At 69.8% G+C, this 115,343-nt stretch carries 89 protein-coding genes, 1 other RNA gene and 2 pseudogenes (1 of these 92 cut by a window edge); 51 read left to right on the top strand and 41 right to left on the bottom strand.

The genetic code is table 11. The annotated features are described in order from the left end of the window. Positions 1-445, top strand: partial view of an ArsR/SmtB family transcription factor gene (locus AP234_RS03490; protein WP_055478006.1) — the 3' portion only. Its footprint begins 386 nt before the window's first position; only the last 445 of its 831 coding nucleotides appear in the window; the start codon falls outside the window, past its left edge; the stop codon is at positions 443-445. A 584-nt stretch (positions 446-1,029) separates the two neighbouring features. Continuing rightward, on the top strand, positions 1,030-1,707 hold the full coding sequence (gene hpf, locus AP234_RS03485) for a ribosome hibernation-promoting factor, HPF/YfiA family (protein WP_055478005.1): 678 nt from the start codon (positions 1,030-1,032) through the stop codon (positions 1,705-1,707). A gap of 99 nt (positions 1,708-1,806) precedes the next feature. Here the strand turns inward: hpf and AP234_RS03480 are convergent, their stop codons facing one another. Together AP234_RS03480 and AP234_RS03475 are read right to left on the bottom strand one after the other, a co-directional pair. Then, positions 1,807-2,280, bottom strand: coding sequence for a hypothetical protein (locus AP234_RS03480; protein WP_152990208.1), 474 nt, complete (start codon positions 2,278-2,280; stop codon positions 1,807-1,809). After that, a complete protein-coding gene (locus tag AP234_RS03475; protein ID WP_083501722.1) occupies positions 2,277-3,917 on the bottom strand; it encodes an alpha/beta hydrolase in 1,641 nt (546 codons plus the stop codon). The genes AP234_RS03480 and AP234_RS03475 overlap by 4 nt, the downstream gene beginning before the upstream one ends. 54 nt (positions 3,918-3,971) lie before the next feature. Here AP234_RS03475 and AP234_RS35875 point away from each other — a divergent pair, with 54 nt between their 5' ends. After that, positions 3,972-4,397 carry a hypothetical protein gene (locus AP234_RS35875; protein WP_160330370.1) on the top strand — a complete coding sequence of 142 codons (426 nt, stop codon included), beginning with the start codon at positions 3,972-3,974 and terminating at the stop codon, positions 4,395-4,397. Between the two features lie 151 nt (positions 4,398-4,548). Further along, the gene (locus AP234_RS03470) at positions 4,549-5,253 is read left to right on the top strand and encodes a response regulator (protein WP_055478002.1); all 705 of its coding nucleotides are present in this window, start codon (positions 4,549-4,551) and stop codon (positions 5,251-5,253) included. Here AP234_RS03470 and AP234_RS03465 read toward each other — a convergent pair. The 4 genes from AP234_RS03465 to AP234_RS03450 form a co-directional block, all read right to left on the bottom strand. Next, positions 5,246-7,156, bottom strand: a complete 1,911-nt coding sequence (locus tag AP234_RS03465; RefSeq protein WP_431998037.1) for an ABC transporter ATP-binding protein — start codon at positions 7,154-7,156, stop codon at positions 5,246-5,248. The two genes, AP234_RS03470 and AP234_RS03465, sit on opposite strands and share 8 nt — an antisense overlap. Positions 7,157-7,305: 149 nt before the next feature. Beyond that, positions 7,306-9,039, bottom strand: a complete 1,734-nt coding sequence (locus AP234_RS03460; protein WP_055478000.1) for an ABC transporter ATP-binding protein — start codon at positions 9,037-9,039, stop codon at positions 7,306-7,308. 74 nt (positions 9,040-9,113) lie between these two features. After that, positions 9,114-10,409 carry a DNA glycosylase AlkZ-like family protein gene (locus AP234_RS03455; protein WP_055477999.1) on the bottom strand — a complete coding sequence of 432 codons (1,296 nt, stop codon included), beginning with the start codon at positions 10,407-10,409 and terminating at the stop codon, positions 9,114-9,116. Between the two features lie 108 nt (positions 10,410-10,517). Further along, positions 10,518-10,784 carry an HGxxPAAW family protein gene (locus AP234_RS03450; RefSeq protein ID WP_055477998.1) on the bottom strand — a complete coding sequence of 89 codons (267 nt, stop codon included), beginning with the start codon at positions 10,782-10,784 and terminating at the stop codon, positions 10,518-10,520. Between the two features lie 221 nt (positions 10,785-11,005). Here AP234_RS03450 and secA point away from each other — a divergent pair, with 221 nt between their 5' ends. After that, complete coding sequence (gene secA / locus AP234_RS03445) at positions 11,006-13,807, top strand: preprotein translocase subunit SecA (RefSeq protein ID WP_055477997.1); 2,802 nt, start codon at positions 11,006-11,008, stop codon at positions 13,805-13,807. A gap of 75 nt (positions 13,808-13,882) precedes the next feature. Here the strand turns inward: secA and AP234_RS37765 are convergent, their stop codons facing one another. The 3 genes from AP234_RS37765 to AP234_RS03430 form a co-directional block, all read right to left on the bottom strand. Next, complete coding sequence (locus AP234_RS37765) at positions 13,883-14,563, bottom strand: Rv3235 family protein (RefSeq protein WP_055477996.1); 681 nt, start codon at positions 14,561-14,563, stop codon at positions 13,883-13,885. Positions 14,564-14,808: 245 nt separating this feature from the next. Then, positions 14,809-16,149: a PTS transporter subunit EIIC gene (locus AP234_RS03435; RefSeq protein WP_055477995.1), complete on the bottom strand. Its 1,341-nt coding sequence runs from the start codon at positions 16,147-16,149 to the stop codon at positions 14,809-14,811. A gap of 39 nt (positions 16,150-16,188) precedes the next feature. Continuing rightward, on the bottom strand, positions 16,189-16,929 hold the full coding sequence (locus tag AP234_RS03430; RefSeq protein WP_055477994.1) for a GntR family transcriptional regulator: 741 nt from the start codon (positions 16,927-16,929) through the stop codon (positions 16,189-16,191). Positions 16,930-17,083: 154 nt separating this feature from the next. On the opposite strand from AP234_RS03430, the gene AP234_RS03425 reads away from it, so the two are divergent. The 8 genes from AP234_RS03425 (at position 17,084) to AP234_RS03390 (ending at position 23,218) form a co-directional block, all read left to right on the top strand. After that, entirely contained in the window at positions 17,084-18,118 is a 1,035-nt protein-coding gene (locus tag AP234_RS03425) for an SIS domain-containing protein (protein ID WP_055478240.1), read from the top strand. 102 nt (positions 18,119-18,220) lie between these two features. Next, positions 18,221-18,457, top strand: coding sequence for a PTS transporter subunit EIIB (locus AP234_RS03420; protein ID WP_055477993.1), 237 nt, complete (start codon positions 18,221-18,223; stop codon positions 18,455-18,457). A 112-nt stretch (positions 18,458-18,569) separates the two neighbouring features. Then, positions 18,570-19,016, top strand: coding sequence for a PTS sugar transporter subunit IIA (locus AP234_RS03415; protein ID WP_055477992.1), 447 nt, complete (start codon positions 18,570-18,572; stop codon positions 19,014-19,016). Positions 19,017-19,185: 169 nt separating this feature from the next. Then, a complete protein-coding gene (locus tag AP234_RS03410) occupies positions 19,186-19,443 on the top strand; it encodes an HPr family phosphocarrier protein (protein WP_055477991.1) in 258 nt (85 codons plus the stop codon). 602 nt (positions 19,444-20,045) lie between these two features. Next, a complete protein-coding gene (gene nagZ / locus AP234_RS03405) occupies positions 20,046-21,197 on the top strand; it encodes a beta-N-acetylhexosaminidase (RefSeq protein WP_235557933.1) in 1,152 nt (383 codons plus the stop codon). A gap of 73 nt (positions 21,198-21,270) precedes the next feature. Continuing rightward, positions 21,271-21,927 (top strand): HAD family hydrolase, encoded by a 657-nt coding sequence (locus tag AP234_RS03400; RefSeq protein WP_235557932.1) that lies wholly within the window; start codon positions 21,271-21,273, stop codon positions 21,925-21,927. Between the two features lie 100 nt (positions 21,928-22,027). Continuing rightward, positions 22,028-22,534 (top strand): DUF6912 family protein, encoded by a 507-nt coding sequence (locus AP234_RS03395; RefSeq protein WP_055477990.1) that lies wholly within the window; start codon positions 22,028-22,030, stop codon positions 22,532-22,534. Positions 22,535-22,585: 51 nt separating this feature from the next. Further along, complete coding sequence (locus tag AP234_RS03390) at positions 22,586-23,218, top strand: HAD family hydrolase (protein ID WP_083501721.1); 633 nt, start codon at positions 22,586-22,588, stop codon at positions 23,216-23,218. 173 nt (positions 23,219-23,391) lie between these two features. On the opposite strand, the gene AP234_RS03385 is transcribed toward AP234_RS03390, so the two are convergent. From AP234_RS03385 to AP234_RS03375, 3 genes are all read right to left on the bottom strand, one after another. Then, positions 23,392-23,802: a hypothetical protein gene (locus AP234_RS03385; protein ID WP_055477989.1), complete on the bottom strand. Its 411-nt coding sequence runs from the start codon at positions 23,800-23,802 to the stop codon at positions 23,392-23,394. 1 nt (position 23,803) lies between these two features. Then, on the bottom strand, positions 23,804-30,148 hold the full coding sequence (locus AP234_RS37760) for an RHS repeat-associated core domain-containing protein (RefSeq protein WP_055477988.1): 6,345 nt from the start codon (positions 30,146-30,148) through the stop codon (positions 23,804-23,806). A gap of 108 nt (positions 30,149-30,256) precedes the next feature. Continuing rightward, positions 30,257-34,417: a LamG-like jellyroll fold domain-containing protein gene (locus tag AP234_RS03375; RefSeq protein ID WP_083501720.1), complete on the bottom strand. Its 4,161-nt coding sequence runs from the start codon at positions 34,415-34,417 to the stop codon at positions 30,257-30,259. A 147-nt stretch (positions 34,418-34,564) separates the two neighbouring features. Between AP234_RS03375 and AP234_RS03370 the strand changes: the two genes are divergently transcribed. Beyond that, entirely contained in the window at positions 34,565-35,431 is an 867-nt protein-coding gene (locus AP234_RS03370) for a haloacid dehalogenase-like hydrolase (protein ID WP_083501719.1), read from the top strand. Between the two features lie 4 nt (positions 35,432-35,435). On the opposite strand, the gene AP234_RS03365 is transcribed toward AP234_RS03370, so the two are convergent. Then, the gene (locus tag AP234_RS03365) at positions 35,436-37,013 is read right to left on the bottom strand and encodes a penicillin-binding transpeptidase domain-containing protein (protein ID WP_055477987.1); all 1,578 of its coding nucleotides are present in this window, start codon (positions 37,011-37,013) and stop codon (positions 35,436-35,438) included. Positions 37,014-37,121: 108 nt separating this feature from the next. On the opposite strand from AP234_RS03365, the gene AP234_RS03360 reads away from it, so the two are divergent. From AP234_RS03360 to AP234_RS03345, 4 genes are all read left to right on the top strand, one after another. Next, on the top strand, positions 37,122-38,081 hold the full coding sequence (locus AP234_RS03360; RefSeq protein WP_055477986.1) for a LysR substrate-binding domain-containing protein: 960 nt from the start codon (positions 37,122-37,124) through the stop codon (positions 38,079-38,081). Next, the gene (locus AP234_RS03355) at positions 38,078-38,956 is read left to right on the top strand and encodes a serine hydrolase (protein WP_055477985.1); all 879 of its coding nucleotides are present in this window, start codon (positions 38,078-38,080) and stop codon (positions 38,954-38,956) included. Before AP234_RS03360 ends, AP234_RS03355 begins: the two co-directional genes overlap by 4 nt. Positions 38,957-39,017: 61 nt before the next feature. Continuing rightward, positions 39,018-40,937, top strand: a complete 1,920-nt coding sequence (locus AP234_RS03350) for an acetoacetate--CoA ligase (RefSeq protein WP_055477984.1) — start codon at positions 39,018-39,020, stop codon at positions 40,935-40,937. Between the two features lie 227 nt (positions 40,938-41,164). After that, the gene (locus AP234_RS03345) at positions 41,165-42,958 is read left to right on the top strand and encodes an adenylyl cyclase (protein WP_235557931.1); all 1,794 of its coding nucleotides are present in this window, start codon (positions 41,165-41,167) and stop codon (positions 42,956-42,958) included. A gap of 33 nt (positions 42,959-42,991) precedes the next feature. On the opposite strand, the gene AP234_RS03340 is transcribed toward AP234_RS03345, so the two are convergent. Beyond that, the gene (locus AP234_RS03340; protein ID WP_055477982.1) at positions 42,992-44,500 is read right to left on the bottom strand and encodes an FAD-binding oxidoreductase; all 1,509 of its coding nucleotides are present in this window, start codon (positions 44,498-44,500) and stop codon (positions 42,992-42,994) included. Between the two features lie 140 nt (positions 44,501-44,640). Here AP234_RS03340 and AP234_RS39375 point away from each other — a divergent pair. Next, positions 44,641-44,981, top strand: a pseudogene (locus tag AP234_RS39375) (transposase). Between the two features lie 180 nt (positions 44,982-45,161). On the opposite strand, the gene AP234_RS03335 reads toward AP234_RS39375, so the two are convergent. Then, a complete protein-coding gene (locus tag AP234_RS03335) occupies positions 45,162-46,166 on the bottom strand; it encodes a MerR family transcriptional regulator (protein WP_055478234.1) in 1,005 nt (334 codons plus the stop codon). A gap of 557 nt (positions 46,167-46,723) precedes the next feature. Here AP234_RS03335 and AP234_RS34570 point away from each other — a divergent pair. Continuing rightward, a pseudogene (locus tag AP234_RS34570) lies at positions 46,724-46,921 on the top strand (integrase core domain-containing protein); the annotation flags it as partial. Between the two features lie 8 nt (positions 46,922-46,929). Here AP234_RS34570 and AP234_RS03330 read toward each other — a convergent pair. Genes AP234_RS03330 through AP234_RS03320 form a run of 3 tightly spaced genes read right to left on the bottom strand, consistent with a single transcriptional unit; the run spans position 46,930 to position 48,291 of the window. Continuing rightward, entirely contained in the window at positions 46,930-47,634 is a 705-nt protein-coding gene (locus tag AP234_RS03330) for a DUF1648 domain-containing protein (protein WP_055477981.1), read from the bottom strand. Then, entirely contained in the window at positions 47,627-47,908 is a 282-nt protein-coding gene (locus AP234_RS03325; RefSeq protein ID WP_055477980.1) for a metalloregulator ArsR/SmtB family transcription factor, read from the bottom strand. Before AP234_RS03325 ends, AP234_RS03330 begins: the two co-directional genes overlap by 8 nt. 38 nt (positions 47,909-47,946) lie before the next feature. Next, the gene (locus AP234_RS03320; RefSeq protein ID WP_055477979.1) at positions 47,947-48,291 is read right to left on the bottom strand and encodes a hypothetical protein; all 345 of its coding nucleotides are present in this window, start codon (positions 48,289-48,291) and stop codon (positions 47,947-47,949) included. A gap of 511 nt (positions 48,292-48,802) precedes the next feature. On the opposite strand from AP234_RS03320, the gene AP234_RS03315 reads away from it, so the two are divergent. The 7 genes from AP234_RS03315 to AP234_RS03285 all read left to right on the top strand — a co-directional run bounded on the left by AP234_RS03315 (position 48,803) and on the right by AP234_RS03285 (position 59,692). Beyond that, positions 48,803-50,128 (top strand): bifunctional o-acetylhomoserine/o-acetylserine sulfhydrylase, encoded by a 1,326-nt coding sequence (locus AP234_RS03315; protein ID WP_055477978.1) that lies wholly within the window; start codon positions 48,803-48,805, stop codon positions 50,126-50,128. Then, on the top strand, positions 50,125-51,309 hold the full coding sequence (metX, locus tag AP234_RS03310; RefSeq protein WP_083501718.1) for a homoserine O-acetyltransferase MetX: 1,185 nt from the start codon (positions 50,125-50,127) through the stop codon (positions 51,307-51,309). The genes AP234_RS03315 and metX overlap by 4 nt, the downstream gene beginning before the upstream one ends. Before the next feature lie 77 nt (positions 51,310-51,386). Next, positions 51,387-51,986 (top strand): hypothetical protein, encoded by a 600-nt coding sequence (locus AP234_RS03305; protein ID WP_055477977.1) that lies wholly within the window; start codon positions 51,387-51,389, stop codon positions 51,984-51,986. Next, positions 51,983-52,627, top strand: coding sequence for a hypothetical protein (locus tag AP234_RS03300; RefSeq protein ID WP_055477976.1), 645 nt, complete (start codon positions 51,983-51,985; stop codon positions 52,625-52,627). The genes AP234_RS03305 and AP234_RS03300 overlap by 4 nt, the downstream gene beginning before the upstream one ends. Positions 52,628-52,742: 115 nt before the next feature. Then, entirely contained in the window at positions 52,743-53,651 is a 909-nt protein-coding gene (locus tag AP234_RS03295) for a pyridoxal-phosphate dependent enzyme (RefSeq protein ID WP_055477975.1), read from the top strand. A gap of 217 nt (positions 53,652-53,868) precedes the next feature. Continuing rightward, on the top strand, positions 53,869-54,690 hold the full coding sequence (locus AP234_RS03290) for a tryptophan 2,3-dioxygenase family protein (protein WP_055477974.1): 822 nt from the start codon (positions 53,869-53,871) through the stop codon (positions 54,688-54,690). A 34-nt stretch (positions 54,691-54,724) separates the two neighbouring features. Further along, complete coding sequence (locus AP234_RS03285) at positions 54,725-59,692, top strand: NAD-glutamate dehydrogenase (protein ID WP_055477973.1); 4,968 nt, start codon at positions 54,725-54,727, stop codon at positions 59,690-59,692. Between the two features lie 233 nt (positions 59,693-59,925). Here AP234_RS03285 and AP234_RS03280 read toward each other — a convergent pair whose 3' ends face one another. After that, the gene (locus AP234_RS03280; protein WP_055477972.1) at positions 59,926-61,038 is read right to left on the bottom strand and encodes a hypothetical protein; all 1,113 of its coding nucleotides are present in this window, start codon (positions 61,036-61,038) and stop codon (positions 59,926-59,928) included. Positions 61,039-61,239: 201 nt separating this feature from the next. Between AP234_RS03280 and prfB the strand changes: the two genes are divergently transcribed. After that, a complete protein-coding gene (gene prfB / locus AP234_RS03275; protein ID WP_055477971.1) occupies positions 61,240-62,358 on the top strand; it encodes a peptide chain release factor 2 in 1,119 nt (372 codons plus the stop codon). Positions 62,359-62,411: 53 nt separating this feature from the next. Here prfB and AP234_RS03270 read toward each other — a convergent pair whose 3' ends face one another. Continuing rightward, positions 62,412-62,600: a hypothetical protein gene (locus AP234_RS03270; RefSeq protein WP_055477970.1), complete on the bottom strand. Its 189-nt coding sequence runs from the start codon at positions 62,598-62,600 to the stop codon at positions 62,412-62,414. A gap of 178 nt (positions 62,601-62,778) precedes the next feature. Here AP234_RS03270 and ftsE point away from each other — a divergent pair, with 178 nt between their 5' ends. The 5 genes from ftsE to ssrA all read left to right on the top strand — a co-directional run bounded on the left by ftsE (position 62,779) and on the right by ssrA (position 67,627). Beyond that, complete coding sequence (gene ftsE / locus AP234_RS03265; RefSeq protein WP_055477969.1) at positions 62,779-63,468, top strand: cell division ATP-binding protein FtsE; 690 nt, start codon at positions 62,779-62,781, stop codon at positions 63,466-63,468. A gap of 14 nt (positions 63,469-63,482) precedes the next feature. Beyond that, the gene (gene ftsX / locus AP234_RS03260) at positions 63,483-64,382 is read left to right on the top strand and encodes a permease-like cell division protein FtsX (protein ID WP_055477968.1); all 900 of its coding nucleotides are present in this window, start codon (positions 63,483-63,485) and stop codon (positions 64,380-64,382) included. A 68-nt stretch (positions 64,383-64,450) separates the two neighbouring features. After that, positions 64,451-64,933, top strand: a complete 483-nt coding sequence (gene smpB / locus AP234_RS03255; protein ID WP_055477967.1) for an SsrA-binding protein SmpB — start codon at positions 64,451-64,453, stop codon at positions 64,931-64,933. Between the two features lie 3 nt (positions 64,934-64,936). Next, positions 64,937-66,865 carry a penicillin-binding transpeptidase domain-containing protein gene (locus tag AP234_RS03250; protein WP_235557930.1) on the top strand — a complete coding sequence of 643 codons (1,929 nt, stop codon included), beginning with the start codon at positions 64,937-64,939 and terminating at the stop codon, positions 66,863-66,865. 378 nt (positions 66,866-67,243) lie between these two features. After that, positions 67,244-67,627, top strand: a transfer-messenger RNA (tmRNA) gene (gene ssrA, locus AP234_RS34185). Positions 67,628-67,766: 139 nt separating this feature from the next. Here ssrA and AP234_RS03245 read toward each other — a convergent pair. Beyond that, positions 67,767-69,341, bottom strand: a complete 1,575-nt coding sequence (locus tag AP234_RS03245) for a carboxylesterase family protein (protein ID WP_200926197.1) — start codon at positions 69,339-69,341, stop codon at positions 67,767-67,769. Continuing rightward, on the bottom strand, positions 69,338-69,532 hold the full coding sequence (locus AP234_RS03240; RefSeq protein WP_055477966.1) for a hypothetical protein: 195 nt from the start codon (positions 69,530-69,532) through the stop codon (positions 69,338-69,340). Before AP234_RS03240 ends, AP234_RS03245 begins: the two co-directional genes overlap by 4 nt. A 120-nt stretch (positions 69,533-69,652) precedes the next feature. Between AP234_RS03240 and AP234_RS03235 the strand changes: the two genes are divergently transcribed. Both AP234_RS03235 and AP234_RS03230 read left to right on the top strand, forming a co-directional pair. After that, positions 69,653-70,273 carry a TetR/AcrR family transcriptional regulator gene (locus AP234_RS03235; protein WP_200926196.1) on the top strand — a complete coding sequence of 207 codons (621 nt, stop codon included), beginning with the start codon at positions 69,653-69,655 and terminating at the stop codon, positions 70,271-70,273. 151 nt (positions 70,274-70,424) lie between these two features. Beyond that, on the top strand, positions 70,425-70,964 hold the full coding sequence (locus AP234_RS03230) for a GntR family transcriptional regulator (protein ID WP_235557929.1): 540 nt from the start codon (positions 70,425-70,427) through the stop codon (positions 70,962-70,964). 2 nt (positions 70,965-70,966) lie between these two features. Here AP234_RS03230 and AP234_RS03225 read toward each other — a convergent pair whose 3' ends face one another. The 3 genes from AP234_RS03225 to AP234_RS03215 all read right to left on the bottom strand — a co-directional run bounded on the left by AP234_RS03225 (position 70,967) and on the right by AP234_RS03215 (position 73,730). Beyond that, positions 70,967-72,016: an adenosine deaminase gene (locus AP234_RS03225; RefSeq protein ID WP_235557928.1), complete on the bottom strand. Its 1,050-nt coding sequence runs from the start codon at positions 72,014-72,016 to the stop codon at positions 70,967-70,969. A gap of 110 nt (positions 72,017-72,126) precedes the next feature. Continuing rightward, positions 72,127-72,537, bottom strand: coding sequence for a nuclear transport factor 2 family protein (locus tag AP234_RS03220; RefSeq protein ID WP_055477964.1), 411 nt, complete (start codon positions 72,535-72,537; stop codon positions 72,127-72,129). Between the two features lie 107 nt (positions 72,538-72,644). After that, positions 72,645-73,730: a trypsin-like peptidase domain-containing protein gene (locus AP234_RS03215; RefSeq protein WP_055477963.1), complete on the bottom strand. Its 1,086-nt coding sequence runs from the start codon at positions 73,728-73,730 to the stop codon at positions 72,645-72,647. A 217-nt stretch (positions 73,731-73,947) separates the two neighbouring features. Between AP234_RS03215 and AP234_RS03210 the strand changes: the two genes are divergently transcribed. The 5 genes from AP234_RS03210 (at position 73,948) to AP234_RS03190 (ending at position 80,615) form a co-directional block, all read left to right on the top strand. Beyond that, complete coding sequence (locus tag AP234_RS03210; RefSeq protein WP_152990205.1) at positions 73,948-74,898, top strand: hypothetical protein; 951 nt, start codon at positions 73,948-73,950, stop codon at positions 74,896-74,898. Between the two features lie 76 nt (positions 74,899-74,974). Next, on the top strand, positions 74,975-77,290 hold the full coding sequence (locus AP234_RS03205) for an acyl-CoA dehydrogenase family protein (protein WP_055477961.1): 2,316 nt from the start codon (positions 74,975-74,977) through the stop codon (positions 77,288-77,290). A gap of 166 nt (positions 77,291-77,456) precedes the next feature. Further along, complete coding sequence (locus tag AP234_RS03200; protein ID WP_055477960.1) at positions 77,457-78,467, top strand: decaprenyl-phosphate phosphoribosyltransferase; 1,011 nt, start codon at positions 77,457-77,459, stop codon at positions 78,465-78,467. Beyond that, entirely contained in the window at positions 78,464-79,819 is a 1,356-nt protein-coding gene (locus AP234_RS03195; protein WP_055477959.1) for an FAD-binding oxidoreductase, read from the top strand. The genes AP234_RS03200 and AP234_RS03195 overlap by 4 nt, the downstream gene beginning before the upstream one ends. 37 nt (positions 79,820-79,856) lie before the next feature. Beyond that, complete coding sequence (locus AP234_RS03190) at positions 79,857-80,615, top strand: decaprenylphospho-beta-D-erythro-pentofuranosid-2-ulose 2-reductase (RefSeq protein WP_055477958.1); 759 nt, start codon at positions 79,857-79,859, stop codon at positions 80,613-80,615. Positions 80,616-80,769: 154 nt separating this feature from the next. Here AP234_RS03190 and AP234_RS03185 read toward each other — a convergent pair whose 3' ends face one another. The 3 genes from AP234_RS03185 to map all read right to left on the bottom strand — a co-directional run bounded on the left by AP234_RS03185 (position 80,770) and on the right by map (position 84,028). After that, a complete protein-coding gene (locus AP234_RS03185) occupies positions 80,770-81,957 on the bottom strand; it encodes a S1 family peptidase (RefSeq protein WP_055477957.1) in 1,188 nt (395 codons plus the stop codon). 114 nt (positions 81,958-82,071) lie between these two features. Further along, on the bottom strand, positions 82,072-83,031 hold the full coding sequence (locus AP234_RS03180) for a LysR family transcriptional regulator (protein ID WP_055477956.1): 960 nt from the start codon (positions 83,029-83,031) through the stop codon (positions 82,072-82,074). A gap of 229 nt (positions 83,032-83,260) precedes the next feature. Continuing rightward, complete coding sequence (gene map, locus AP234_RS03175) at positions 83,261-84,028, bottom strand: type I methionyl aminopeptidase (protein ID WP_055477955.1); 768 nt, start codon at positions 84,026-84,028, stop codon at positions 83,261-83,263. A gap of 55 nt (positions 84,029-84,083) precedes the next feature. Between map and AP234_RS03170 the strand changes: the two genes are divergently transcribed. The 5 genes from AP234_RS03170 (at position 84,084) to AP234_RS03150 (ending at position 89,352) form a co-directional block, all read left to right on the top strand. Next, positions 84,084-84,365 carry a helix-turn-helix domain-containing protein gene (locus tag AP234_RS03170; RefSeq protein ID WP_055477954.1) on the top strand — a complete coding sequence of 94 codons (282 nt, stop codon included), beginning with the start codon at positions 84,084-84,086 and terminating at the stop codon, positions 84,363-84,365. A 144-nt stretch (positions 84,366-84,509) separates the two neighbouring features. Next, on the top strand, positions 84,510-85,055 hold the full coding sequence (locus AP234_RS03165; RefSeq protein WP_055477953.1) for a type 1 glutamine amidotransferase domain-containing protein: 546 nt from the start codon (positions 84,510-84,512) through the stop codon (positions 85,053-85,055). Positions 85,056-85,179: 124 nt separating this feature from the next. Further along, on the top strand, positions 85,180-87,009 hold the full coding sequence (locus tag AP234_RS03160; protein WP_055477952.1) for an extracellular solute-binding protein: 1,830 nt from the start codon (positions 85,180-85,182) through the stop codon (positions 87,007-87,009). 13 nt (positions 87,010-87,022) lie between these two features. Continuing rightward, on the top strand, positions 87,023-87,772 hold the full coding sequence (locus tag AP234_RS03155; protein WP_055477951.1) for a hypothetical protein: 750 nt from the start codon (positions 87,023-87,025) through the stop codon (positions 87,770-87,772). Between the two features lie 326 nt (positions 87,773-88,098). After that, positions 88,099-89,352: a pectate lyase gene (locus AP234_RS03150; RefSeq protein ID WP_235557954.1), complete on the top strand. Its 1,254-nt coding sequence runs from the start codon at positions 88,099-88,101 to the stop codon at positions 89,350-89,352. 72 nt (positions 89,353-89,424) lie between these two features. On the opposite strand, the gene hutI is transcribed toward AP234_RS03150, so the two are convergent. The 9 genes from hutI to AP234_RS03105 form a co-directional block, all read right to left on the bottom strand. Further along, on the bottom strand, positions 89,425-90,588 hold the full coding sequence (gene hutI / locus AP234_RS03145) for an imidazolonepropionase (protein ID WP_055477949.1): 1,164 nt from the start codon (positions 90,586-90,588) through the stop codon (positions 89,425-89,427). After that, the gene (locus tag AP234_RS03140) at positions 90,585-91,916 is read right to left on the bottom strand and encodes a formimidoylglutamate deiminase (protein ID WP_055477948.1); all 1,332 of its coding nucleotides are present in this window, start codon (positions 91,914-91,916) and stop codon (positions 90,585-90,587) included. The genes hutI and AP234_RS03140 overlap by 4 nt, the downstream gene beginning before the upstream one ends. After that, the gene (locus tag AP234_RS03135) at positions 91,913-93,151 is read right to left on the bottom strand and encodes an allantoate amidohydrolase (RefSeq protein WP_235557926.1); all 1,239 of its coding nucleotides are present in this window, start codon (positions 93,149-93,151) and stop codon (positions 91,913-91,915) included. The genes AP234_RS03140 and AP234_RS03135 overlap by 4 nt, the downstream gene beginning before the upstream one ends. Continuing rightward, positions 93,148-94,809, bottom strand: coding sequence for a urocanate hydratase (gene hutU, locus AP234_RS03130; RefSeq protein WP_055477947.1), 1,662 nt, complete (start codon positions 94,807-94,809; stop codon positions 93,148-93,150). The genes AP234_RS03135 and hutU overlap by 4 nt, the downstream gene beginning before the upstream one ends. Positions 94,810-94,857: 48 nt before the next feature. After that, entirely contained in the window at positions 94,858-96,315 is a 1,458-nt protein-coding gene (locus AP234_RS03125) for a UbiD family decarboxylase (protein ID WP_055477946.1), read from the bottom strand. Beyond that, positions 96,312-97,850, bottom strand: a complete 1,539-nt coding sequence (gene hutH, locus AP234_RS03120; protein ID WP_063842743.1) for a histidine ammonia-lyase — start codon at positions 97,848-97,850, stop codon at positions 96,312-96,314. The genes AP234_RS03125 and hutH overlap by 4 nt, the downstream gene beginning before the upstream one ends. A gap of 75 nt (positions 97,851-97,925) precedes the next feature. Next, a complete protein-coding gene (locus tag AP234_RS03115; RefSeq protein ID WP_055477945.1) occupies positions 97,926-98,546 on the bottom strand; it encodes a UbiX family flavin prenyltransferase in 621 nt (206 codons plus the stop codon). After that, positions 98,543-100,048, bottom strand: a complete 1,506-nt coding sequence (locus AP234_RS03110) for an aldehyde dehydrogenase family protein (RefSeq protein ID WP_055477944.1) — start codon at positions 100,046-100,048, stop codon at positions 98,543-98,545. Before AP234_RS03110 ends, AP234_RS03115 begins: the two co-directional genes overlap by 4 nt. 27 nt (positions 100,049-100,075) lie before the next feature. Beyond that, complete coding sequence (locus AP234_RS03105) at positions 100,076-101,410, bottom strand: NAD(P)/FAD-dependent oxidoreductase (RefSeq protein WP_055477943.1); 1,335 nt, start codon at positions 101,408-101,410, stop codon at positions 100,076-100,078. A 535-nt stretch (positions 101,411-101,945) separates the two neighbouring features. On the opposite strand from AP234_RS03105, the gene AP234_RS03100 reads away from it, so the two are divergent. From AP234_RS03100 to AP234_RS03085, 4 genes are all read left to right on the top strand, one after another. Beyond that, entirely contained in the window at positions 101,946-102,851 is a 906-nt protein-coding gene (locus AP234_RS03100) for an ABC transporter substrate-binding protein (protein ID WP_055477942.1), read from the top strand. Positions 102,852-102,929: 78 nt separating this feature from the next. Continuing rightward, positions 102,930-103,790, top strand: a complete 861-nt coding sequence (locus tag AP234_RS03095) for an amino acid ABC transporter permease (protein WP_055477941.1) — start codon at positions 102,930-102,932, stop codon at positions 103,788-103,790. A 49-nt stretch (positions 103,791-103,839) separates the two neighbouring features. Then, positions 103,840-104,634, top strand: a complete 795-nt coding sequence (locus AP234_RS03090) for an amino acid ABC transporter ATP-binding protein (protein WP_055477940.1) — start codon at positions 103,840-103,842, stop codon at positions 104,632-104,634. 269 nt (positions 104,635-104,903) lie between these two features. Further along, positions 104,904-105,587 (top strand): IclR family transcriptional regulator domain-containing protein, encoded by a 684-nt coding sequence (locus AP234_RS03085; RefSeq protein ID WP_083501712.1) that lies wholly within the window; start codon positions 104,904-104,906, stop codon positions 105,585-105,587. Positions 105,588-105,664: 77 nt separating this feature from the next. Here AP234_RS03085 and AP234_RS03080 read toward each other — a convergent pair whose 3' ends face one another. Further along, positions 105,665-107,005: a M20/M25/M40 family metallo-hydrolase gene (locus AP234_RS03080; protein WP_083501711.1), complete on the bottom strand. Its 1,341-nt coding sequence runs from the start codon at positions 107,003-107,005 to the stop codon at positions 105,665-105,667. A gap of 271 nt (positions 107,006-107,276) precedes the next feature. Between AP234_RS03080 and AP234_RS03075 the strand changes: the two genes are divergently transcribed. After that, complete coding sequence (locus AP234_RS03075) at positions 107,277-108,653, top strand: aspartate aminotransferase family protein (RefSeq protein WP_055477937.1); 1,377 nt, start codon at positions 107,277-107,279, stop codon at positions 108,651-108,653. 72 nt (positions 108,654-108,725) lie between these two features. Then, a complete protein-coding gene (gene ald / locus AP234_RS03070; protein ID WP_055477936.1) occupies positions 108,726-109,841 on the top strand; it encodes an alanine dehydrogenase in 1,116 nt (371 codons plus the stop codon). Positions 109,842-110,068: 227 nt separating this feature from the next. Here the strand turns inward: ald and AP234_RS03065 are convergent, their stop codons facing one another. The 3 genes from AP234_RS03065 to AP234_RS03055 form a co-directional block, all read right to left on the bottom strand. Continuing rightward, positions 110,069-111,541 (bottom strand): SEL1-like repeat protein, encoded by a 1,473-nt coding sequence (locus AP234_RS03065; protein ID WP_055477935.1) that lies wholly within the window; start codon positions 111,539-111,541, stop codon positions 110,069-110,071. Between the two features lie 39 nt (positions 111,542-111,580). Beyond that, positions 111,581-112,915: a sulfite exporter TauE/SafE family protein gene (locus AP234_RS38350; RefSeq protein ID WP_235557925.1), complete on the bottom strand. Its 1,335-nt coding sequence runs from the start codon at positions 112,913-112,915 to the stop codon at positions 111,581-111,583. Between the two features lie 140 nt (positions 112,916-113,055). Next, the gene (locus tag AP234_RS03055) at positions 113,056-114,048 is read right to left on the bottom strand and encodes a MerR family transcriptional regulator (RefSeq protein WP_055478227.1); all 993 of its coding nucleotides are present in this window, start codon (positions 114,046-114,048) and stop codon (positions 113,056-113,058) included. Positions 114,049-115,343 lie beyond the last annotated feature (1,295 nt).

Genomic DNA, 115,343 nt, shown 5'->3' with positions numbered 1-115,343 from the left:
GTCCTTCACCCGCCGATACTGGGGGACGGCGCTCACATCGGATTGGCAGGTGGGATCCGCGGTGACATGGGAACACGCCGATGTGAAGATCACCGATCCCGACCAGGTCGTCCTCGAGTCCGACCCCTACCGTCGGCTGTCGTACACCTGGCACACGTTCACCCGGGAGTTCGGCGAGGCCGTCGGTCTCGATGCTGAGACGACCGCCGAGCTGGCGGGAGAGCGCCGCTCGAAGGTGACCTTCGAGATCGAAGATCTCGGGCAGTTGGTCAAGCTGACCGTGGTGCACGACGGCTTCGAGCCCGGGAGCACCGTGCTGTCGATGATCGGCGGAGGCTGGCCGCATGTCCTGTCCAACCTCAAGACCCTCCTCGAAACCGGCGATGTCCTCCCGGCCGGTGCGGATGAGCCGGACTCGCGGGAGGCGGCGAGCACGCGGTCCTAGCCGTCGGTGGAGCGACGCGACACGCCGGGGGAGTAAGTCGCCGAGTCATGACTGAAAGTAAATATGACTCAAAGCCCTGAGCGGCCAGGGGATGCACGTCCGCGCCGCTGTCGGCGCGACTCCCCTGGTCGGAGCCCCGGAAGAGGCGAGGTCCCCGGCCGTTCCAGTGTTTTGGACAGACGTTTCACCGGTCCCATCCGAAACCCGGATAACGCAAAGTGATCGTCTGCCGGATCCCGTGGCTGACATTCCCGGCGGCAGCGGCTAGCGTGCAGACATGGCACCCGTTCGGGTCCGTGGTTGCACCGGGCCGACTCCGTTCAGGGGTCCGGCCTGGCTAGCCGATGCCAGCCGCAGGCGAAACGGTCCACGTAAGGCGACTCTTGGTCGACCGATCACGGTGCGGCTTAGAAGTAAGTCCTGCCCTCCCGGAAGGCCAGATGCCTCCCGTCAGGGGAGAAGGGCAGTAGTGGCGAGTGAGCTGCGAACCCCTCAGCAGGCGAATGTGGGGACGAAGACCAGGTCGGCCGGACGGGTGCTTCGAGCGCTGTATAGAACAGTCGACGTGCGAAGGGGGGCTTTGCGTGGAAATCATCGTCAAGGGACGGCACACCGGACTGAGTGACCGGTTCCGTGATCATGCGACTGCCAAGCTGGCCAGGATCGAACGGCTGGACAACAAGCTTATCCGCGTAGACGTCGAAGTTTCCGAGCTGCCCAACCATCGGCAGAGTGGTCACCGGGAGCGGGTGGAACTGACCGTCTACTCCCGGGGGCCCGTGATCCGTGCGGAGGCCTCCGCGGACGATCGGTTCGCTGCCCTGGACATCTCGCTCGCCAAGCTGGAGGAGCGACTGCGGCGGCTCAACGACAGGCGGAAGGCCCATCACGGCAAGAACCTGCCCTTCTCGCTCGCCGATCTCAGCGTCGGTGTTCCCGAGGAGGCCGTCGAGAAGGCCGCCGCCCAGGTGGCGTCGCCAGAGCCGGCGCCGGTGGCGGCCGCCACGGAGACGGCAGCACAGAAGGAGCGGGGCGAGGACGGGGAGTCGATCGTCCCGATAGAGATGGACGGCGACGGCCCGCTCGTCGTCCGCGAGAAGTTCCACAAGGCCGAGCCCATGACGATCGATCAGGCGCTCCTCGAGATGGAGCTCGTGGGCCACGACTTCTTCCTCTTCCGCGACAAAGAGGGAGACCTGCCCAGCGTCGTCTATCGGCGGCGCGGCTACAACTACGGAGTCCTCAGGCTCGTCGAGGGCTGACGCTCCGCCCGGGCGCAGGCCGGACCACATCCAGCAGGTCCGGCCTGTCCTGCTGTTCCGGCCCGGTCAGCCGTACGGCTCATGCCCACTGATCGCCCATCAAGCGTCCGGGTTCTCCACGCACTCGGTGTCTCCAGAGATGTTGATACCGACAGGTGAGTCGCCCACGCCGGCGCTGATGCCGCCCACGCCCTTACGTTCGGCCCCCGCTAGGCGGTTGTGCGTGTAGTTGATCGTCCAGCCCCGCTGCTTCAGTACCTCGACGACCTGGTTGAAGACCTGATCGGGATCCGGCTTGTCATCTGGGGCGTTGCTGTGAACATTGATGCTGGTCTCCACGCTGGAGAAGCTGGTACCGACCGGCCCACCACAGGGCACATCCTGTTCCATCACCACGACGAGGGGCGCGGCACCCGGAAATACCGCCTCGATGATGGCCTTGGCCTCGGTGATGAAGACCTCACGGGATTGCTCGGGCGTCATCCTCGTCTCCGATTCACTTGTGCAGGAAGTCATGAGTGTGAGCAGGGCCAACGCCATGACGACGCCGCTGAGCACGGTGGGGAATCTCATCGCGGATAGGCTCCCCTGGTCGCGGTGAACATGACGGCTCGTTCGGCGAGCGGCTCACCGGCCGCCGCGAGCGCCTTGCCGGTGATCTCGGCGACGTCGGCGGCGGAGAGGTAACCACCGAGATCAGATTTCCTCAGCTCCTGAATGGCCCGGTTGATTGTGGTCTTCGGGTCGGTCTTCCCATCGAGCCCGTCCTTGATGACCGGGTCGAATGTCGCGGCGAGCTCGGCTGTCTTCCACTGCGGCACCCGGCTCTGGAGCTCCCGGACCAGGACCCGCACGCCGCTCGCGCCAAGCTTCTCGTCGTCCAGTCTCGGCGACCCCACGAACGTCTGCACGCAGCGGTCCTCGGTGAGTATGGCCTGCAGATTGATCAGGCCGGTGTTCCTGGGTTTGTAATACTCGGAGTGCCCGGACGAGGCACCGGTGGCCAGCCGTTGGATGTCGGACATCTCAGCGGGATCTCTGCCGTGTGCCTCGGTATAGGAGACCACGTCTCCCGGAGCCCGCATGGCGAACACCTGGGTGCCGGGCGCGAGCTTGAGGTCGGCCGCGCTCTTGACGTTGGGACCCAGGCCGGGGCTGCCCATGAAGACCACCGAGTCGAACGGCGTGCCCTGCTGAAGTGCCTTGCTCGACAGCAAAGTGCCGTAGCTGTGCGCCAACAGCGCGAACTTCGCCCCCTTGGCCGCCTCCAGCCCGGCCCGGAACGAGTGCAGCGCGGGAGCGCCGGCCTCGGCCTTGGCCGATAGCACGGAGTCACCGAACTCGGGTGTGTCGTACCCAAGCCAGGTGATCACAGCCGTATTCGCCAGATCCTTGCCCGTCCATCGATCCCTGATGAGCTCTTTCGCGTCATTCGAAATGTCGATGTAGTTGTCGAGTCGGTTGGTGATGCCGGGGACCATGACGGCGACATGCTTGGCCTTGGCCAGGTCGCCGAAGACCTCGGCGACCCGGCCGTCGTCGGCGGGATCGAACAGCAGGAACTGCCGGGGCTTGAGTTGGCCGTCGCCGGTCATCCGAGGCTGGAGGAACTCCGCCATGCGGGCCATCCGCTGCTCGAGAAGCTTCACCTGAGGGTTCCTGGAATCTGCCGTCTTCAACTCGATCAGGTTTCGCTGCTCGTGTGCGAGGGCGCGCTCGATCAAGAGTCGATTCGCGGCGTAGCGGACTTTCGCGGGAGCGCCGTCCAATCGACCGACCAGCCCGGGTTGATCGACGGCGAGCCAGGACCGTTCGGCAGCGGTCAATTTCCCAAAAAACTCTCGAACCGCCTGCGCTCGTTGCTCCGGGCCGGCCTTGCCGCTATCGGTGACGAGTGATTTGAGGCCTTTCCTCAGTCGAGTTCTGTCCTGACCGGAAATCATGGCAATTGCCGTAGTTAGCCCGAAGGTGGACAACGCGCCGAAGGGGTCGCCGCCCTTTTCCGCGGCCCGGGCGATGGCGGCGCGTTTGCGTAGTTCGGCCGCGGTGTCGGTGGCCCACTTCAGCACGGTCACCAACTGGTTCGCCCCCGACTGCCCCATGAGCTGGCAGGCCCGAGCGTAGTACTGCTCTGCGAGTTGCCGCCTGTCAATGAGCAGCTTGGCCAATTGCTCGAGCTCGTCCGCGTCGACCACCCGCTCCGGATCCACGACACAAGAACCTAGCCGTTGTTTACACGTTGTGGAAGTATTCTTACACCGCCGGTGTCGATCGGATGGGAAACGGGGATGTCGCTATACGACGACTTGGTGCGGTTGGCCCATGAACATCAAGACCTGGCCGAAGCCATCGACGAGTTGCTGAAGCCCGTCGGCGATTCGATAGGCCGAATGAGTTGGAAAGGCCCACACCATGATCGAGTGCGGTCTGAGCTGGGAACGATGACGCGAAATGCCCGTTTGGTTGCCGAATCCCTGCGTGGCCGCGCCAAGTTGATCCGAGATGCGGCCTTCAACACTCCCGACATCGGCAGGGATGCGCTGCTGGCGCTTGGTGGGCCACTAGGTCGAGCCATGATTAACCAGGCACCCGCCGAAGACCCGATTGTGCTGCTTCGTACTCTTCAACGGCAGCTGACTCCAATGGGTCCCGCCGTCTCCGCGGTGTTCGCCGAGCACGGCGTCAGGTGACCGAGGGCCGCGACCCGGGCGAGCGGAGGCCATACCGCGCCGACGAAGATCCGCATCTCCTCCAGAACCGTGTAATGATGACGGTCAGCGCGTTGACCGTGAAGGTTTGCGGGAAGAGTTTTAGCGTCCTTGGCCCCCGCGAGGAGGTTTCGTGACCCGATCCGACGAGGTTGCCAGTGTGGCCGGTCGCGGCGAGCCGATCCGTGTGCTTATCGTCGACGACCACGCTCTGATCCGCCGCAGCCTTGAGCTGGCGCTGGCCGCGGAGGCGGACATCGAGGTCGTCGGCGAGGCGAGCGACGGCCGTGAGGCGGTCGAACTGGCCGACCGGCTGCTGCCCGACGTGGTCTTGATGGATGTCCGGATGCCCAGGCAGGACGGCATCGAGGCGACCCGGGGCATCAAGGAGTCGGTGCCGAGCACCCGGGTGATCATGCTGACGGTCAGCGACGAAGAGGAGGACCTCTTCGAGGCGATCAAGGCGGGCGCCACCGGATATCTGCTCAAGGACGTCCAGCTCGACGAGGTGCCCGACGCGGTGCGCGGCGTGCACGAGGGACAGTCGCTCATCAACCCCGCGATGGCGGCGAAGCTGATCTCCGAGTTCGCCAACATGAGCCGCAAGGAGGCCGAGCGGCCGCCGCAGCTCCCGGTGCCGAAGCTGACCGATCGCGAGATGGAGGTGCTCCGCCTCGTCGCGAAGGGCATGAACAACCGGGAGATCGCCAAGGAGCTGTTCATCTCCGAGAACACGGTCAAGAACCACGTGCGCAACATCCTGGAGAAGCTGCAGCTCCATTCCCGGATGGAGGCCGTGGTCTACGCCGTGCGCGAGCGGCTGCTCGAGATCACCTAGAGCCGGAAACGCTCACCTCACCGGTCGCCTCGTCGTCGTCAGGGACCAGGGCCCCGCTGAATTGAGCGGAGTACAGCCGGTGGTACGCGCCCCGGGCGGTGAGCAGTTCGTCGTGGGTGCCGTGCTCGACGATGCTGCCGGCCTCCATGACCAGGATGAGGTCGGCGTCCCGGATGGTGGACAGCCGGTGGGCGATGACGAAGCTGGTGCGGTCCGTACGCAGCGCTGCCATCGCGTGCTGCACCAGGACCTCGGTCCGGGTGTCCACCGAGCTGGTGGCCTCGTCCAGGATGAGCAGGGACGGGTTGGCGAGGAAGGCGCGGGCTATGGTGATCAGCTGCTTCTCGCCCGCGCTGATGTTGCCGCCCTCCTCGTCGATCACGGTGTCGTACCCGTCGGGCAGCGTACGGACGAACCGGTCGACGTGGGCGGCCCGCGCGGCGGTGTAGATCTCCGCTTCGGTGGCCCGGGGGTTGCCGTACGCGATGTTGTCGCGGATCGTGCCGCCGAACAGCCAGGTGTCCTGCAGGACCATGCCGATCTGCGACCGCAGGTCCTCACGGCGCATCGCGGTGATGTCGACGCCGTCGAGGGTGATGCGGCCCGCGTCCAGCTCGTAGAAGCGCATGATCAGGTTGACCAGCGTGGTCTTCCCCGCGCCGGTCGGGCCGACGATCGCGATCGTGTGCCCGGGTTCGGCCACGAGCGACAGGTCCTCGATGAGGGGCTGCTCGGGGTCGTACCGGAAGGACACGTGCTCGAACTCGACGCGTCCCCGCCGGGTGGCGGGCAGCGCCGGATCCGCCGGGTCCGGCCACTGCTCCGTCGCGTCGAGCAGTTCGAAGACCCGCTCGGCGGACGCCACGCCCGACTGCAGCAGGTTGGCCATCGAGGCGACCTGCGTCAGCGGCTGGGTGAACTGCCGGGAGTACTGGATGAACGCCTGGACGTCACCCAGGCTCATCGAACCGGTGGCGACGCGTACGGCGCCGACGACGGCGATGGCCACGTAGTTGAGGTTCCCGACGAACATCATCATCGGCATGATGATCCCGGAGATGAACTGGGCGCCGAAGCTCGCCTTGTACAGCGCCTCGTTCCGCTCCCGGAAGACCTGCTCGACCTCGGGCCCGCGCCCGAAGACCTTCACCAGCTCATGACCGGTGAACGCCTCCTCGATGTGAGCGTTCAGCGTGCCCGTGTGGGCCCACTGCGCGACGAACTGCTTCTGCGAGCGCTTGGCGATCTGCCCGGTGATGATCATCGTGATCGGGATCGTCACCAATGCGATCACCGCGAGCAGCGGAGAGATGACGAACATCATCGCCAGCACGCCGATCACGGTGAGCAGTGAGCTCAGCAGCTGGCTCAACGTCTGCTGCAGGGTCTGGGACACGTTGTCGATGTCGTTGGTGACCCGGCTGAGCAGTTCGCCGCGCGGTTGTCCGTCGAAGAACTGCAGCGGGAGCCGGTTGATCTTGTCCTCGACGTCGGCTCGCAGCCGGAAGACGGTGCGCTGGGTCACGTCGTTGAGCAGGTAGCCCTGCAGCCACATCAAGGCCGATGCGGCGAGGTAGAGGCCGAGGGCCCAGGTGAGTGCGGTGGCCAGCGCGCCGAAGTCGATGCCCTGCCCCGGGACGATGTCCATCGCCGCGATCATGTCGGCGAAGTTGTCGTGGCCCGCGGCACGGGCGGCCTGGACCGCCTGCTCCTTGGTGGTTCCGGCGGGCAGTTGACCACCGATCACCCCGCTGAAGATCACGTCCGTCGCGAGGCCGAGGATCTTCGGTCCGATGACGGAGAACACCACGCTGATCACGGCGAGGCCGATCACCGCCAGGACCCTCGGGCGCTCGGGGCTCAGCCGCCGGAGGATCCGCCGGGTGGAGGGCCAGAAGTCCATGGACTTCTCCGTCGGCATCCCGCCGAACCCCCCGAAACCCCCTCCGGGGCCACCCCTGACCGGGCGCGGTCGCTCAGCGGGTGCGGGTGCCGGGGAGGTCGTGGATGCCGGGGAGGCCGAGGACACAGGGGATGCCGGGGATCGGTCGCTCATGCCGCACTCTCCGCGGTCAGCTGGGATTCGACGATCTCGACGTAGGTCGGGCAGGAGCCGAGAAGTTCCTCATGGGTGCCGATGCCGGCGACGAGGCCGTCGTCCAGGACGATGATCTGATCGGCGTCGACGATCGTGGAGACCCGCTGGGCGACGATGATCACGGTGGCCTCGGAGGTGTACGGACGCAGCGCGGCGCGCAACCGGGCGTCCGTGGTCAGGTCGAGTGCGGAGAACGAGTCGTCGAACAGGTAGATCTCAGGCTTGGCGACCAGCGCCCGGGCGATCGAGAGCCGCTGCCGCTGACCGCCGGACACGTTCGTGCCGCCCTGTGTGATCGGCGCCTGCAGACCCTCGGGCATCGCCTCGACGAAGTCGCGGGCCTGGGCGACCTCCAGTGCCTCCCACAGCTCCTCGTCGGTGGCGTCCGGGTTGCCGTACCGCAGGTTGCTCGCGACGGTTCCGGTGAACAGGTACGGCTTCTGCGGCACCAGGCCGATCCGCCCCCAGAGCATCTTGGGATCGAGGTCGCGCACGTCGGCACCGTCGATCAGTACGGCGCCCGAGGTGGCGTCGAACAGCCTGGGCACCAGGGAGACCAGCGTCGTCTTGCCCGACCCGGTGCTGCCCACGACGGCGGTGGTCTGCCCAGCGACGGCGCGGAAGGAGATCCCGGACAACACGGGCGCCGCCGCCCCCGGATAGCGGAACTCGACGTCGCGCAGCTCCAGTTCGGCCCGGCGGTCCACCTGTCGTACGGGTCGCTCGGGCGGCCGGACCGACGACTCGGTGTCGAGCACCTCGCCGATGCGCTCGGCGCAGACGGCGGCACGAGGGATCATGATCGAGATGAAGGTGGCCATCATCATCGACATGAGGATCTGCAGCAGATACATGAGGAACGCGGTGAGGGAGCCGACCTGCATCTCACCGCTGTCCACCCGGGCGGCCCCGAACCACAGCACGGCGACGCTGGAGGCGTTGAGGATCAACATCACGGTGGGGAAGATGAGCGCGGTCAGCCGCCCGACGCGCAGCGCGGTATCGGTCAGCTCGTCGTTCGCCTCGGCGAACCGGCGGGTCTCCTCACGTTCCCGGACGAAGGCCCGCACCACGCGGATGCCCGAGAGTTGCTCGCGCAGCACCCGGTTGACCGCGTCGATGCGGACCTGCATGGCCCGGAACTGCGGAACCATCCGGGAGACGAGCAGGCCGATCGAGAGCAGCAGCACCGGGACGCAGACCAGCATGAGCCAGGACAGTCCGACGTCCTGGCGCAGCGCCATGATGATGCCGCCGATGCCCATGATCGGCGCGGCGACCAACATCGTGCAGGTCATCACCACGAGCATCTGGACCTGCTGCACGTCGTTGGTGTTGCGGGTGATCAGCGAGGGCGCGCCGAAGTGGGCGACCTCCCGGGTCGAGAACTCGCTCACCCGGTGGAAGACCGCGGACCGGACGTCCCGCCCGAACCCGGCCGCCACCTTCGCGCCGTGGTAGACCGCCGCGATCGAGCAGGCGATCTGCACGAGGGACACGGTCAGCATCCAGCCGCCGGTGGTCAGGATGTAGCCGGTGTCGCCGGTGGCCACGCCCTTGTCGATGATGTCGGCGTTCAGGCTGGGCAGGTACAGCGAGGCGATGGTGCCGATCAGCTGGAACAGCACCACGGCGGTCAGCGCCGACGAGTACGGCCGCAGGTGGGTGCGGAGCAGGCGGCTCAGCACGGGTGCACCCCGGCTGAGGCCACTCGGCAGGAGATCCGAATCACGCCAAAAACGCTATATGATCAATTGATTACTCACGCGCGATTTTTGCCGTTGAGCGCGGCCCGCAGCGGTCCCTCGAGCTCCGGCGAGGTGATTCGCTCGATCCTGACGTCCGTGCAGTCCACCCAGCTCGCGGCCTCCAGCAGTGCGTCCCGCATGCCCGTGACGGCCGCCCTGCGACCGGCCGCGGTACGGCTGACGCCGGGCTCGAAGCCGACCTGGCGGGCGACGAGCGTGCGGCCCTCCCGGGCCGGATCCACGCGGCCGATGATCCGGCCGCCGACCAGCACCGGCATCGCGAAGTAGCCGTGGATCCGTTTGTCCCTGGGCACGTACGCCTCCAGACGGTGGCTCAGCCCGAAGATCCGCTCGGTACGCGGCCGATCCCAGATCAGCGAATCGAACGGAGACAGCGGCGTGGTCCGGTGGCGTCCGCGCGGCTCCGTCTCCAGGGCGGCCGGATCCGCCCAGGCGTTGGGGGCGCCGGCACCGTCGCCGCCCGCCCGCGCCCCGGCTCCGGAACCGCGTCGGGCGGGCGGCCAGCCACCGACCCGTACCGGCACGAGGCCGGCCGCGCCGCTCAGCAGGGCGTCGTCGAGCAGGTCGGCGTACCTCCCCTTCACCCGGGTGAAGTCGACCAGGTCGGCCCGGGTCGCCACGCCCAGGGAGCGGCCGGCGATCGCGGTGAGCCCGGCGACGCACTCCGCGTCGGTGGGATCCTCACCCAGCAGATCGGCGGGGATCACGCGCTCGGCCAGGTCGTAGACGCGGCGCCAGCCGACCCGCCGGGTGCAGACGACCTCGCCGACGTCGAGCAGGAACTCGATCGCGATTTTGGAGTCGGACCAGTCCCACCACTCGCCCGCCTGCGTCGTGCCGGAGGCGCGCCGGTCAACACGTGCTCCGCCGATGTCGGCGGTGGTGACCGGTCCCTCCGAGCGCACGAGCTCCAGGACCTTGTCGACGGTCGGCGGCACTTCGTGCCAGCGGAACCGCCGCTCACGGTAGGCCCGGCGGCGGAAGCCGTACAGGGGCCACTGTTCGATGGGGAGGATGCAGGCGGCGTGACACCAGTATTCGAAGGCACGGGGCGGAAGTGGCGGCGCGCTGTGCCAGTAGGCGCGCTCCACCTCCGCCCGGCCGACCGGGCCGAGCCGGGCGTACGCGACGAGCTCGTGCGAGCGTGCCAGCACCGAGATGGTGTCGAGTTGGACGGCCCCCACGCGCCGCAGCATGGCGGACACGCCGCCGTCGCGCGCGCTCGCGCCGAGGAAGCCCTGAGCCCGCAGAATGATCCTGCGGGCCTCGTCCGGGGTCAGATCGGTCACGCCTGGAGATGCTAAACGGCGCGACCGACAAAATGCTTTCGGCGGTTCGCCGCCGAACACGGCACGGTGGGCCTGGCCGTACCGGCCGGGCCCGGAGCGTACGGCGGCTCAGGCGTGGTGATGCTCGAACGGGGAGTGATGCTCCTGCGCCTCGATCTCCCTGGGGGCGTCTACGATCACGTCCGAGAAGATGTCGACGGCGAGGGCGATGAGGCCGCCGACCGCGCAGATCCCGGCGCCGACCCAGACGAGCACCCAGTTGGGGCCGATGGTGAGGGCGATCCCGCCCAGGAGGAAGCCGATGAGGATCGTCGTGACGGCGAACCACGATTTGGGGCTTCCCGCGTGGCTGCCTTGGTGTCCGCTCTGTGCCATACCCCGTTTTCTACCTGATGAGAGCCTTGGTCGGCACACCGGGGGAACCCTTCGGGGGTTTTCCTCGTTGTAACTCATGCGAATGCGGCACGCCGCTCCGGCTCATTGGCGATGGCTGTGTCCGGTGGCGGAACAGCCTACGATGGCTATGGGGAAGTGTGTGTCTGTCCTCACACCCCGGCGGATCGCCCGGGGTAGACCTGCGAGGAGCTCTACTAACAGTGCCAGCCATTCTCGACAAGATCCTTCGCGCCGGCGAAGGCAAGACTCTGCGGAAGCTCAAGCGGATCGCCGAGCAGGTCAACTCCATTGAAGAGGACTTCAAGAGCCTGTCGGACGCCGAGCTCCGTGCGCTGACCGACGAGTACAAGCAGCGTTACACCGACGGCGAGTCCCTTGACGACCTGTTGCCTGAGGCTTTCGCTACCGTACGCGAGGCCGCCCGCCGAGTGCTCGGGCAGCGCCACTTCGACGTGCAGATCATGGGTGGCGCCAACCTGCACATGGGCAACATCTCGGAGATGAAGACCGGTGAGGGCAAGACCCTCACCTGTACTCTCCCGAGCTACCTCAACGCCCTGTCCGGCAAGGGCGTCCACGTCGTCACGGTCAACGACTACCTGGCCAGGCGCGACGCCGAGACGATGGGCCGCGTGCACCGCTTCCTCGGCCTCGAGGTCGGCGTGATCCTGGCGAACATGCCGCCGGACGAGCGCCGCCGGCAGTACAACGCGGACATCACGTACGGCACGAACAACGAGTTCGGCTTCGACTACCTGCGCGACAACATGGCCTGGTCCATGGAGGAGTGCGTCCAGCGCGGCCACAACTACGCGATCGTCGACGAGGTCGACTCCATTCTCATCGACGAGGCGCGCACCCCGCTGATCATCTCCGGCCCCGGCGAGCAGTCCGGCAAGTGGTACACGGAGTTCGCCAAGATCGTGCCGAGGCTGCGCCGCGGCACCGAGGGCAAGGACGGCGAGGAGAGCACCGGCGACTACGTCGTCGACGAGAAGAAGCGCACGATCGGCATCCTCGAGGCCGGTGTCGAGAAGGTCGAGGACTGGCTCGGCATCGACAACCTGTACAAGCCCGAGCACACCCACCTCGTCCAGTTCCTCAACAACGCGATCAAGGCGAAGGAACTGTTCAAGAAGGACAAGGACTACATCGTCGTCGACGGCGAGGTCCTGATCGTCGACGAGTTCACCGGGCGCGTCCTGCACGGCCGTCGCTACAACGAGGGCATGCACCAGGCCATCGAGGCCAAGGAGAGCGTGAAGATCAAGGACGAGAACCAGACGCTCGCCACGATCACGCTGCAGAACTACTTCCGCCTGTACGAAAAACTCGCCGGAATGACCGGTACGGCCACCACAGAGGCCAACGAGTTCCACCAGACCTACAAGCTCGGCGTGGTCCCGATCCCGACCAACCGGCCGATGATCCGCAAGGACCAGGCCGACGTGGTCTACAAGACCGAGGACGCCAAGTTCCAGGCCTGCGTCGACGACATCAAGGAGCGGTACGAGAAGGGCCAGCCGGTCCTGGTCGGCACCACCAGCGTGGAGAAGTCCGAGAAGCTCTCCCGGATGCTCAAGCGCCAGGGTGTGCCGCACGAGGTGCTGAACGCGAAGAACCACGCGCGCGAGGCCGCGATCGTCGCGGAGGCCGGCCGCAAGGGCGCGGTCACCGTCGCCACGAACATGGCGGGCCGCGGTACCGACATCATGCTGGGCGGCAACCCCGAGTTCCGCGCCGGCCTGGAGCTGGAGCAGCGCGGGCTGTCGCCGTCGGAGACTCCGGAGGAGTACGAGCAGGCCTATCCCGAGGCGCTGGAGAAGGCCAAGGCGGCCGTCAAGAGCGAGCACGAAGAGGTCATCGAGGCCGGCGGGCTCTACGTGCTGGGCACCGAGCGGCACGAGTCCCGGCGCATCGACAACCAGCTGCGCGGCCGCTCCGGCCGTCAGGGCGACCCGGGTGAGTCCCGGTTCTACCTGTCGCTCGAAGACGACCTGATGAGGCTGTTCAACTCCGCCAGGGTCGAGATGATCATGACCCGGCTCAACATTCCGGACGACGTGCCGATCGAGTCGGGCATCGTGTCCAAGGCGATCGCCTCCGCCCAGCACCAGGTCGAGCAGCAGAACTTCGAGATCCGCAAGAACGTCCTCAAGTACGACGAGGTCATGAACCGGCAGCGCACGGTGATCTACGCCGAGCGCCGCAAGGTGCTGGAGGGCGCCGACCTGCAGGAGCAGGTGCACGTCTTCATCACGGACGTCATCGACGACTACGTCAAGGGCGCGACGAGCGAGGGCTTCGCCGAGGAGTGGGACCTCGACAAGCTGTGGAAGGCGTTCGGTCAGCTCTACCCGATCTCGTTCACCGTCGAGGAGCTCATCGAGGCCGCGGGTGGCGAGCGGGAGGACCTGTCCGGCGACTTCATCGCGGAGAAGGTCAAGGCCGACGCGCTCGAGGCGTACGGCCGGCGTGAGGAGCAGCTCGGCTCCGAGGCGATGCGTGAGCTGGAGCGCCGGGTCATCCTCTCGGTGCTCGACCGCAAGTGGCGCGAGCACCTCTACGAGATGGACTACCTCCAGGAGGGCATCGGCATGCGTGCCTATGCCCAGAAGGACCCGCTGATCGAGTATCAGCGCGAGGGCTACGAGATGTTCACCGCGATGCTCGACGGCATCAAGGAGGAGTCGGTCGGCTACCTGTTCAACCTCGAGGTCGAGGTGCAGGCCAACCCGATCGTCGAGGAGAACACCGAAGAGGACTCGGAGGTCGCGCAGGCCGGTTCGATCATCGCTCAGGCGCTGCGCCGGCCGTCCCGTCCGACCGAGATGGTCTACAGCGCGCCGGGCGAGACCGGTGACGTCGAGGTCAACCGGGTGCGCTCCACGCCGGAGCAGCGTGCCGCCTACGGCAACACCGAGCGCAACGCGCCCTGCCCGTGCGGTTCCGGAAAGAAGTTCAAGCGCTGCCACGGCGACCCGAGGAACGCCGACGCGTAAGCGAACGACGATCCCCGCCGGGGCCGCCCCGGCGGGGATTCGTCATTCTCAGGCGGCGCTGCTCGGAAGGCGCTGTCAGGCGGTCTCGAACTCCGTGATCAGCCACTGGACGCCGAGCCGCTCCAGGCGCAGCGCGAGCACCCGGTTGCGCGTCCCGCAGCTGACGAGCAGGCACATCTCCGCCACGCCGTCGCGGGGCCACTGCACGTGCGGCGGCCCCACCATCGGGGGACGATCGGCGTGGATCATCTTCCCGGCGCGGACCAGCTCGCGGTAGGCCCGCTCGGACAGCTTGTCCTGCACGGTCTGCGCCGGCCGCCGACCCGTGAGGACCTCGGCCATGGCCTGGCCGAGGCAGCGCAGGTGCCGCTCACCTGGTCGGGCTCCCCGGATCCCCCGAGTTCTCCCGATCCTCCCGGTCTCCCTGAGGACCCCGGTCTCCCGGGCCTCCCTGACGACGCTCTGGGTTTCCCGGGCCGATCGGGCGTCCCTGGCCCACTGCGCCGCGCGTGCTCCCGGTCTCTGCCGGGTTCCGGCGCCGGGGATGGCCTCCGGTGTGCCCGGGGCCGCGGCCGATGGGGACGCGTGGGCCAGCGCGAGTGAGCCGTACGTCATGGGCCCGCCGCCCTGGGCGGCGCCGCCGTCCGCCGGTTCGCGCTCGTCGTCGTACGGCGGATCCGCCGGGGGCACGGGCATGATTCTGGGCAGCGCGGTCCTCGGCGGCGCGGTCCTGGGCCGCGGGGTCGGCTTGGGCATGGAGACTCCCTGGTGGTCGTCGGGGGGGCGTTCGTCAGGGGGATGATCTGCTGCCTAATAGAGGTTTCGGCCCGCCCTCCTGATACACCCCACGCCAACTTTGCCGATCGACGCGTCCTTTTCTCCCCATTTCATGGGAAAGCTTCCCGACGGTTGGCGGGGTCCGATTGACTTCTGCCGAATTCCGACCAGGCGAAGAAATGAATTACGGACCGATGAAAACGGGGCCGATGGAAGGGGTGCGGTCAGCCGCGGGAGCGGGTGACGGACTCCGTCGGCTCTCCGGAATCGACATCGGGCTCAGGCTCGCGACCCGGCGTCATGATGTTCAATTTCTTGATCAGGAAACTGAACACGAAGTAGTAGACGAAGAAGTACGCGACCCCGATCAGCATGATGAGCGGGAAGTTGTGCGTGTTCTCCTTGGTCGCGTTCAGCCCGGCGTCGATCGCGCCCGCGGAGAACCCGAAGCCGAGCCGTCCGCCGAGGCCCGCGACCAGGGCCATCGAGACGCCGGTGAGCAGCGCGTGCACCGCGAACAGGACCGGGGCGACGAAGATGAACGCGAACTCGATCGGCTCGGTGATGCCGGTGACGAACGAGACGAGCGCGGCGGAGAGCATGATGCCGCCGACGGTGGCCCGCCGGTGCGGGGGAGCGGCGCGCCACATGGCGAGGGCGGCCGCCGGCAGGCCGAACATCATGACCGGGAAGAAACCCGCCATGAACGCCCCCGCCCCCTCTTGGCCCGCGAAATAGCACCACATGTCCCCGGTCGTGTGGACGGTCCCGATGTCGCACCCGGGCACCGTGTACCAGACGATCGAGTTGACGAAGTGGTGCAGGCCGAAGGGGATGAGGGCCCGGTTGAACAGGCCGTATATCCCGGCACCCTCCGTCGAATGGCGGGCGAGCCAGTCGCCGAACTCGGTGAGTCCCTCCCCGAGGGGCGGCCAGATCAGGCCGAAGATCACGCCGAGGACCAGGGCCGCCAGGGCGGTGACGAGCGGGACGAACCGGCGGCCGCCGAAGAAGGCCAGCCAGGCGGGCAGCTTGATCCGGTAGTAGCGCTGCCAGAGCAGGGCGGTGACCAGGCCGATCAGGATGCCGCCGAGCACGCCGGTGGGGTTGGCCGACGCGAGGTTGAGCGCCTCGGAGAGCCTGCCCTCCTTGTCGGCGACGGTGTGCAGCACCTTCTCGCGGATGGCGGAGTCGGCCGAGGTGTCGAAGAACATCAGATGAGTGACCCGGTCCCAGACCAGATAGCCGACGACGGCCGCGAGGGCGGTCGAGCCGTCGGCACGCCGGGCGAAGCCGACCGCCACTCCCACGGCGAACAGCAGCGGCAGCGCGTCGAACAGCGCGTCGCCGGCCCCGCCCACGATATGGGCGATCTTGTCCAGGGTCGGGTTGTCCGTACGGCCCAGCAGGTCGTCCTCGCCCACGCGCAGGAGGATGGCGGCGGCCGGCAGCGCCGCGATCGGCAGCATGAGCGATCGGCCGATGCGAGACAGCACGGCCATCACCGCAGACTGCCGCCGCTCGGGAGCGGCGGGGAGCCCGGCGTCGGCCGAGGTGGGGCTCATCGATGTTCCTCCAGCGGGGGGAAACAGGGAGGAGGATCGCTAACTGCGCCTGGTCGGGATTTCGAGGAGCGTCCGGAGTTGGTAGCGGTCGGCGCGGTAGGTGGAGACCCCGAGCTCGGCGCACACCCCGCCGGCGAAGGAACGGCGCTGCAGCAGCAGCACCGGCCCGCCTCTGGGCAGCTTGAGCAGGTCGGCGTCGTCCGGGTCGGCGATCCCGCCGTCGATCGTGAGCTCCCCGGCGTCCATCACGAGACCGTAGCGCGACTCGAGCAGCGCGTACAGGGACCGTCCGGTCAGGTCGTAGGCATCGAGGTCGGGCGCGAGCGCCACCGGGATGTGGGCGCGCTCGATGCTCAGCGGTTCCCCGTCCGCCGTGCGCAGCCGTTCGATGAAGTGCACGGCGTCCCCCGGCTGGATGCCGAGTTGCCGGGCGAGATGCGCGCTGGCCCGGACCACGCGCCGATCCAGGTCCCGAGAGCCCGGCTCCATGCCGCGCGCCCGCATGTCGTCCGTGAACGAGGTGAGCTGGAGGGCCAGCTCGATCTTCGGGCGGGCGACGAATGTGCCCTTGCCGGGGACCCGGTGCAGCCGTCCCTCGGAGACCAGATGATCGACGGCCTGCCGTACCGTCATCCGGGACAGGCCGTAGCGCTGGCACAGGTCGCGCTCGGAGGGAATCGCCGCTCCGATGGGCAGCTCGTCGCTCTCGATGAGGTCGAGCAGGATCTCTCGAAGTTGGAAATATTTGGGCACCGGGCTGTCCGGGTCGATCTGAGCCATGGGTCCCTCCCCTCTCGATCCGCATCATCGTGATGAGTTATCGTTCGTACTGGTCTAGTCCGGACTAGACCACATGCTGGAAATATGTGTCAATGTATGGACCGGAGACGGATCGGTAACGGCCATGTCTCGCGAGGCGAAGGAAGACCATCTGATGACTACCAGGATGCGCGGTGAGATCGCCGAGCAGCCCGCGGCCATCCGTGTCACGCTCGACGCACTGCTGCCCAGGACCGGGGAGGTCGAGGCGCTCGCACGAGGCACCCGGCATGTGCTCTTCGTGGCCCGGGGGACCTCCGACAACGCGGCAGTCTACGGCCGCTACCTGATCGAGGCGCGGGCGGGTCGTCTCGCGGCGCTCGGCGCCCCCTCGATCGCCACGACGTACCGGCGCAGGCTGGACCTCGACGGCGTGCTCGCCGTGGGGCTGTCCCAGTCCGGCCGGACCGAGGAGATCGTCGAGACCCTGCAGTGGGCGCACGACTGCGGTGCGAAGACCATTGCCGTCACCAACGGCGGGGAGTCGTCGCCGCTGGCCCAGGTCGCGGATCTCGCACTGTGCACGCTGGCCGGCGAGGAGAAGGCCGTCCCCGCGACCAAGACGTACACGACCCAGCTCGCCGCGCTGGCCGTGCTCGCCATCGGGCTCGGGGCCGACGTCGACCCCGGCGACCTGAGGCGGGTCCCGGACGCGGTCGAGAAGCTGATCTCCGACCCGGGTGACCTGGACGCGGTCGTCGAGGGCCTCGCGGGCAAACCGGGCGTGGTCGTCTCCGGCCGCGGTCTGGTGTTCTCGACGGCGCTGGAGCTCGCGCTCAAGCTCAAGGAGGCGTGCTACCTGCACGCCATGGGGCTGTCGTACGCGGACCTGCTGCACGGCCCGATCGCGGTCGTCGACGAGGACACCCCCGCGATCCTGGTGGCGGCGGGGGAGGGGCCGACACTCGCCGGCACCATCTCGCTGGCCGAGCGGGTGACCGATGCCGGCGCATCCGCCTTCGGCGTGGGCGGTGGCACCGGGCTGGCCGGCGCCTCGACCGCCGCGCTCAACGGCCCCGATCTGCCGGAGTGGGTGGCGCCGCTCGGACTCATCGTTCCGGGGCAGTTGCTCACCGAGGCGCTCGCGCGCAGGCTCGGCATCGACCCCGACTCGCCGCGCGGTCTGAAGAAGGTGACCCAGACCGACTGAGCCAGGCGAATCCTCCGTCTCGGGGGCGGACGGTCCCTTGGCCGCGGGTACGGGCAGCAGGACATGATTTGCCGGAGACGACCCAGAACCGATGGAGGACCCATGGCCGCAGACGCCGAGGCGATCGTCGCCGGACTCGGTGGCGCCGACAACATCATCGAGGTGGAGCCGTGCATCACCCGGCTGCGGACCGAGGTGCGTGACGCCTCGAAGGTCGACCAGACCGCGCTCCGGGCCGCCGGTGTCCACGGCGTGATGGCGGCGGGCAACATCGTCCAGGTCGTGGTGGGCCCGGAGGCCGACACGATCGCCAGCGACATCGAGGACATCGTCGGCTGAGGGGCGGGGCTGGTTCGCGAAGGACTGGGCGAAGGACTGAACGGACAGGGAGAGCGGGCCGGATGGGCCGGACGTTCCAGATGTGCCGGATGCTCCGGCAAAAGGCGCTCCGTTGACGACGGTTCTCGCCCCGGTTGCGGGGGCGGCCATCGGCCTTGCCGCCGTGTCTGATCTGGTCTTCTCCCAGGCCATGGTGGGACCGGGGACGGCGATCGATCCCGACCGGCGGCCCGGCCACGCCGTGGCCCCGATCAGCGGCACGATCGTGAAACTGCACCCGCACGCCTACATCGTGGTGGGGGACGACGGGAAAGGGGTGCTGGTGCATCTCGGCATCGACACCGTGCAGCTCAGGGGCGAGGGGTTCGCGCTCCTGGCCGCAGAGGGCGATCGGGTCCTGGCCGGCCAGCCCGTGGTGGCCTGGGACCCGGCGGCGGTCGAGGCGGGGGGCCGCTCTCCGGTCTGCCCCGTCGTGGCCCTGGACGCCGAGGACGGGACGGTGGGCGAGATGGTCGAGGGCCGGGTGGGCGCCGGTGATCCGCTGTTCCTGTGGTCATGACGGCCGCCCGGTGGCCAGGAGGGCGGCCCGGGGGTCAGGACCGCGGCCCAGCGGTTAGGACGAGTGGTTGTCACGCCGGTCCGGTTGGTCGTGACGGACCGGCATCGGGAGTGTTGACTGGCCCTGGCGGAACCATCGATGGTCTGGCCCATCTGACGAAGGAGGAAACGTGGCAGAGCGCAAGGTGACCGTCACCTCCGAGGTGGGGCTGCACGCCCGCCCGGCGGCGACGTTCGTGCAGACGGCGGCGAAGGCGCCGTTCGATGTCACGATCGCCAAGGCGGACGGCCCGGCGGTGAACGCGAAGAGCATCCTCGCGGTGCTCTCCCTCGACGTCGAGCAGGGCGATTTCATCGTCGTCGCCGCGGAGGGCGATGGCGCCGACGAGCTGCTCGACGAGTTGGTCGAGATCGTGTCGGCCTCCTGATCTCGACGCGGCGCCCCAGCGGATCCCCCCGCCCCCACCCCCACCCCCGTGATCTTGCGAATTCTCGCATGGAGGCCCCCTGACCTGCGCACATCCCTTCCGTGATCTTGCAGATCCTTGCAGGCGCGCGTCCTGACCTGCGCCGCTGCGTTAGCTGATCTTGCAGTCGGCGGGGGACGCGCGCCGGGACGGTGAGAAGCGCCGGGTTATCCACAGGCGGGAGGTCAAGCGGCAAGGATGTGACTCGCGCGGCTACGGTAAACAGCGTGTCACGATTTGCGGGAGCGGCCGGACCGATCGGAGTCGGGCCCAGAGGAGCGGGGCCACCCCGGAGGGCGGGCGGCGCGTTCGGTGCGTGGGTTGCGAGCGGTGGCGCAAGAGCCGGTCGCGCCGTCGTCCTGGGCCTGTCGGTGTTGCTCGCGACGGGATGCTCGGCCGGTTGGTCGGCGCAGTCCGGCGGCACCGAGGCCTCGCCTGCCCGGTCTCCGTACGCCTCGGCAGGGCAGAGCGCCCCGGCCCCGGGAGCGTCTCCTGCCCCGGGCACCTCCGCTGCCGCCGCCGGTCCTACGGGCGCCGAGCCCCGGGACAGTGAGCCGTCGGGGGTGGCGTCGCCGGCGATCGCCCAGGAGGCGCTCGCCGCGATGAGCCTGGAGGACAAGGTCGGGCAGCTCTTCTTCGCCGTCGTGTACGGCTCGCACGCCGGCTCCTCCAGCAACGAGAACCGGGCGAGGTACGGCGTGGCGACGCCGGCCGAGGTGGTCGCCAAGTATCGGCCGGGCGGCGTGATCCTCTTCCCCTGGGCGGGCAACGTCTCCACCGCCCGTCAGATCGCCGCGCTCACCACGGGGCTGCGCAAGGCGTCGAAGACCCCCCTGGTGATCGGAGTCGATCAGGAGAACGGCACCGTGTCCCGGCTCGGCTCGGTGATCACGAAGCTGCCGGGCGCGGGTGCCATCGGGGCCACCGGGAACCCCGCCAACGCCCGCGACGCGGCCCGGGTCACCGGGAAGGAACTGCGGTCGCTCGGCATCCTGCTCGACTTCGCCCCGGTCGCCGACGTCAACATCAACCCCCGCAACCCGGTGATCGGCCCCCGGGCCTACGGATCCGATCCGCGGAAGGTCGCGGCCATGGTGGGGGCGGCCGTGGACGGCTTCCACGCCGCCGGTGTCGCCTCGGTCGCCAAACACTTCCCCGGCCATGGGGACACGACGGTCGACAGCCACACGGGTCTTCCCGTGATCAAGCATTCCAAGGCACAGTGGCGACGCCTCGACGCCCCACCGTTCCGCGCGGCGATCGAACACGGCGTGGACGCGATCATGACGGCCCACGTGGTCATGCCGGAGCTCGATCCGTCCGGCGATCCGGCGACCCTGTCGAAGCCGATCCTGACCGGCCTGCTCCGCGGGGAGCTGGGTTTCGACGGAGTGATCACCACCGACGCGCTCGACATGGCGGGGGTGCGCGAGAAGTACGGCGACTCCGAGGTGGCGGTGCGCGCCATTCTGGCCGGGGTCGACGTCCTGCTCATGCCGCCCGACCTGCCCAAGGCGTACAACGCGGTGCTCAAGGCGGTCAAGTCCGGGCGGATCACCGAGAAACGGCTCGACGAGTCGGTGCTGCGCATCCTTCTGCTGAAGCAGAAGCGCGGCGTGTTCAAGGCCACGCGGACCGATCCGTCGGCGGTGCGGTCCGCCGAGCATCTCAAGATCGCCAAACGGCTGACCGGGCGTGTGGCCGCGAAACCCTGATCATGACGCTACGTCGTGCGTGGGATTCGGGTGATCCGCCGCCTATATTGGATGAGCGTCAAAGGGGGGTGCGGTGCTCAAGGGCGTCCTGATCGACTGGGCCGGTGTGCTCACGACGAGCATGGTCGACTCCATCGCCGAATGGATGGAGGCCGACCGCATCGACTCCCGGCACTACCGGGAGGTGATGCGCCGGCTGGTCCAGCAGGCGTACGAGGGCGGGCTCGGGCCGGGCATGGAGAACCCGATCCACGCGCTGGAGCGCGGCGAGATTCCGGCCGCCGAGTTCGAACGGGACCTCGCCGCCCGGCTGCTGACCGTGGACGGTGTGCCGCCAGAGGCGGACGGCCTGCTCACCCGGATGTTCGCCGGGTTCCGGCCGGTCGAGGAGATGCACGAGATGCTCAGGCTGGCCCGTGTGGCCGGGCTGAGCACCTGCCTGGTGTCCAATTCCTGGGCCAACGAATATCCCCGCGACCGCTGGGACGGGCTCTTCGACGCCGTCGTGATCTCGGGCGAGGTCGGCATGCGTAAGCCGGAGCCGCGCATTTTCCGGCACGCGCTTGGCCTGCTCGCTCTGGAGGCCGGGCAGTGCGTGTTCATCGACGACATCGAGGCGAACATCCAGGCGGCCTCGGGCCTCGGCCTCGTCGGGATCCACCACACGGACCCGCCGGCCACCATCACCGAGATGGAGCGGCTCTTCGACATGCGATTCCGGTCGGCATGACACGGCCCGGTTCTTCCAACCCGCATCCCCGGCGGCCCTAAGGTGGGAATCTGGTCCTCCGGGGGCCTTCGCCCTCCGGACATCGTGAGTCGAGGAACGCATGCGCGTGTATCTGCCGTGCACGCTCTCCGCGCTGGCCGAGCTGGCCGCCGCGGGAGAGCTGGGACCCGCCCCGCTGACCGGTTACGCGGTCACGCCCGCGTTGGTGGAGTGGTACGTCTCGGGTGACACAGAGGAACTGGAGTACGTGGCGCTGACCGAGGCGGCCCGGGCCTCGCTGCGCATGTTGGCGGCGGAGCGGGCCGAGGGGATCAAGGCCGTCGGCCGCCGGGTCGTCATCGCGGCCGAGATGCCGGACGACCTGGTCAAGGTCGGTACGGATCTGGAGGACCGCGGGCGGGTGCGGCTGCTCGACCCGGTGCCGCTGGCGAAGGTCGCCGCCGTCCACGTGGACGACATCGACGCCGTGCCGGACGTGGAGGCCGCGATGGCGGTGCTTCCCGCCGCGGACACCGGTGACGACGACGCGCGGTTCGTGGTGGACGGCGCGGAAGACCACGAGCTCATGTGGTACGCCACCCAGGAAATCCCCTATCTCCTGAACTGACGCCCGGCGTTCATGGAAATGTCAGCGGCCACGGTTAGGCTCAAGGGCGATATGACACACATAGTTTGGGACTGGAACGGCACGCTCTTCCACGACATCGACGCGGTCGTCGGAGCGACCAACGAGATCTTCCAGCCGTACGGGCTGGGGCCGTACGACGTGGAGGGCTTCCGGGAGGTGTACACCCGGCCGATCTGGGTGGCGTACGAGCGCATGCTCGGCCGGCCGCTCAGGGACGGGGAGTGGGAGGCCCTCGACCTCGGCTTCCACGAGAACTACCACCGCCTGATGGAGGTCTGCCAGCTCGCCGAGGGCGCGCTGTCGAGCCTCCGGGCCTGGGAGGACGCGGGACGCACGCAGTCGCTGCTGTCGATGTGGGCGCACGAGCGCCTGGTGGGCAAGGTCGGCGACCTGGGCATCGACGGGCACTTCATCCGGGTCGACGGGCTTCGCTCCGCGTCCGGCGGCCCGAAGGCCGAGCACATGGTCGCGCACCTGAAGGCGCTCGGCCTGGATCCGGAGAAGGTGGTCGTCATCGGCGACAGCGTGGACGACGCGCACGCGGCACACCACGTCGGCGCCCGCGCGATCCTCTACACCGGTGGCATGAGCAGGCGGTCGGAGCTCAAGACCGTCGGCGTCCCGGTCGTCGACTCACTCGCCGACGCCCTCGACCTGGTCTGATCGGCTGGTCTGATCGGCCTGGCCGCGCAGAGCCTGGTCGCGTAGAGCCTGGTCGCGGAGAACACAGCCGCGGAGAACACGGCCGCGCAGAGCTGATCGGCATGGCCGCGTAAAACGGAGCGGCCCGCGCTCGAAGGCACGGGCCGCTCCGCTCTGTGCGTGATACCGGAAGATCACGGCGGCGGGGAGAGCCGGCGCTCTTCGTCGAGCAGCCAGCGGGGTTTCGCCTTCTGGGGCGGGCGATAGAGCCGCTTGACCGCCACCGCGCCGAAGGCGAACGAGGCGAAGAGGAACAGGCCCATCACCGCGTCCCACGCCTCGTTCCCCGAGATCCACGTGTACGCGAGCATAATCGCCCACATCGCGAGCATGATCGCACCGGGGAGCTGGGCGAAGGGCAGGTTGCGTAACTCCTTCGGGCCGTCCTCGTCGAAGTAGCGGCCCGCCCAGGTGCTCTGCCCGTCCGCTCGGACGAACCTGACGTGGTTGACGAAACCGAGGACCGCCAGGAGGGCGGTGACGAGCACCGCCCACCCCGGCGCGTGCGGATAGCCCGCTGCCTCGGCGGCCAAGCCGACGGTCATGTCAGCCAAAGAGCTTGTTCCATCCCTTCTTGATACCCGATCCGATCGACTTGGTGACATTCGCCACCGGCTTGCGGACCTTGTCGTACGCGGCGACCGCGGTGTCGCCTACGACGCCTCCGACGAGTCCGCCGACATAGGCGCCCGCGGCACCGCAGACCGCGGCGAGCACGACGCCCGGGCTGCAGGCCGCCGCCCCGATCGTGGCGCCCGCGTAGGCGCCGCCGGCCACGGCCGCGCCTCGGATGCCGGCCCGCGCGACCTTCTCGCCGGCGTTGATGTCCTTGCCCTTGTCGTTGTTCCACTGGGTGAGGGCTCCGTCGGCGAACGTCGCCACCACGCCGAACCTGCCGACGAACTTGCCCGCCTTGCCCAGCCGGTTGCCCCATTTGATCCCGCGTGCCTCGACTCGGTTCGCCTTGGCGTCATACCACTTGCTCAGCCCCTTCCAGAGCCATTTGGTCTTCCAGTTGCCGGTGGGGAAGCTGACGGATCTGAGCTTGTAGATCCCTCCCATGATCCGGCCCTGCTCGGCGATATTGGCGCCCCAGGTTGAGAGCATGTCCGAAGGACCGCCCAGACCGTAGGCCAGCCATCCCAAAGCGGTGAACTTGCGGGGGTCGACGCTGCTCATGGTGTTGCTCTTGACGGTCGTTCCGAAGGTGGGCGTGGACCGGTGCGGTGCGCCGCCGCCACCGCCGCCACCGGTGTAGCCGCCCCCACCCCCGCCGCCACCGCCACGGCCCCTGCCGCCGCCCCCGCCTCCGCCGCCGCTGCGACGGGCGGCCAGGGCCATGAGGACGCGCAGCATCGCCAGCAGGATGGCGAGCCAGCTTCCCCAGAACTTGCCGTCGGGGTCGGTGAACGTTACCGGGTTGTTGTTGGCGTAGGCGTAGCCGTTCATCTGCTGCGGGTCGTGGTGGTCGATGATCGGGTCCACGCTGATGAACCGGCCGATCGCCGGGTCGTACTCCCGGGCGCCCAGATGGACGAGCCCGGTCGAGTCGTCCACCGTGCCGCCGACGAAGCCCTTCTCGCCCGGCCATGATCCCGGTGGTGCTCCGCGCAACTGCCCGAAGGGCTTGAACCGGCGCTGGCTGACCGCCTGGGTCACCGCGTTGATCGCCAGTTCGCCGGTGCCGTTCTGGTCGGCGGCCAGGAAGCTCACGCCCTCCGTCGTGCGCACCGCGACGGTGACCGTGTCGTGCGTGTAGTAGCGGGTCGCCTTGACCTTGGTGGTGGCCTTGTCCAGGCGCAGTTCCATGCCGGGCAGGTAGAGGGTGGTGCCGCCGGGGTCGCGGCGGATCAGCCGGTTCCCGTCGGCGTCGTACAGGTAGGAGGTGACCTCGGCCCCCTTGGTGACCTTGCTCAGCCTGCCCTCGGTGTCCCATTCGAGCGTCTGGTCCGCCGCGCCGATCGCCCGCCTGGTGGTGTTGCCCGCCTCGTCGTAGCCGTAGGACTCGACCCGGTCGCCCGCGCCGCCCGTCTGGGTCACCGAGGCGAGCGCGTGCGGATGCGGGCTGCCGGGCCTGGGATAGTCGTAGGCCCGCACGGTGTCCGCCGCGCCGCCGACACCGTGTTCGATCTCCTTGGTCCGGTTGCCGGTCAGGTCGTACTCGAAGGACTGCCAGTACGGCGCGACACCGCCGACGACGGCCTGGCCCGGCGCGGCGGCACAGGAACTCGTGCCCTGGGTCCACGCCTGCGTCAGGCGGCGCAGGTAGTCGTAGGCGAAGCACTGGGTGTCCGTGCCGCCGCGGGAGACGTCGGAGATCGACAGAACGTTGCCGGCGGCGTCATAGCCGTAGGTCGCGTCGCGGTCGACGCCGGGAACGCCCTCGCGGTCCACCCGCGACGCGTGCAGACGCTGCGTGCCGTACTCGTAGGAGTACGTGAGCCAGGCCTTCTTGCCGCCGGTGGACAGCTCGTACTGCTCCGGCTTGCCGGTGAGGCTGTGGATCGAGGCCGTCACGTACGGGCTGAGCCCCGAGGTGGTGGTGGGCCTGCGCAACTCGTCGTAGGAGTAGACGACGGTCTCGGCCGGAATCCCGCCGGAGTCGGGATAGGTGGCGGACTGGATCGTGCCGTCCAGCGCGTACCGCGTGTCGAACACGTAGCCGCCCGCCAGCGCTCCCTCCGATGCGGGCACCGTCACGGTGGTGCGGATCGCCCGGTAGAGGTTGTCGTAGGCGTTCACCGTGGTCGTGTAGGCCTGGCCGTTCGCGTACCGGGTGGAGGTGGAGACCTGCCCCTTGCGGACGGTGTCGTACGTCCAGGCCGCCAGCAGCGGTCCGCTCGGCGAGCCCTCGCGGGTCGAGGTCCTGCGTCCGAGCGCGTCGTAGCCGGTGAAGATCTTCCTGCCCCGGGCGTCGGTCGTGGAGATCGCCCGGTCCAGTTCGTCGTACTCGGTCTTCGTGGTGCCCTTGTCGGGGTCGTCGACCTGGATCTCCCGGCCGCGAAGATCGTAGGTGTGCCGCCAGACGTTGCCGGCGGGGTCCTTGACGGTCTCCACCTGGCCGGCCGGCGTGTAGGTGTAGGTCGTCTTGTCGTAGTCCCCGGTGGGGGAGTCGCCCTTGTACTGCCGCATCTCGACGATCCGGTCGCGGGCGTCGAGCACGGTCGTCACCGGTGTGTCACCGGGCGGCGGGTCGACGGAGACCCGGTCGCCGGAGTAGGTGGTGACGTTGCGCCACTTCTCCTGGAGGTCGCCGTTGCCGACCAGGAACCGTTCGATCGTGACCCGGTTGCGGCCGTCGTATTCGAAGACCTTCTGCGACTCGACGTCGCCTTCGTAGGCGCCGAACAGCGTGGTCGAGGGCGCGGCCGTTGAATAGTACTGGCCGTACTCCCTGGCGACGTTGCCACGTGAGTCGTACAGCTTGTCGGTGATCAGCCTGCCGCCGTTCGGCCCCGGCTCCTGGGTCTGGCGCAGTCGCAGCCGCCCGTCGTAGAGCTCGTACGTCGGGGCGGTCTGGCCGCCCGCCGCGGTCAGCTTCCTGGTGCCGATGGCGACGATCTGTCCGTCCGCCACGTGGTAGGTGAACTCCAGGTTGGGCTTGTGGCCCGAGGACCTGGAGCGGTCGGGCATCCACACCTTGCGCAGCCGGCCGAGCCCGTCGTACTCCAGGTCGGTGCGCTTGCCGTTGGCGTCGATCTTCCCGGTCTCGTGACCGAACGCCGGGTCCTTCTCCTCGACGGTGACGTGGGAGGTGGCGGCGTCGCCGGGGACCGTCGGCGGGCCGGTCGTGGTCTCCTTGGTGTTCAGGCCGCCCGTGTCCGTGTAGACGGTCGTCGTGACGTTGCCGGCGGCGTCCTTGCCGGTCAGGTCGCGGCCGTAGGCGTCGAAGGTGGAGATCACCTTGGGCGAGTAGACCGCCGTGGTGCCGTCGTGGGCGGCGATGCGCTCCACTCTGGTGAGGTCGCCCCTGGTCGGCGCGGCTCCGAAGGCTCCGCCGTCGTAGAAGGTGCGGTCGTCGGCGATGACCTGCTCGGCGCGGTCAGGGGTGGTCTGGCAGTCGACCGCCACCGTCTCCACCCGGGACGGGTACTGCAGCATCCAGGCGGGCTTGTTCTGCGCGTAGGTGGTCCTGGTGCACCGGTCGTCCGACGTGGTGGCCAGGTCGCCCCTGTCGTCCTCCTGGACGGGCAGGCCCGCGGTGGTCTCGTACTCGGTGGCCTTCTCGGTCTCCCGCCACTTCCCGCCGTCCAGCGCCGTCCACGTGTGGCTCTTCGCCACATTGACCATGTTCGCCGTGACCGTTCCCCAGCTTCTGGTGCGGCTGGCCGTCTGCCGGGTCCACGGCGTGTTGACGGTCTTGACGGCCACGGAGCCGCCCACGCCGTCGAACTCGGTCCGCTTCAGCTCGAACCCCTGCAACTCGTCCTTGTCGACGACGCTGCCGCCCTCGCCGTCGGACACGGTGACCTTCCTGGTCCCGCCGTTCGGGCCCAGCCGGTCGCCGTCCATGCCGCGCAGGTATCGCGTCTCGATCTGCGACCGCAGGTCGTTCCAGCCACCGGTCCGCACCCGGACCCGGCCGTAGCCCCGCCACTGCGACCAGGTCTTGTACTTCTCCTTGGTCATGCCGTCGTCATCGTCGTAGTGCCAGGCGGCGCCGTCGAGGTACTCGTACGCGGTGAGCGTGTCCGGCGCGCCGCCGGTCCTGTCGCTCTGCACCACCTGCGTGACGACGTACTTGTGGAACCAGTCGGTGATCGGTTCGGCGTGGCCGGCCGGTGCCCACTTGACCGGGAAACAGCGACGCGTGTTGCTCTCGGGGGCGGGCAGCGAGCCGAGCGCGCAGTCGGGCTCGGAGTAATCGACGTCGATCTGCCCGCCGGACTCGTCGTAGATCGCGCCCACGCGGTATTTGATGAACGGCGGGATGTCGTCGCCGAGCCGGTCCACCCGGTTGGGCAACTGTACGTGATTGAACGTCACCGGCGGCAGCGTGACCGCGGTGGCGGCGGCGCGTCCCGTGTGGCCGATCGACTTGAGCAGCAGTGCCTGGTCGACGTCCGCGTCGCCCCAAAGGTGGTCGAAGGCCCAGTGGTCCACGTCCCGGTAGGCGCCGTCGGCCTTGATGACCTGGGTGGTGACGCCGGTCAGCCGCTTGCGCGACCAGAACGTGGGCGCGAGCGTCCCGTGCGTCGACTTGCACTCGGTCCCGGCCTCGCAGTTCAGGTCGTACGGAACGTCCGGCCATTGCGTCGGATTGTCGCGGATCTTGTTCGGCGCGCAGTCGAAGCCGCCGGTCTTCAGGCAGCGCTCCGAGACGTCGAACAGCACGCGCGCCGGGGCCTTCGCGGTGAACAGGCTGTCGGCGCGCCTGCCGTACTCGATGCGGTCGAGCCAGCCGCCGCGCACGTACGGGGTCTCGTCCTCGGGCTTGAGGTTGCGGCCGTAGTGGTTGGTCTCCTGCTGGTAGAAGTACGAGATCGCGTTGCCGTGCGGATCCACGACGTAGTCGAGGTTCCACTGGTAGGCCTGCCGGCACCAGGAGGTGGCGAAGGTGCCGCCGTGGCACGGCTCACCGGCGTCGTCGCCGAAGACCGGGTGGGTCCAGGCCGACTTCGTCTCCGGGTCGCCGCTGCTCCAGCCCGGCAGCCGGTTGAGGCCGAAGAAGTACTGCACGCCGTCGGGCGTGGTGACCTTCCAGTACTCGCCGTCGTCGTCGCCGTTCGCCTTGCCGGTGTCCTTGACGCGCTCGATGCGGGTGCCGTCGTCGTTTCGCATCCGCCAGGTGCCGTCCGCGGCCTGGATCAGCTCGCCGCCCCGGCCGTTCCAGCTGATCACGGCGTTGTCGTAGGCCCAGCACTGGTCGCCGGGGGAGGTGCCCCACTGGTCCTTGGGGGCGCCGTCGTCGGCGCAGGGCTTGTAGCCGCGCTTGATGTAGCCGGGCCAGTAGTCGAATCCCTCGCCCACCCATGACGGCTGGTTGTTGGTGTTGGAGGTGCGGCCGTCGACGGCTCCGGAGGAGTACCCGATCTCGACCTTGGGCGACAGCTCGCCGGGGACGGGGGGCACCCGCAGCGGGTAGGACCAGGTGAAGTCGCCCGTCTGCTCGGCGACCGTCCAACTGGCGGAGGGCGTCGGCTTCGTCGCCTTGTAGTCGCCCTTGTCGCTCGAGTCGCCGGAGACGGCGGCGAGCACGGTCGGCTCGCCCGCCGTCGCGGCGATGCCCGCTGAAGTCGCCTCGCCCGCCGGCGTCGGCGCCTTCTTCTCGGTCTCGGCCTGCTTGGGTTCGGTCTCGGTCTGCTCGGTCTGCTCGGTCTCCTTGGTTTCGGCCTGCTCGGGTTCGAGCCGGGCGGTGAGCGTCCGGTTCTCGGCGTCGTTGTCCGCGTCGACCGGAGTCTGCGTACGGCAGGCCGGGTCGCCCGGGGTGGTCAGCGCGCACCCGGGCAGTCGCACCAGACGGAGCCGGCTGCCGAAGGAGCCGCCGTAGGCGTCGGCGAAGGACGAGTAGTCGACCTTGACCTCGCCGCGTGCCGGGTTCCGTACCGAGAAGACCAGGCCGTCGACGCCGGCCCGCTCGGCCGCCGTGCGATCGAGGACCCGTACCTCCGCCGCGGAGGTGACCTTCACCCCGCTCAGGGAGGCCCTGGGAGCGGAGGCAGGTTCGCCGCCCGCCGGGTCGGGCTTGCGCGGGGTGACGCGCAGCGGTTCGCCGCGCACCACTCGTTCCTTGCTGTGCACCTGTGGCCGGCCCATGTCGGCCGTCGTCTCGGCGCTGGCGGGCAGGGCCACCAGCGTGTTCGCGGCGACAACGATCGCCGTCGTCGCGGCGATCCAGCCGCTGAGAGGTGGTCTGGACAACGCCTTGATCGGGTCTGGTAACCCGTTCATGTGCAACCTCCGCTACGGCCTCGGCGCGGTCGGCGGCGCGAGGCCGGTTCGAGTTCCGAGTTCTGCGCGGATCGGGGGCTCAGGCCGGGCCACCGATCCGCGTCCGGGTCAGAGGCCGCTGTCGGTGTCCAGTTCGACACCGCCGGCCAGCATCTGGATCTGCTCCTTGCTCGCGATGCCCTGGAAGGCCCACACGTCGTCGATCATTCCGGACCAGTACTCGCCCCATGCGCCGTCCGCCTTGGTGCGGCCGAGCTGGAAGCCCTTTCCGGCGCTGAAGCCGATGACGTTGTAGCGCCAGGACACGTCGTCCTCGGTCTGCTCCAGCTCGCCGTTGACGTAGAGCTGCATCTGGTCCTGGAACGCGTCGTAGACGATCGCCACGTGATCCCAGTCGAAGCCCGACTGGAACGCCGAGTGGTCGGCGGTGGGCCGCGCCGCACCCGCCGCGTCCTTGTCGGGCATCTCGATCTGGTAGCCGCCGGCGTTCGCCGGATCGGCGGAGTCGGGTTGATAGCGGAGGGTGAAGCCGCTGTTGGTCGCGCCCTCCTGACTCAGGATCGCCTGGGCTCTGGCCGGTCGTCCCGCCGTGGTCACCCACCCGGCGACGGTGAAGCTCTCCCCGGTCCGGATGACGGGTGCGGTGGTGGAGGCGTAGTCGCCGGTGCCGTCCAGCACGAGACCGCCGGGCGGCGTACCGACCCAGCCCGCCCCCTGGTCGATCTTGGCGTCGCCGTACAGCATGACGTGCCGTCCGGCCGGGCCGTCGTCGGCGGCGAGGGTCGCGGCAGCCCCGCTCGCCATCGTCGCGATCTCCGAGTCGCTGACGACCTCGGGGAAGATCCTCACGTCGTCGATCTCGCCGGGGAAGAAGGAGCCGAGGCCGCCATACCAGCCCGCGCCGATCTGCACCGGCCCGGTGGCGCTCCACGCCTTCGCGAAGGCGGTGGTCGAGTTGAGCTGCCCGTTCACATAGAGCCTGATGTGCTTGGCGGTCGCGTCGTACACGCCGGTCAGGTGGGTCCACACGCCGCCCTGGGGGACCGCCGTGGACTGTGCTCTGGTGATCGTGCTGCCGGTGGTGTCGGTGTCGTAGCGGTTGAAGATCCACCTGTCGTAGGAGGACGAGTAGTACAGCTCGAAGCCGTTGCGCTGGGCGCCCGCCTGGGTGGCGATGATCGAGGCGTGCGTGGGCTTGGCGGCGGGCAGCCGCGCCCAGGCGGACACCGTGAAGCTCCCGGTGGTGTCGACCACCGGTCCGGTCGTCTTGAGGTGGCCGGTCGTGCCGTCAAGGTGTACGGCGTTGCCGAAGCGTCCGGCCGCGCCGAAGGTGACGCCGCCGACCTTGCCGGCGGGATACGTGCCGTAGGCGTCCTCGGCGCGGCCGGCTCCCGCCGCCTCGTCGAGCTTCCAGGCCGCCTTGGCCGGTCGTACGGCTGCGGCCGAGTCGTTCAGCTTCCACCGGGCGGCCACGACCGGGTGCTGCGTGAACAGGTTGTTGACCTCCTCTGGCGTGACGATGCGGTCGAAGATCCTCACGTCGTCGATCTCGCCGGGGAAGAAGGCGTCGAGCTTGCCGTACCAGCCCGCGCCGATCTGCACGGGCCCGGTGGCGTTCCACGGCGTGGTGAATGCGGCGGTGGCGTTGAGCGTGCCGTTGACGTACAGCTTGATGTCCTTGGCCACGGAGTCGTAGACGCCGACCAGGTGCGTCCACTCGCCGCCCTGTGGCGAGCTCGTCCCGATCGCCCTGGAGAGCGCGCTGCCGGTGGTGTCGGTGTTGTAGCGGTTGAAGATCCACCTGTCGTAGGAGGACGAGTAGTACAGCTCGAAGCCGCTGCGCGCGGCGCCGATCTGGGTCGCGACGATCGAGGCGTGCGTGGGTTTGACGGCGGGGAGACGGGCCCAGGCGGACACCGCGAAGCCGGTGGTGGTCGTGACCACGGGCCCGGCCGTCCTGGCATGGCCGGTTGTGCCGTTGAGCTGCATGGCCGTGCGGTTGATGCCGTCGACCCCGAGCGTCACGCCGCCGACGACGGACGCGGGGAACGCCCCGGACGTCTCGGAGACCTGCGCCGAGTCCTGCGGGTCGTCCAATGGCCACTCCGCCTTGGCCGGGGAGCCCGCCCGCACCCGGAAGACGTACCGGCCGATCTCACTGGAGTTGCCCGCCGCGTCGAAGGCCTTGACGGTCAGGTAGTTGGGCCCCGCGTGGTCGGGCGCGATGTCGATCGTCACGGGACCGCCGGGGGAGCCGGGCTTGCGCTCGTTGGCCGATGTCGGGTTGGAGTTGACGCCGAACCAGTACTTGACGACGTCGGACGACGAGGACTGGGCGGTGAAGCGGCCGTAGCGGCCGACCCCGTCGTACCACGGGTCGTTCTCGTTCTCCGGGTCCGACTGCGGGTAGGCGGTGGAGGACAGCACCGGGGCGGCCGGCACGCTCTTGTCGTAGGTGAAGTAGCAGGCGGTCGCGTCCCCCGCGTAGCTCCAGGGGCTGTACTGGTAGCCGTCCCAGGTGCGGACGTACCAGTTGATCGTCTTCTTCTCCGGGATGGTGGACGGCAGGGTGACCTGGAACGTCGAGCCGGTGGTCTTCGGGCCGATCTTTCCGGAGGTCCACTTCTGCCCGCCGTCCCAGCTTGCGCCGAACTCGGCGTACACCTTCTTGGCGTCCGCCGAGTCGGGGTCGTGCAGGACGGCCGAGATCGTCGGCGGCACCCGTACGGCGGGCGGGGGAGAGTAGACGCACTTGCCGCCGGGGTTCATCGAGAGGTCCGACATCTTCGGCTGAGGCGGCGGGGTGTTGTAGTTGACCCGGAGGTAGGCGTCGTCGGCGAAGCGCTTCCAGGCGGAGGCGCTGCTCTCGGACTCGGCGCGCAGGCCGAAGGTGGTCGTCGACCACTTGCCGGCCGCGGCGTCCTTGACCGCCTTGGTGGCGTTGAACTCGACGTCGCCGGCCGGACAGCTCGACGACCACCCCTTCGCCACGTTGCGGGTGTCGAGGCGCTCCAGCCAGTTGTCCTTCGTGGAGTTCCAGGTCGAGCCCTCCACGAAGCCCTTGGTCCGCCACAGCTCGACCGGGCGGGCGGTGCAGGAGTACGACCAGGTCTCCTTGGCCACGAACTCCGCCGAGATGATGTACTTCCCGGCGTAGGCGCTGGTCGGCATCCGGTAGAAGATGCGCTTGACGTCCGAGGCGGCGCAGTTGGGGTCGCCGGAGCACAGCCCCATGCCGGAGTCGGGCTTGCCCTTGAACTTGTAGTACGACGTGGACGGGTAGGCGCGGGACACGTAGGCCCACGCGGAGGCCTTGACCGTCTTCCACACCGGGTCGATGTAGACGGGGAACCGGGTGTCCGGTCCGGTGAGCATGCCCTGGTCGGGCGTGAGGGTGAGGGCGCCGTCCTGCACCGTCGTGCCCAGGTCGGCCACCTTGGAGGTCTCCGCCGGGCCGGCCGCGAGGAGCGCGGTGCCGTCCGGGCCGGTGGTCGCGTCGGCAGCCGCGGCCCGCTCACCCTTCGTCGCCTCGGGTGTGCCGGAGTCCCACATAATCGCGGAAGGCGCCTCGAAGACGGTGCCGCCGGCGGCCTGGTCGACGGCCTTGACGGTGCCGTCCTCGCCGAGCCGCATGCCCAGCCCGGAGCCCTCGAGCCCGAAGGTGAGCCGGGCCAGCGCGCTGTTCCCCGCCGCCTCCCGGTTCTTCACCACCAGTGTGTGCGAGAACCCGTCGACGTCGGCTCGTACGATCAGGTCCACGTCCTTGAGCACGTCGTGGTAGATCGCCGAGTCGCCCCGCAGTTCGGGTTCCGGCAGCCCGCCCGGCCACCTCAGCGACAACTCGCGCCCGGCCCGGGCCATGCGCGCCAGCGGCACGTCACCGCCGCCGCCGGACAGCGAGAGCCCGACGGTGGCCGCGCGCGGCCCGATCGACCCGTCGGGACGCTTCACCAGGGTGGTGTCCGGCGCCACCCATGAGTCGTTCCGCCTGACTCGGACCGGACGCAGATGCTCGACGGCGGTGAACGAGCCGTCCGGGTTGGCGAACACCTCCCGGTCCTCGCCCCGCCTGGCGAGGATCTCCACCGGCTCGCCGGTCTCGCCGGCACGCCGCTTGGCCGCCTCGTCCGTGACCGCCTTCCGATCGCCGGGCTCGCTCATCGAGGCTCCGCCGGACGCCGTCTCACCTGCCGGTGTGGGGGAAGCGGTCGCCTGTGCCGTGGCCCCGGTCATGACCATCGCGGTGGCCAACACGGTGGTCAGAACCACACAACCCAAACTTCGATCCACCAAGCCCCGCCTTACCCCTGTGACGATGTGGCGCGGGTGATGATCGCGTCACACGTGACCAATGGTGCATATGATCACTGATCATGAGAAATCTTCACAGGAAACTTGTCAAGAGGTATTACTGCGATGCGTGAAACAAGTTTTCGGGCGGACCTGTGGACGGTGACGCGGTGGTCGCGGATCGATCCGGGAGACGTCGCGGATCCGGCGCCGTCGGTGGGAGCCGTACGCTTGGGGCGGGCCGCCCCGTGCCTGGGGGCGAGCCGCCCCCTACCCCTCCCGGAGGCCGCGATCAACCGCCTCGTTCTCTGGAACATCGATCTCACGCTGGTCGACGTCACCCTCGTCACCCGCGACGCCTACGCGGACGCGTTCCGTATGGTCACCGGACGGCCGCTGGTCAAGCTCGCCCCGGCGATGGGCCGCCCCGACTCGGAGATCATCTTTGAGACCCTGGCGGTCAACGGCATCGCCGTCGAGGATCACCACCTGCCGAGGTTCCTCGACGCGTTGACCGTGTCGTTCGCGGACAAACACCGGCGGCTGGCGAAGGAGGGGCGGATGATGCCGGGGGCCAAGGACGCGCTCAAGGCGGTGTCCCGGCTCGACGGAGTCGTCCAGTCGGTGCTGACGGGGACCATCAAGGACAACGCGATGCACAAGCTCGCTGCGTTCGGACTGGACAGGTGGATCGACTTCGAGATCGGCGGTTACGGTGAGGAGGTCTACCCCAAGGCCACGCTGCTCCAGGTGGCCCAGGGCAGGGCGAAGGCCAAGTACGGCTCGGCCTTCACTGCGGCCGAAACCGTGCTGATCGGCGACTCGGCCCGCGACGTCCAGGCGGCGCGGATCGGCGGCGCCGGCATGATCGCGGTGGCGTCCGGCCGATCCACCGTGGCAGAACTACGCGAGGCGGGCGCCGACATCGTGCTGCGTGATCTGTCCAACGCCTCCGAGGTCGTCGCCGCCGTCGCCCGCCTCACCACGAGTTAGGGCGTCACCGGGGAAGCGCGTTGAGGAAGCGCGCCGCGACCGGGGCGGCGACGGCGGCCCCCTCGCCCCCGCCCTCCACGATGACGGCGAAGGCCACGTCTCCCCGATAGCCGATGAACCATGAGTGCGTGGGCGGCTCGGCGCCCGAGCCGTACTCCGCGGTGCCGGTCTTGCCGGCCGTGCCGGAGGGGAAGGAGACGCCGCTCGCCGTTCCCTCGCTGACGACGGCCGGCATCAGCTTGCGCAGTGCGGAGACGACCGCGGGCTCCAGCTTGCGCGGCCGGGCCCCGTCCGGAACGAGTGCGGCCGGGACGAGCCGGGGCTGCCGCCACGTGCCGCTCGCGATCGCGCCGGCGACGGCGGCCATGTTCAGCGGGCTCGCCAGCACCCGGCCCTGCCCGATGGCCGCAGAGGCGAGGTCGGTGTCGTCGCGCGGCACGGGGAACGCCGCGTCGACCGCCGGGATCCCGATCTTGATGCGGGCGCCGAAGCCGAAGTCGGCGGCCACCTTGGTCAGCCGCTCGGCGCCGAGCCGCTGCACCGCCATCGCGCCGAAGGTGGTGTTGCACGAGTGGGCGAAGGCGTCGCGGAAGGGGAGGGCGCCGTAGTCGTGGAACCCCGCGTTGTGGAACCGGAAGCCGCCGATGTTCTGTTCGGCGGGGCACCGTACGTTCTGACCCGGGGTGATGCCGCCCGCGACGAGAGCGGACGCAGTCACGATCTTGAAGGTCGAGCCGGGCGGGTACGTCCCCAGGAGTGCCCGGTTGTATCCGCCGGGTTTGTTCACGGCGGCCAGGATCTCTCCGGTGGAGGGCCGTACGGCGACCAGCGAGGCGGGCTTGGTCACCCCCTCCAGGGCGTCGGCGCCGGCCCGGTGGACCCGCGGGTCGAGCGTGGTCTTCAGCGGCTCGCCCGGTTTGGCTCCGCCGGTCGCGATGGTCTCCACCCGCCTGCCCGTGGCGGTGTCGATCACGTCCACCCGGGCGGAGGCGGTCCCGGTCAGGCGCGAGCCGTACTGCTCGGCCAGCTGCTCGACGATCTGCTGCACCGACCCCGGCGTCTCCGGAGTGTCGATCCGGGTGCCGTCGGCGGCGGTGATCGGGGCCCGCTCGGCCGGCAGCGTGGTGAGCCGGATGCGGCGGCCGGGTGTGAGCCTGGGGTGGATCGCCGCGGGTGACCAGGAGACGCGCCAGGCCCGGTCGTGCTCGACCAGCCGCAACACTCCGTCATAGGAGAAGTCCACCGGGCCGGACAGCTCCGCGCGGAACCGGACGCGCTCCCCCTCGGACCCGTCGGCCTCACCGGTCCCGATCACCCGGAAGCGCCGCGCGGTCGGCTTCAGGTCGTCGTGAAACCGCCGGTACCAGTCTTCGAAGGCGGCCGGCGGGTCCGCGGTGAGCTCGCGCATCGCCGCGTAGTCCGACCGCGACCACGCGGTCAGGAACCGCGCCGCGGTCTCCTCGGGTGAACCCTGGGTGCGCAGCGCCCAGATCACGCCCCCCGCCACGGTGACCGGTACGAGCGCCGCCGCGGTGATCGGCCCCCACCGCCCGCGCCGTCTTTTCCTGGCTTGCTCTCGCATTCGTCCCCCTTTGTTCGAGTGCACCGCCCAGGGGACCAGAGGCGGAGACTTCATGTCCAATATGGATATCTTTCAAGATCAAGAAAGATTCGGATATGATGCCAGCTCGTGGACCTCGTCCGACATCTCGGCTACTTCCTCGCGGTCGCGGAAGACCTGCACTTCGGTCACGCGGCCGCCCGGCTCGGTATGGCCCAGCCGCCGTTGAGCCAGCGGATCAAGCGTCTGGAGCAGGAGCTCGGTGTGCGACTCTTCGAGCGGTCGAGCCGGCACGTCACGCTGACGGACGCCGGACGGCTGCTGCTGCCCGAGGCGCGCGAGATCGTCGCCCGGGTGGAGCGGGTGCGCGACCTGCTGGCGGGCATGGGACGCGGCGACGCGGCGATCGTCCGGGCCGGGGTCCCGGCCGACCTCGGCGCTTCCGTGCTCGCCGCGCTGATCGCGGGTTTCCGGGACCGCCGCCCCGAGGTGCGGCTGTCGCTGATCGAGATGGGCAGTGCCGCGCAGGCGGCCGCGATCCTGGAGGGCCGGCTCGACGTGGGTGTGCTGCGCCATCCCGTGCCGGGTATGGGACCGGGCGCCGGGCTGGGCTTCGGCCCGATCCTCGTGCAGCACCCCGGCGTTCTGCTGGCCGAGGGGGACGAACTGGTCCGGTGGGCCGCCGTTCACCTGGGCGACCTGGCCGGGCGAGATCTCGTGCTGTTCCCCGGCGAGTCCGAGACCGGCCTGCACGACGAGACGCTGGTCGCCTGCCGTCGGCACGGGTTCGTTCCGGTCGAGGTCACCTACGCCCGCAACGGGGAGTTCGCCCTCGGCCTGGTCCTGTCCGGTACGGCCGTCGCGATCGGGCCTCCCCTCGACGCTCCCGGCGTGGTGTGGCGGCCCCTCGTCGGAACACCGCTCGCCTGGCGCTGCTCCACGGCCTGGCGCGGCGAGCCCGGGCCGTACGTCGAAGACTTCACGGCGGTCGCCGTACAGGTGCTGAAGGACGGCGCGGGCATGACGGACGACGACGCTCCGCGCGCGCGGCGGGTGGCCCCGCGCCCGGCGACGGGATTCCTCGCATGAGGCCGATCGAGCAGGTGTTCCGCTCGGCGGGCGTCACCGGGTGGCTGCACGCGACCGACATCGACACCGGGCACGAGGTGGGTCTCGGTGCGGACGAGCCGGTCGTCCTCGCCTCGGTCTTCAAGGTGCCGCTGCTGATCGAGCTCTACCGTCAGGCCGAGCGGGGGACGCTCGACCTGACCGAGGCGGTCCGTGTTCCGGCGAGCAGCAGGACCTCGGCCGGCGGGACCGGGCTGACGGCGATGCTCGACGACGCCGAGCTGTCCCTGCGCGATCTCGCCTACCTGATGATCGCGGTGAGCGACAACGCGGCGGCCGACGTGCTGCTCGCCCGGGTGGGCCGCGACTCGGTCAACGCCTTCCTGGCCGGCCTCGGGCTGAACGGCACGCGGGTGGCGCACGACTGCCGGGAGATGTTCGCCCACATGCTGGCCGACGCGGGCGTCGACGACATGTCGGCGCTCAGCGAGGCGTGCGCCGACCCCGCCGTGGTCGCCCGCCTGCGCGTCCTCGTCCCCGCGCTCACCAGCCACGGCACCCCGAGGGAGCTGACCCGGCTGCTCGGCATGATCTGGCGTGACGAGGCGGCCGCCCCCGCCTCGTGCGCGGCCGTACGCCGGTTGATGGGCCTGCAGGTGTGGCCGCACCGGCTGGCGGCGGGCTTCCCGTTCGACGACGTGGCGGTCAGCGGTAAGACGGGCACCCTGCCGACGCTGCGCAACGAGATCGGTGTCGTCGAGTATCCGGACGGCGGCCGATACGCCGTGGCCGTCTTCACCTGCTCGTTCAGCACGGCCCAGAACCAGCCGAAGGCGGACGCCGCGATCGGTTCTGCCGCGCGGATCGCGATCGATCACCTCAGAGCCCGCATGTGACGGACTCCTCATCTTCGGGGGCGATGGTGACATACGCCGGTCTGGTCGCGAAGATGGGCTCATGGTTGAGGAAGGCACCCTGCTCTGGGAACCCACTCCGGAGATCGTCCGTAATGCACGGATCACCCGGTTCATGGAGTGGCTCGGACGTTCCGGCGATTACCAGGACATGTGGCAGTGGTCGGTCGAGTCTCCGGCCGAGTTCTGGACGTCGATCTGGGACTACTTCGCAGTGATCGGCGATCGTGGTGACGGGCCCGTCATCAGCGGAACGATGCCGGGTGCCGAATGGTTCACCGGGACGGCGATCAATTACGCCGCCAATGCGCTGCGTGGCGACGATCCCGACCGCCTTGCCGTGATATTTCGCGACGAAGAGGGCAACCGGCGGACCTACACGCTGGGCGAACTCCGCGACGAGGTGGGCCAGGTCCGCGCCGGGCTGGTGCGGCTCGGCGTCGGGCGCGGCGACCGGGTCGCGGCGTACGTCGGCAACGTTCCCGAGGCGCTCGTCGCCTTCCTGGCCACGGCCTCCCTCGGGGCCATCTGGTCGTCGTGCTCCCCGGACTTCGGCGCGCCGAGCGTGACCGACCGTTTCACCCAGATCGAGCCGAAGGTGCTGATCGCGGTGGACGGCTACCGCTACGGCGGCAGGTCGTACGACCGGTCGGAGGTGGCGCGTGAGATCGCCGCCAAGCTGCCCACGCTCAAGGCCACCGTGTGGATCGCCGCGGCGGACGCCGTACCGGCCGGCGCGAACGACCTGGGATGGGACGAGCTGCGGGCCGAGGCCGCCGAGCCGGAGTTCGAACCGGTTCCTTTCGATCACCCGCTGTGGGTGCTGTACTCCTCGGGCACGACGGGCCTGCCCAAGCCCATCGTCCACGGTCACGGCGGGATCGTGCTGGAGCACCTCAAGTCGCTCTCCTTCCACCAGGACCTCGGCGCGGGGGATGTGTTCTTCTGGTACACCACCACCGGCTGGATGATGTGGAACTACCTCATCGGTGGCCTGCTGGTGGGCTGCACGGTCGTGCTCTACGACGGCAGCGCGACGCACCCCGAGACCGGCGCGCTGTGGCGGGTCGCGGCCGAGGAGGGCGTGACCTACTTCGGCACCGGCGCGCCGTACCTGGTGGCCTCGATGAAGGCGGGCCTCAAACCGTCCGGGCTGGAGCGGCTGCGCGGCATCGGGTCGACCGGCTCGCCGCTGCCGCCCGAGGGCTTCGCCTGGGTCTACACCGATGTGAAGCCCGAGGTGCAGCTCGGCTCGTTCTCCGGCGGCACCGACGTGTGCACCGGTTTCGTGGGGGCGGTGCCGCTGCTGCCGATCCGGGCTGGCGTGATCCCGTGCCGCTGCCTGGGCGCCTCGGTCGAGTCGTTCGACCCGGCCGGCGGCGCGGTGATCGGCGAGGTGGGGGAGCTGGTGATCACCCGGCCGATGCCCTCGATGCCGGTGATGTTCTGGAACGACCCGGCGGGCGACCGCTATCGGGAGTCGTACTTCGCGGACTATCCCGGCATCTGGCGGCACGGCGACTGGATCAAGATCCTTCCGGATGGCGGCTGCGTCATCTACGGCCGCTCCGACTCGACCCTCAACCGCGGCGGCGTCCGGATGGGCACCAGCGAGTTCTACCGGATCGTCGAGCGCTTCGAGGAGATCGCCGACAGCCTGGTGATCGACACCGGCCGGTTGGGCCAGGAGGGCAGGCTGCTGCTGTACGTCACGCTCGCCGACGGCGCGACGCTCACCGACGAGCTCATCTCACGGCTGCGTGCCGCGCTGCGCGCCGAGCTGTCGCCGCGGCACGTGCCCAACGAGATCCGCGTGGTCCCCGGCATTCCACGCACGCTGTCGGGCAAGAAGCTGGAGGTTCCGGTACGGAAGATCCTCCTGGGCACCCCCGTCGAGCAGGCCGCCAACCCCGACTCCATGGCCAACCCCGAGGTGCTCCGCCACTTCGTCCCCGAGAGGTGACCCTCACCGCTCACCGAGCCGCCGCCCACGACCCGCACATCCTCCTGGTCGATCTCCCCACGTTGTACGGCTGAGCCGAGCGAACGGATCCACGCGGCTCTGGCGCGGATGGCGCCGACGGGATACAAAAGTCTTGCGGCTGTGAGAGAGCGCTCTCTCACAATCGTGAGCTCTATCCGCCCCCCATCTGGATAGGCAGGCCCATGAGCATCATTCGTCCCCCCGATGTGAGAGAGCGCTCCCCAAGGCGGGTCGCCTTCCGGCGCGTCCTCGCTCTTACCGCTTCCGCCGCCGCGCTCGCCGCCTCCGGACTGGTGGCCGTCACCGGCCCCGCCGCCGCATCCCAGAACCGCGGGGAGCCCGACTTCGGGCCCAACGTCTTCGTGTACGACTCCTCGACGCCGGCCGCCGAGATCCAGGCCAAGCTCGACGAGCTGTACGCCCGGCAGGAGAACAACGAGATGGGCGTGAACCGGTACGCCGTGCTCTTCAAGCCGGGCCGGTACGACGTGGACGCGAGGGTCGGCTACTACACCACGGTCGCGGGGCTGGGCCGTACGCCCGACGACGTCGACATCCACGGCGCGGTCCGGGTCATCGGCCGGCCGGACCCGAACGCGCCGTCGGGCATCTCCGCGCTCACCAACTTCTGGCGTTCGGCCGAGAACCTGTCGGTGACGCCGACCGACTGGTCGAACCAGTGGGCCGTCTCGCAGGCCTCGCCGATGCGGCGGGTCCACATCAAGGGCGTCCTCTGGCTGGAACCCGGCAACGGCGGGTACTCGAGCGGCGGCTACATCGCCGACTCGAAGATCGACGGCATCACGATCAACGGCTCCCAGCAGCAGTGGCTGACCCGCGACAGCGAACTCGGCGACGTCTGGACCAACGGGGTGTGGAACCAGGTGTTCTCCGGAGTGAAGGGCGCTCCGCAGGAGGGCTTCCCCGACCCGCCCTACACGACGCTGCCCACCAGCCCCGTCACCCGCGAGAAGCCCTTTCTGTGCGTGGACGAGGCCGGCCGTTACCGGGTCTTCGTGCCGGGCCTGCGACGCGACACCTCCGGCACGACCTGGGCCGACGGCCGTCCGCAGCGGGGCTCGTCACTGCCGATCGAGAGCTTCTTCATCGCCAGACCGGGCGACAGCGCCCAGAAGATCAACCAGGAGCTGTCACGCGGCAGGCACCTCCTGCTCACCCCCGGCGTCTATCACCTCGACAGGGCACTGCGGGTCAAGCACAGGAACACGGTCGTGCTCGGACTGGGCATGCCGAGCCTCACCCCCGACACCGGTGAAGCGGCCCTGCGCATCGAGGACGTCGACGGCGTCCGCGTCGCCGGAGTGCTCGTCGACGCCGGGCCGCGCGAGTCCGCCGAGCTCGTCGAGGTGGGCAAGCGGAACGGCGGCCACAAGGATCATTCCGCCGACCCGATCTCGCTGCACGACGTGTTCTTCCGCATCGGCGGGCCGTGGGCGGGCCGGGCCAGGACGAGCCTCGTGGTCAACTCCGACGACACGATCCTCGACGACATCTGGGCCTGGCGCGCCGACCACGGCAACGGCGTCGGCTGGCGCACGAACACCGCCGACACCGGCGTCGTGGTGAACGGCGACGACGTCATCGCGTACGGCCTGTTCGTCGAGCACTACCAGAGGTACCAGACGATCTGGAACGGGCAGAACGGCCGCACGATCTTCTACCAGAGCGAGTTGCCGTACGACCCGCCCGGCCAGGAGGCGTGGCACAGCCCGACCGGCAAGGGGTGGGCCTCCTACAAGGTGTCCGACCGGGTGCGGCGCCATCAGGCGTGGGGCCTCGGCGTGTACTCCTACTTCAACCAGGGCGTGGACATCCGCGCCGACCGGGCGATCGAGGTCCCGAGGACTCCGGGCGTTCGCTTCCACAACATGATCACCGTCTTCCTCGACGGCAGCGGGGGCATCGAACGCACGATCAACGACGCGGGCACCCCGGTCGTCGGCTCGTACGGCACGAGCGCGATCGTCGGCTATCCGTGACCATCGGCCGCGACACGGCCGCTTCGCGGTGTGTCAGACCCCCTGGGGGAGGCGGAACAGACGGCCCGGGTCGTAGGCGGCCTTGACCCGGGCCAGCCGGGCGGCGTTCGCGCCGTAGTATTGCCGCCGCCAGCCCGTCAGCTCCGGGTCGATGTAGTTGACGTAGGCGTGGTCTCCGAAGTGCGGCCGCATCGCCGCGTGCGCCGCCCGCGCCCAGGCGGCGGCCCCCGTCCTGTGGGCATAGTACTGGACCGTGAACAGCGCCCGGCGGTGGGGGAAGGCGGTGGCGTCCGGCCGCACCCTGCCGATCGCGCCGCCGAGCGCGTCGAGCAGCACCGAGTGCCGTCCGGCCGTGCCCACCTGTCTGATCAGGGTTCTGATCCCGGTGGCCGACAGCGGCGCGTACGCGATGTGCGACTTGGCGGTGAACGCGTCGCGGACGAGCCGCCCCTTCGAGGTCTCTCCCGGAAGCGACCCGGGCCGGTGGCACTGCGCGACCGACAGGTCGGCGCACCCGGCCATGACCATCATCGCGTGGTCGTACGGCGACCGCGCCACATAGCGGCTCGACGGGCCGGCGCCGACGCGGTCCACCAGCCTGCGCAGCAGCCGCTCGCAGCCGGCCTTTCCCCCGACGTACAGGCCGCCCACCATGACGTCGGGAGACGGGTCGTGGCCGAGGTGGAGGTTCGACCACAGCTCGTCCGGTGCGTACGGCGCCCACGCCTGCCAGGCTCGTAGCACGGCCGCGGCCTTCGACCAGGGCCAGTGCAGGAAGAACAGCGTGACGTCCCGGATGGCGTGGGTGCGGAACGTGAACGACGTCGCCACGCCGAAGTTGCCGCCGCCGCCCCCGCGTGAGGCCCAGAAGAGATCGGGGTTCGACGTGGCCGAGCAGGTGAGCGTCCGCCCGTCGGCCGTCACGATCCGCACCGATTCCAGCACGTCGCAGGTGAGGCCGTACTTCCTGGACACGACGCCGAGGCCGCCGCCGAGGGTGAGCCCGGCGATGCCGACGGTCGGGCAGGAGCCGGCCGGGATGCTCACCCCGTGCGCGGCGAGCCTGGCGTACACGTCGACGAGCCGGGCTCCCGCGCCGATCGTGGCGTGGCCGCCGGAGTAGGAGACCCTGCTCATCGGCGACACGTCGATGACCAGCCCGTTCCGCGAGGTCGACCAGCCCGCGTAGCTGTGCCCGCCCGACCTGGAGGTCACCGGCACCCCGAACCGCCGGGCGAACGCCACGCACTCGGCCACGTCGGCCGCCGTCGCGCAGTAGGCGATGCCCGCCGGTCGCACCGAGTCGTACGCCGTGTTGAACAGACGGCGGGCCGGGTCGTAGGAGGCGTCCCCGGGCCGGATCAGGCGCCCGTCGAGGCCACGCCCCAGCGCCCTCCATTCGGCGGCGCTCGCACCGGCTGAGCCGGTCGCGCCGGTAGACAAGGTGCGACGGTCGGCCGTCGCGGCGCCGCACGCGGCCGTGCCGTACGCGAGAACGGTCCCGGCCATCGCCGAGACCCGCAGGAAGTTCCGCCTGTCCATGCCGGGTCACTCTCCGAGGTGTCGATTCACCTCGTTGAGACGCCCGGTGATCCGGTCCGGTTGGTCACATCTCGATCACCCTGTCCACTCCACGCCGTGGTGATCTCGCGCTAGGGCCTGTTCAGAAGTGGATCACCTGGGTGGTCCACTTCCGAAATGATCTTTGTGTGGGTCGGGGAGATTTAACCGCCGCGCAGTGGGCGATGCCGGAGCCGCTGTTGCCGGTGGGCAGGAAAGCGGGCCGTCCGCCGGTCTGGGCGAAGCGGCAGCTCATCGACGGGATCCGATGGCGAGTTCGGACTGGCGCGCCATGGCGGATGTTCCCGCGAGGTACGGACCGTGGCAGACGGTGTACGGGTTGTTTCGCCGCTGGCAGCGGAACGGAGTCTGGGCGCACGCATCCTTGTCGCGTTACAAGCGCACGCCGAGGGCCCGATGCGTGGGCGGACTTTTCAACGGGTGGTTCGTGCAGGGCTGTTAACTACGCTTGGTTCGTTCCGAGCACAGGACAGGGCTCACCCCCGCTGCGGTGAGCCCTGTTTCGGTGCCTCATCCGCTGACGGGCCACACCAGCATCGATCGCGGAGAAGTCCCTGTGAGGCATGCCCGCCGGCCCGCACCGGTCGGCATCGGAACGCGGAGGTGCAGTCCGCCTCAGCGATCAGGGCGCCTCCGACCCGAGCTGATCGGTGCGCAGCGCGACCGACAGCCAGGCGCTCAGTTCGGCCAAGTCGACGTCCTGGTCGGGATGGGTGGTTCCGTTGATCACGGCTACGAGGGCAAGGTAGCGGCCGTGCCCGTGGTCGTACTCCGGATCGTCGAGTGACTGCTGGTGGAGTTCGCTGGTCAAGCGGAAGCCCGCGGCCATGCGTTCGCGGAGTTCCACGGTCATCGGGGAGCCGACCGCGGCGGCGGCATCGTGGGCAAGGCGGGCAGCCAGCTCCCGTGCGTGAGAGGAGTCCGCGGGCAGGCCGCTGCGGAACGCCGCGAAGATCTGCTTCATCAGCGGCTGGCTGGTCGAGTGGATGAACTCCTGCACCGGCGTGGCGGTCATCTGCGCTGCCGGTCCGACGGCGAAGGTGTCATGCAGATACGAGCGGACAGCGGCGCGGAAGTCGTTGTCCCGCACCAGTTCCGCGAGTTCGATCCACGCGTGGAGTTGCGTGGCGGTCGGATCGTCGGGCAGGTGTGGTCGCATCGCGCTGAGCCGTGCGGCGAAGTCGTCGGGGACGACGGTGCTGACGTCGGCCCAGAAGTCGTCGATCAGCCGTTCGCGCTCCTCGTCGGACATCGAGACGAGTTCGCGCATCAGCACCACCCGTGCGGCCGGATCGTCCTGTCCGGCCAGCGCCCGGAGCACCGCACGCCTGGCCCGCAGTTCGTTCTCCTGCCGCTCGACCAGCTCCAGGTGTTCGGCGAGCAGGGTGCGCAGGGTGGTCTCACCGCCGAGCAGCCGCCGGACCTCGTCCAGGCCGGTGCCGAGGTCGCGGAGGGTGCGGATGAGTTCGAAACGGGCGATGGCGTGCAAGTCGTACAGCCGGTTCCCGGCGGCGGTCGTTTCCGTCGGCGCGACGATGCCTTCGTCGGAGTAGTAGCGGATGGCGCTGACCGCCAGTCCGGTCCGGCGCGCCACATCTCCGATGGGGTACAAGCAGTCGTTGGGCATGCCGCCCACTATGCGACCTCAAGCAGCTTGAGACGCAACCCCGATCGCCCGGGAACCGGCTCGCGCCTGCGGGTCCGCAGCTCCACATCGAGCCAGACCTGCTCACCGAATCAGGGCGCATCGACCTGCACATCCACCGAAACGACCGACTCGGAGCGATCCTCCATGAATACACACATTGTCGCTTGAGCTGCGCGGACGTAATTTCTGACAAACGCACAGTCTCTATTAGGAGATCTCCCACTTCTCGCTGGCGCGTCCTAGCCAGACGGCAATCCCAGCTTATCAAAAAACGCCCTGTTTCGTTCCGTAGCTGCATTCGCGAGTCTGTCGAATGAGATAACCTCGATGTAAGCCTTTGTGGATTCATTAAAGCCGAAGTAACCGAGACCGTCATGAGTTCGGCGCAGATTTGCATACTCGCACCGGCTCACCAGCGTCGGCGTGAGGTCGGCCACGATGTGGCAGAAGGCGGGAGATTCCTGAGACGCTGGGATCGGTCGCCCCGAAGCCGTCAGCACGCCGCCGTTACGAACGCGCTTCACATAGTTTAGGGGGAGTGGGCCTACCTGCGCCCCTACGCCAGCAACGACCAACGCACCGAAGCACTGAGGGACTTCCTGCATCAGTACAACTACCATCGCTGCCACACCGCACTCGGAGGCCGGCCACCGATCAGCCGTGTCAACAACCCTGCGGGTCAATACAGCCAGGGCCTGTTTCACAAGTGGATCACATGGGTGGTCCACTTCTGAAACAGGCCCTAGTTCTGCCGGGGATCGAAGGACCACCAGGAATACAGCGCCAAAGTGAGGCCGATGGCGACGGTGCCGACAAGCATGATCACGGTGAGTGCCGGAATCGGGAGCACGAAGCCGAATATCACCAGGAACAGCCCCAGCCCGGCCAGCAGCCGTCCACCCAGCCGTTGCGTACGCCGCGAGATCTTCCGCTCCTGCGCCGCCCATCGATCGCCCCCGCCGGCGGCCGAGCCGCCCCGGCTCTTCGGTAGATAGTTGCCGAGCAGCAGGTAGAGAACGCCCACCCCGGCCATGGCGACGCGAACGGCCGGGAGCTGTCCACCGGCGGCATTGAGGATGGTCACGGCGTGCAGAGCGGATATCAAAAGGAGCGCGCCGATCCAGGCCACGATGTAAACACGGGCGGAGCCCATGCGCTCCCGGGAAACGAGACGGGGCAGCAGGGTGAACAGGGCGCTGAAGGCGAGCATGATCAGCGGAGCCTGGATGAGGGCGGGCAGCTTGTCGCTGAAGCCGTCCGCCTCGCCGGAAGCCCCCCAGTGTGTGGGGATCCGGGCGTCGTCCGGAATGTGGATCCATCCCCAGACCGACATCCCCGCCGACGCGAGTAAGGCGATGGCCGTACCGATGAGCCCTGGGCGTACGTCAAGGCGCTTACCGTCGGTGGACGCCGCGGATCCGGCGGATTCGGTGGATTCGTCAGTCATCGGCTCCCCTCTCGTTTCCGATCTTGAACAGGTCGAGGAGTGCACCCAGCGCCTCCTCCAACAGGGTCAGATGCAGGTGGTAGACGATCGATGTCCCGTGTCTCTCGCCGAAGATCAGACCTGCCTCCCGGAGCAGGCGCAGATGTCCGGACAGGGTGGGTTTGGCGATCTCGAAGTGCTCGGCGAGTTCACCCGCCGACCGCTCCTGCTGCCGCAGCAGCGCGATGATCTGGCGGCGGGTCGGGTGGGCGAGCGCTTCGTAGACCCTGTTCATCGGATGCCGGCCCTGCCTCGGAGATCCTCCTTCGCTTGTTAGCGAATTACCGAAATAATATCAGCAAGATCCCTTGTGAGAACGGAGCGGTTCCGGCCGTTCAGCGTGGAGGCAGCGGCGCACCCGGAGCCGGCGGCGCTGTCGGTGATGCCCACGGTGATGAACTGGGCTTTGTACTCGGCAGGGCTGAGCTCGCGGGGCCGCCAGAATTCATGCCATTCAGGTTGCCGTAGCCGTGCCTGTCGGTCATGCTCGGCCGCCAGTTGCTCGGCCAGTTCCTCGCCTCGGGCGTTGGCGAACAGGCCGTCGCGGGCAGTCTCTATTTCCCGTTCCAGCAGCCGCAATGCCTCGGTCGAGGACAGCACCCCGATTCCCGCGGCCATGGCGAGGGTGCCAAGCTCGGCGAATTCGACCGACCCTGAACCCGCCGGGCGACCTGATCGCCGCCGATGACGCCCGAGAGCCGCCACACCCGGGGGCGGCTCTCTGGATGAGCACCTGGAGCTTACGGCTTCCCGAAAGGCGAGATTTTGGTCACGAGAACTGGCTTTTGGGGCGCGGGCATGGTTGGCTTGACCACGTGATCATGCTGGTGATCCGTCGTCACGTCGACTACCTGCGCGTTGCCAGCGCCATCTGTCCCGCTGTCATGCGCTGATGGCGCGCTGAGGCCATGACGCGCCGCCTCACCGGCGCCCACGACTCCTTCCTGTCACGGCCGCCCGGGTCTCGTCCGGGGCGGCGTTCCCATTCCTGCCCGATGTCGTGCCGGGGAATGATCACATGCCCCACCGCCCGCCGGACCATGAGGACCGCGCGTGGCCGGTGCCGTACAAGGCGCATGACTACCAGCTGTAAACCGGTTTCAGGCTGTCCGATACCCTACGGAGAACCATGAGCGAGCAGCACACCGAATCCGCCCCCGCCTCCGCGACCTGGTCTTTCGAGACCAAGCAGGTGCATTCCGGAGCCGTACCCGACCCGACCACGGGGGCCCGGGCGGTGCCGATCTACCAGACCACCTCGTTTGTCTTCCGCGACACCGAGCACGCGGCGAACGTGTTCGCCCTGGCCGAGCCGGGCAACATCTACACCCGCATCCACAACCCCACACAGGACGTCTTCGAGCAGCGCGTCACCGCACTCGAAGGCGGCGTCGCCGCCGTGGCCCTCGCCTCCGGGCAGGCCGCCGAGACCATGGCGATCCTGAACCTGGCCGGCTCCGGCGACCACGTGGTCTCCAGCTCCACGATCTACGGCGGCACCTACAACCTGCTCCGCCACACGATGCGCAAGCTCGGCATCGAGGTGACCTTCGTCGACCCCGACGACATGGACGCCTGGCGGGACGCGATCCGCCCGAACACCAAGGCGCTGTTCGCCGAGTCCGTCGGCAACCCCAAGGGCAACGTGCTGGACGCACGGGCCGTCGCGGACATCGCACACGCCGCGGGCGTCCCGCTGATCGTGGACAACACGCTGCCCACGCCGTACCTGATGCGTCCGCTCGAGCACGGCGCCGACATCGTCGTGCACTCGGCGACGAAGTTCATCGGCGGCCACGGCACGACCATCGCCGGTGTCGTGGTGGACGGCGGCACCTTCGACTTCGGCGCCCACCCCGAGCGCTTCCCCGACTTCACCGAGCCCGACCCCACCTACAACGGCCTGCGTTACTGGCCGGCTCTCGGCCCGGGGGCGTACGCCATCAAGCTCCGCGTCCAACTGCTGCGCGACCTCGGCATGGCGCTGTCCCCGCACTCCGCCTTCCTCCTGCTCCAGGGCGTGGAGACGCTGTCCCTGCGGATGGAGCGGCACTCGGCCAACGCCCAGGCCCTGGCCGAATGGCTGGAGCAGCGTGACGAGGTCGCGGCGGTGCACCACCCCGGCCTGCCCTCCAGCCGCTGGCACGAGGCATGCCGGCGCTACCTGCCGCGCGGCGCCGGGGCGGTCTTCGCCTTCGAACTGCGCGACGGCATCGAGGCGGGCAAGCGCTTCGTCGAGGGCGTGGAGCTGTTCAGCCACCTGGCCAACATGGGCGACGTGCGCAGCCTGATCATCCACCCGGCGTCGACGACCCACAGCCAGCTGAACGAGGAGGAGCTGGCCGCCGCCGGCGTCGCGCCCGGGCTGGTACGACTGTCGGTCGGCATCGAGAACATCGACGACCTCAAGGCCGACCTGGAGGCCGGGTTCCGCGCGGCCAAGGCGGCGTCTTGACCGTACGGCAGGGCACGGCGAACCTTCCGCCACCGCCGGCGACCGGTGCGTGGCAGGAGGGGGACCCTCCGGGCGACCGTCGCTGGGTGACGCTGGGCGGCCCGCTTCCGCTGGAGGCGGGCGGCGAGCTGCCCGGCGTCCGCATCGCGTACGAGACCTGGGGGCGCCTCGCGCCGGACGCGTCCAACGCGGTCCTGGTGCTGCACGCGCTGACCGGAGACAGCCATGTCGTCGGCCCGGCCGGGCCGGGCCACCCGACCGCCGGCTGGTGGGAGGGGCTCATCGGGCCGGGCCGCGCGCTCGACACCGACCGCTGGTTCGTCGTCGCACCCAACGTGCTGGGCGGCTGCCAGGGCAGCACGGGCCCCGCCTCACGCCGTCCCGACGGGCGGCGCTGGGGCGGGACCTTCCCGTTCCTGACCCAACGTGACCAGGTGGCGGCCGAGGCCCAGCTGGCGGACGCGCTGGGGATCGACAGCTGGGCGCTCGTGATCGGCGGGTCGATGGGCGGGATGCGGGCGCTGGAATGGGCCGCGACCCACCCGGATCGGGTGCGGTCGCTGCTGCTGCTGGCCTCCACGGCGGCGGCCAGCGCCGAGCAGATCGCCTGGGCGAGCATCCAACTGCACGCCATCCGCTCCGATCCCGGCTGGCGCGGGGGCGACTACCACGACGCCGGGCCGGGGCGGGGTCCCCACGCGGGGCTCGGCATCGCGCGGCGGCTGGCCCACGTGACGTACCGCTGCGAGCCCGAGCTGCAGGCCCGGTTCGGCCGGTCGCCGCAGGGGGCCGAGGACCCCTGGCGGGGCGGCCGTTACCAGGTGGAGTCGTACCTCGACCATCATGCCGACAAGCTGGTACGCCGGTTCGACGCGGGCAGCTATGTGACGCTGGCCGAGGCGATGAACGCCCACGACGTCGGCCGGGGGCGCGGTGGTACGGCTGCCGCGCTGCGGCGGGTCACCGCCCGCACGATCGTGGCCGGCATCGACTCCGACCGGCTCTATCCGCTCGTCCAGCAGGCGGAGCTCGCCGACGGCATCCCCGGCGCGGACCGGCTGCGCGTGATCGAGTCGCCGAACGGCCACGACGGCTTCCTCATCGAGGTCGACCAGGTCGCCTCCCTGGTCAGGGAACTCACCGCCGACCAGACGGTCCGCCTCTGCCAGGGGGCGCGCTGAAGCCGAGGTCGTCATGAGGGTGCGGCGATGTCCAAGGTCGTCATGGGGCGCAGCGATGATCGTCTATCTTTGCCGACATGACGGATATGTCGGCTGCGCTACCGGCCGAGGACCAGTGGGAGTTGCTGGCATCACACGGCTTCCAGAAGCTCTTCATCGGGACCTGGGTGGAGGGCGATGACCCGGAGGAGATCGCCGGACTGATCGGGGCGGACCCGGCGCGGCGGCTGGAATGCGACCTGAACACGGCGATGCGCTGGTATCAGCCGGTCGGGGGTCCGGAAATCGTGTGGATCGGTGCGCACAGCCCGGGCTGGACGCACATCACCGGCATCAGCGGCGTGCCCACTGTGGTCAGGGAGGCCGGCTCGAACGGACGACGTGCCTTGCAGTTGCTACAGGACGAGGACGTCATGGGGCTCCAGGATCTCGAACTCTTCGTCGATGGCAGGCTCGCGGATGACCTCGGCCGGTTCCATGAGGGGCCGCTGGAGCCGGGGTCGTTCTTCGAGCCGTACGTCCAGGGGCTGGACCTCGACCCGGATGCCGACGACGAGTGGATGGCGCATGTCTTCCTCTGCGTCCTGGGCCGGATCACCGGGCGGTTCATCGATCGGGACTGGTTCTCCTTGCCCGGAATTCTCTGCCGCCTTCAGGAAAGGACGGCGGAGCGGTGACGTACGCGGGCGACATGAGCAACGCCTTCCCGGCGCAGGACCAGTGGCAGGCGCTGGCCTCGTGCGGCTTCCAGCAGTGGTTCGCCGGAACCTGGGTGGAGGGCGATGACCCGGAGGAGATCGCGCGTCTGCTGCGGGTCGATCCCGACTCGGCCGAGCGATGCGATCTCGGTTCGGCGATGCGCTGGTACGAGCCGATGGCGTTCAAGGAGATGGTCTGGATCGGCGAGCACGCGCCGGGATGGACGCATGTCATCAGCATCAGCGGGCCGCCGCTGACCACCCGTGATCTGGCCGCCGCCGGGCGCCGCTTCATGCAGGTCATATGGTACGCGGACGGCATCGGCGTGCACGACCTCGTGTACGGCGATGGCCGGGCCGTCGGCGCGTTGAGCCCGCTGGACATCCGAAATGTCCCCCAGGGGTCGATGTTCGACGGGTACAACGGGGGGCTCCCCAGCCACTGGGGGATCGTCGACTTCTCCACGACGGGCCCCGCCCGCCCGGTCGGAACTCTGAAGCTGTGGCTGGACAACTGGTTCTGTCTGGTCGGCCGGATCACCGGGCGGTTCATCGATCGGGACTGGCTCAACGCGACGCGGACGCTCTACCGGATCCCTCTCGGTACCATCATCCGGTAGCAGCCGTTTTCCGCTCGAGCACGGCACGCGTACGGCGTCGGCGAGGTCGGCCACGCCGCCCATGCGCGTCAAGAGGCCGCCATGAGATCACGCAAGGATCAGGTAGGTATGCGCGATGCGCCTGCGGCCGGATGAGCGGGTGGAGCTCGAGCCGGCTCGGGCCGTACCGCTGACCGAGCTGCACGACGACCGGCTCGAGCGGGCCGGGGTGCGGCTGCTGCTCAAGCGCGATGACCTGCTGCATCCGCTGCTGCCCGGCAACAAGTACCGCAAGCTGCGCCACAACCTGACCCGCGCCGCCGAGCTCGGCCACGACACGCTGCTGACGTACGGCGGGGCCTACTCCAACCACATCCGCGCCGTGGCGGCGGCGGGCGCCGAGTTCGGGTTCCGTACGATCGGCGTCATCCGGGGCGAGGAGCATCTGCCGCTCAACGACACGCTGGCGTTCGCGACCGGGTGTGGGATGCGGCTGGTGTACATCGACCGTACGAGCTATCGGGCCAAGGACGACCCGGAGGCCGTCGAGGCGCTGCGGCGACGGTTCGGCGACTTCTACCGGCTGCCCGAGGGCGGCAGCAACGACCTGGCGGTGCGCGGCTGCGCCGAGCTGCCGGCCGAGATCGACGTGCCGTTCGACGTCGTCTGCTGTCCGGTGGGGACCGGCGGCACGCTGGCCGGCATCGCCGCGGGGCTGGCCCCCGGCCGGCGTGCGCTCGGATTCTCCGTGCTCAAGGGCGGCCGGTTCCTCGCCGAGACCGTTGCCCGCCTCCAGCAGGTCACGTACGACACCGTGACGGCGAACTGGTCGATCAATTACGACTTCCACGCGGGCGGCTACGCCAGGCGCGACGCCGACCTCGACGCCTTCATCGCCGGCTTCGCCGACCGCCACGGCATGGTGCTGGAGTGGGTCTACGTCGCCAAGATGCTCTGGGGGATCTTCACCCTGGCCGACCTCGGCGAGTTCCATCCGGGCACGATCATCGTCGCCGTGATCACCGCCCCTGTCGGCAGGGAGTAATGCCGTCAACCCGTGTGATCTGCGGTTATTTCGCCGAACTTTCACATTTGACGCCGTTCCCCGGATGGGCCGGGCGGGCCGTACGACATGGGCCGCGGGCTTTGGTGATTCAGCGTGCATCGAGTTGACGTCTGTGGTGTTATGGGGTGATATCGGGGACGGCGGTCGAGCTTCTGATCAATGGGGATCGAGGGGCGTGCCGCCGGAGGGGTGACGTATGCCTGTGACGCCGAGTCGGCGAGCCGGGGCGGGGGACGGTGAACCCCCTCCGCGTAGCTTCGGAGAAGAAGGCGGGCGCCTTTCCTACGGAGGCTACCTCCGGCTGCCCGGTCTCCTCGCCCAGCAGGAACCCCGGTCCGGTGCCAGCGACGAACTGCTGTTCATCACCGTCCACCAGGTCTACGAGCTCTGGTTCAAGCTGCTGCTGCACGAGCTGGAGCGGATCAGGGACGCGATGATCGAGGGCTCGCTGTGGCGGGCCAGACACCTGTTCCGCCGGGTCCACTCGGTGGAGCGGGTCATGGTCGAGCAGGTGCAGGTCATCGAGACCATGACACCGCAGGACTTCCTCGAGTTCCGGTCGGTGCTCGCACCGGCGAGCGGGTTCCAGTCGGTCCAGTTCCGCGAGCTGGAGTTCATCTCCGGGGTGAAGGATCCGGCGTATCTGACCCGGCTGCGGGATGTCGGCGACGCGGAAACCGCTCGGCTCAAACGGCGACTGGCGGAGCCGTCCCTGTGGGATGCTTACCTCACCGCTCTCTCCCAGCGTGGCCTGCCGATCTCCGACGACGAGATCATGGACTCCCTGCTGGCGGTGGCAAGGGACCGCGGATCGCACGATGATCTGTGGGAGCTCGCCGAGGATCTCCTCACCCACGACGAGACCACCGCTCTGTGGCGGATGCGGCACGTCCAGATGGTCGAACGCCAGATCGGCACCAAATCCGGCACCGGTGGGTCGTCCGGCGCGCCGTACCTGAGAGGGCGGACGCGCATGCATTTCTTCCCCCTTCTCTGGGAACTACGGGCGTGGCTTTGATTTCTCAAGGCTCACAAAGGAGTGAGTAAGCGACATGCCGCTCGATACGCCGGTCAACGGGAACGAGCCGGATACGATCCTGGATCAGATTCTCCGCACCGCCGCCGACAAGTGGGCAGACAGGTGTGCCAAGGCACCGGGAACGCAGGATCCCGGTACGCCCCGGATGCATGCCGAGGACGCCCTGGTCTTTCTCCGGCAGTACTACATGCACGTCCCCCCGGAGGACCTGGCCGACCGTGACCCCGCGAACGTCTTCGGGCCCGCGATGGCCCAGCGCGGGCTCGCCGAGCACCGGCCGCAGGGGCGCGCACTCGTCCGGGTCTTCAACCCGACCATCGAGGACTGCGGCTGGGACCCCGGCCACTCGGTCGTCCAGATCGTCACCGACGACATGCCGTTCCTGGTCGCCTCGGTGACGATGGAACTGGAGCGCTGCGGGCTGGGCACCCATCTGATCGCGCACCCGCAGATGCCGGTGCGCCGCGACATGACCGGCGCGCTCCTCGGCCCGAGCCAGGACCTCGTCACCGGCCAGACGCTGCGCGAGTCGTGGATGCACATCGAGATCGACCGGCAGACCGACCCGGACATTCTCGCGCGGCTCGAAAGCGACCTGCAGCGGGTGCTGCTGGACGTCCGCTGCGCCGTCGAGGACTTCGCCAAGATGCGGGCCCTGGCCGTACAGACCGCCGACGAACTGGCCGCCGATCCGCCGCCGTTGGAACGTGCCGGGGTCGAGGACAGCGTCGAGCTGCTGCGCTGGCTCGCCGACGGGAACTACACGTTCCTCGGGTTCCGGGAGTACCGCCTGGAGCAGGTCGAGGAGGGCGAGACCCTGCGCGCGGTGACCGGCACCGGGCTCGGCATCCTGCGTGCCGACAAGGCCGGCTCGGACAGCTTCGCCGCGATGCCGCCGGAGCTGCGCGCCAAGGCCCGCGAGAAGCAGGTGATGATCGTCACCAAGGGCAACAGCCGGGCCACCGTTTACCGCCCCGACTACCTCGACTACGTCGGAGTGAAGCTCTTCTCCCCCGAGGGAGAGGTGATCGGCGAGCGCCGGTTCCTCGGGCTGTTCACCTATGACGCCTACAACGAGTCGATCTCGCGAATCCCCGTGCTGCGGCGCAAGCTCGCCGATGTGCTCGACCGGGCGGGACTGTCCCCGGACGGTCACGACGGCATGGATCTGATCGAGACGCTGGAGACGTACCCGCGCGCCGAGCTGTTCCAGATCACGGTGGACGAGCTGCTGCCGATCGCGCTCGGCGTGCTGCGGCTGCGCGAGCGCAAGCAGGTCAAGCTCTTCCTGCGCCGTGACGACTACGGCCGCTACATCTCGTGCCTGATCTTCCTGCCGCGCGACCGCTACACCACGAAGGTGCGGCTGCAGATGCAGGGGATCCTGCTGGAGGCGCTCGGCGGCACCACGCTGGACTACAGCGCGATGATAGGAGAGCAGGCGCTGGCCCGGCTGCACGTGGTGATCCGCGGCGAGCGCGGCACGCGGCTGGGAGAGCTGCCCGCCGACGTCGAGGAACTGGAGGCGCGGCTGGCGGCCACCACGCGCTCCTGGGAGGACGATCTCGCCGCCGCCATCCAGGAGCTGTGCTCGGGGGAGGAGGCGCCGAGCCTGCTGCGCTGGTACGGCACCGCCTTCCCGGAGGGGTACAAGGCCGACTTCCCGGCGCGTACGGCCGTGGCCGACCTGAAGCGGCTGGAGCGGATCTCCGACGATCCCGCCGATATCGGGATGGACCTCTACGATCCGGACGGCGCGGCCGACGGTGAGCGCAGGTTCAAGCTCTACCGGCTGGGCGCCCCGGTTTCGCTGTCCCGGGTGCTGCCGCTGCTGGAGCGGATGGGTGTGGAGGTCGTCGACGAACGTCCGTACAAGATCGACCGGGCCCACGACGGCGACACCAGGGACGCCTGGATCTACGACTTCGGGCTGCGCTACACCCCCTCCGACGAGGTGGACGGCGGTGACTTCAAGCGGCTGTTCCAGGACGCGTTCGCGGTGCTGTGGCGCGACGAGGTGGAGAACGACGGCTTCAACGCGCTCGTGCTCGCCGCCGGACTGTCGTGGGAGCAGGCCGAGATCCTGCGGGCGTACGCGAAGTATCTGCGGCAGGCCGGGACCACGTTCAGCCAGGCCTACATCGAGAAGGTGCTGCTCGGCAACGTGCGGCTGGCCCGGCTGCTGGTGCGGCTCTTCGAGGCCCGCCACGATCCGCGCCGCCCCGAGGAGGCCAGGGCGGAGGTCTGCGACGCGCTCCGGGAGGAGGTGCTGGCCTCGCTGGACGAGGTGGCCTCGCTCGACGAGGACCGCATACTGCGGGCCTACCTGGAGATGATCGAGGCGACGCTGCGGACGAACGCCTTCCAGTCCGACGGGACCGAGGGCCGCGACACCGGCGCGGCCGGCAGCCGGTTCGTCTCCGGCAGGCGCAAGCCGTACCTGTCGCTGAAGTTCGACTCGCAGGCGATCAGCGTGCTGCCGCTGCCGCGGCCGAAGTACGAGATCTACGTCTACTCGCCGCGTGTCGAGGGCGTGCACCTGCGGTTCGGGCAGGTCGCCCGCGGCGGCCTGCGCTGGTCGGACCGGATGGAGGACTTCCGTACGGAGATCCTCGGCCTGGTCAAGGCGCAGATGGTGAAGAACACCGTCATCGTGCCGACCGGGTCGAAGGGCGGATTCGTCGTGAAGCGCCCGCCCGTGGGCCGGGACGAACTGATGGCCGAGGGCATCACCTGCTACCGCCAGTTCATCTCCGGCCTGCTCGACGTCACCGACAACCTGGTGGCGGGCGAGGTCGTGCCGCCGCCGGATGTCGTACGGCACGACGGCGACGACACCTACCTGGTGGTGGCCGCCGACAAGGGCACGGCGAAGTTCTCCGACATCGCCAACGGCGTGGCCAGGGACTACGGCTTCTGGCTCGGCGACGCCTTCGCCTCCGGCGGCTCGGTCGGCTACGACCACAAGGGGATGGGCATCACCGCGCGCGGCGCCTGGGAGTCGGTGAAGCACCACTTCAGGAGCCTGGGCGTCGACGTGCAGACCACCGACTTCACCGTGGTCGGCATCGGCGACATGTCCGGTGACGTGTTCGGCAACGGCATGCTCCTGTCGGAGCACATCAGGCTGGTGGCCGCCTTCGACCACCGGCACGTCTTCGTCGACCCGTCGCCCGACGCGGCCCGCGGCTTCGCCGAGCGGCGGCGGCTGTTCGAGCTGCCGCGCAGCTCGTGGGACGACTACGACCGCGCGCTGATCTCGGCGGGCGGCGGGGTCTGGCCGCGCACCGCCAAGTCGATCCCGATCTCCCCCCAGATGGGGGCGGCGCTCGGCATCCCCGACGGGGTCACCTCCCTCGCGCCGAACGACCTGATCAGCGCCATCCTCAGGGCCCCCGTCGACCTGCTCTGGAACGGCGGCATCGGCACGTACGTCAAGGCGACGTCGGAGACCCACGCGGACGTCGGCGACAAGGCCAACGACCCGGTACGGATCAACGGTGCCGATCTGCGCTGCAAGGTGGTCGGCGAGGGGGGCAACCTCGGCTTCACCCAGCTCGCCCGGATAGAGTTCGCGCTGAGCGGCGGCCTGATCAACACCGATTTCATCGACAACTCCGCCGGTGTGGACACCTCCGACCACGAGGTCAACATCAAGATCCTGCTCGACCAGGTCGTCCGCGACGGCCAGATGACCGCGGAGCAGCGCAACCAGCTCTTCCTGGACATGACGGGAGAGGTCGGCCGGCTGGTGCTGGAGGACAACCACGCCCAGAACGTGGTGCTCGCCGCCGCCCGCGCCCAGGCCCCCGAGATGCTGCACATCCACGCGCGGTACGTGCGGCGGCTGGAGCGGGCCGGCCTGCTCAACCGGGAGCTGGAGTTCCTGCCGTCGGACAAGGCGCTCGCCGAGCGTCGCCAGGCCGGACTCGGCCTGACCGGTCCGGAGTTCGCCGTGCTGCTCGCCTACACCAAGCTCATGGTGGACGCCGAACTGCTCCAGTCGGATATCCCGGACGATCCGTACCTCGCGTCCTGGCTCGTGTCGTACTTCCCGACCCCGCTGCGGGAACGGTTCCGTACGTACATGGACACCCACCCGCTGCGACGGGAGATCATCACCACGGGCGTGGTGAACGACGTGGTCAACTTCGGCGGGACGAGCTTCGTGTTCCGCTTCGCCGAGGAGACCGGGGCCTCGACGCCCGACGTCGTGCGGGCATACCTGGTGACCCGCGAGGTGTTCGATCTGCCCGGCTTCGTCCGCCAGATAGAGTCGCTGGACCACGATGTGGACAGCGCCACCCGGCTCGCCATGCTGTTCGAGGCGCGCAAGCTGTCCGAGCGCGGCACCCGCTGGATGCTCGGCAACCGCAGGCCGCCGCTCGATCTCGCCTCCACGGGCAAGGTCTTCCTGGACGGCGCGAGGGATCTGCTGCCGCACCTGCCGAAGCTGCTGACCGGGTCGGATCTGTCGGCCTACGAGGAGCGCAGGGACTCCTTCACCCTCCGCGGCGTGCCGGACGAGCTGGCCGAGCGGGTCGCCGCCATGGTGCCCGCCTACTCCACCTTCGACCTGGTCGAGACCGCCGCGTTCACCGGCAGGCCGGTCGACGAGGTGGCCGAGGTCTACTTCGACCTGGCCGACCGGCTGCAGATCGCCCGCCTGCGCGAGCGGGTGATAGCGCTTCCCAGGGACACCCGGTGGAACTCGATCGCCCGCGCCGCGCTGCGTGACGACCTGTACGCGGCACACGCCGCGCTCACCCGCGACGTGCTGATCCACAGCGAGCCGGGGCTGTCGCCGGAGGAGCGGCTGGCCCACTGGACGGAGGCGAACCGGGCCGCCGTCAAGCGGGCACGCCAGACGCTGTCGGAGATCTGGGAGAGCGACACCTTCGATCTCGCCACGCTCTCCGTGGCCCTGCGTGCCGTACGGACCCTGGTCTCGTCCAGCAAGCTCCCGCAGGCAGGCGCGTGATCACCCCGGCCCATCCCTCTCGTCGTGATCTTGCAAAAACTCGCAAGAAGAGTGTCTGACCAGGGCGAACACCTTCCGCGATCTTGCACTGCAAGATCACGGAAGGTGAAACCGCAGGTGGGCCGGGGTCTGTGCGAGAAACTGCAAGATCATGGAGAGAGATCGCGCAGGTGGGCAGGCTTGTCTGCGAGGAACTACAAGATCACGGGCAAGGGGAGTGGGGGCGGGGAGGGTCAGCTGTTGGAGGCCTCGGTGACGGCGCCCTCGTAGCCGATGACGTGCACGGGGGCCGTCGAGGTCTTGGGCGGTACGGCGGTCACGTACTGCTGGGTCTCCTGGATGCGGCGCTTGCCGTAGATCTGCATGTCCTTGGTGGACAGCAGCCACCGGGCCTCCCGGGGGATCGCCACCGGACGGCCCTTGCCGCACTTGAGGCCGGGATCGGTCGACCAGGTGGAGGTGCGCACCAGGGTGTAGAAGACGAGCGCGCCGCCGTCCGCCGTCCGCAGGGCGTAGATCGGGTAGTTCGCCCCCACCGCGAAGATCGAGTTGTAACTCATGCAGTCGCGGCCCTGGGCCTCCTGCCTGGTGGCCTCGATGTCGGCGGAGAAGCCGGTCGTGTGCGGGCCGGCGGCGATCAGCGCCGAGGCGAAGCCCTTTGGCCCCTCCTCGGCGACGGTCGCGTGCAGGGGGCCCAGGAGGTTCGGGCTGACCGCCACGCTCTGGTCGCGCGGGTCCAGGGCCGTCGCGTAGCCCTCCTCGTCGACGGCCACCTCGGGCGCCTCCTCGTCCTCGTAGAGCAGGGACTCGGAGCTGTTCTGCCAGGGCGAGTCCGCGCCCGCCCGGGCGAAGGCCAGCATGACGGTGCGCGACCGGCCGGAGGCGTCCCGCCGCTCGGCGGTGGCGGCGAACCACTGGGGCGAGCTCCCCGGCCGCTGCCGCGGCACGAACACCTGATGATGCCGCCAGGTGTATCGGGACGCCTTGGCCGAGCGGGAGTGGAGCCGGGCCACCGTGATGGGGCGTCGGCCGTCCCGGGTCAGGGAGATCGTCCACCGGTCGGCCTGGGCCGCGCGGACCACCCCGTCGGTCGCCAGGAACGTGTCGAGCGCCTCGCGCGCCTCGTCCAGCGTCACGGCGGGGGGCTGGGGACTGGGGGAGGGGGTGGCCACGGGGACGCTGGAGACGGCGGCCGCCGGACTGGGGGACATGGCCCCGGCCGGTTCCCCGGGCTCCGCCGGCCCTGCGCCGGAGCAGCCGGCCACGCCGAGGAGCACCAGGGCGAGAACCGGTGCTGCGGCGCGGGTGGCGGCATGGGCGAGCGCGCTTCGAACGATCCCGTCCACGCCACCCCCCATATCCGCTCCACATGCTATGGCTTGGTCACGAATCATGCCGTGTTCGGGCCGTCGCCCACCGCCACCGCTTTTTTTCGCCGCCGCTCCGCCGTTTTTCGCCGCCGTGCCGTACGGCCCGGGCGGACACTCCCGGCCGTGGGCCGGACGTGCGACCCGAGCGGGTCCGCCGTTCGCGTACCCTTTACAGACGTGGCAGTCATCGATCCAGCCGAAGAGATCAACGAGCTTACCGGCACCCTGAAGGGCATACAGGACGTGCTCGACCTCGACGCGATGCGCAAGCAGATCGTCGAGTTGGAGGAGCAGGCTGCCGCGCCCGACCTGTGGAACGACCCGGAGCAGGCCCAGCGCGTCACCAGCAGGCTGTCGCACCTGCAGGGCGAGGTCAACCGGGTCTCCGACCTCGCCCGCCGCCTTGAGGACCTGCCGGTCCTGTTCGAGCTGGCGGCCGAGGAGGGCGACGAGGACGCGCTGGCCGAGGCCGGCCGGGAGCTGAGCGCGCTGAAGTCCGACATAGGGGCCCTGGAGGTGCGCACGCTGCTGTCCGGGGAGTACGACTCCCGCGAGGCGCTGGTCACCATCAACTCACAGGCCGGCGGGGTCGACGCCGCCGACTGGGCGCAGATGCTGCTCCGGATGTACCTGCGGTGGGCGGAGCGCAAGGGTTACCCCACCGAGGTCTACGAGACGTCCTACGCCGAGGAGGCGGGCATCAAGTCCGCCACCTTCACGGTGAAGGCTCCCTACGCGTACGGCACGCTGAGGGGCGAGCACGGCACCCACCGGCTGGTCCGGATCAGCCCGTTCGACAACCAGGGCCGCCGCCAGACCTCGTTCGCCGGCGTGGACGTGGTGCCGGTCGTCGAGCAGACCGATCACATCGACATCAACGAGGACGAGCTGCGCGTCGACGTCTACCGGTCGTCGGGACCGGGCGGCCAGGGCGTGAACACCACGGACTCGGCCGTACGGATCACCCACATCCCGACCGGCATCGTGGTCTCGTGTCAGAACGAGCGCTCCCAGCTGCAGAACCGCGCGACGGCGATGGCGGTCCTCCAGGCCAAGCTGCTGGAGCGCAAGCGTCAGGAGGAGGCCGCGGCGATGAACGAGCTGCGGGGCGAGTCCACGACCTCCTGGGGCACGCAGATCCGCAACTACGTCCTGCACCCCTACCAGATCGTCAAGGACCTGCGCACGGGCGTCGAGGCGGGCAACCCCAGCGCCGTGCTCGACGGCGACCTCGACGAGTTCATCGAGGGCGAGATCCGCTGGATGCGCCGCCAGGAGAGCGACGGCGTCCAGTAGCGGCCCTACCCGCCGGCGTCGGCAGCGGCGCCGGCGCCGGCGTGCTCCGTGTCCTAGTATCCGCCGATGTGCTTGAACGCCAGCAGGGCCATCGCCAGCAGCACGAGCAGCGTGATGATGATGGGCGAAAGGTTCCCGAAACCGTGGTGGTGAACCTTGGCGCGGCCCTCCCGGCAGACGGGGCATCGGCCCTCCACCACGGGGCCGGCACACGCCGCGCAGATCAGATGTTCGCAGCTCATAGCAGTTTTACCGCCCCACTACCCAAGGCCTAATTGTTTTGTTTCCGTTATGGACGTTCCATGCCAGTGTTACCCCTAGACTGGCCTCTGGCCAACCGGGACGTCGATCATCGTCAAGTGACCGGCGACCCCGGAACCGGATGTCCCACCCCCTAGACTGGCTTGCCGTGATGCGCCCGTGATCCATTTCGATAATGTCACCAAGGTCTACGCGAACCAAAACCGGCCCGCCCTCGACCACGTGAGCGTGGACGTCGAAAAGGGCGAGTTCGTGTTCCTGGTCGGCCCCTCAGGGTCGGGGAAGTCCACCTTCCTCCGGCTTGTCCTGAAGGAGGAGCGGCCCAACGCCGGCACGATCCACGTGGCCGGCAAGGACCTCTCGCGGCTCTCCAACTTCAAGGTGCCCCATTTGCGCCGCCGCATAGGCTGCGTCTTCCAGGACTTCCGGCTGCTGCCGAAGAAGAACGTCTACGAGAACGTGGCGTTCGCGCTGGAGGTCATCGGGAAGCCTCGCCGGTTCATCCGCAAGGTGGTGCCCGAGGTGATCGAGCTGGTGGGGCTCGAGGGCAAGGCCCACCGCATGCCCGAGGAGCTGTCCGGTGGCGAGCAGCAGCGGGTCGCGATGGCCCGCGCGTTCGTCAACCGGCCGATGATCCTCCTGGCCGACGAGCCCACCGGAAACATCGACCCCGCGACCAGCATCGGCATCATGAAGGTGCTCGACCGCATCAACAGGACCGGCACCACCGTGCTCATGGCGACGCACGACGCCGCCATCGTCGACTCCATGCGCAAGCGCGTGGTGGAGCTGGAGGACGGCAAGATCGTTCGCGACCAGTCTCGCGGCGTGTACGGCCAGGCTTATTAGGAGTAACTGGGACCATGCGGGCCAACTTCATCTTCTCCGAGGTCTGGATCGGCCTTCGCCGCAACCTCACGATGACCATCGCGGTCATCGTGACCGTCGCCGTCGGCATGGCGTTGCTCGGCATCGGGCTGATGATCAACTCTCAGGTCTCGACGATGACCAACTACTGGACCGACAAGGTCGAGCTGTCGGTCTTCCTCTGCCAGAAGGACAGCGCCTTCGAGACCTGCAAGGGCAAGCCCACGCTCAACCAGACGCAGAAGACACAGCTGCAGCAGACGATCGAGGGTCTTCCCGAGGTGGCCCAGGTCGAGTATGAGGATCAGAAGGCGGCGTACGAGAACTTCAAGGAGCAGCCGAACAACAAGGTCTTCCTGACCGTGATCCAGGCCAGCGACCTGCCCGACTCGTTCCGGGTCAAGCTCAAGGATCCGGACAACTCCCAGGCCGTCATGAACGCCCTGAAGGGACAGGCCGGGATCGCCAACATCGTGAACCAGCGGGAGATCCTCGACACCTACTTCGGCTTCCTCGGCAAGCTGCAGTGGATGGCGCTCGGCGTGGCCATCATCATGGTGATCGCGGCCACCCTGCTGATCGCCAATACCGTACGGCTGTCGGCGTACAACCGTCGACGGGAGACCGGGATCATGCGGCTGGTCGGCGCGTCCAACCTCTACATCCAGTTGCCGTTCGTCATGGAGGGCGTGATCGCCGGCCTGATCGGCGGCGTCTGCGCGGCCGTCCTGCTGATCATCACCAAGATCCTCATCTTCGACGGGATCCAGTCGTACATGGCCCAGCCGCTCGGCTGGGACACCCTCGCCGGGGTGATCACGTTCACGATGGTGGTCGGCGTGGTGATCTGTATCCTCGCCTCCTTCGTCACCCTGCGCCGCTACCTCCGGGTGTGAAAACGTACGGACAGGCGCCCGAACGCGCGCGGCGACGCCGCTCGCCGCGCCGACGGTAGGCTCCCTGTATGCCACGTGAGACCGGGCGCAAGCTGATCGCCCAGAACAAGCGTGCCAGGCACGACTACTTCATCGAGGACACCTACGAGGCCGGTCTCGTGCTGACCGGGACCGAGGTGAAGTCGCTGCGCGCGGGCAAGGCCAACCTCACCGACGGCTATGCCTCGATGCAGGACGGCGAGGCCTGGTTGATCAACGTGTACATCCCCGAGTACAGCCAGGGGACCTGGACCAATCACGCGGCGCGGCGTACCCGCAAGCTGCTGCTGCATCGCAAGGAGATCGGCAAGCTGCAGGCCACGCTGCGGGAGCGCGGCCTGACCCTGATCCCGCTGGCGCTGTACTTCAAGGACGGCCGGGCCAAGATCGAGATCGGTGTGGCGCGAGGCAAGAAGGACTACGACAAGCGCCAGACCCTGCTGGAGAAGCAGGCCGATCGGGAGATGGCCAGGGCCATGTCGAACGCGGTCCGCCGCCGGGGAGGCCGTTAGGTCGTGTCCCGACCCGTGTCCGCGACCACCGCCCGCGCGCGAGCCGTACGCGCCACTCTCGCGCTGGGGCTGACGATGCCCCTGCTGACGGCGTGCTTCGAGGAGCCGTCACCGCACGAGGCCGTGCGGGACTTCCTCGTCGGCTGGGAGACCGGGGAGTACCGCGAGGCCGCCAAGCGTGCCGACGGCGACCCGGCGGTCGTGCGCGAGGCGCTGGAGAACGCCCGGCTGCAACTCGACGCCGCCTCGATCCGCTTCCAGGTGAAGGGGATCACCCGTGACGGCGAGACCGCCAGGGCCGACTACCACGCCGAGGTGGACCTGGGGGAGAACAACCCCCTCTGGGAGTACGACGGCGCGCTGCCGCTGCACGTGGTCGACGGAAAGTGGAAGGTCCGGTGGTCGCCGAGCGTGATCCATCCCGACCTGCACGACGGGCAGCGCCTGGCGGTGGCGACCAGGCCCGAGGGCCGCAAGCCGATCCTCGACCGGGACGGCAATCCGCTGCAGGACGGGACGATCCTCTACGTGGCCGGGGTCTATCCGGCGAAGATCAAGGACCCCGACCGGCTGTGCGACGAGCTGTCGCGGGTCACCGGCTTCGCCCAGGACCGGCTGCTCAGCCGGATCCTCTCGTCGCCGCCGCAGGACTTCGTCCCGCTCGCGACGTTCGGACGCACCAAGTTCGCCCAGCTCAAGGACAAGCTGCGGGCGATCAACGGCATCAACATCGTCACCGACAACCCGCCGGTGGCGCCGAAGTCGCCGGTGCAGATCGTGGGACGGGTCAGCGCGATCACCCCCGAGGCCGAGCAGCAGCTCGGCGGTCCCCAGCGGGCGGGCGACTCGGTCGGCCGCGACGGCCTGCAGCGTGCCTACCAGGATCAGCTGACCGGCTCGACCGAGACCAGCGTCGTCATCCTCGACAGCCGGACCGGCAAGCAGGTCAAGGAGCTCAAGGCGTGGCGGCCGGTGCGCAAGGCGATGCCGGTGCAGACGACCATCGACAGCGCCGCCCAGAACGCGGGCGACGCCGCGGTGGCCGCCGTACGGTCGTCCGCGCTCGTCGCCGTCAAGAGCTCCACCGGTGAGATCCTCGCCGTGTCCACGAACGGCCTCCACCAGGAGAAGGACGCCCTCGCCGGCAAATATCCGGCCGGCACGACGTTTTCGATCATCGCCGCCGCAGGTCTGCTCAAGGGGGGCCTCGATCCGATGCAGCGGGTGCCGTGCAGCGCCGACCGCACGGTTGGCGGCGCGCGGTTCCAGCAGCCGGGCGTCGTCGGGCTCGTCACGCCGACGTTCCGTACGGACTTCGCCGAGGGGTGCGTGACCGCCCTCGCCTCGATGGCCCGGCGGATCAACGGACGGTCGCTGAGCGCGACCGCGTCCCAGTTCGGGATCGGCGCGGAGTGGGGGCTGCCGCTCAGGACGTTCAGCGGTTCCGTCCCCAACGCGAACAGCGACGCGGCCGTCGCCCGGGTCATCGCCGGGCAGACCACGCAGGTGAGCCCGCTGACGATGGCTCTCGTGGCCGCGGCGGTCGACTCCGGGACGTGGCGCCCGCCGGTGCTGGTCACCTCGCCGGCGGAGACCGTTCCCCGATCCTCGTCCGGCACCCTGCCCGAGGGGCCGCAACCGGGCCGGCCGCAGCCCATCACGCTCGACGCCACCACCATCGTCAAGCTGCGCGCGCTGATGCGCGCCGGGGTCACCTCCGGCGCGGCCCGTGGTGCCGACGCCCCCGGCGGCGAGGTGTACGGCGTTGCCGCCCAGACCACCCGCGTGGAGAAGAAGCAGCGGGTGAACCTGGCGTGGTTCGTGGGCTGGCAGGACGACGTGGCGGTGGCCGTACTCGCCGAGAACGCCGACACGGCGGCGGCTTCCGCGATCGCCGGGACGTTCTTCCGGGGTCTGCCGGACACCCGCTGAAAAATTCTCGGCCCGGCGAGCAACCTTCTGCGGCCTCCCCTGCGTCTTTCTAGGTGACTGGGCACCGCTTGGGGGGTTGCGGGCTCAGTCGCCGTGATGAGACCAGGGCTCCATCTCGGGGGGAGCCCTGCCGTCCGGACCGGCTCGACCCTGCCGGTCGGCCCCCGGGACGTGCGCGTAACGCCACGTTCCGGGGGCTTCGCCGTACCGGTGGACCTCCCGGACGCCCCCTTGAACAAGCCTGGAGGGAATCTCGCTCGCGCCCCGGGCGTTGTCATAGCTAGACTGAGGACGCCCGGATCCGGCGGGCGACCGGCCCATCGAGGGAACGGTCGACGGGGATGCGGGTTGACAACTGGATAGCTGCGTTTTTTCGCAGGGGGTGACCGGTTTCGACTTCGGCATTGCAAGTCAGGGGAAGCGGGTCGGGGACTGCGGACATAACCCCGTTAACACTGTGACCGCGAAAAAATAAGTGCCAATAACACGCGCACTGAGGCTAGCCAGGGTTCCCTGGCTCTCGCTGCCTAACCAGCGAGACCTCTGTCAGCCCGGGAGTGCCTCCGGCCCGGATCTGACATCGCTAGGAGGCTCAACCGGCCGACCCGGTCACGGGGTCGTTCGGGAAACCAAACAGTGACTGGGCCCGTCGGCGACTCGCCTGTGAGATCACCGGGGCCGAGAAAATCGGAACAGGCTGCACCCGGAGAAGCCCTGTCTTGGTGCTGAAGGACGCGGGTTCGATTCCCGCCACCTCCACCAGCGACGCCCCCGCCCTGACCGGCGGGGGCGTTTTCGTTTCCCCGGCCGCGGGGGGCGATGGTGATGTCGTGTATCACTGTCGAACAGCCAGGATGATCTGGCTGTTCGACAGATTGACCACGCGAGATGCGGGCGTCGGTCAGGTCGTGGGTCTTGCCGGGCCGGCCCAGAACGCGCACCGGTGGGCGGCGGCGACGTCGATCGGCCCCGTCGGGTCGGGCGGGAGCGCCAGCGACTGCGTGCCGGGGCGGGTGGGGGTGAAGGTCTGCCAGCGGGGCAGGCCGGGCGTGTTGGGGTCGCCGGTGCGGGCGAACGCCGTCCAGTATCTGATCATGGTGGTGGACAGCTGCCGCCGGCGGGCGTCGAGGCCCGGAACGGGGAAGAGGTATGCCAGTTCCGCACCGTGTGCGGCCTCGAGCGGGAAGTCCGAGCCCGGGATCTCGGTCACGAAGTCGTCCCCGGCGAACTCGAACGCGTACGTGCGAACCCGCTGGGCGAGGCTCCGGTTCCGCTCGTACGTCGGGCAGGCGAACAGCATGTCGGTGGTCAGCGCCGCCCAGGCCAGCCCCGGAGAGGCGTACCGCGCGAGGGGGTAGTGGCGGGCGACGCGGTCGGCCTGCTCGCCGAACGCGTGCCGCAGCAGCCGGGCGTACGTCCGGGCGGTGATCGGCGTGCCGGGCAGCTCGTAGAAGAGGGCGACCATGTAGCGCATCTCGTCGCGGGTGGTGCCGGAGATGACCGGGACGCGGTGGAACCTGCCGGTGGCCAGGGCGCGTTCGGGGTCCTGTGGGAGCACCGGGCTGCCGACCGCGGGGGTGATGAACTGGTCGTGCAGGGTCAGCAGGCGCTCGGTGGGCACCCGGCGCAGGCAGGCGAGGGCTGTCGCCGCGTCGGTGCAGCCGAGCCGCTCGGCGACGCGAGCGCCGTCGGCCTGCCGGTCGGCGACGGACGGCCACTGGCGGAAGGCGGGCACGCCGGGGAACATGGTCCCGGCCGGCACCGAACCGGTGCAGGGGGCGCTCTGCATGATCGCACGCTGGAAGAGGCCGGCTGCTCGTGGTGATGCGAGGTGCGCGCAGACACTTTTGCCCCCGGCAGACTCCCCGAACAGCGTGACGTTGCCCGGATCTCCGCCGAACGCGGTGGCGTTGCGGCGCACCCAGCGCAGCGCGGCCTGCTGGTCTTCCAGGGCGAAACCGCCGGAGCCGGCCAGACCCGCGTGGGCGAACAGTCCGAAGACGCCCAGCCGGTAGTTGACGGTGACGACGATGACGCCCCCGGTCGTGGCCAGGTGGCGGGCGTCGAAGTCACTGCCGGCGCCCTCGATGAATCCTCCGCCGTGCAGCCATACCATCACCGGCTTGCGCCCGCCGGCGGCGCGGGGGACGGTGACGTTGAGGTAGAGGCAGTCCTCGGACGTGCCGGTCGGCTGTCCCGGGGGCGTGGGCTGGGCGCAGCGTGGGCCCGGCTTGATGGCATCCCGGACTCCGGGCCACGGCCGGGCGGGCGCGGGCGAGCGCCAGCGCCGGTCGCCGGTGGGAGCGGCGGCGTAGGGAATCCCCTGGAACACGCGGTGGTCGTCGGCCTGTATACCTTTCACCCAGCCGAGATCCGTGCGGACCAGTGCGCCCTCATGAGCGGTGGCAGCGGTGGGCGAGGCCGAGATCAGTAGCGCCACACAGGCGACCAGCGCCGCACGGCATCGCCCCTTCACGCCCTGCGGCCCTTCAGCCGGGCCGCCGCGACCAGTACGAGGCCGAGCAGGCCCACGGCTGCGCCGGTCCACGGGGGCAGGTCGGTCGTGCGCTCGGCGACCGCCAGCAGTCCCCAGTCGATCCCCCAGAGCCACCGGGTCAGGGCGTTGCCGAAGCCCTGGATCACCAGCACCACACCCGCGATCATCATGACTCGCATCCTCCGATCTCCCAGGACGGCCCCGAGATAGCAAATCAATACACCTGTACGGTAATGTAGTGGGTGAGGATAGCAGAACAAGTCGCTTGTATCGAAATGCTGGAGAGTGCCGTGGGCAAGGACAGTCGTACGCGGGGTTTGGGGGCCCGGCATGAGGAGCGGCGGCGGCAGATCGCGGAGGCCCTGCTGGCGATGATCGACCTCCACGGGCTCGACGCGGTGAGCCTGCGTGACGTGGCGGCCGGGGCGGAGGTCTCGCTGGGCGCCGTCCAGCACTATTTCCGCAGCAAGGACGAGATGCTGCTGTTCGCCTTGGACTACATCAGCGAGCAGGGAACCGACAGGGTACGGCAGAGCCTCAGCCTGGGAGGGCAGTCGCCACGCGCAGTGCTGCGCGGCATCCTGGCCGAACTGGTGCCCGGCGATGACCGGCGCCGCGCCGAGCTGCGCATCGCGACCGCGTTCACCGCCCGCTCGCTGGTGAACCCGAAACTGGCCGACCACCTGCGCGCGGGCTACGCCGCGCTGCATGAGGTGCTGGTCCTGCTGATCCGCCAGGCCCAGGACGCCGGCGAGGTGTCCGCCGGACCGGATCCCGAACGGGCGGCGGCGGCGCTGTTCGCGCTGGCCGAGGGTCTCGGCACGCATGTACTCATCGGGCACGGCAGTCCGGAGACGGCACTCGCCGTCCTGGACGAGCACCTCGACCGGCTCTTCGCCACCGCGCCCTGAGGCTCGGTACGTGAACGGTGACTCATGTGTTCAAGCCGGCGGTAGCGGTCACCTCCGGCAGTGCGGCGGCCGGTCGGCGGACGTCGTCTAGAGTCGCGGGGTGGCGAACTTCGATGCGGGTCGGGCCCGGAGGGCCGGGCAGGACAGGCGTGTGATCGTAAGACGGGCGCTGCCCACGGATCCGGCCGTGCGGTCCTCCGCGTCGCTGTTCATGACCGAGGCCGAGCGGCAGGGCGTCCGCGCCGGCCGCCGGATGCTGTACGTCGGCCCCGAGCCCGCCGGGCCGTACGTGGCGGAGGCGCTGCGGGTCGAGCCCGGTACGGACGTCGTGGCGCGGCGCAAGCTGCTGCTCGCCGACGACGTCCCCGTACGGATCGCCACGAGCTATCTGCGGCTCGACCTGTTCGGCGGCACGCCGCTGTGCGAGCCCGACTTCGTCAGGCCGAGCCTGCAGGCGGGCATCGAGGCGTTGGGGCACCGGTTCGGGTGGGCCGAGGAGCGACTGATCGCCCGGCCGCCCGCGGGGTCGGAGGCCGAAACCCTGGAACTCGACGACGGCGAATGGGTCGTGGAGATTCTGCGGATCAGCCACTCGACCGAGGACGTCCCGATCCACGCGCTGGAGACCGTCTGCGCAGCCTCCCGGCACATCTTCCCCATCGCCCAGGTGACCGGCGCCGACGAGTTCTGAAGTCATCCCATCTCGGCCCGGTGGCCCCGGTCGTGGAGGGTGGTGTAGGCGTCGATCTCGGCGAGGAGGGCGCGTTTTCCCGCCGGGTCGAGGAAGGACGCGCGTACGGCCGACCGCGCCAGGTCGGCGACCCCCTCGGCGTCGAGGGAGAGCAGTTCGGCGGCCACCGCGTACTCCTGGTTCAGCGTGGTGCGGAACATCGGCGGGTCGTCGGTGTTGATCGTGACGGGCACCCCGGCCTCGACCAGCTCGGGCAGGGGGTGATCGGCCAGGCCCGGGACCGCCCCGGTGCGGACGTTGGACGTGGGGCACACCTCGAGCGTGATCTCGTTGGCGGCCAGGTATTCGAGCAGGGCCGGGTCCGCCACGCTTCTGATGCCGTGTGCGATCCGCTCGGCGCCGAGCTCCCGTACGGCCTCCCAGACCATCCCGGCGTCGGTGACCTCCCCGGCGTGCGGCACCGAGTGCAGCCCGGCGGCGCGTGCGGCGGCGAAGTGCGGGGCGAACCGGCTGCGCGGCACGCCGGCCTCGGGACCGCCCAGTCCGAAGCTCACCAGCCCCTCGGGACGCTGGTCGAGTGCCACCGCCAGGGTCTGGTCGGCGACGGCGAGGTCGGGGCCGGGGATGTCGAAGCACCAGCGCAGCACGGTGCCGAAGTCGGCCTCGACCCGCCTGCGGGCGTCTTCGACGATCTCGCAGAACTCGTCGGGCGCGAAGCCCCTGGCAAGGTGGGGCTGGGGGGTGATGGTCAGCTCCGCGTAGCGGATCCGCTGCTCGGCCATGTCGCGGCCGACGCCGTGGATGAGCGACCACAGGTCGTCCGGCTTCCTGACCAGGTCCACGACCGCCTGGTAGACCTCGATGAAGTGGTCGAAGTCCCGGAAGTCGTAGAACGACTCGAGCAGGGCGGGGTCGGCCGGCACGGAGGTGGTCCCCTCGTGGCGGGCCGCGAGCTCGGCGACGATCCGGGGTGAGGCGGCGCCGACGTGGTGCACGTGCAGCTCGGCCTTGGGCAGACCGGCGATGAACCGGGTGAGTTCGGGGGAGATCACGCGATGACCGTAACAATCGGGTCCGGCCGTCCACCAGCCGAAGTCCGGTTATCTCCCATCAACTTGTCAAGATCTCACGCGCGGCCCGCCGCGGCCTCCGGTGACGAGGCTCATCGGGTCAGCTGGTTTCGCATCGCGTCCACGTCGCGCAGAGTCCAGTGCTCGACCACCCGGCCCCCGCGGACCCGGACCATGTCGATGGTGAGGATCTCGTAGTGGCGGCCGGTCGCCCGGTGGACGCCGCGGCTTATGTACCTGTTGACCGACATTTCGCCATCGCTGGCGTTCTGCTCGATCGTCACCGACACGTTGCGGAAGCCGTTCTCCGCCACGCTTTCCCATGTGCGCCGCCAGGCCTCCCTGCCGTGGTAGTCGCCGAAGATCCCACCTCGGTGATCGACGACATCCGGGTCGATCAACTCGAGGGCTTCGTCGAGCCGGCCCGCGAGGACGTCTCCGTACGCCTCGACCAGGCGGCGATGCACCTCGGCGGCGCTGACGGGTTCTCGATCGTCGGTCACGTTCTCACCTTCCAGGGCACAAGTTGGGGATTTCCGATTTCCTGTCGCCGATAGACCAACGATGCACTCCCCTGGCGAGATGCGCCCGGGGAGTGCTGAAACACGGCTTATGAGGTGGGGAGCTCGCCGAGGACGACGTTGACCGTGGCCGTGCTGCCATCGGGGTGGAGCAGCTTGACCGTCACCTTGTCGCCCGGCCTCAACGAGGCCAGTAGCTGGGACAGCGCGTTGGCCGTCGGAGTCGGCTTGTCGTTGATGCTCCGGATCACGTCGCCGGGCGTGATGCCCGCCCGCTCCGCGCCGCTGCCGGGGGTGACGGAGCCGACGACGACGCCGATGGGGTTGCCCTGGGTGTCGACCGCCGTGCCCACGCGGACGCCCAGCGCGGCCCGGTGGCTGTTGACGACCCGGCCGTTCTTGATGATCTGGTCGGCCACATCGGTGGCCGTGTCGCTCGGGATGGCGAAGCCGATGCCCGGCGCCGCGCCGAGCTCGGGGTCGACGGCCGCGAGCGTCGGGATGCCGATGACCTTTCCGGACAGGTCGACGAGGGCGCCGCCGCTGTTGCCCGGGTTGATCGGGGCCGAGGTCTGGATGGCGTTGGAGATGGTCGCCCCCGGCCTGCCCTGGTGGCTCTCGCCCGAGACGGTACGGCCGAGGGCCGACACGATGCCCTGGGTCACGCTGCCCGAGAAGCCGAGCGGGTTGCCCATGGCGAGCACGATCTGCCCGACCCGGAGGCCGGCCGACCGGCCGAAGGACGCCGGTGTGAGGCCCGCGGTGTCGTCGACCTTGATGACCGCCAGGTCCCCGGCGGGGAAGGTGCTGACGAGCTTCGCCTTCCGGGGCTTGCCCCCGGTCGCGAGCGTCACGTCGAACTCCTGTGAATCGCCCACGACGTGGGCGTTTGTCACGATATGACCCTCGGTGTCGTATATGATCCCGGAACCCAGGGATCGGCCCGTGGTGATCTGCACGGTCGACGGGAGCACCTTCTTGATGACGCGCTCGTAGGACGACTCCAGGTCGGTCGGACTCGTGGGCGCGGGGGAGGCTGCGGGAGGAGCGGGTGTCGCGGGGGTGGTCTGCTGCGCCGCCGGGGTGTTGGTCGCCAGGCCGCCGCCCCCGCATGCGGTGAGCGTGGCCAGTGCCAGCGCCGCCGCAGTTCGGGTGACCTTCCGTGAGAGCTCCATAGCGGCTGGTCTACCCAGAACGGCGGTCGCTACCGGAGCACGCGCCGGTGATTGACGTTCTCGATTCCGAAGCCGTACGCCCGCCGCGAATCAGAACGCGAATCAGAAAGAGCGGGCAGGCGGTGAGTGGCGATAGCGTCTTCGAGAAGTACGGAGATTTCCCGGGGATGGAGACCGGGGCGTATCCATCCACTGCCGATGTCGATAATCTGCGGATATGGCGGAAGGCGGCGCTGATCCGGCCGAGCATGGGCGGAGTGTGCCCTTCATCCGTTCCTATGAGGCGCAGACCACGCCACTTCCCCGCGTACGCCCCGAAGAGCGCTCCGGGCCCGAGGCGCCCGACGGCCGGGCGGACCTGACTCGTACGCAGGAGTTCAGGGCCGTCACCGCCGGGACGGGCCGGCGGGAGCACGGCCTTGCCGGCCGGGCCGTCCGTGCGGTGACGAATGTGTCGCAACGCGGTGCGTACACGATCGCCGCGGTGATCGGTACGGTCATCGCGATCGTGCTGGTCTTCCTGGTCTTCTCCGACGACAAGCCGCAGCGGGACGGGGGGAACGGGGCGGCCGGCGCGGCGAGGCAGTCCGCGGTGAGTTCCTCGGCGAGGCCGTCGCCGCGTCCGACGCTTCCCAGGCTTCCCAGGGTGCCGAGCCGGCGGAACATGCCCGTCCACCCCGGGCCCGGCACCCCCGTCGCCTCGTACGTCACCGACCGCACGGCGGGGATCAGTTACGCCGGGTTCGGTGCGCCGTGGCGGGAGACGAAACTCGCGCCGTTCGGGTCCGCCCAGCGGGTCGGTGCCGTACGGCTCCCGCAGGCGGTGATCGGCTCGGCGCCCTATCCGGGGGCTCCCGGCACGCCGACCGTCTATGCCGACTATCGCAGGCTCGCGGCCCGGGCGGCGAGGTGGTCGCTGCGCTACCAGCCGCCGGGAGCCAAGCTGACCTGGACCGCTTCCCAGCCGGTACGGCGAGGCATGGGCTGGCTGCTGGGTTATCGGATCCGTTACGTGATCGACGGCGAGCGGCGGTCGTCTCGGGCCATCGTGGCGATCGTGGAATCGGGGAAAAGCAAGCCCGCGATGCTGTTCGCGACCGTGCCGGACGATCGGGCCGAACGCTACCGCGACCTGAACATGCTGGCCTGGACGATAAGCCCGATCTAATCCGTTCTGACCTGATCTAGCCAACGAACATTACTCCAGAATATGGTTCTATCAGGCTTCTGGAGCGGAGGATCACATGGCGATCGGGCTGAGCGAGGAGCATGGGGCGCTCCGCGAATCGGTGATCGGGTGGGCCGAGCGCAACATTCCCGCTGACGTGGTGCGCGGTGTCGTCGATGTCCTGACCACGTCGGCCGCACGCTCAGCGCCGGATCAGAAAGCGAGCCGGAAAGCGGATCAGAAAGCCGACCGGAATGCGGATCGGAAGGCCGACCGGAAAGCCGACCTGGAAGTGGATTCGGCCGCCGAGACCCGCCCACCCTACTGGAGCGGGCTCGCCGACCAGGGGCTGCTCGGCCTGCACATCCCCGAGGAGCACGGCGGCTCGGGATATGGCCTGCTGGAGACCGTGGTCGCGGTCGAGGCGCTGGCCGAACGGGTCGCGCCGGGGCCGTACGTCCCGTCCGTGCTCGCGAGCGCCGCGATCCTCGCCTCGGGCGGCAAGGCGCAGGCGGAACTGCTGCCGGGCCTCGCCGACGGCACCCTGGTGGGCGCGCTCGCGCTGACCGGCTCGATCTCGGGCGTCCGCGATGGGGATGTGCTGACGATCAGCGGCGTGGCCGAGCCCGTTCTCGGCGGAGCCCTCGCCGACGTGCTGGTCCTGCCGGTGTCGACCGACCGCGGACAAGTGTGGGTGGCCGTAGAGGCCGGCCAGGCCGTGATCACGCCGATCGGGCCGCTCGACCTCACCCGGGGCTCGGCGAAGGTCGAGGTGGCGGCGGTGGCCGTACCGGCGGAGCGCCTGCTCGACGGCCTGACCGAAACCGAGGTGCGCAACCTCGCGGCGATCATCCTGGGCGCCGACGCGGTCGGCCTGGCGGCCTGGTGCGTGGCCGCTGCCGCCGAGTACGCCAAGGTCCGCGTGCAGTTCGGCCGTCCCATCGGGCAGTTCCAGGGCGTCAAACACAAGCTGTCGCGAATGCTCGTCGCGCTGGAGCAGGCCAGGGCCACGATCTGGGACGCCACCCGGGCGACCGGCGACGAGCGGGCCTATGCCGCGGCGATCGCCGGGATGATGGCGCCCGACGCGGCCGTGCTGTGCGCCAAGGACGCGATCCAGACGTTCGGCGGGATCGGCTACACGTTCGAGCATGACGCGCACCTCTACTACCGGCGGGCCCTCACGATCAGGGCGCTGCTCGGCCCGTCGGCCGAGTGGGCCGACACGGTCGCCGCGCTCGCGCTGAACGGCGTCCGCCGCGAGATGGAGATCGATCTGCCTGCGGAGGCCGAGCCGCTGCGCACCGCGATCCGCGCCGAGCTCGCCGAGATCGCGGCGCTGCACGGCGTGGAGCAGCGACGGGCGCTGGCGAAGGCCGGCTTCGTCATGCCCCACCTGCCCGAGCCCTGGGGCCGCGGCGCGAGCCCGCTGGAGCAGGTCCTGATCCACCAGGAGATCAGGGCCGCCGAGATCAAGCCGCCGCGGTTGGCCATCGGCGCGTGGGTGGTGCCGTCCGTCGTCTCGTACGGCACGCCCGAGCAGCGCGAGCGTTTCCTGCCGGCCACGCTGAGCGGCGAGATGGTCTGGTGCCAGCTGTTCTCCGAGCCGGGCGCCGGCTCCGATCTCGCCTCGCTGCAGATGAAGGCCGAGAGGGTCGAGGGCGGCTGGCGGCTCAACGGACAGAAGATCTGGACGTCCCTCGCGCACGTCGCCGAGTGGGCGATCTGCATCGCCCGCACCGACCCCGGCAAGCCCAAGCACGACGGCATCACCTATTTCCTCGTCGACATGAAGGCGCCGGGCGTCACCGTGCGCCCGCTCACCGAGATGACCGGGGAGAACCTGTTCAACGAGGTCTTCCTCGACGACGTGTTCGTGCCCGACGAACTGGTCGTCGGCGAGGTCGACGAGGGCTGGCGGGTCGCGCGTAACACGCTCTCCAACGAGCGGGTGTCGCTGTCTTCCGACTCGGGCGTCGCCGGCGCCTCGGTGCCCGACCTGCTCGGCCTGGTGGGCAGGCTCGGCCGCGAGCTCACCCCGGTCGAGCGGCAGGAGGTCGCGCGCGTGGTCGGCGAGGCGCACTCGATCAACGCGCTGTCGCTGCGGGTGACGCTGCGCCAGATCGCCGGAGGAGAGCCGGGCGCCGACGCGTCGGTGCGCAAGCTGCTGTCCACCTCGCACGCCCAGCACGTGTCCGAGACGGCGGTGAACCTGCTCGGCGCCGCGGCGGTCGCCGCGGCGGACTGGAAGCTCGGCGACGTCGGCTACTGGAACCGCGCCATCCTGGCCACCCGTGCCATGACGATCTACGGGGGTACGACAGAGGTGCAGCTCAACATCATCGGAGAGCGCATGCTGGGGCTCCCACGTGACCCGGAGCCCGGCAAGTAGCCTTCCCTTTCGTGTGGTTTTCTCCTGGCGTGATCGGGCTGCACGATCCTGTTGATCTCACCTATCCTCGGAATCATGCTCATCGCCGCCCCCCTCCTCTTCCTGCGCGATTCGCAGGCCCGGCACGGCTGAACCGTCCGTGAGCGGGAAGAGCGCCGCGCCGTCGATGGCGACGACATCGACGGAAGCGGCGCGACCCGGCACGGTGATGCGAGCGCAGTCGGCCGGCCTGCTGCGTGCCTGCCGGCCCCGGCAGTGGCTCAAGAACGCGCTCGTGTTCGCCGCCCCGGCCGCGGCCGGAGTGCTCACCACGGGCGCCGGGCTGCGCGGCGCGTTCATCGCGTTCGCCGCGTTCTGCCTGGCGGCGAGCGGCACCTATCTGTTCAACGACGCGGCGGACGTGGCGGCCGACCGTCGCCACCCGCGCAAACGGCTGCGGCCGATCGCCGCCGGGATCGTGCCGGTGCGGCTCGCCCGGATCGTCGGCTCGGTCCTGCTCGGGCTTGGTCTGCTCGTCGCGTTCTCCGGCGGGCCGCCGCTCGGGGCCGTGGTCGCCGCATATCTCGCGCTGACCTTCGCCTACACCCGATGGCTCAAGCACCAGCCGGTCGTCGATCTCGTCGCCATCGCCTGCTGCCACGTGATCCGGGCGTACGCCGGCGCCGTGGCGGTGGCCGTACCCGTGACGGGCTGGTTCCTCGTCGTCGTCTCGCTGGGGTCGCTCCTGATCGTCGCCGGCAAACGGGAGGCGGAACTGCGCGCCTCCGCCCCGACTGCGTCCGCGCCCACCGCGCCCACCGCGTCCGTCTGCACCGTGTCAGCCCCCGCCTCGGACGGCACTGCCACCGGTGGTACGGCCATCGGCGGCGCGGCCGTCGGCACCCGGGCCACGCTCGCCGTCTACACCTCGAGTTATCTCGCCCACGTCCGCGCCATGGCGTCGGGGGCGATGATCGTGACGTACTGCCTCTGGGCTCTCCAGGAGCACACGGGGGCGGCCAAGGTGTGTTACGCGCTGGGCATCGTGCCGCTCGTCCTGGTCGTGTTGCGGCATGCTCTACTCGTGGACCGCGGAGTGGGCGAGGAACCGGAGGAACTCGCCCTCGGTGATCGCCCGCTCCAGGTCTTCGCCGGCCTCATGCTGCTCCTGCTCGCCCTCGGGATACACCTGTCATGACCCTGCTGACCGGGTGGGGCCGCACCGCCCCCACACCCGCGACCCTGGAGCGCCCGCGATCGGCCGCCGAGGCGGCCGAACTGCTCACGCGGGCAGGCCGGCGCGGCGTCGTGGCGCGCGGCCTCGGCCGTTCGTACGGCGACGCCGCCCAGAACGCCGGCGGCCTGGTCCTCGACTGCACGGCACTCGGCCGTACGGGACCGGAACCGGCCTGGCGGCTCGGCTCCGACGGCCTCGTCACCGCCTCGGCCGGGGCCGGCCTGCATGATCTGATGACCGATCTGGTGCCGAAAGGCTGGTTCGTCCCGGTGACCCCGGGCACCCGATATGTCACGGTCGGCGGGGCCGTCGCGGCCGACGTCCACGGCAAGAACCATCACGTCGACTCCTCCTTCGGCGCGCACGTCCGCTCGCTGCGCCTGCTCACCGCCGACGGAACGCTGCGCGAGCTGACCCCGGACGACGAGCTGTTCTGGGCCACCGTGGGCGGCATGGGGCTGACCGGCGTCATCGTCGAGGCGACCTTCCGCTGCGTGCCCGTCGAGACCTCCCGGATGGTCGTGGACGTCGAACGGACCCGCGATCTCGACCAGACCCTGGAGGTGATGGCCGAGACCGATCACCGCTACCGCTACACCGTCGCCTGGATCGACCTGCTGGCCGGGGGCCGCCGGATGGGCCGGAGCGTGCTCACCCGCGGCGACCACGCCACGACCGCTGATCTGCCCGCCCGGATGCGCGGCGACCGGCTCGCCTTCGCCCCCCGGCCCCGCCTCGCCGCGCCCCCCTGGGTGCCCGGCGGGCTGCTCAACCGCGCGACGGTCAGGGCGTTCAACGCCGCCTGGTACGGCAAGGCCGCCCCCGCAGCGGGGAAACGCCTGGTCCAGGGCATCGCGCCCTTCTTCCACCCCCTGGACGGGGTCGCGGGATGGAACCGGATGTACGGCTCACGCGGCTTGGTGCAGTACCAGTTCGCCGTGCCGTTCGGGGCCGAGGACACCCTGCGCCGGGTGGTGGCCCGGCTGTCGGGAGCGGGGGTGGTGTCGTTCCTGACCGTGCTCAAGCGGTTCGGGCAGGGCACTCCGGCGATGCTGTCGTTCCCCATGCCCGGGTGGACGCTGGCCCTGGACATCCCGGCCGCCCAGCCCGGCCTGGCCGGGCTGCTGACCGAGCTGGACGAGTGGGTCGCCGCCGCCGGGGGACGGATCTATCTGGCCAAGGACTCCCGCATGTCCGCCGAGATGATGGCCGCGACCTACCCCCGGCTCGACGAGTGGCGGGAGATCCGGCGGCGGGCCGACCCCGGCGGGCTGTTCGTCTCCGACCTGGCGCGGCGGCTGCGCCTGCTCTGATAGGTACCTTGATCGTGGACCTGCTTTGATGAGGAATGTGAGAAACGCGTTGGGTCGGGTCGACACGGTTCTGCTGCTGGGTGGACGCAGCGAGATCGGCCTCGCCATCGTCGAGCGGCTCGTCCGGGACGGCGCCCGCCGCGTCATGCTGGCCGCCCGGGGTGGTACGGCTCCCGCCGAGGAGATCGAACGGCTCGAACGGCTCGGGGCCGAGGTCCATCTGGCCGATTTCGACGCGGCCCGGCCGGACACGCACGCCGCGCTGATCGAGGCGGCCGCTGCCGAGCTCGGCGACCTCGACGTGGTGATCCCGGCCTTCGGCGTGCTCGGCAGCCAGGCCGTCTACGACGAGGACCCGGTCGCGGCCGCCCGTGACGTCGCGGTCAACTTCGGCGGGCACGTCTCGGCCGGTCTGGCCGCCGCCAGGCGGCTGCGTGAGCAGGGCCACGGCACACTCGTGGTGCTGTCGTCGGTGGCCGGTGTGCGGGTGCGCAGGGCGAACTTCGTGTACGGCTCGGCCAAGGCGGGGCTGGACGGCTTCGCCCAGGGACTGGCCGACTCCCTCCACGGGTCGGGCGCCCGGGTCGTGCTCGTCCGCCCGGGGTTCGTGATCGGCAGGATGACCGAGGGGATGACCCCCGCCCCGATGTCGGTGACCGTGGACGCGGTGGCGGACGCCGTGGTCGACGCGCTCGGGTCGGGCCGGCGGACCGTATGGGTGCCGCCCCGGCTCGGACCGGTATTCGCCGTGATGCGGCTCCTGCCCAGGGCGATCTGGCGCCGTCTGCCCCGCTGAGCGTGCCGCCTGCCGAATGAGCGCCTGCCGAATGAGCCTGGTGCGGAATGAGCCTGGTGCGGAAGAAAGGGGCGCCGCCGCACCGGGGGGGATGGGTGCGGCGGCGCCGGGAGGTGGTGTCGTTACCGGGGTCGTCTCATCGCCCGGTGATGGGTCATCCGGTGACGAGCGTGAGTCCGTAGACGCGAAGGATCTCGTTCACGGGCTGGAAGTAGGTCGTGCCGCCGTAGGTGCAGTTGCCGCTGCCGCCGGAGGTCACGCCCTGGGCCTGGCTGCCGGAGATGAACGAGCCGCCGGAGTCGCCGGGCTCGGCGCACACGTTGGTCCGCGTCAACTCGGAGACCGTGCCCTGGGAGTAGCGGACGCTGGCGTTGAACTGCTGGACGGTGCCGCAGTGCCAGCCCGTGGTCGAGCCGGAACGGCAGATCGAGGAGCCTATGGGAGCCACCGACGAGCCGCGGACGGCGACGTTGGCGCCTCCTCGCCCGACGTACGGCGTCGGCGTCCAGTTGCTGTTCACCGCGACCCAGGCGTAGTCGTTGCCGGGGAACGACGACCCCTGGAAGGTGCCCTGGGCGACCCCGTTGTACCCGGTCGTCCTGTCGCCGGCGCGGCCGCAGTGGCCGGCGGTGACGAACCCGTTGGTGCTGCCCCGCCGCACCGAGAAGCCGATGGAGCAGCGGGACGAGTTGTTGATGTAGTAGGCGTCGCCGCCGCGCAGGTCGTAGAACGTCTGCGGCCGCTCGGCCGACCGCTCCACCCGCACCAGCGACCTGTCGGCGCCGCTGGCGGCGATGAAGGCCTCGGCCTCGGCCGGCTGGGACGAGAGCACGACGACGCTGTTGCTCTTGACGTCGACGTACCAGACGGGGGTCGAGGCGGGTGGGGTGGCGGCCTGGTCGAGTGCCTCCTTGGCGGCGTCGAGCGTGCTCAGTGACCGGTCGACGATCTTGGGTTGGGCGCCGGCGGCGAGGATCGCGCCGGCCTCGGCGGCATCGGTGGTGGCGACGATCAGTGCGTCGGACGTCGGGCCGGTGACCCAGGACCCGGCGAACGAGTCGCCGAGCCTGGCGCGGACCTTCTCGTCGGTCGCCATCGCGCGGGCCTCGTTGACCAGCCGGGCCCGCGCCTGGCTCTCGCTGAGTCCGAGGTCGCGCTCCATCGCCTCGATCACGGCGGGGAGGGGTTCGGTCGTGACGGACTGGACGGAGGAGTGGTCGGAGGCAACGGCACCCGGGTCGGGGGCCGCGGACGCGGGGCCGGCCATCAGAGTGATCGCGCTGACGGCCACGGCACAGCCGGCGGTAACCGCGTGCCGGGGGAACCTGCGCCTGTCGGGCATGTCGTTCTCCTCGGTTGACAGGGGGGTTGACCGCCAAGTTAGCCGAGTGTCAAATTTTGGGAACCTACCATTTCGTCCATAGCGCCGTGCTATGGAATCGACCCGAAGCTATGGTCAGGGAACCGTGCCGAAGTGGGGGTTGCTGATCAGCCAGTCGGCGTAGCGGCGGCTGCGGGACACCGCGTCGGCGTGCGCCGCCCGGGCATAGGCGGCGACCGTGGGCGCCACCCGTGCGGCGATCGAGTCGTAGTGCCAGCCCAGCAGGTGTCGCCAGCGCAGCGGGGCCCCGGCCAGCGGCATCATCACCAGCCCCGAGGTGAGCTGGAACGTCGCCTGGCAGAGCAGTACGGCCTTGCCCACCCCGACCAGGTGCAGACAGGTCGCGATGTCGGACTCGTATATCGACTTCGGTACGAATCCGGAGCGGGCGCAGGCGACGACGAAACAGTCCGAGAAGCAGCCCTCCCCGGGCACGGCCGCCCATTGCGCCCCCGCGAGCTGTGACAGCTCCAGCTCGTTCTCCCCCGCGAGCGGGTGATTCTCCGCGAGCAGGACGAAGACCGGGTCGGTGGCCACGACACTCCAGCTCATCGTGTCCGACGGGGGCGGTGGGCTGTCGCCGCACGTTCCGACCAGGGCGAAGTCGAGCAGGCCCGCGGTCACCATCGTGGTCAGCTCGCGCGCGGACCAGGAGGTGCGGGTGGTCACCGGCGTGCCCGGACTGTCGGCCGTGAGGCGTTCGACCAGGCCGCCGAGGATGGACCCGTTGGTGGCGCCGAGGCGGTAGCCGGGGATCTGCTCGGAGGTGTTGGCGAACCGTACCGCGTCCTCCTGGAGTTCGCGTACGGCGGGCAGCAGGACGCGGGCGCGGGCCAGGACCATCTCGCCGAGTGGCGTGGGACGGGCGCCGTTGCGGTCGCGTTCGAAAAGGGGACCCCCGAGAGAGCGCTCGATGCGCTTGAGCTGTGCGGTGAGCGAAGGCTGAGCCAGACCGAGACGGGTGGCCGCCTTGGTGACGCTGCCGGCGTCCGCGACTTCACGCACGATCCTTAGATGACGGAGCTCCAGATCCATACCGGGAAGGTACGACTACTGTGATATGCCCGCAATCCCCGAGTTGTCATTAAACTTGACTTAAGTCAGTTAAGGCAGGCGTCACCCCCGGCCGTCGTTATTCCACTTTATCCTATATGATCTCGTGCTCGATTTTTGCGGAACCGCGAAAATCGTGATCCGTACGGTGATGTGGTGGTTTCGCGCGGTGCGGTGCGGTTCGTCGGTTTGCCGCTGCGAATGTCACGGCTCAGGGCAGGGTCAGGACGCGAGGGCCGTCATCGGTGATCGCCACGGTGTGCTCCATGTGTGCGGCACGGCTGCCGTCGGTGGTGCGCAGCGTCCAGCCGTCCAGGTCGGTGTGGTAGTGATCGTGGCCACCGGCCATGAGCATCGGCTCGATGGCCAGGGCGAGCCCGTGGCGGAGCGGATAGCCCCGGCCCGGACGGCCGCGGTTGGGGACGTGGGGGTCCTCGTGCATCCGGCGGCCGATGCCGTGCCCGCCGAAGTCCCTCGGCATGCCGTAGCCGGCCGCGCCCGCGACGGTGCCGACGGCGTGGGAGATGTCCCCGATCCGGTTGCCGACGGTGGCGGCCGCGATGCCGGCCTCCAGTGCGGCGCGGGCGGTGTCGATGAGGGCGAGGTCGGCGGGGCGGGCCGTGCCGACGATGAAGCTGACGGCGGCGTCCGCCGCCCATCCGTCGAGCTCGGCTCCGCAGTCGACGCTGACGAGGTCGCCATCGCGCAGCCGACGGCCGTCGGGGATGCCGTGTACGACGGCGTCGTTGACGGACACGCAGATCACGGCGGGGAATGGCGTGGGGGCGAAGTGGGGCCGGTATCCCAGGAACGGCGACCGCGCCCCCGCCTCGCGCAGCACCGCCCGGGCGGTCTCGTCCAGATCGGCCGTCCGAACTCCGACGGCCGCCGTTTTCTGTACGGCGGCGAGCACCCGCGCCACCACCCGCCCGGCCTCCCGCATCGCCTCCAGTCCCGCGTCGGTCTTGATCTCCACCACGTTCCCCGACCTCCCGATTGACTCCAATAACTATACCGGTATTAGTATCACGGTCATGGTGAGAGTGCCTCTGACCCCGGAGGAGCGACAGCGGGGAGAACGGTTCGGCGCCCTGCTCAGGCAGGCTCGCGGTGAGCGCAGCATGGTCGAGGTCGCCGCGGCGGCCGGGGTGTCCGCCGAGACACTGCGCAAGATCGAGACCGGCCGCGCGCCCACGCCGGCCTTCTTCACGGTGGCGGCGCTGGCCGCGGCGCTGGGTCTGTCCCTCGACGAGCTCGCCGTGGCCTGCGCCGATGCCTCGGGCCGGGACGGCTCCGAGTTCCGAAGAGCCGGCTGACGTCGCGACGCGCTCGGCACCCGCGGGCTCGGCACATCGGACGGTGGCGTACGGAAACGCGGGGCCCGGTTCGCGCGGGGCCGCATAGATCGGCCCTTGCCGGGCAGTGCGCCTGCGGACGATGAACATGCCGAAGGGGGAGACATGCTCAAGGGCAGGACAGTCGCGTTCCTCGTCGCGCCGGAGGGGGCCGAGCAGATCGAGCTCACCGAGCCGTGGAAGGCCGTTCAGCAGGCCGGAGGCACGCCCCGTCTGATCTCGACCAGGCCGGGGGAGATCCAGGCGTTCAACCATCTGGACCGGGCCGACACCTTCCCGGTGGACGCCACCGTCGGCCAGGTGTCCGTCGACGACTTCGACGGCCTGGTGCTGCCGGGCGGCGTCGCCAACCCCGACCACCTGCGCACAGAGGACGCGGCCGTACGGTTCGTCAAGGGCTTCTTCGAGGCGGGCAAACCGGTCGCGGTCATCTGTCACGGGCCGTGGACCCTGATCGAGGCCGATGTCGTACGCGGCCGCCGGATGACCTCCTGGCCGAGCGTGGCCACCGACCTGCGCAATGCCGGCGCCGACTGGGTGGACGAAGAGGTCGTGGTCTGCGGCGGCGGCCCGAACACGCTGGTCAGCAGCCGCAAGCCGGACGACCTCAAGGCCTTCTGCCAGGCCACGGTGGACGCCCTCGGCTCCTGACCCGCGCTGCGCGCCCCCGAAGAGCAGGGGCGCGGTTAGCCAACTGTGACGAACGGCAACTAACCTGGGTCGCCGTTCGTCGGGATAGGTGCTGACACTTTCCCGGGTTGGCCATGGAGGACGGATGTATCCCCCACAACAGCAGAAGCGCCGCCGGAGCTTCGCACCGTTCATCGTCGCGATCATCCTTGCGGGCGCGCTCATCGTGGGGTTACGGATGTTCTTCGGCGGAACCGGTGGAACCGCCGGGAGCGGTGCGGGTGGTGATGACGGGGCCGCTGGGCGCCGGGCCTGCGGCGACGGCGGCGTGACGCTGACCGTGGCCGTGTCCAGTGAGAAGGCCGAGCTTCTCCGCAAGATGGCCGGGGCGTACAGCGGGCGGGAGGTGGACGGCCGCTGCGTCGACGTGGTGGTCAACTCCAAGGCGTCCGGCGAGGCGATGCAGGCGCTGGCCCGCGGTTGGGACAAGCGGGTGGACGGGCCGAGGCCCGATGTGTGGACGCCCGCGAGCACCGGCTGGATCAGCCTGCTCCAGCAGCGGGTCGAGGACGGTGACCGGGCCGGCCTCGTCGCCGCGGAGAACCCGACGATCGCCAAGTCCCCCCTGGTGATCGCGATGCCCGAGCCGATGGCGAAGGCGCTCGGCTGGCCGGCCAAGAAGATCGGCTGGTCGGACGTGCTGGATCTCGCCAACGACCCGAAGGGGTGGGCGAAGTACGACCACCCCGAGTGGGGCGCGTTCCGCCTCGGCAAGACCAACCCGAACTTCTCCACCTCCGGCCTCAACGCGACGATCGGCGCCTATTTCGCCGCGACCGGGCTGTCCGGCGACCTCTCGGACGGTGATGTGAGCGCGGGGCGCACCCGTGACTTCGTGAAGGGCGTCGAGCGGTCGATCGTCCACTACGGCGACACCACCCTGACGTTCCTGTCGAACCTGCAGAACGCCGACGACTCCGGCGCCGCGATGTCGTACGTCTCCGCGGTCGCCGTCGAGGAGAAGTCGGTGTGGGACTACAACCAGGGCAACCCGACCGGCGACCCGGCGACGCTCGGCAAGCACGCCAAGCCCAAGGTCCCGCTCGTGGCGATCTACCCGAAGGAGGGCACGCTCTTCTCGGATCATCCGTACGCCGTGCTGTCCTGGACGGAGGACGACAAGAAGGCTGCCGCCGCCGATTTCCTGAAATATCTGCAATCGCCGGACCAGCAGGACGAGTTCGGCAAGTACGCCTTCCGCTCCTTCGAGGGCGAGCCGGGCAAGCTGATCACCAAGGCCAACGGCCTCGATCCCAAGGAACCCGCGACGACGCTGAGCGTGCCGGCGCCGGGGGTGCTGGACCGGGTCCTGAAGAGCTGGGCCGAGCTGCGCAAACCCGCCAACGTGCTGCTGGTCCTCGACGTCTCGGGTTCCATGGGCGCCGAGGTGCCCGGCACCGGCAAGACCAAGCTCGACCTGGCCAAGCAGGCGGCGATCAACGCGCTGCCGCAGTTCGGCCCGAACGACAGCGTCGGATTGTGGATGTTCTCCCTCAAGCAGGACGGCAACAAGGACCACCGCGAGCTGGTGCCGATGGGCCGGGGGAACCAGAGCCGGCTGAAGAGCCGGATCGACGGTCTCATCGCGAACGGCGGCACCGGCCTGTACGACACGGCGCTCGCGTCCTACGAGCACGTGCTGCAGCGCCAGAGCGACGACGCGATCAACGCGGTGGTCTTCCTCACCGACGGCAGGAACGAGGACAACAACTCGATCTCCCTGGACGACCTCCTCGCCGAGCTGCACAAGGAGGCCGGGCAGGAAACGGTCCGGATGTTCACGATCGCGTACGGCGCCGACGCCGATCTCGGGGTGCTCCGGCAGATCTCGCAGACCACCGACGCGGCGGCCTACGATTCACGCAAGCCGGGCAGCATCGATCAGGTGTTCACCGCAGTGATCTCCAACTTCTGAGCCGGAGCCGAACGTGTCCCGCTTCAGTGCAGAACTCCGCGACCCCTGGGCGCTGCTCCTGGGCGCCACGGCGGGCGGCGTCGCCTGGGCCGTGAACGTGCATCCGGTCGGCGCGGCCTTCGTCGGCGTCGCCGTCTGGCTCGTCAAGGCGTTCGCCTCGGCCTGGCAGTCGACCGGGGACGGCGGTGGTGCAGAACCGGAGGAGTTGCCCATCGCCAGGGGCAGCGTGGAGGAGGGATGGCTGCGGCGGGCAGAACGGGCGGCCGGGACCTTCGCCGACCTGACCGCCTCGATGCGCGGGCAGATCCTGCTCGACCGGATCGCCGCGATGCGGCCCCAGGTGGACGACACGGTGGCGACGCTGCGCCGGCTGGCCGGTCACGCGACCGTGACCGGCTCCGCGCTCGCCCGCTTCGACCCGCGGTTCCTGCACCAGGAGCGTGACCGGCTCACCCGCGCCAGGCGGTCGGCCCATGCCGAGGTCGCCGGTGAGCTCGACCGGTCGATCGCGTCGCTGGCGGCGCAGCAGGAGGTGTACGACCGGGTGTCGGGCGCGCGGCAGCGGCTGCTGGCCCGGCTGGAGTCCGGGGCGATCAGCCTGGAGGGCCTGGTCGCCCGGGCCGTCGAGATCTCCACGATGGCGGCCACCTCGTCCGGGCCCGAGGGCGGCATGAAGGCGCTCGAAGACCTCACCTCGGAGCTGGAGCTCACCCGGCAGAGCCTGCGCGAGGTCGAGGAGTCCACCCGGGGCGACCTCGGCTGAGCTCCGGTCCGCCTGACGCACACCTCGTCGTGGGCACGACTGTGAAACTTTCAGGCGTCGTGGCGGCCTCGGTCGGCTTCTACGAGGGAAAATCCCGGTCCGCCCGGGGCGTACGGCCATGGCGGGGACGAATGCTTGACCCGGCTTATCGGGATCCGTAACTTACCGAGTGTTCCTGTTCATGGATATCGTTCATATTCATGAACACCATCGCTTGCGGGACCAGGGCGGGCCGGCTCCCCACGGCCCAGGCCACCCCGGTCAGGGGTCCTGCCCAACATGCGAGGAGTTCGGCTTTGAGAAGGAGAAGCAGAACTTTGGCCGGGGTGGTCGGTACGATCACCGCGGCCGTCACCGTGGCGGCCGGTCTCGCCGGCGGGGCGAACGCGGCGGCGCCGGGTCCCGGAGCCTACCGCCTGGTCAACTCCAACAGCGGGCTGTGCCTGACCGTGCCGGGAGGCAGCACCTCGACCGGAGTGCAACTCGTGCAGTCGGGCTGCGACGGCTCGTCCGCACAGGTGTGGACGCTCTCGTCCCAGGGCGGAGGCTTCCGGCTGGTGGCCGGGAACAGCGGCCTGTGCGCCGGAGTCAAGGACGCCTCGACCTCGGCGGGCAAGGCCGTACAGCAGCAGTCCTGCACCGGAGCCTCGTCGCAGACCTGGGAGATCGTCGCGGCGCGCACGGACTCCCACGTCGTCAACGCGAACAGCGACAAGTGCCTGAACATCAAGGACAGCTCCAGCTCCTCCGGGGCGCCGGTCCAGCAGAACTCCTGCGACTCCGTGACCAGCAAGAGCTGGACGCTCCAGCCGGCCGGTTCCGTGCCCACATCCACCCCGACCCCGACCCCGACGAGGACGCCCACGCCCACGCCGACCAGCGGGCCGCCGTCCGGCTGGCCCTCGCCGAACGGCCAGCAGCCGGTCACCAGCACGATCTCGGTGTCGGGGACCCTCGACGGCGGCATGAAGCGCTACTACGCCTCCGGCGACATGGGTGACGGCAGCCAGAGCGAGAGCCAGGACCCGCTCTTCGAGCTGGCCAACGGCGCCACGCTGAAGAACGTCGTCATCGGCTCACCGGCCGCCGACGGCGTCCACTGCCTGGGCACCTGCACGCTGCAGAACGTCTGGTGGGAGGACGTCGGCGAGGACGCGGCCACGCTCAAGGGCTCCTCGTCCTCCCAGACGATGACCATCGACGGCGGCGGCGCCAGGAAGGCCTCGGACAAGGTGTTCCAGCACAACGGCCCCGGCACGATGGTCATCAAGAACTTCCAGGTGCAGGACTTCGGCAAGCTCTACCGCGCCTGCGGCAACTGCTCGAGCTCCTACCAGCGCCACGTCGTGATGTCGAACATCGTGGCGACCTCCCCGGGCAAGGCCCTGGCCGGCATCAACACCAACTGGGGCGACACCGCGCGGTTCTCCGACATCACGATCGTGAACGACCCGAACCACAAGATCGTGATCTGTGAGAAGTACAAGGGCGTGCCGAAGGGCAGCGAGCCCAGCAAGATCGGCGAAGGCGCCGACGGCGTCAACTGCCTCTACTCCGGCTCGGACATCACCTACAGGTAGTCCACCGGCCGAAGTCGACGGCGTGACCTGACCAGGGCCCGGCGGTTCCCCCCCACCGCCGGGCCCTCCTCGTCAGCTCAGCCCGTCGAGAGCGTGCGCCAGGGGGACCCCGGGCCGGTACGGAATGTGCAGATGGCTGGGGGCCTCCAGGACCGCGAGGTCGGCCCGGCGGCCGGGCGCCACGACCCCGATGTCGTCCCGGCGCAGCGCCCTGGCGCCACCCGCCGTGGCGGCCCACAGGGCCTCCGCCGGGGTCATCCGCATCTCCCGTACGGCGAGGGCCACGACGAGCGGCATCGACGAGGTGTAGCAGGAGCCCGGATTGCAGTCGGTGGCGAGTGCGACCGTCACCCCGGCGTCGAGCAGCCGACGGGCGTCGGGATAGGGCGACCGGGTCGAGAACTCGACCCCGGGCAGCAGGGTCGCCACCGTGTCGCCGCCGGCGAGGGCCGCCACGTCGGCGTCGGTCAGGTGCGTGCAGTGGTCGACGCTCGCGGCGCCGAGCTCGACGGCGAGCCGCACACCCGGCCCGGCCGACAACTGGTTGCCGTGCACCCGCAGGCCGAGCCCGGCGTCCCGCCCGGCCGTGAGGATCTCCCCGGCCTCGTCCGCGTCGAACGCGTGCGGGCTGGCGGGCTCGCAGAAGACGTCGATCCAGCGGGCGTGCGGCGCACACGCCGTGAGCATCTCCCCGGTCACCAGCCGCACATAGTCGTCCCGGTCCGCCCCGGCGGGCACGACGTGCGCCCCGAGATAGGTCGTCTCCGGCGTGACCTCCCCGGCCAGGCGCAGCGCGCGCACCTCGTCGGCGACGGTGAGTCCGTACCCGCTCTTGACCTCGACCGTGGTCGTGCCCTGCGCGCGCATCTCCGCGATCCGCTCGCCGAGCGACGCCCGCAGCTCGGCGTCGCCCGCGGCCCGGGTGGCGGCGACCGTCGTGGCGATCCCCCCGCCGTCGTACCGGGTGCCCGCCATCCGCGCGGCGAACTCGGCGGCCCGGTCTCCGGCGAAGATCAGATGGGCGTGGGAGTCGACGAAGCCGGGGATGACCGCCCGGCCGCCCAGGTCGCGCCGCCGGTCGGCGTCGGGGGCGCGGGAGGCCGGGCCGACCCAGGCGACGTGTCCGTCCTCGACGACCAGCGCGGCGTCCCGGAGCAGGCCGAGTGGCGAGCCGTCGCCGACGGACGGGTCGTTGGTCACCAGTTCGGCGATGCCGGTGAGCAGAGTGGTGGTCATCCGGTCTCCCACAATGGTTCGACTGCAGCTTTCAGCAGGGCAGCGACGTCGCCCAGCACATGCCGTCCCGCCGCGACGACGACGCGGCCATCGACGACGACGGTGTCGACGTCCGCGGCGGTGGCGGCGAAGACGATCTGCTCGGGGGCGATCCCGGCGGTACGCGGGGTGTCCAGCCGCACCGCGACGAGGTCGGCCCGGGCGCCCGGCTCCAGCCGGCCCGCGTCGGGCCAGCCGAGACCGTCGTGGGCGGTCGCCGCGCCGAGCAGGTCGCCCGGGTCGAATCGGCCGCGCCGCAGTGTGCGCAGCCGCTCGTGCATCTCCAGCGCGCGTGCCTCCTCCAGCAGGTCGATGACCGCGTGCTGGTCGGAGCCCAGCGACAGCGGAGCCCCGGCGTCCCGCAGCGCGCGGGCGGGGCCGATGCCGTCGGCGAGGTCGCGTTCCGTGGTCGGGCACAGGCACGCCGTCGTACGGCTCCGCCCGAGTGCCGCGATGTCCGCCTCCGTCAGGTGGGTGGCGTGCACGGCGGTCGTCATCGGGCCGAGCAGGCCCTCGGCCTCGAGCAGCCCCGTGGGGGTGAGGCCGTAGTGGCCCTCGCACGCGGCGTTCTCCGCCGGCTGCTCGGACAGGTGCACGTGCAGCGGCCGCCCGGCCGCGGTGTCCCGCACCCCCGCCAGGGCCTCCCGGGGGACCGCGCGCACCGAGTGCACCGCGGCCCCGACGCGCATGCCCGCCGACGGCTTCAGCTCGGCGACACGGTCGGCCCAGCCCGCCACGTCGCCGTCGCCGTACCTCCGCTGCGGCCCGTCCAGCGGCGTATGCCCCTCCGGGGTCAGGCCGCCGGAGAGATAGAGCGTGTCGAGCAGCGTCAGCCTGATCCCGGCCTCGGCCGCCGCCTGCCGCAGCGCCTCGCCCATGGCGTTGCGGTCGCCGTACGGCGTGCCGTCCGGGCCGTGATGCAGGTAGTGGAACTCGCCGACGCAGGTGATCCCCGCGAGCGCCATCTCCGCGTACGTCGCCCGGGCCAGGGCGAGATAGCCGTCCGGGTCGAGCCGCCGCGCCACGCCGTACATGCGCTCGCGCCAGCTCCAGAAGTCGCCGCCGCGGTCGTGGGTGCGGCCGCGCAGCGCCCGGTGGAAGGCGTGGCTGTGCGCGTTGGCCAGGCCGGGCAGCACGATGCCCGGCAGGCGGCGCGCCGCGCCCGCCGCGCCGCCCGGGGTGTCGGGGAGGACGGCCGTGAACCGGCCGTCCTCGATCTCGAAGACGACGTCCCCGGCCAGGCCGCCGGGGAGCCAGGCGTACGGCGCATGCCAGCGCGTCGCACTCATCCGGCTGCTCCCGCCCGGTCCTCGACGGCCGGGTCCTCGACGGCCAGTTTCTCGATGACCCGGGCGAGCGCGGCCACCCCCGCAAGGCAGTCCTCGTGCGAGGCGTGCTCGGCGGGGGAGTGCGAGACCCCGGTCGGGTTGCGTACGAACAGCATCGCCGTGGGGACCCCGGCCGCGGCGAGGATGCCCGCGTCGTGCCCCGCCCCGGTGCCGAGCACGGGCGCGTCATCGAGGAGGGCGGCGAGCCGGTCGCGCAGCTCGACCGAGAACACCGTCTCGGCCGTGAAGGACTCCTCGACGGCCACGGCCTCGCCCGCGGCGCGCGCGACCTCTCCGACCACCGCCCGGACGTCGGGTTCGTACGGCCCCCGGGCGTCCAGCCAGGCGTGCACGGCCGAGGGGATGGCGTTGACCCCGTTCGGCTCGACGTGCACCTTCCCGATCGTGGCCACGCAGCCGTGGGCGGCGGCGGCCGCCCGTGCCGTGGTGATGACCGACGCCAGCGTGAGCATCGGGTCCTGGCGGTCCGCGAGCCGCGTGGTCCCCGCGTGGTTGGCCTCCCCGAGCAGATCGAGGCGCCAGCGGCCGTGCGGCCAGATCGACGATCCCACCGCGACCGGGCGGCCGAGGTCGATCAGCCCCCGGCCCTGCTCGACGTGCAACTCCACGAAGACGCCGACCCGGCGCAGCGCCTCCGGATCGGGACCGACCCGGGCGGGGTCGTGCCCCGCCCGCGCCATCGCCTCCGCCATCGCGATCCCGTCGCCGTCGCGCAGCCCACGCGCCCGGTCGGCGTCCAGCGCGCCGGTGATGATCCGCGAACCGGCGCAGGCCACCCCGAAGCGGGCGCCCTCCTCGTCCACGAAGTTCACCACGCCGATCGGCCGGGCGGGCTCGAATCCGCGGGCGCGCAGCGCGTCCAGCGCGGCGAACGCCGACACCACGCCGAGCGGGCCGTCGTAGGCGCCGCCGTCGGGCACCGAGTCGAGGTGCGAGCCGACGACGACGCCACCGGATGGGGCGGCGTCGGGGTCGCCCCACCAGGCCCACTGGTTGCCGGCCCGGTCGACGACGAGGTCGAGACCCCGCGCGGCGGCCTCACCGGCGAACCACTCGCGCAGCGTCGCGTCCTCGGCCGTCCACGCGAAACGGCGGTAGCCGCCGGTGCGGCCGTCCCGCCCCACCGGTTCGATCGCCGTCCACAGCGTGTCGAAGCTCTTCCGTCCGCTGGTCACGCGCCGGACTCCCGCATGGGGACGCGCACCCCGCGCTCGGTCGCGACCCGCTCGGCGATGTCATAGCGTGCGTCGACATGCCGGATGACGCCCATCCCCGGGTCGTTGGTCAGCACCCGCTCGATCTTCTCCCGGGCCAGGTCGGTGCCGTCGGCCACGGTGACCTGTCCGGCGTGGATGGAGCGCCCGATGCCGACGCCGCCGCCGTGGTGGATCGACACCCAGGTCGCGCCGGAGGCCGTGTTGATCATGGCGTTGAGCAGCGGCCAGTCCGCGATCGCGTCCGACCCGTCGGCCATCGCCTCGGTCTCCCGGTACGGCGAGGCCACGCTGCCGCAGTCCAGGTGATCGCGCCCGATGACGATGGGGGCCGACAGCTCCCCGGAGGCGACCATGTCGTTGAAGCGCACGCCCGCCCGGTCGCGTTCGCCGTACCCGAGCCAGCAGATGCGGGCGGGCAGGCCCTGGAAGGCGACCCGCTCGGCTGCCGCGTCGATCCACCGGTGGAGGTGGTCGTTGTCGGGGAACAGCTCCTTGACCGCCCGGTCCGTGGCGTGGATGTCCCTGGGGTCGCCCGACAGCGCGGCCCACCGGAACGGGCCCTTGCCCTCGCAGAAGAGCGGCCGGATGTAGGCGGGGACGAAACCGGGGAAGGCGAAGGCCCGGTCGAAGCCGCCGAGCCGGGCCTCGTCGCGGATGGAGTTGCCGTAGTCGAAGACCTCCGCGCCCGCGTCCAGGAAGCCGACCATCGCCTCGACGTGCCTGGCCATCGACGCACGCGCCCGCTCGGTGAACTCCTCCGGCTTGCTCGCGGCGTAGTCGTGCCAGTCGGCGACGTCGACGCCCTCGGGGAGATAGGAGAGCGGGTCGTGGGCGCTCGTCTGGTCGGTCACGATGTCGACCTCGACGCCGCGCCGGAGCAGCTCGGGCAGCACCGTCGCGCAGTTGCCGACGAGACCGACGGACAGGGCGCGCCGCTCCCGCTTGGCGTCCAGGCAGCGCTCGATCGCGGCGTCGAGGGTGTCGGCGACCTCGTCGAGGTAGCGGTGCTCGACCCGGCGGTGCAGCCGCTGCGCGTCCACGTCGATGACGAGGCAGACGCCCGCGTTGAGGGTGACCGCGAGCGGCTGGGCGCCGCCCATGCCGCCGCAGCCGCCGGTGACGGTCAGCGTGCCGGCCAGGGTGCCGCCGAAACGCTTGGCCGCTACGGCCGCGAACGTCTCGTAGGTGCCCTGCAGGATGCCCTGGGTGCCGATGTAGATCCAGGACCCGGCGGTCATCTGGCCGTACATCGTGAGCCCGAGGTTCTCCAGGCGGCGGAACTCCGGCCAGTTGGCCCAGTCGCCGACGAGGTTGGAGTTGGCGATGAGCACCCGGGGGGCCCACTCGTGGGTGCGCATCACGCCGACCGGCCTGCCGGACTGCACCAGCATGGTCTCGTCGTCCTTCAGCGTGGTCAGGGTGCGGACCATCGCGTCGTAGGCCGACCAGTCGCGGGCCGCGCGGCCGGTGCCGCCGTAGACGACGAGGTCGTCCGGACGCTCGGCGACCTCCGGGTCGAGGTTGTTCATCAGCATCCGCAGCGGAGCCTCGGTCTGCCAGGTCCGAGCGGTGAGCGCGGTGCCCCGCTGGGCACGTACGGGACGGGCACCTTCCATGACGCAGTTCCTTTCCTTGCTGGGGGGATTCAGACGGATCGAATGCCCTTACTCGGAGACGGCCGTCGCCACCCGGGCGAAGGAACCGAGCCGGGCCGACGTCGCGGTGTCGAGGTATTCGGCGAGGTCGAGGTGGTCGAAGCCGGGCGGCACGAGGTCGGCACGCTCCGGAAAGGCGGTGGTCACGGGCTTGGTCGCGTCGAAGCCCAGCTTCGCGGTCACCACGTCCGGCCGGTCGGCCGAGCCGAGCCGCGTGGCGCTGGGATCCATCTTGATGCCCTTCGCGTGATCAAGGCGGACGAGGTCCCGATCGGCCTGGAACCGGACGTTGAGCGCCCACAGCACCTCCCGATCGTCGAAGACGTCGACGTCCGGGTCGACGACGACGACATGCTTGAGGAAGTGGTCACGGGAGAACGCCGCGAGCAGCGCCTGCCTGCCGTCCGCCTCGTGCCGCTTCTCGATCGAGATATAAGCACTGAGCGAGCCGCCGTGGAAGGGAATGCGTACGTCGCGCACCGTCGGCACCGAGGCCCTGACCGCCTCCAGCAGGCGCGCCTCGCGGCCCGGGAAGAGCCACAGGCACCGGTGCTCGGCATGGGTGGGGTGCAGGTCGTTGAACAGCGCGTCGGCACGCCGGGTGACCGCGGTGATGGTGCACCGCGGCGCCCGTGCCGCCCCGTAGTAGTAGGTGAACTCCCCGAAGGGCCCCTCCTGGACGAGGTCGCGAGCATGGATGACGCCCTCCAGCACGATCTCGGCGTACGCCGGCACCTGGAGATCGACGCTGACGCCCTGCACGACGTCGAGCGGCCGGCCGAGCAGCGCACCGGTGACCTCGTGGGAGTCCACGTCGGTGCCGTGCTTGAGCTGTGAGCCGATGGCGTAGGCGGGGTGATGCCCGATGACGATGGCGATGGGCACGTCCTCGCCGCGTTCTGCGGCCCGGCTGATGATGCGGCCCAGATCGTGATCGGGCGCGGCGTTCACGCTGATGTGATTGCGGTCGAGCACCATCATCCGGTACATGCCGGTGTTGAGCTTGCCCGTCTCCTGGTCCCGCGCCAGGGTCACGCCCGAGGTGATGTAGCGGCCCGCGTCGTCTCGCGAGTGCACGCCGAAGGGCAGCGTGGTCAGATCGACGGCCTCGCCTCGCTCCACCACCTCGTGTACGGGTGCGGAGGCGACGGGGGAGGCCGGGATCGGGTGCCTGATCGCGTCCAGGGCGAAGCCGACGACCTCGCCCACGTCCTTGCCGAGAGCGAGCGCGATCCGCCGACGCGTGCCGTAGAGGCCGGCGACGACCGGCATCCCGCCGCCCTTCACCCGCTCGAAGCGCACGGCGGGCGCGCCGTACGGCTCCAGCGCCTTCACGACCGCCGACAGCTCGAACTCGGGGTCGACCTCGCGCTCGACCGTGATCAGGGCGCCCGGGTCGGCGGCCTCCAGGTCACGCAGGAAGCCGCGGAGGTCGGCCGGAGCGTGCGCCGTCTGGTCCGCGTTCACTGGACCTCCACCTCGGTGTAGCGGACGTCGCCGTGCGGCAGGAACGCCCCGTCGAGCACCAGGTCCTGGACCGCCTCCATCTCCGGCGCGAGCACCCGGTCGATGTCGAGGTAGGGCGCCTTGGCGCGGACGAGGTCGTACACCGGGCGGGTCCCCCGGGCGACCTCGCCCTTGGCCCGCAGGTCGACGCCCTGCGCGGCGCACAGCAGTTCGACGGCCACCACGTACGACGCGTTCACCGCCATGCGGTGGACCCGGATCGCGGCGTGCGTGGCCATGCTGACGTGGTCCTCCTGGCCGGCGGAGGTCGGAATGCTGTCCACGCTGTTCGGCGTGGCGAGCGCGCGGTTCTCGGCGACGAGGGCCGCCGACGTCACCTGCGCGAGCTGGTAACCGCAGTTGAGGCCGGCGTCCTCCACGAGGAACGGGGGGAGCCCGCTCATGCCCGCGTCGTTGAGCATCGCCGTACGGCGTTCCGACAGCGAACCGACCTCGCACAGCGCCAGCGCGATGATGTCGGCCGCGAACGCCACCGGCTGGCCGTGGAAGTTGCCCCCGGACAGGACCTCCCCGTCGTCGGGGAAGATCAGCGGGTTGTCCGAGACGGAGTTGGCCTCCCGCAGCAGGGTGGAGGCGGCGAACTCCAGCAGGTCGAAGGCGGCGCCCATCACCTGGGGCTGGCAGCGCATGCAGTAGGGGTCCTGCAGCCGGCGGCCCGGGAACTCCTTGGCGAGGATCGGGCTGCCGTCGACCAACCGGCTGAGCGCGGCGGCCACGCGGATCTGCCCCGGCTGCCGCCTGATCTGCTGGATCCGCGGGTCGAGCGCGGCCGGGCGGCCCGCGACGGCCTCGAGGCTGAGCGCACCCGCCGCCACTCCGGCGTTGAAGACGGCCTCGGCGGCGAAGAGCGCACGCAGCGCGAGCGCCGTCGACGCCTGCGTGCCGTTGATGAGGGCGACGCCCTCCTTCGGGCCGAGCACGATGGGCTCCACCCCGGCGATGCGCAGCCCCTCGGCGGCGTCCGTCTCCCGGCCGTGCACGCGGACCCGGCCCTCGCCGGTGAGCACCGCCGCCATGTGCGACAGGGGGGCGAGGTCGCCCGAAGCGCCCACCGAGCCCTGGGCCGGCACGCAGGGCAGCACGTCGGCGTTGAGCAGGGCCTGCAGTGCCTGCACGATCTCGCGGCGGGCCCCCGAGTGCCCCTGCGACAGGCAGACGAGCTTGACCAGCAGCATGGCGCGTACGACGTCGTCGGGCAGGAGCTCCCCGACCCCGGTCATGTGCGACATGATCAGGCGTCGCTGGAGTTCGAGCAGGTCGTCGGGGGAGATCTTGCGGTCGGCGAGTTTGCCGAAGCCGGTGTTCACCCCGTAGATGGTGTCGCCGCGCGCGATGGCGGTGTCGATCACCTCGCGCCCGCGGTCGACGCGGGCGAGGACGTCCTCGTCCACCTCCACCCGCACCGGTCCGGCGAACGGCAGCCGGAGCGTGTCGAGGTCGACTCCCCGTGACGAGATGCGCACGGTGGTACTCATGATCGATCCTTTCGTGGGGTCGGCGTCGTGTTGTCGGCCGGCGTGATCGGCGAGCGGCGCGTCCGGCGCGGTCGCTCAGTCATGGGGGCGGGGGTCGTGGGGGTGGACGGACCTGGGCTTGCCCTCCCAGCGGTGGACCAGCCCGGTGTCGAGGCCGAAGAGGTCGAGGACGCGCCCGACGGTCTCGTTGACGATGTCGTCCAGGGTCGTCGGCATCGTGTAGAAGCTCGGTGCGGGCAGGGCGATGATGCCGCCCATCTCGGTGACTGTGGCCATGTTGCGGATGTGGGTGAGCGTCAGCGGGGTCTCGCGCAGCAGGAGGACCACCCGGCGGCGTTCCTTGAGCGCCACGTCGGCCGCGCGGGTGAGCAGGGTGGTGGTGACCCCGGTGGCGATCTCCGCGAGGGTGCGGACGGAGCACGGCGCGATGAGCATGCCCATGGTCTGGAAGGACCCGCTCGACACCGGCGCCGCCACGTTGTTGATCGCGTGAGTCTCGGCGGCGAGCCCCCGAACCTCGCGCACGGACATCGGGGTCTCCATGGCGATGGTGAGCGCCGCCGCCTTCGACACCACCAGGTGCGTCTCGATCTGCTGCTTGGCGAGCTCCTCCAGCGCGCGGATGCCGTAGATCGCGCCGCTGGCGCCGGACATGCCGACGACCAGCCGCCGGGGTGCCTCGGCCGTGCCGTTCATCGTCCTCCCTCCGTCCTCGCGGGCCGGCGGGGGACGCGGACGTTCACGGCCTTGGTCTCGTAATAGCCGAGCAGCTCGTCCATGCATTCCTCCCGGCCGACCCCGCTGTTCTTGACGCCGCCGAACGGGGCGCCGAGGAAGTGGCGGTTGGCGTCGTTGACCCAGACGTATCCGGCTTCGAGCTCGTGCGCGGTCCGCAGGGCCAGGTCGACGTCCCGGCACCACACCGCCGCGCTGAGCCCCAGGTCGACGTCGTTGGCGAGGTGCAGCATCTCGTCGTGGTCCGACCACGACATGGCCGCGGCCACGGGCCCGAAGATCTCCTCCCGGGCGATGCGCATCCCCGGGGTCACCCCGGCGAAGAGGGTGGGTTCCAGGTAGTAGCCGCCGGACGGCACACCGTCCGGGATGCCGCCGCCGGTGAGCAGCTCGGCGCCCTCCTCGCAGCCGGAGGCGATGTACGCGCGCACGCGCTCCAACTGGTGCCGCGAGACCAGCGGGCCCATGTCGCTGGCCTCGTCGTAGGCCGGGCCGATGCGCAACCGGCGCAGCCGGTCGGCGAGCCGCGACACGAACGCGTCGTGGATCGACTCGTGCAGCAGCAGCCGCGAGGTGGACTGACAGGACTGGCCCTGGCTGACGGTGAAGCTCATGTTGGCCACGGCCGCGTCCACCGCTGCGTCGAGATCGACGTCGGGGAAGACGACCATCGCGTTCTTGCCGCCGAGCTCCGTGGTCAGATGTTTGATCTGCCCGCGTGCCCCAAGACGGGACTGGATCGCCAGTGCCGTCGGCAGGCTGCCGGTGAAGGCGATCCGCTTGACGTCGGGGTGCGTGACCAGGGCGTCCCCTGTGCCGGCGCCGCCCGCGACGATGTTGACCACTCCCGGGGGCAGGACGCCCTCCAGGATCCGGCCGATCGCCAGCGTCGCGAGCGGGGTCTGCGGCGCCGCCTTGATGACCATGGTGTTCCCCGCGAGGAGCGGGAAGATCATGCCGCCGAGGGCGAACAACGTGGGGTGGTTGAAGGCGATGATCTTGCCGACCACGCCGTACGGCGTACGCAGCGTGTAGGAGAGCGCGTCATCGACCGGCGTGGTCGCCTGGCCGGTCAGCGCGAACGCGTAGGACGGCCAGCGCTTGAGATAGCGCAGGGCCAGGGTGATGTCCCGGCGCGCGGCGGACAGCGGGTTGCCGCTGTTCACCGAGTCGAGGAGCGCGAGCTTCTCGCCCTGGGCGCGCAACTCGGCGGCCACCCGCTCCAGCGTGTCGGCGCGCGCCTCGAGGCCGGCGGCAGACCAGGCCGGCTGAGCTTGGCGCGCGGCCTCGACCGCGGCGTCCACCTCGGCCGGCGACGCCTCGGGCACCGCGGCGAGAACCTCTCCGGTCGACGGGTCGTACGCGGGAAACGTGGTGCTCGAGGCGCTCCACTCCCCGGCCACGAACGACTTGGGTCGCGCGTCGGACCAGAAGTGGTCGAGCGCCGCCCTGACACCGGACATGCCGGCTCCTTCCTGGTGCTGATCGGCTCAACCGTTGACGGTGGTGACGAGCGTGTCGTCCAACCGGCGCAGGCGTGAGTAGGTGGACATGTGGATGTCGCGAGCGGTGTGCTCTCCGGTGACGACCAGGGGGGCGTCGTCGAGGTCCCGGCCTGACTGCGCCGCGTCGATGAGGGCGGCCATCAGCACCCCGACGAGCGGCGCGGTCTTGAACTGGTTCCCGCTGGTGCCGATGGCCACGTAGAACCCGCCGAGATCGGTGCGGTCGTAGATCGGCTGCCAGTCGTCGGTGATGTCGTACAGCCCCGCCACCCCGGTGGGCCGGGAGGGAATCCGCAGGTCCGGCACGCGTTGGGCGAGCCGCAGGATGTGCCGGTCCCAGACCGACCGGGTGACGGCGGGATCGTGGCGGTCGGGATCGGCCACCTCGACCACGGGGTCGCAGGCCGCGCCGTTGCCGCCGACGAGGATCGTGTTGCCCGACTCGGGGCGGAAGTTGATGCCGAGATCACCGTCGACCACGTGCAGGCCTTGGGTGAGGAAGTCCACCCCCGGCGGGGCGGGGACCTGGTGGAGCTCCTGCCTGATCGGGCGGGAGCGCACCCGCATGCCCTCCTCCACCCCCGCCATCCGGTTGAGCAGCGCGGAGTGCGGTCCGGCGGCGTTGACGATCACGGGGGTGTCGATCCTGCGTCCGTCCGCGAGGGTGAGGCCGATCACCCGATCGCCCCGCCGGCGGATCTCGACCACCGTGGTGCGCAGGGCGCACTCGGCGCCGGCGAGTCGCGCGGCGGCCATGAGGTTCTGCGCCGCGAGCGCCGGGTCGGCGACGAACCCGGAGGAGGGCGTGTACAGGGCTCCGGTGATCGAGGTGTCCGGGTCACGGCCGAACTCCTCGTCCTCGGGCAGGGCGGGCGGGCCGAAGGCGCGCAGGTCGAAGAACGGCAGACGCTCGGCGAGCTGCTCGGGGGTCCAGCGCTCGTGCGGCTCGCCCAGCGACGCCATGGTCGCCGCGGCGCGCTCTCCGTAGCCGGACCCGTCGTCGAAGATCACCGAACCGCATCGCTGGAAGACCGCGAGCCGCTCTCCGGCCGGCAACCGGACGAAGTCGGCCCAGTTCTCCCAGTACGGCAACGCCTCGGCTGCCAGCACGACGGCGTCCCGCGACGACGCGTGAACGCGGAGGATGCCCGCCGATGCGCTGGTCGATCCGTGCCCGGGCATCCCTTCCCGGTCGATGTTGAGCGTTCGCCAGCCGGCGCGGGAGAGCGCCAGCGCGATGGCCGCGCCGATGACCCCGGCGCCGACGATCACCGCGTCGTAGGTGCGCCGCGTCGATGTCTCGACATCTTCCAGGACCATCAGGGCTCCTCGTCATCAACGGTTGGGGTCGGGTGCGAGCGAAGATCGTACTTCCACTAGGCAGTAGTAGATTCCGTCACGTGGTAGTGCTATCACATGGCATCGGCCCCTGGGAAGACGTCAATCGGGTCGATTTATGGCGATCACGCCGCCGGGGCTTTGCCGGGGTCTCGCCTCGTTGATCGGTTCTTTGCCTGGTCAACGATCAGTTCCGCGCGAGCGCCGCCGTTTGCCGCTTCCGAACTAATTTTTTTCTGGCACTAGCCATCCGGCTATGGCGTGGCTAACATCTTGCCACACGGCGGGAGAGCATGCCGTACATCGGGAATCTGTGACTGTGCCGCGACCCGCGGCGTATGGGAGCCGGGGCCGGGGAGGCCCTGCCGGCCCGAGCGCCTGTCGCGGCACAGAGACCGTAATCACCGGAATTCGCTGTGGTCAGCTTCAGATCTATGGGCGCGTTCAAGGGGACGGCTCAGCGCGAAGGGAGAACCGCGAGATGGATGTGCCGCACAAATATGGCCGGTGTCGGCGGGTGAACCGCCGGGCTCTCGGCGTCGCGATGGTGGCGGTCACCGCGCTGCTCGCCGGCTGCGGATCCAACGGCTCGGAGACCTCCGCCGCGCCTGCCGCGTCAGGAGCCCAGGCGGCCGCGGACGGCTCCGGCCTGAACGGCCTGCTGCCTGCCGAGGTCCGTGAACGCGGCTACATCACCGTCGCCGGCGATGCCTCCTATCCGCCGATCGCGTCGATGGACACCGACGGCAAGACCATGGTCGGGGTCGATCCCGACATGGCGGCCGCGCTGGGGGAGAAACTCGGCATCGAACTCCGCGAGATGAACTCCGCGTTCGATTCGATCATCCCGGGGCTCGCCGGCGGGAAGTTCGACGCGGCGATGTCGTGGATCAACGACACCGAGGAGCGGCGTAAGGTCGTCGACTTCATCGACTACAGCATGGACGGCTCCTCGATGTTCGTGCCGGCCGGTGCCGCGAACCGGCCGGAAACGCTCGACGACATCTGCGGGCTGCGCGTCGCCCTGCAGAAGGGAACGGTGCAGCACACCGACGCGGAAAAGCAGAGCGAGAAGTGCGAGCAGGACGGCAAGAAGCCGGTCGACGTGCAGGTCTTCCCCGACCAGATCGCGGCGAACATGGCGCTGTCCTCCGGCCGCGCCGATCTCTCGATCGCGGACACCCCGGTCGCCTCCTGGCAGGTGCAGCAGTCCAACGGCAAGTTCGAGCTGTCGGGGGTGCCGTACGGGAAGGTCTACCACGGCATGGCGCTGCCGAAGGACAGCGGGCTGCTCCAGCCCTTCGCCCAGGCTTTCAAGGCGATCATGGAGGACGGCACCTACCAGGAAATCCTCAAAAAGTGGAACCTGTCGGATGCGGCGATTCCCGCCCCGCTCATCAACGGCGAACCCCTCGCAGGCTGAGCACCGTGGCGAGTGAAGACGGATGCGGAGTAGACGATGCCGGTGCAAGCGAGTGACCAGGCGAGTGGTCGTTCCCAGATGAACCCGATCCCCTTCGACGAGGCGCCCATCATCGTGCCCGAGAGGAAACCGGGACGCTGGGTCGCCGCGGCACTGGTCCTGGTCGTGGCGGCCATGGTGGTCAACACCGTGCTGACCAACGAGCGGTTCCAGTGGGACGTGGTCTTCGAGTACTTCCTGTCCGACCGCATCCTGGCCGGCCTCGGGAACACCCTGAACCTGACCCTGGTGTCCATGACCATCGGGATCGCCGGAGGGCTGGTCCTGGCGCTGATGCGGCTCTCCGGCAACCCGGTGCTCTCCAGTACGGCGAGTGCGTACATCTGGCTCTTCCGGGGCACGCCCCTCTTCGTCCAGTTGCTGTTCTGGGGATCGATCTCCGCGCTCTACCCCCGGCTGTCGATCGGCGTGCCGTTCGGCGTGGAGTTCGCCACCTTCTCCGCCAACGACCTGATCTCTCCCTATACCGCGGCGATCCTGGGGCTGGGCCTGAACGAGGCGGCCTACATGGCCGAGATCATGCGGTCGGGCATCAGCTCGGTGGAACGTGGTCAGACCGAGGCGGCCTACGCACTGGGGATGAGGCGCGCGACCACGACCTGGCGCATCGTTCTCCCGCAGGCCATGCGGGTGATCATCCCGCCCACCGGGAACCAGCTGATCGGCATGCTGAAGATGTCGGCGATGGTGGCCGTGCTGGCCTATCCCGAGCTGCTGTATTCGGCCCAGCTCATTTACGCGGTGAACTACCAGACCATTCCTCTCCTCATCACCGCCTCGCTCTGGTACCTGATCGTCACGACCGTGCTGTCGGTCGGTCAGCACTTCCTCGAACGTCATTACCAGAGATCGGACGGGGGACGCCGTGCCAAGGAGTGACGATGACCGCGATTGAACCAGTAGGAACGGCTGCACGAGGGGGTTGCGGGTGGAGCGCACCATAGAGAACGAGAGCACGTCGGCGCCCGCGGTCCAGGTCGTGAACCTCACCAAGGCGTTTCACCAGACGCCGGTGCTGAAAGGCGTGAACCTCGAGGTGGCCGGCGGCGAGGTCTGCTGTGTGCTCGGCCGGTCCGGGTCCGGCAAGTCGACGCTGCTGCGCTGCATGAATCTGCTCGAGAGCTTCGACTCCGGCCGGATCATCGTCAACGGCGAGCTCATGGGTTACCGCGAAAAGGGCCGGCGGTTGTACACCCTGAAATTCGCCGAGATCGCCCGGCAGCGCAGTTCGATCGGCATGGTCTTCCAGCGCTTCAACCTGTTCGCCCACATGACGGCTCTGGAGAACGTCATGGAGGCGCCCGTCAGGGTGCGCAGGCTGCCCAAGGCGGAGGCGCGGGAGCGGGGCATGGCGATGCTCGAGCGTGTCGGTCTCGCGAACAGGGCGTCGGCGTATCCGTCCCAGCTTTCCGGCGGACAGCAGCAGCGCGTGGCGATCGCCCGGGCGCTGGCGATGGACCCGAAGGTGATGCTCTTCGATGAGCCCACCTCGGCGCTGGACCCGGAGTTGGTCGGGGAGGTCCTCGGGGTGATGCGGCAGCTGGCCGCCGACGGTATGACGATGATCGTGGTGACCCACGAAATCGCCTTCGCCCGCGAGGTCGCCGACACCGCCGTTTTCATCGACGCCGGTCTGGCCGTCGAACACGGCCCGGCCCGTCAGGTGCTGTCGCAGCCGGAGCATCCCAGCACCCGGGCTTTCCTGGAGAGAGTCCTGAAATAGGCCCCCCGGTTTCTGGCTTTCCCGCTTTTCCGCTTTCGCCGTAGGACCCCGGGGTCACCGCCCGCGGGTTCTCGAGCCCCGCATACCGGCGTATGCGGGGGATAGGACGAGGGTCGCGTACGTTGATATGTTTGCCAGTCGGGAAGCATGCGCGACTCGGCGACTCGGCCTGGTGAAAGCGGTGCGGGATACGTGTGGGTCCGGACGGCGGCGCGGTGAGCGGTCACCCGTGACCAGGTCGATTCATCTGTCGGGAAAGACGAGGGCAAATGTCCGAAAGTGCCGAGCCAACAGCGATACGTACTGTTGAACGTGCGCTTCGCCTCGCTCACATCGTCGCCACCAGTTCTGGCGGCCTAACTCTCACCGCCGCGGCACGAGAGGCCGATCTGGCTCTGAGCACCACCGCGCGCCTGTTGAAGGCGCTCGAGGTGTCGGGTTTCGTCTGGCGGGACTCCTCCAGCCTCTACCATGCCGGGCCGCGGATGCTCCAGGCGGGCGCCATCGCCCTCGGCAACCTGCCGATTTACAAGGTCGCCGAGCCGCACCTAAGAGATCTCGCCGACTTCACCGGTGAGACCGCGTACCTGGTCGTCCCCGAAGGCGACGACCACGCGCTCTACCTGCGTCAGGTGGAGAGCCCCCGCGCCATCCGGCACGCGACATGGGCGGGGCGGGCGATCCCCACGATCGGCACCGCCGTGGGGGCCGCGTTGAAGGGGCGGCTCACCGCCGGCGGTTTCACGACGTCCCGCGGGACCACGGTCGAGCCGGAGGCGGCGGCCGCCGCCGCACCCGTACACGACTCGACCGGGTCCATCGTGGCGGCCCTCAGCATCATCGGGCCGTCCTTCCGCATCAGCGACGAAGACCTGCAGACCTTCGCCAGGGCGGTGGCCAAGCACGCCCAGTCGCTCTCGGCCGAGCTCGGCTTCTCCGGGGCCCTGCGCTGAGGACCGGCCGTTGGGGCCCTGCGCCGGCCGGCCGTCCCCTGGCGTGGCCTTGACGCTCGGCCCTTGGCGTACCGCGCTCAGCCTTCGGCGTATTGGGAGAGGAAAAGGGCCTCGGCGGTGATGACGCGCCGCAGTTCGTCCAGCACCACCCGCTCGTTGGGCGCGTGGATGGACGCGTGGTCGTCCTCGGCGCCGTAGAGGAGGATCTCGGCCTCGGGGAAGAGCCGGGCGAGCGAGGCGACCAGCGGGATCGAGCCGCCCTGGCCGACCTCGCGCGGCGCCTGGCCGAACGCGCGCGCCATCGCACGGCTGACGGCGGCGCGTGCCGGGCCCCCGGCGCCCGCGCGGAATCCGGTGCCCGTGGCGAAGTCGCCGAACGACACCTGGACACCCCACGGGGCGATCTTCCTGAGGAAACCGGTCACGTCGTCGAGCGCGGTCTTCGCGTCCCCTGACGGAGGGACGCGGATCGTGACCCGGGCCCGCGCCACCGCCTGGACCGCGTTGATCGCGCCCTGCACGCTGGGCACGTCGAGCCCGGTCACGGTGATGGCGTAGGACGCCCAGAGGCGGTCGGCCACGCTGCCCGTGCCGACGAGCGACACCCCGTCGAGCACGCCGGCCGTGGCGCGCAGTTCCTCCTCCGAGGAGCCCTGGCCGGGGAAGGTGCCGCGGGCCAGGCCGGGCACGCACACGTCGCCGGCTTCGTCGTGCATCGCGGTGAGCATGCGCATGAGCGCGGCGAGCGCGTCGGGGGCGGCGCCGCCGAACGCGCCGCTGTGGACCGACTCGGCCAGCGTTCTGACCTCGACGGTGAACGCCGCCATGCCGCGCAGCGACGTCGTCAGCGTGGGGTCGCCGATGTACGGGTTGCCCACGTCGGCGATGACCATCGCGTCGGCGCGCACCAGCTCGGGATCGGTCTCGATGAAGTGCTCCAGCTGCTCCCCGGCGTACTCCTCCTGGCCCTCGATGATGACCTTGACGCCGACCGGGAACCGGCCCTGGAAGGCGCGCAGCGCCGCCACGTGGGTGATCACGCCGCTCTTGTCGTCGGCGGCGCCTCTGCCGTACAGCACACCGTCGATCCTGGTCGGCTCGAACGGCGGCGTCTTCCACAGCGCCGGATCACCGGCGGGCTGCACGTCGTAGTGCGCGTAGAGCAGCACGGTGGGCGCCCCGGGCGGGGCCGGGGCCTCGCCGTAGACGGCGGGGAAGCTGCCCTCGATCGGGATCTGCCGGACGTGCGGGAGGCCGGTCGAGCGCAGCAGCTGTTCGGTCAGCGCCGCCGCCTCGAGGACCGGGGCCTCCGGGTGGCCGGGAAATGCGACGGACGGGATGGCGACGAGCCGTTCGAGATCCTCGACCGTCTGCGGCATTCCCGCGTCGACCGCTGCTTCGATCTCCTCAGGTGTCACGGCGTCTCTCCGGAGGTGGGTGGTGTTCGATCATGTGCCGCCTGGCGGTCCAACCCATTGGATCACACCACGTGGACCTCGGGAGACCGGCCCCGGATGCGGGTGGCCGCCGGTGGATCGTGTGTAGATCAATGTTGACGGATTTCGTTGTCGTTGCAGGACGACATCGCGGATTCCGAGGTGTTTTCACAATGACGCCACGTAATCACTTGGCAAAACCTTGCAAGACGGGCAAACTGGGTAGAGCACCGATCACATAGGGAAGGTTGCGATGACCCGCGTTCTTAAGGCCGCGCAGGACAATCTCTGGATGCACTTCACCCGTCACGGCGCTTACGACGGGTCGGACGTGCCGATGATCGTCCGAGGTGAGGGCGCGTACGTCTACGACATCAACGGCAAGCGTTACCTCGACGGTCTGGCGGGTCTGTTCGTGGTCCAGGTCGGCCACGGCCGCGTCGAGCTCGCCGAGGCCGCCGCGAAGCAGGCCCAGGAGCTCGCGTTCTTCCCGCTGTGGTCCTACGCGCATCCCAAGGCGGCGGAGCTGGCCGAGAGGCTGGCCGGGCTCACCCCCGGCGACCTCAACCGGGTCTTCTTCACCACCGGTGGCGGCGAGGCCGTGGAATCGGCGTGGAAGCTCGCCAAGCAGTACTTCAAGCTTCGCGGCAAGCCGCTGAAGACCAAGGTGGTCAGCAGGTCCATCGCCTACCACGGCACCACCCAGGGCGCGCTGTCCATCACCGGCATCCCCGGACTCAAGCAGGACTTCGAGCCGCTGGTGCCCGGTGCGGTCAAGGCGCCCAACACCAACCTCTACCGGGCCGACGAGATCTCGGGTTTCGACGGTCTGGAAAAGGACGCCGAGGCGTTCGGCCGCTGGGCGGCCGACCAGGTCGGCAAGGCCATCGAGATGGAGGGCCCGGACACCGTGGCCGCCGTCTTCGTCGAGCCAGTGCAGAACTCCGGGGGATGCTTCCCGCCGCCGCCCGGATACTTCCAGCGGCTGCGGGAGATCTGCGACGCCTACGACGTGCTGCTGGTCTCCGACGAGGTCATCTGCGCGTTCGGCCGGCTCGGCACGATGTTCGGCGGGCAGAAGTTCGACTACGTGCCGGACATCATCACCTGTGCCAAGGGACTGACCAGCGGATACGCGCCGATCGGCGCCATGATCGTCTCAGACCGGCTGTTCGAGCCGTTCCGGCACGGCACGACGGTCTTCGCGCACGGGTACACGTTCGGCGGTCACCCGGTGTCGTCCGCGGTGGCCCTGGCGAACCTCGACATCTTCGAGCGTGAGGATCTGCTCGGCCACGTGACCGCCAACGAGCCGGTCTTCCGCGCCACGCTGGAGAGGCTGCGCGACCTGCCGATCGTCGGCGACGTCCGCGGGTCGGGCTACTTCTACGGCATCGAACTGGTCAAGGACAAGTCAACCAAGCAGACGTTCAACGAGGAGGAGTCCGAGCGGCTGCTGCGCGGCTTCCTGTCCAAGGCGTTGTACGACGCCGGGCTCTACTGCCGCGCCGACGACCGGGGCGACCCGGTCGTCCAGCTCGCCCCGCCACTGATCTGCGGGCCCAAGGAGTTCGACGAGATCGAGTCGATTCTCCGTTCCGTTCTCACCGAGGCCTGGACCCGCCTCTGACGGTTTACCCTCGTACGGCTGCGCCTACCGGCGCGCGGACTTTGCCGAGCACCGTGTGAAAGGACCCTTTCCATGAAGATCGGTGTGCCTACCGAGGTCAAGAGCCACGAGAACCGGGTCGCCGCGACACCCGCAGGCGTCCACGAGCTAGTCCGCAGGGGCCATTCCGTCAGCGTCCAGAAGGGCGCGGGACTCGGATCCCACATAACCGACGAGGAGTACCTGGCCGCCGGAGCCGAGATCGAGGAGAACGCCGACAGCGTCTGGGCCGAGGCCGAGCTGGTTCTCAAGGTCAAGGAGCCGGTGGCCGAGGAGTATCACCGGCTCCGCGAGAACCAGGTGCTGTTCACCTACCTCCACCTCGCGGCGTCCCGCCCTTGCACCGACGCGCTGCTGTCGGCCGGGACCACCGCCATCGCGTACGAAACCGTGCAGGCCGGCGGCACGCTGCCGCTGCTCGCCCCGATGTCGGAGGTGGCGGGCCGTCTCGCCCCGCAGGTCGGCGCGTACAACCTCATGCGCGTCAACGGAGGCCGCGGAGTGCTGCCGGGTGGGGTGCCCGGCGTCTCCCCGGCCAAGGTCGTCGTCATCGGCGCCGGCGTCTCCGGGTTCAACGCGGCCCAGGTCGCCGTAGGGATGGGCGCCGAGGTCACGATCCTCGACGTCAACATCGACAGACTGCGGCACATCGACGCCATCTACCAGGGCCGCATGAAGACGCTCGTGTCGACCTCCTACGCCATAGAGCGGGCCGTGCTCGAGGCTGATCTGGTCGTCGGCGCCGTGCTCATTCCAGGGGCCAAGGCTCCGACGCTCGTCTCCGACGAGCTGGTCTCCCGGATGAGGCCGGGCGCCGTTTTCGTCGACATCGCGATCGACCAGGGCGGCTGCTTCGAGGACTCCCACCCCACCACCCACGACCAGCCGACCTTCCCGGTGCACGGCGCCGTCTTCTACTGTGTCGCCAACATGCCGGGTTCCGTCCCCAACACCTCCACGTACGCCCTGACCAACGCGACGCTGCCGTACGTGCTGAGACTGGCCGATCACGGCTGGCGCGACGCGCTGCTCGCCGACCCCGCGCTCCGGCTCGGGCTCAACACCCATGCCGGGGTGGTGACCAACGAGCCGGTCGCGGTGGCGCACAGGCTGGAGTTCACACCGGCCGACGTGGTCCTCGCCGCTTAGCGCATCGATCGGGCGACGGACACCGCTGAGGGGTCTCGGCCGCTTATCGGTTCCGGTCGCTGCGCCGGGAGGGAGCTCCGGTCCGCTGCCGGGCCCCGCCGAGCGGGGCCCGGCATGCGGTCCTCGCCCCCTCCCGCTCCGCTCCCTGCCACCTTGGCCGACGATCACTTGACCGACCCCTCCAGGTCGTCGTGTCCCCGGGGCGTCCATGGCCGGGACTCGCCCGTCTAGCGGAGGCCGAGTCCCCGGCGCAGGTCGCGCGCGGTCACCAGGACGTGCGCGACCTCGGCCGGGGTCGGCCAGGGCGCCGTGCCCGGATGCAGCAGGGTCGCCCGCACCGAGCAGAGGTGCTCGATCGCGGTGGTGTGCAGGCCGCTGGTCTCGGCCAGGCGGCGGATCGGGTCAGCCTGTTCCGGCAGCCCCCGGATGACGAGATCCCACGTGCCGATGATCTCGATCAGGTCATGCTCGCCGGGCGCGGGCGCACCCCGCCGGCCGGCGGCGAGCACCGCAAGCTCCGCGCGGGCCGACTGGTCCGGCTTGACCGGCCGGTCCCAGTACGGCGCGGGCGGATACAGCAACGGTTGCTCCCCGTGGGGGCAGTCGTGTGAGCGGGCCAGCACATCGCGCAGCTCGGCGGCGGCCCGGCGGTGCCCGCGCGCTGCGGCCATCCGGAACCAGTGCCGCGCGCCCATGAGGTCGCCATGCTCGGAGACCAGCAGCAGGCCCAGGTTGTAGGCGGCATCGGGATCGTCCGCGGCGGCGGCCAGGCCGAGCCAGTAGCCGGCCGCCGCCCGTTCGCCCATCTCCACGCAGACGAGGCCCGTCAGGCGCTGGCCCTCGACGTGCCCGGTGCGCGCGGCCAGTTCGAAGTACGTCCGCGCGGCGGAGAGGTCCCTCCTGGCCAGGGTGAGCCCGCCGAGGCGGCAGGCGGCGCCGGGGTGATCCGCCCGGGCCCTGATCGCGAGCCGATAGGACTCTTCCGCGCGATCGTCGTTGCCCATCGCCTGCATCAACAGGCCCAGATGGTAGGCGCCCTCGGCGTGGCCGCCCCGGGCGGCGTACTCCCACCAGTGACCCGCCTCGGCCTCGTCGCCCGCCGCGTAACCGAGGACCCCGAGGTCGTGTGCGGACCGCAGGTCGCCCTCCAGCGCCGCCTTCGTGTGCCAGTGGCGGGCACCGGTGAGCTGCCCCTCGTCCTCGCTCAGCAGCGCGAGCCGCCGGGCCGCTCCGGCCGCGCCGTTCTCCGCCGCCATCTCGAGCCAGCGCCGTGCGGCCGGCACGTCGCCCCGCCGGTCCAGCAGGAGGACGGCCAGTTTGACCGCGGCCTCGGCGTCACCGGTCCCGGCCGCCTTCTCGTACCAGCCGATCGCCTCCTCCGGCGTCCCATGCCGCTGGTGCCAGACCCCCAGGTTGAAGGCGCTGTCGACGTTCCCCACCCGGGCGGCCCGCTCCCACCAGTGCCTGGCCGCCCACCGGTCTCCACGCTCGGCGCACCGGCGGCCGAGGCGGTGGGCCGCGTCCGGGTCGCCGCCCTGGGCCGCGGCGAGCAGGGACTCCTCGACCGGGTCCAGGGGCCGTACCCTCCGGGACGCGTTCGGGGCGGGGCGTACGCCCCGGGATGCTTCCGGGACCTGGATGCCCCGGAGCCGGATGTCCGGCTGTGCCGGAGCGGCCTCGGTGGTTCCCACGAAAGTCATGGGAGACAGCGTGACATGTAATCCGGTCGTCACGGAGCGTTATTTCAAAGTCCTTTGGCCCGCAGGAATCTTCTCGAACGCGATGAAACCGACATACATCCCCATGCCGCAGGCGTAGCGAAGCCGCCCCGGTTCGCGTGGCTCGAGCCGTACCGACTGCCGGCCGGTGACGGGCAGCACCAGGTCACGGCCGTCGATGGAGAGCGTGCGAGTGCAGCCGTGGTTGTCGTGGGAGCGGAACACGATCTCGGTCGGGCGGTCCGCGACGGCACGGACGACGCCGGGGCGGAACCCGTCGGCGGTCGCCCAGATCGTGAGGTGCTGGACGCCGTCGGGTCCCTGGCGGGCGAACGTGGCGGATGCGGCGGCCGGGCCGAGATCGGGCAGCCATCCGCCCAGCCGGAGCCCCGACCCGACCGTGAAGATTCCGGCCGCGAGGGCGGCGACACCGGCCAGCATGGTCAGCGGGCCCGGCCGCCTCCCGGCGACCCGGCGCAGCAGCAGTCCCAGCGCGGCGAAGGCGGGCACCGTTCCGACGGCGAACCCCCCGAGAACCGCCGCGCCGCCCAGGGCGCTTCCCGTGGAGACCGCCACGATCTCCATGCTGATCGTCACCCCGCAGGGAACGAGGATCGTGGCGAGCCCGAGGGCGATGGCCCGGAGGACCCCCGCTGGTTCTCCCGGTTTCGTCGCCCCGCGCGTCACGCGTGCAGAACGATGTGCACAATCGTGTGCCGAACCTTGTGCCGAACCTTGTGTGGAACCGTCTGCCGAGCCGTCTGCCGAGCCGTGTGCAGAACCGCGTGCAGAACCGCGTGCAGAACCGCGTGCGGACCTGTCTGCCGAGCCGTGTGCGGAACCGCGTGTGGAACCGTCAGCCGAGCCGTCAGCCGATCCGTGTGCCGATCCGTGTGCCGATCCGTGTGACGCGCATCCCGAGGGGCGTCTGCCCGCGAAGAGCAGGCGTACGGCGAAGGCGAGCACCGCGATCCCGGCGGCGACGAGGAACACGGCCCTGGCCCGCGGACCGATCTGTACGGCCGAGCCCACCAGGCCGAGCAGCGCGCCGGCGGCGAGATGGGACAGCAGTCTCGCCGACAGGAACACCCCAACCACGGTCAGGTCGCGTCTCGATCCGCCGGAGAGCATCCGATCCGTGGTGGCCGGACATGTGCCGGTTTTATGGTTGATGTCGGTTTTACAGGTCGTGTCGGGTTCGGTGTCGGTGGGATGGCGGCAGGGGGGCGTCGCGGTCCTGTGCCGAGATGGGCCGACCAGGCCGATGAGCAGGCCGCCCTGTACGGCCGTGCATGATGCGGTGCCGGCGGCGAGACCCGCGGCGACTCCGCCGGCGAACAGGGCAGCCGGATCCATGTTCGCAACGTAACGTGGCCAATCGGGAGCGACCAGTAACATTTGCCTGGCTCCCCGGCAGGCGACTCATTCTCGACGGTGACAGGCCCGCCGGAGCCGCCTACCGGGGGGCAGGTCAGCGGGTGTCTCGAGCTGTCCGCTCATGCACCGCCGCGACCGTGCGCGCGGAGGGCGGCGATGAACCACTCGAAAGCGGGCACGCTCGGTTCGAACGGGGGTGTCCCGTTGATCACGCCCAGCAACTGCCAATAACGCTCCACCCGGCGGTCGGTGAACCGCTCCACCTGGTCTGCGAGCCGTACGCGCTCGTCTGCGGACAGGTTCGGATCGACCAAGCGGTCCAGCACCTCTCGCCCACGAGCCGAGTCGGGAGCGATACCCGCGGCCATGGCCGTACGAACCTGATCGAGAACTGCCGCAGGGTCGTAGGGCTGCTCTTCAGGGCTGTTCGCGCCGGTGTCCGTGCCGTGCGTGTCGGTGCGCGTGTCGTGCGTGTCGGTGTCCGTACCGTTCGTGCCGGTGTCCGCCCCCGCGACCGCCATCTCACGTGCGCGCCGCCGGAAGTCGGGGTCGGCGACGAGTTCGGCGAGTTCCATCCAGGCGTCCACCTGCTCTGCCGTGGGATCGTCGGGCAGCTCCGGTGGCAGCCGGCGCATACGGTCCGCGATGGCCGCGCCGGGCGCCTCCGGATCGGTGTCGGCGAAGACCTCGTCGACGAACTCATCGATGATCTGCCGTCGTTCCGCCGCCGAAAGTCGAGCCAGTTCGTGCATGAGCCTCATCTCCTCGGTGGTGCTTGCGCGTTCCGCGACCGACCGCAACACCGCTCGGCGCGCCCGGAGGATGCGGATCTCCGCGTCCAGGGCGGCGACGTGTGCGCGCGCGACCTCTGCCACGGTGGCCTGTCTGGCCAGCACCCGCTTGACCGTGGGCAGGTCGAGACCCAGCTCGCGCAGCGTACGGATCAGGTCCAGCCGCGCCACCGCTTCGGCGTCGTACAGCCGGTAGCCCCCGGCCGTACGTTCGGTCGGCGGAATCAGGCCGATGTCGGACCAGAAACGGATGGTGCGGACCGGCACGCCGGTCCGCCGCGCGAGCTGCCCGATGGTGAGCGGTTCGCCGCGGTCGTTCACGTCCAACAGCCTCCACCTTCCAGTAGCTGGAGACTCAAGTTGATTTTCCGCTCGATTCCACTTGGGTCTTCAGACGCCGGAACTTACCGCGTCCACCTTTCGCCGGAAGGGCTCCAACGGCCGGCCAGGAGGAACAGAGAGAGGGAGATGGGCCATGGCCGCGGAAGAAACTCGAAGCGACCATCCGGCGAGGGAGCCCCTCTTCGAAGCGACCGGCGGGGGAGCCCTCGGCGGCGGAGCTGGGGTGGGGAGTGGGCTGAGCGGTCACCCCACCGTTGTCGTCGTGTTGGTGGGGAGCACTCGCTCCCGACGCGGCGTGAACACCCGCGCGTTCGGAGATCCGTCACTTGCGGGCGTCCGATGGGCATCCGTTCAAGCCGGTTGTGCTCCGAGCGATGGTCGACGACCGTTCGGTCTCCGCTGTCGAAGCTAACGGTTGGGCTACCAGGGGTGATTGCGGAGTGTGAGGGGTTGTGTTCGATGGTGTGTTCGAGGTAGGGTTGGGGCAGACGTTGAGGGTGAGTTTTGCTGGCGGGCCGTTGTGGGGCCATTCGCCGAGTGCTGAGGTAGCCGTTTCCTGTCATGGGGAGTCCCGGTCGTGTGATCGGGGTGGACGTTGCTTTCGTCTCGGTGAGGGGGTGTCCGTGGTGGCCGTTCCGTTGTGTGAGCCGGTCTCGCCCGGTGAGTCGCCGGTGCTGTGTCTTTCGGTCGTGCCGGTGGGGGACGCCCCGGTGCCTGTTTCTGCTTCTGCTCCTGCTCCTGCTCCTGCTGTTGCGGCTGCCGGTGCTGGTGCCGGTGCCGGTCGTGGTGAGGGCGGGGTCGGTGGGGGTGTCACCGGTGTCGGTTCTGGCGGTCGTAACACTGCCGGTGTGGGCGCGCGGGGTGTGAATGAGCTGTGCGTGGATGGGGACGGTGGCCCTTCCGGTCCCGATGCCGATCCCGGTCCTGATGCCGCTCCCGATTCTGATGCCGATCCCGATTCTGATGCCGCTGCCGATTCTGGTGGCGCTCCTGACGGCCAGGGTTTTGGTGGCGGTCGTGTTCCGGATGGTGGTTGCGGTTCTGGTGGCGATGGTGTGGGGGATGGCGGGGTCGGGAGTGGGGTTTGGGCGGGGTGGCTGGATGGTGGGGGCGGGGTGCCGGTGCCGCTGCCGGAGGGGATGGCCGGGGCGGTGCCGGGGGCGGAGCTGGCGGTGGTGCTGGCCGGGGTGGATGTGCGGCGGGTGTCGGGGTTCGACACGGTGGAGGTGTTGAAGGCGGCCTACCGGCAGGTGTGTCATACCCGGGCCTGGTTC

Source organism: Sphaerimonospora mesophila (assembly GCF_001417795.1).
GTDB lineage: Bacteria > Actinomycetota > Actinomycetes > Streptosporangiales > Streptosporangiaceae > Sphaerimonospora > Sphaerimonospora mesophila.
The sequence above is the reverse complement of the archived record's forward strand: the minus strand, read 5'-3'. Positions and strand labels throughout refer to the sequence as shown.

Coding starts and splice junctions, on each gene's coding strand:
- hutH (WP_063842743.1), bottom strand. CDS start 97,850: ATGAGTACCACCGTGCGCATCTCGTCACGGGGAGTCGACCTCGACACG.
- AP234_RS03315 (WP_055477978.1), top strand. CDS start 48,803: ATGAGCGAGCAGCACACCGAATCCGCCCCCGCCTCCGCGACCTGGTCT.
- AP234_RS03330 (WP_055477981.1), bottom strand. CDS start 47,634: ATGACTGACGAATCCACCGAATCCGCCGGATCCGCGGCGTCCACCGAC.
- AP234_RS03085 (WP_083501712.1), top strand. CDS start 104,904: ATGTCCGAAAGTGCCGAGCCAACAGCGATACGTACTGTTGAACGTGCG.
- AP234_RS03480 (WP_152990208.1), bottom strand. CDS start 2,280: ATGAGATTCCCCACCGTGCTCAGCGGCGTCGTCATGGCGTTGGCCCTG.
- AP234_RS03370 (WP_083501719.1), top strand. CDS start 34,565: ATGCGTGAAACAAGTTTTCGGGCGGACCTGTGGACGGTGACGCGGTGG.
- AP234_RS03295 (WP_055477975.1), top strand. CDS start 52,743: ATGCGCCTGCGGCCGGATGAGCGGGTGGAGCTCGAGCCGGCTCGGGCC.
- AP234_RS03095 (WP_055477941.1), top strand. CDS start 102,930: ATGAACCCGATCCCCTTCGACGAGGCGCCCATCATCGTGCCCGAGAGG.
- AP234_RS03325 (WP_055477980.1), bottom strand. CDS start 47,908: ATGAACAGGGTCTACGAAGCGCTCGCCCACCCGACCCGCCGCCAGATC.
- AP234_RS03365 (WP_055477987.1), bottom strand. CDS start 37,013: ATGCGAGAGCAAGCCAGGAAAAGACGGCGCGGGCGGTGGGGGCCGATC.
- AP234_RS03215 (WP_055477963.1), bottom strand. CDS start 73,730: ATGGAGCTCTCACGGAAGGTCACCCGAACTGCGGCGGCGCTGGCACTG.
- AP234_RS03420 (WP_055477993.1), top strand. CDS start 18,221: ATGGCCGCAGACGCCGAGGCGATCGTCGCCGGACTCGGTGGCGCCGAC.
- AP234_RS03335 (WP_055478234.1), bottom strand. CDS start 46,166: ATGCCCAACGACTGCTTGTACCCCATCGGAGATGTGGCGCGCCGGACC.
- AP234_RS03180 (WP_055477956.1), bottom strand. CDS start 83,031: ATGGATCTGGAGCTCCGTCATCTAAGGATCGTGCGTGAAGTCGCGGAC.
- smpB (WP_055477967.1), top strand. CDS start 64,451: ATGCCACGTGAGACCGGGCGCAAGCTGATCGCCCAGAACAAGCGTGCC.
- AP234_RS03435 (WP_055477995.1), bottom strand. CDS start 16,149: ATGAGCCCCACCTCGGCCGACGCCGGGCTCCCCGCCGCTCCCGAGCGG.
- AP234_RS03105 (WP_055477943.1), bottom strand. CDS start 101,410: ATGGTCCTGGAAGATGTCGAGACATCGACGCGGCGCACCTACGACGCG.
- ald (WP_055477936.1), top strand. CDS start 108,726: ATGAAGATCGGTGTGCCTACCGAGGTCAAGAGCCACGAGAACCGGGTC.
- AP234_RS03140 (WP_055477948.1), bottom strand. CDS start 91,916: ATGAGTGCGACGCGCTGGCATGCGCCGTACGCCTGGCTCCCCGGCGGC.
- hutU (WP_055477947.1), bottom strand. CDS start 94,809: ATGGAAGGTGCCCGTCCCGTACGTGCCCAGCGGGGCACCGCGCTCACC.
- AP234_RS38350 (WP_235557925.1), bottom strand. CDS start 112,915: ATGGATCCGGCTGCCCTGTTCGCCGGCGGAGTCGCCGCGGGTCTCGCC.
- AP234_RS03195 (WP_055477959.1), top strand. CDS start 78,464: ATGACCCTGCTGACCGGGTGGGGCCGCACCGCCCCCACACCCGCGACC.
- AP234_RS03355 (WP_055477985.1), top strand. CDS start 38,078: ATGAGGCCGATCGAGCAGGTGTTCCGCTCGGCGGGCGTCACCGGGTGG.
- AP234_RS03200 (WP_055477960.1), top strand. CDS start 77,457: ATGGCGACGACATCGACGGAAGCGGCGCGACCCGGCACGGTGATGCGA.
- AP234_RS03205 (WP_055477961.1), top strand. CDS start 74,975: ATGGCGATCGGGCTGAGCGAGGAGCATGGGGCGCTCCGCGAATCGGTG.
- AP234_RS03285 (WP_055477973.1), top strand. CDS start 54,725: ATGCCGCTCGATACGCCGGTCAACGGGAACGAGCCGGATACGATCCTG.
- AP234_RS03465 (WP_431998037.1), bottom strand. CDS start 7,156: ATGGACTTCTGGCCCTCCACCCGGCGGATCCTCCGGCGGCTGAGCCCC.
- AP234_RS03160 (WP_055477952.1), top strand. CDS start 85,180: ATGTATCCCCCACAACAGCAGAAGCGCCGCCGGAGCTTCGCACCGTTC.
- AP234_RS03305 (WP_055477977.1), top strand. CDS start 51,387: ATGACGGATATGTCGGCTGCGCTACCGGCCGAGGACCAGTGGGAGTTG.
- AP234_RS03430 (WP_055477994.1), bottom strand. CDS start 16,929: ATGGCTCAGATCGACCCGGACAGCCCGGTGCCCAAATATTTCCAACTT.
- AP234_RS03065 (WP_055477935.1), bottom strand. CDS start 111,541: ATGACTTTCGTGGGAACCACCGAGGCCGCTCCGGCACAGCCGGACATC.
- AP234_RS03350 (WP_055477984.1), top strand. CDS start 39,018: ATGGTTGAGGAAGGCACCCTGCTCTGGGAACCCACTCCGGAGATCGTC.
- AP234_RS37765 (WP_055477996.1), bottom strand. CDS start 14,563: ATGCCCAAGCCGACCCCGCGGCCCAGGACCGCGCCGCCGAGGACCGCG.
- AP234_RS03210 (WP_152990205.1), top strand. CDS start 73,948: ATGGCGGAAGGCGGCGCTGATCCGGCCGAGCATGGGCGGAGTGTGCCC.
- AP234_RS37760 (WP_055477988.1), bottom strand. CDS start 30,148: ATGAACGGGTTACCAGACCCGATCAAGGCGTTGTCCAGACCACCTCTC.
- AP234_RS03240 (WP_055477966.1), bottom strand. CDS start 69,532: ATGATGATCGCGGGTGTGGTGCTGGTGATCCAGGGCTTCGGCAACGCC.
- AP234_RS03115 (WP_055477945.1), bottom strand. CDS start 98,546: ATGAACGGCACGGCCGAGGCACCCCGGCGGCTGGTCGTCGGCATGTCC.
- hutI (WP_055477949.1), bottom strand. CDS start 90,588: ATGACCACCACTCTGCTCACCGGCATCGCCGAACTGGTGACCAACGAC.
- AP234_RS03170 (WP_055477954.1), top strand. CDS start 84,084: ATGGTGAGAGTGCCTCTGACCCCGGAGGAGCGACAGCGGGGAGAACGG.
- AP234_RS03320 (WP_055477979.1), bottom strand. CDS start 48,291: ATGGCCGCGGGAATCGGGGTGCTGTCCTCGACCGAGGCATTGCGGCTG.
- AP234_RS03385 (WP_055477989.1), bottom strand. CDS start 23,802: ATGACCGTCGGCTTGGCCGCCGAGGCAGCGGGCTATCCGCACGCGCCG.
- AP234_RS03075 (WP_055477937.1), top strand. CDS start 107,277: ATGACCCGCGTTCTTAAGGCCGCGCAGGACAATCTCTGGATGCACTTC.
- AP234_RS03165 (WP_055477953.1), top strand. CDS start 84,510: ATGCTCAAGGGCAGGACAGTCGCGTTCCTCGTCGCGCCGGAGGGGGCC.
- AP234_RS03425 (WP_055478240.1), top strand. CDS start 17,084: ATGACTACCAGGATGCGCGGTGAGATCGCCGAGCAGCCCGCGGCCATC.
- AP234_RS03450 (WP_055477998.1), bottom strand. CDS start 10,784: ATGGCACAGAGCGGACACCAAGGCAGCCACGCGGGAAGCCCCAAATCG.
- AP234_RS03340 (WP_055477982.1), bottom strand. CDS start 44,500: ATGGACAGGCGGAACTTCCTGCGGGTCTCGGCGATGGCCGGGACCGTT.
- AP234_RS03110 (WP_055477944.1), bottom strand. CDS start 100,048: ATGTCCGGTGTCAGGGCGGCGCTCGACCACTTCTGGTCCGACGCGCGA.
- AP234_RS03270 (WP_055477970.1), bottom strand. CDS start 62,600: ATGAGCTGCGAACATCTGATCTGCGCGGCGTGTGCCGGCCCCGTGGTG.
- AP234_RS03395 (WP_055477990.1), top strand. CDS start 22,028: ATGCGCGTGTATCTGCCGTGCACGCTCTCCGCGCTGGCCGAGCTGGCC.
- AP234_RS03390 (WP_083501721.1), top strand. CDS start 22,586: ATGACACACATAGTTTGGGACTGGAACGGCACGCTCTTCCACGACATC.
- AP234_RS03290 (WP_055477974.1), top strand. CDS start 53,869: ATGCCTGTGACGCCGAGTCGGCGAGCCGGGGCGGGGGACGGTGAACCC.
- ftsX (WP_055477968.1), top strand. CDS start 63,483: ATGCGGGCCAACTTCATCTTCTCCGAGGTCTGGATCGGCCTTCGCCGC.
- AP234_RS03185 (WP_055477957.1), bottom strand. CDS start 81,957: ATGCCCGACAGGCGCAGGTTCCCCCGGCACGCGGTTACCGCCGGCTGT.